We start from the raw sequence: 115,343 nt of genomic DNA on the forward strand, positions 1-115,343 counted from the left end.
CCGAATAGGCGCAGTTAATCAGGGCAAAAAACAGCACCACCAGCCCGGCGTTATGCGTCAGCGGAATGGCGGCAAACCCGGTAATAAAGGCGACAATCGCCAGTAACATATAGCGTTTTTTATCGAACTTATCGGCCAGCATGCCAAAGCCGAGGCTGAATACCACACCGATAGTCAGCGCGATGGTCATCGCATAACCGACCTGATCAACCGACATCCCATACTGGCGATTCAGGTAGATGGTCATAAAGGGCAGCGTTGCGCCGCGTCCGATGGTTAATAAAAGTGAAGAGGCCAGTAATGCGGCGGTGGAGCGTGTTTGTGTTGAGGTCATTTTCCTGCCCGACATGCTTGTTATAGTTTTTTGTGATGTCTACAGCAATAACATGCGCAAACTGTGAGGCACAACCGCAGATTGGCCCGCAGATGCGGAATCTGACCTACCGAAATTAATGATCTGTCCTTGGTCCGTTTATTGCGTTAATGTAAATTTTTTACAAAAGTTTAAAAAGCAGAGGCGAAGCATGACGCGTAAAGATGTGCTGCTGGCAATGTTGGTCGTGGTGGCGTGGGGGCTGAATTTTGTGGTGATCAAAGTTGGCCTGCATTCTATGCCGCCGTTAATGCTGGCGGGTTTACGCTTTGTGCTGGTGGCCTTTCCCGCCATTTTGTTCGTCGCCAGGCCAAAAGTCCCGATGCGCTTGCTGCTCGGCTACGGTCTGACCATCAGCTTCGGCCAGTTCGCTTTTCTGTTTTGCGCCATCAAATTCGGTATGCCCGCCGGGCTGGCCTCGCTGGTGTTACAAGCGCAGGCATTTTTCACCATTATTCTTGGCGCGGGGATATTCGGCGAACGCCTGCAATCCAGACAGCTGATTGGCATTACGCTGGCGGTGTTCGGCGTGCTGGTGCTGATTGAAGCAAGCCTGAACGGTCAGCATATTTCGCTGTTGGGGTTCATCCTGACGCTGGCGGGCGCATTCTGCTGGGCGTGCGGCAATATCTTCAATAAAAAAATCATGCAGCATACCTCGCGCCCGGCGGTGATGTCGCTGGTGGTCTGGAGCGCGCTGATTCCGATCATGCCATTTATGCTGGCATCCTTAATTTTCGATGGCCCGGCGTTGATGCTGCAAAGCCTGGTCACTATCGATACAACAACACTGCTGTCGCTGGTTTACCTGGCGTTTATCGCCACCATTCTCGGCTATGGCATTTGGGGAACGCTGCTGGGACGGTACGAAACCTGGCGTGTTGCGCCATTGTCGTTGCTGGTGCCGGTGGTGGGCATGGCCAGCGCGGCATTATTGTTGGGTGAAACGCTGTCGGTATTGCAACTGCTGGGGGCGGTGCTGGTGATGGCAGGGCTGTATATCAATGTATTTGGTTTTCGTCTGCGCCGGGCGGTGCAGGCAGGATAAAAAAAGCCCCGCGTAAAGCGGGGCAACCGGTTAGCCGCGCTGATTGTAATACGGCACGCCTAACTCGTCGGATTTGTCGCTTCCCGCGCCCATATGATTAAAGTCATAAGGCGATGTTTGCTGGGCAGTGGGAATAATCATCGCGTCGCGGTTACTTTGCTGTGCGGGATGATTAAATTGCTCCGCATAACTCTGGCCACTAAGCAGCACCATCAATGCCGCTGCGGCACAGGCAATACGTTTCATACTTTCCTCGATACGTCTTTAAACAGGCGATTAAATTAACAAGCGTGATTGAGCGGATAGAGATAGCGGGACTCCGCAGGTATATCCGTGACACGGAATTTATGTGGCGGCACGTCAAAATAGTTCTTGAACGTACGCGTCAGGGTTTGTTGCGATTCAAACCCATAACGTTCCGCCAGATACAGGATCGGCTCATTGCTTCCTTTGAGCTTTTGCGCAATTTCCGTCAGCTTGCGGCTGCGAATGTATTGACCCAGTGAGTGACCAGTCTCTTTTTTGAACATCCGTTGCAGGTGCCACTTGGAGTAACCTGAACGTTCTGACACTTTTTCCAGTGACAGCGGCGATTCCAGGTTGTCCTCGATCCAGTCCAAAATGCTATGAATGGTAATAGCGTCAGTATTGCGTCTGGACATCGTCATACCTCTTTGTTTTACGGCAATATTTTCTTGAGTAAATGCTCAAGTATCGCCACTTCTTCTGCGGTTAAGTTTTTTGTTAATTCCTGATGCAGGTCTTGACCTACTAATTGATGACATTGCTCACACAGCGCCGCGCCTTCGGGCGTTAACTGCACCAGCACGCCGCGCTTGTCATTCGGATTCGGGTTTCGTTCGATCCAGCCTTTGCACACCAGCCTGTCCATCATGCGGGTCAGTGCGCCAAGATCTACGGAAAGGACTTTCTTAAGCTCAACCGGGGTAATGCACACTTCACAGCGGATGGAGCAGAGCACCTTAAATTGGGTGGCGGTGATATCCAGCGGTGAAAGATAGTCGTTCAGTAAACGATCTTTTTTTTGGTTAACCATGTGGATCAAGCGGCCAAGAGGAATGATGTCGTTAAATAGATCATTCGTGCTTTTCACAATGGTTGCCCCGGCAAGTAGATTAGTCACGGCAGATATTATTGCTCAGGCAAATATAAGTCAACCGAATGGATTAGCGGATGCCACTATTTGCTAAAACGTTTCTTAGGGGCAAAAAAGGGCTTCGGCAATTTCTTGTATTCATGAGAGTTATAGAAACGTGCATTATGTAAACTGACCGGAAGCAGATTGCCACCCGTTATTTAGTGGACCCGTGGTTCGCATGGCAAACCACGGTGATGGAGAAGATCGTTTCAGAGGTGGGATAAGCGCAGCCGCCAACCGGCAACCACTTAAATATGGCTACTCTGTTCTTCCAGTTGCACCGGCCAGCGGCGGAAAATCACCACTGCCCATACCAGCGCGGCAACGGCGGGGATCGCTCCGGCATAGCCAATCGCCCCCATCGACCCATGCAGGCTGACCTGATTACCCACCAGCGCGCCTGCACCGATGCCGATATTGAAAATGCCGGAGAACAGCGACATCGCCACATCCGTTGCATCCGGGGCCAGCGCCAGCACTTTCACCTGCATACCGAGGCCGATAATCATAATCGCCACACCCCAGAACAGGCTCAGTACCGCCAGATGCAGTTCACTGCCGGAAGCGGGCAGCATCATCACAAGGCAGATAACCAGCAAGCCGATGGCGCTGCACACCAGCCCGGAAGCGTGCTGATTGCCAAGCTTACCAAACAGCACGCTACCGATAATGCCCGCGCCGCCGAGCAGCAACAGCAACACGGTAGCGAAGTTGGCGCTAAACCCGGCCACGTTCTGCACAAACGGTTCAATGTAGCTGTAAGCGGTGTAGTGCGCCGTCACCACGACCGCCGTCAATAAATAGATGCACATCAATGCCGGGCGGCGGAACAGCAGCGGCAGGCTTTTCAGCGATCCGGAATGTTCGCTGGGAAGCTTCGGCAGCAGTTTCACCAGGCAGACAAGGGTGATCAACGCCCCCATACCAATGGCGAAAAAGGTGGTGCGCCAGCCGAAATATTGCCCGACGATGCGGCCAATCGGCAGCCCCAGCACCATGGCCAGCGCCGTACCGGTGGCGAGCAGGCTCAGCGCCTGGGCGCATTTACCTGCCGGGGCAAGACGAATCGCCAGTGACGCGGTAATCGACCAGAAAATCGCGTGCGCAAAGGCGATACCGATCCGGCTTATCACCAGCACTTCAAAGTTCCATGCGAGAAACGACAGCACATGACTGGCGATAAACAGCACAAACAACCCAATCAGCAGTTTACGGCGCTCGACCTGGCTGGTCAGCAGCATAAAGGGCAGCGACATCAGTGCTACAACCCAGGCGTAAATGGTCAGCATGATCCCCACCTGGGCGGTTTCCATGTCGAAGCTCTGGGCGATATCCGACAGCAAGCCAACAGGCACGAATTCGGTGGTATTAAAAATAAAAGCGGCAACGGCAAGCGTCACTACCCGTAGCCACGCGACTTTTCGTGAAACGGTGTTCGTCATCATATGGGTGTTTTGGATTGCCTGGACAAAAGAAGAGAGGGCGATCTTAAAGCTTTTGCTGGCGAAAATACAAACATTTTGTGATGGAGATCTCAATTTTCATTCACCAGAGAAATACCCGTTGCTTCCTTAAAAATTTGCGTTCAGAAACAGAAGACCAATGAGGAAACGCTATGCAAACAATTGACTTTTACATGGTCGACGCCTTTAGCGATCGCACCTTTGGCGGTAATGCTGCCGCCGTCTGTCCGCTCACCGAGTGGTTACCTGACGACCTGCTGCTGCAAATGGCGCAGCAGCATAATCAATCTGAAACGGCTTTTTTTGTCCGTAACGACAGTGGGTTTGAGCTGCGCTGGTTCACCACCCAGAATGAGATTAACCTTTGCGGACACGCTACCCTGGCCGCGGCTCATGTCATTTTCGAATACCTCGACTACCCGGCAACAGAAGTGGTGTTTACCACCCGTTTTGTTGGCGAGTTGACTGTTACGCGCAATGGCGACTGGCTGACGCTCAACTTCCCGGCCTGGTCAACGGAAACGGTAACCAATCCGCCAGAATTGCTGTTTAAAACCCTCGGCATTGAGCGCGCGAAAGAAGTGCGGGTCGGGCGTGATTACCTGGTGGTGCTGGAAAGCCAGGCGCAGGTCGAAGCCCTGCAACCGGATATCGCGGCCATGAAGCCGCTGCAAAAAATGGTGTGTGTCACTGCGCCTGGCGAAGAGGCGGATTTTGTCAGCCGCTTTTTCTGCCCCGGCGAAGCGGTGGCTGAAGATCCGGTCACCGGCTCGGCGCACAGCATGTTGATCCCGTATTGGGGCGACAAGCTCGCGAAAACGGTGATGCAGGCGCGCCAGGTCTCCGCGCGCGGCGGCGACTTACGCTGCGAATGGCGCGGCGACCGGGTGTTAATCGGCGGCCAGGCGACGCTCTATTTAATCGGCAAAGTGTTTTTGCGATAGTTTTTTCGCCGGATAGCGCTGATTTACGGCAGCCGGGCAATATTGGTTTTAATCACCTCAACGGAGTGGTTGAATTTCGCCACTTCGTTACCTTTCAGTTGCAACTCAATAATCTGCTGCACGCCGCTCTGGGTCAGCACCGCAGGCACGCCGATGGCGACATCGCGCACGCCATACTCGCCATCGAGAATGCAGGAGATCGCCAGCGCGCGATGGCTGCCGGTGAAGATATTGCGGCAAATCTCGGCGATGGTGCCGGCAATGCCATATTCAGTGCAGCCTTTGCGGGCGTAGATTTCAAAACCGTGGCGGCGAACTTTCTCTGCCAGCGCATCCACATCCAGCGGCTGCCCGGTTTTACGCTGCCAGACATCGGCAATCGGCGAGCCATACACCGACGAGTGCGACCACACCGGAAATTGCGTATCGCCATGTTCGCCCAGAATAAAGGCGTCGATACTTTGTGCCCCGATATCCAGCATTTGCGCCAGCGTACGGCGCAGGCGCGTGGTGTCCAGCCAGACGCCAGTGCCAATCACCTGGCTGCGCGGCAAGCCGGAGAGTTTCCATACCTGCCAGGTAATGATGTCGCACGGGTTGGTAGCAACGAGGAAGATGCCGTTAAAACCGTTTGCCATCATCGCGGGCACGATCTTTTTAACGATCTGCGCGGTATTGTTCAGCTCATCAAGGCGTGTCTGGCCGGGCTTTAATGCACCGCCGGAAACCGTGATCACCGCGATATCTACATCTGCACACTCCTCCACCGGGCGCGTGGAGATGCTCATCATGCCGGGCATATAGGCGGCGGCATCCGCCAGATCCTGTACGTGACCTTCGACGCGTTTCTGGTCCAAATCCACCAGGATCAGCTCTTCACCAATGTTCTGGTTGAGCAGGGCATAGGCGGCAGAGGCACCCACATTGCCGGTGCCGATAATCATCACTTTGCGCGCTTTTGTATTCATGGGTGATTCCGTTATAAGAATTATCTGTTCGCGTAAGGTACAACCTGTCATCACTGAGGTGCAATGGTGCGGCAGATCTATAGGTTATTCATATGGGTTTATTGCAACAATTCAATAAACGCCTCGAGGTGGCGGGTTTTGCTACCGCGTCGCCACACCAGCCAGGTGGTGAGCCAGCGCCAGTTCTCCGCCAGCGGCCAGTAATCGACCTGGTGATAACCGGGCATACTTTCCAGCATACTGCGCGGGATCAGCGCCAGTCCCGCACCGGCAATCACGCAGGCCAGCATGCCGTGGTAAGACTCCATTTCATGAATTTTTCCGGGCGTTGCGCGATCGGCCTGAAACCAGCTCTCAAAATGGCGACGATAAGAGCAATTGGCGCGAAACGCGTAGATGCTTGCGCCATTGACCTGTGACGCGCGGGTAATCGGTTCATGGCCCGACGGCGCGACAATCATCATCTCTTCGCGATAGACCGGAATACCTTCAAGGCCCGGATGCATAATTGGCCCGTCAACAAATGCCGCGCTCAGATGCCCCTCGATCACCCCGTCAATCATTGTCCCGGACGGGCCGGTGGAGAGATCAAATTGAATCAGCGGGTAGCGCTGGTTGTACTGCGCAAGCGTTGCCGGAATGCGCACTGCGGCGGTACTTTCCAGCGCGCCGAGGGAAAACAACCCTTGCGGCTCATCGCCAGCCACCACCATTCTCGCCTCATCGACCAGCGCGAGGATCTGCTGGCTGTAGCGCAAAAAACTGTGTCCGGCGGGGGACAGCCGCAGGCGCTGGCTTTCGCGAATAAACAGATCAACACCCAAATCCGCCTCCAGTTGGCGGATGCGGGTCGTCAGGTTCGACGGCACGCGGTGCACCTTCTGCGCCGCCTGGGTAATGCTCCCGGTCTGCGCCACGGCGTTAAACATCTCAAGCTGGGTTAAATCCATGCCATTCTCTTTTCGTGAATACCGAAGTTAATATTATTCAGTTTTCAGAAATAACAAATTCAGCCACCATAGCGCAAGTTCTGAACATATTTAGGGGATAAATAATGTCTGTTTCCGCCACCACACATGCACTTTCCATCAACCCGGCGACGGGTGAAACCCTGCGCGCCACGCCCTGGGCCAGCCGTGAAGAGGTTGATGCCGCGCTGGAACTGGCCGCCAACGGCTACCGCCAGTGGCGCACACTCAGCGTGGCTGATCGCGCGAAAAAACTGCGCGATCTCGCTGTCGCACTGCGTGCCCACGCTGAAGAGATGGCGCAGATGATGAGCCTGGAGATGGGCAAACCGATTTTGCAGGCGCGGGCGGAAGTGAACAAATCCGCCGGTCTGTGCGACTGGTACGCCGAACACGGCCCGGCGATGCTTGGCAGCGAACCGACGCAGGTTGAGCAGCAGCGCGCGACCATCGAGTACCGCCCGCTGGGGCCGATTCTGGCGGTGATGCCGTGGAACTTCCCGCTCTGGCAAGTGCTGCGCGGTGCGGTGCCGATCCTACTGGCGGGCAACAGCTATTTGCTGAAACATGCGCCGAACGTGCTGGGCTCAGCCGCGCTGATTGGCGATATTTTTAATCAGGCCGGTTTCCCGCAGGGCGTGTTTGGCTGGGTAAATGCCACCAACGACGGCGTAAGTCAGGCGATTAACGACCCGCGCATTGCCGCCGTGACCGTGACCGGCAGCGTGCGCGCCGGTGCGGCGATTGGTGCGCAGGCCGGAGCCGCGCTAAAAAAATGCGTGCTGGAATTAGGCGGCTCCGATCCCTTTATCGTGCTGAACGATGCCGATGTGGATCTGGCGGTGAAAGCGGCGGTCGCCGGGCGTTACCAGAACACCGGGCAGGTTTGCGCTGCGGCAAAACGTTTTATCGTTGAAGAGGGTATTGCCGACGCGTTTACGGAAAAATTCGTCGCCGCCGCTGCCGCGCTGAAGCAGGGCGCGCCGGATGTCGAAGAGAATTATCTCGGCCCGATGGCCCGTTTCGACCTGCGCGATGAGTTGCACGCACAGGTGCAGGCGAGCATTAAAGAGGGCGCAACGCTGGCGCTGGGCGGCAAAAAAGTGCCGGGCAACGGCAATTACTACCCGGCGACGGTGCTGACCCACGTCACGCCAGAGATGACGGCGTTTCGCCAGGAGCTGTTTGGTCCGGTGGCGGCCATCTCGATTGCCCGCGATGCAGAACACGCGCTACAGCTTGCCAACGACAGTGATTTCGGCCTCTCTGCCACGGTATTTACGGCCGATGATGCGCAGGCCGCGTGGTTTGCCGAACGTCTGGAGTGTGGCGGGGTGTTTATCAATGGTTTTAGTGCCAGCGATGCCCGCGTGGCGTTTGGCGGGGTGAAGAAAAGTGGTTTTGGCCGCGAGCTGTCACACTTTGGTCTGCATGAGTTCTGCAATATTCAGACCGTGTGGAAAGATCGTCTGTAAGTAAAATGCGCCCCGGCGGGGCGCGTCACGGCTGGCTGTCATGGATGTGTCATGATCCTTTTGTAGACTCACCGCAACTTGGTGGTTACAGAAGAATATCATGAACTTAACACAAATTTTTCGCCGGGCGTTCCGGCGACTCTCCCCACGGCAGTTTGGGTTGTTAGCCGGGATCTTTTGCATCATTGGCTTGTTCTCCGCACTGCAAATCGCCTCCTCATTTGTCCTCTCTGCGTCATTACGTAGCGCGCAGCACAACGAACAACTCAACCAGCAGGCACATTTGCAACAGGTGCGGGTGGATGAAGCCCGCATTGCGCTGCTGACCGCCAGCGACCTGCTCAACCGGGCCGGGGTCTATTTTATGCAAGATAAAGAGACCGGTTCAGAGGGTAGCTGGCACAGCCTGATGGATGAAACACACCAGGCGCTTATGGCGTCGCAAAAAGCCTGGCAGGCGTGGCTGGCGCTGAACCCGCCGAAAGACGAAGGGCTGATTAACAGTTACCAGATGTTTTATGGTGCGCTGAAAGAGCAGGCTGACGGGCTGGTCAAAACGCAATCCATCGACGCTTTTTTCGCCGTACCGGCGCAGGCATTTCAGGCCGATTTCAACGACAATTACGCCCGTTTCCAGCAGGCCAGCGAACAGCGCGCCGAGCACGGGCGCCAGGCATTGCTGTCCAGCCTGACGCGCTTGCAACAGGTATTTATGCTGGTGCCCGCGCTGCTGGTGGTGATTGCGCTTCTGGTGTGGTTCGGCATGTCACGCTGGGTGATCACTCCGCTGCGTAAATTGATTGCCCATATCAATATTCTCGCCGCGGGCGATCTTGGCACGCCGTTACCGCCGGTTCAGCGCTTTAACCGGGAAATAGACCAGCTTGGGCTGAGTGTCGGCACTATGCAGCAGGGGCTGCAACAACTGGTGATGCAGGTCAGCGACGCGACATCCTCGATGGTCGATACCATTAGTCACCTGGCGCAAGGTAACCAGTCGCTGTATCAACAGTCGGCAAAACAGGCACAGGAACTGACGGATGTGACCGAGCATATCGCCACGCTGGAATCCCATGTTGAAGGCAGCACCGGTTTTGCCGAGCTGGCCCGTCAACAGGCCGATGAAGCCCGGGAAGTTGCCGCCGGTGGCGATCGGATGATGGATACCGTGAATCAGTCAATGCGTGAAATCGTCGATCGATCGTCGGAGATGCGCAATATTGTCGCACTGATTGATGGCGTCGCCTTCCAGACCAATATTCTGGCGCTCAATGCCGCCATTGAAGCCGCGCATGCAGGTAATCACGGGCGAGGCTTTGCGGTGGTCGCCAAAGAGGTGGGACTGCTGGCGCGCAAGAGCAGCCACTCGACGCAAACCATTCAGCAACTGATTAACCACTCGCTACAGGGAATCAATGAAGGGAGCCACGCCGTGAGCCGCCTCGAAGATAACCTGCAACAGGTGACGGGTCTGGTCGGGCATCTTAGCGGCGTGTTAAGTGAGATTTCGGCGGCGACCCTCAGCCAGGGAGAAAGTATCCACAAAATGACCCGCCGCTTACACTCCCTGAACAGCGTTGCGCGTCGCACCGGTGAGCTGGTCACCACGGCTACCGCCGCGTCTGACCAACTGCATCATGACTCCCAGGCGTTGATGCAAGCGGTGGCGCGTTTTCGTCTGCCCGCCTGACGCAGCAAAACAGCTCTGATATACTCGCAGGCCGTTTTGGCCTGTGGGCGAGGAGTGAGCGTGGCATCGGTGATGGATAATGGCGTACTGGAGGCGATAGTGGCCCAGGTCCGCCCGCTGCTGGGGCGCGGTAAGGTTGCGGATTATATCCCGGCGCTGGCTGCAATCAGCGGCAACAAACTTGGTATTGCTGTCAGCACCGTCAACGGAGAGCACTTCCAGGCGGGCGATGCCGGGGAGCGCTTCTCCATTCAGTCGATTTCAAAAGTGCTCAGTCTGGTGGTGGCAATGAACCACTACGCCGAAGAGGAGATCTGGGCGCGGGTGGGCAAAGATCCCTCCGGGCAGCCGTTTAACTCCTTGTTGCAACTGGAAATCGAGCAAGGTAAACCGCGCAACCCGTTTATTAACGCCGGGGCGCTGGTGGTCTGCGATATGCTGCAAAGCCGCCTTAGCGCACCGCGCCAGCGCATGCTGGAGATTGTGCGCAACCTCTCCGCCACGCCGGATATCACCTACGAAACTGCCGTGGCTCGCTCCGAATTCGAACACGCTGCCCGCAATACCGCCATTGCCTGGCTGATGAAGTCATTTGGCAATTTCCATAACGATGTCTCCACCGTGTTGCAAAACTACTTTCATTACTGTGCGCTGAAGATGAGCTGTGCCGAACTGGCGCGCACGTTTCTGTTTCTGGCGCAGGGCGGGCAGGTCGCGCATCTGGCAAGCCCGCTAGTCTCAGCATTGCAGGCGCGGCAGATCAACGCGCTGATGGCAACCAGCGGCATGTATCAGAACGCCGGTGAGTTTGCCTGGCGCGTCGGTTTACCGGCAAAATCTGGCGTTGGCGGCGGTATTGTGGCGATTGTGCCGCACGAGATGGCCATTGCGGTCTGGAGCCCGGAACTGGACGAGGCGGGCAACTCACTGGCCGGTGTTGCGCTGCTGGAAGCACTGACGCAACGCCTCGGGAGATCGGTCTATTAATGGCAGATTTTGACCCTCTTTTTGCGCGCCTCGGGCGCTCGACGTTTCGTTCCCGCTTTCGCCTTGGCGTAAAAGAGCGGCAATACTGCCTGGATAAAGGCGCAGACGTGATTGCTTCGCACGCGGCGGATTTTGTCGCCCGGCGGCTGGCTCCGGCGCAGCCGCAAAACGACGGCAAGCAAACACCCATGCGCGGGCATCCGGTCTTTATCGCCCAACATGCCACCGCCACCTGCTGTCGTGGCTGCCTGGAGAAGTGGCACGCTATCCCGCACGGGCAACCTTTAACGGCCTCGCAGCAGCAGTATATCGTTGATGTTATTTACCACTGGCTGGTTATCCAGATGAATTCACCGCGCTGAACGCCTGCGCAACACCGCGTCCCGGAGTCGTTTAGTGCCCCTGTGGCGCAGGACAATTAATCATTCAGGCGACTCATGGTAAACTCCGCTTTTCGTCACACTGACAATCGTGGTGAATAGGCTACGCTATATGCTGTATCCCATGAATAGATCGACGGGTTTCTTCGATTATTCCTTGCGGAAAACAGCCCAAGAATGATGAGAACGACACTCTATGAAAATTCCTGCAATTCCCGCGAATGAGGCAAAACGCCTGGCGTCGTTGCATGATTCTGGCCTTCTTGAAGGCGGCGTCACGGAACGTCTGGACAGGTTAACCCGGCTGGCGAAACGCCTGTTCAATGTTCCCGCAGCGTTAATTACGCTGGTCGATGAAGACACGCTGCATTTCAAATCCAGCGAAGGTTTTCCGAAAGATGCCCTGCCGCGCAAAATCTCTTTCTGCGGTCATGCCATTTTGTGTGAAGACCCAATGATCATTGAAGATGCAACCCTCGATGACCGTTTTTCGGGCAACCCGCTGGTGACCGGTGACGCGCATCTGCGTTTTTATGCCGGTCATCCGCTGCGTCTTCCCGATGGCGCGGTGGTTGGTTCTTTCTGTCTGATCGACCGGGAAGTGCGGGGCTTTGACGCCTCTGAACTCGATAGCCTGAAAGACTTTGCCATGATTGTCGAAGATGAGTTCGAGGTGATGAGTGCAGCTACCACCGATGAGTTGACCGGCTTGTTTAACCGCCGTGGTTTCGACAACCTGGCGAAGTTCGCCATTGTGGGCGCACGCCGTCGCGCCGAGCCGTTAACGCTGGCATGGATCGATCTCGATAACTTCAAAGAAATCAATGACACCTACGGACATGGTGAAGGCGATGAAGCCCTGAAAGCGATGGCGACGGTGATGACCGCCAGCCTGCGCGAAGCAGATTTGCGGGTGCGTTACGGCGGGGATGAGTTCGCTATTGTCTTTTCCGACACCGATGAGCAGGGTGCGTGGATTGCCATGCAGCATTTGGTAGAACAAGTTGAGGCGTGGAATCAGCAATCCGGTAAACCCTGGCAACTGGGCTTTTCCTGGGGCGTGAGCGAATTCGATCATGCGACAAAAGACGATCTGCGCGCCTGGATGAAAGAGGCGGATCAGAAGATGTACGCCATGAAAACGCAAAACAACCGGGGCCGTTGAATCATCACAAAATCCTATGGTTTTGGCCGCGTCCGGGCGGCCTGGATCGCACGAAACTGTGACGGGCACGACAATTTTTCCTACGCTCTTATAATCACCACCAATAAGCCATCCCATTTTGATCAAAACAGGGTTTCATGGTCGTAAAGTCTGGTAAGTTATCACACCAATCTTCCCAGGTTGTATGACTAATCAAAAAAGGAACCCACTGTGAACACATTAAACCGTCGCAACTTTCCCGGCGCTGAATATCCAGAACGTATCATTCAGTTTGGCGAAGGGAACTTTTTGCGCGCTTTTGTCGACTGGCAAATCGATCTGCTGAATGAACACACCGACCTGAACGCCGGTGTGGTCGTTGTTCGCCCGATCCAGAGTGATTTTCCGCCTTCCTTAAGCACCCAGGATGGCCTTTACACCACCATTATCCGCGGCCTGAACGAGCAGGGCGAAGCGGTCAGCGATGCGCGTCTTATCCGCTCCGTTAACCGTGAAATCAGCGTTTATGCGCAGTATGACGAGTTCCTGAAATTGGCGCATAACCCGGATATCCGTTTCGTTTTCTCTAACACCACCGAAGCGGGCATTAGCTACCACGCGGGCGACAAATTCGACGATGCCCCGGCGGTAAGCTATCCGGCAAAACTGACCCGACTGCTGTTTGAACGTTTCACTCACTTCTCTGGCGCGGCGGATAAAGGCTGGGTGATCATCCCGTGTGAACTTATCGATTACAACGGTGATGCGCTGCGTGAACTGGTGCTGCGTTATGCTCAGGAATGGGCGCTGGGCGCGGAATTTACCCAGTGGCTGGATGCGGCAAACGCTTTCTGTTCAACGCTGGTGGACCGCATCGTAACCGGTTACCCGCGTGATGAAGTGGCGACACTGGAAGCAGAACTGGGTTACCGCGACACCTTCCTGGACACCGCTGAACACTTCTATTTGTTTGTGATTCAGGGGCCGAAATCGCTGGCGTCTGAATTGCGTCTTGATAAATTCCCGCTGAACGTGCTGATTGTTGACGATATCAAGCCGTACAAAGAGCGTAAGGTGGCGATCCTCAACGGCGCGCATACGGCGCTGGTACCGGTGGCGTTCCAGGCCGGTCTGGATACCGTCGGTGAAGCGATGAATGACACGGAAATCTGTGCATTTGTTGAGAAAGCGATTTACGAAGAGATTATTCCGGTGCTGGATCTGCCGCGTGATGAGCTGGAATCGTTCGCCAGCGCGGTAACCGGGCGTTTTCGCAACCCGTACATCAAACATCAATTGCTCTCTATTGCGCTGAACGGCATGACCAAATTCCGCACCCGCATTCTGCCGCAACTGCTGGCAGGGCAGAAAGCCAACGGTAAATTGCCTGCACGCCTGACGTTTGCCCTGGCCGCGTTAATTGCGTTTTATCGCGGTGAGCGTAACGGCGAGAGCTACCCGGTGCAGGATGATGCGCACTGGATTGAGCGTTATCAGCAGTTGTGGAACCAGCATAACGATCGCCAGCTTAGCACCAGCGAACTGGTGAAGGCGGTGTTGTCCGTGAGCGATCACTGGGAGCAGGATCTGAGCAAAGTGTCTGGCCTGGTTGAGCAGGTTTCGCTGGATCTGGATGCTATTTTGCTGCGCGGTATGCGCGAAGCGGTAAAACCGCTCTGCTAATGACATAGCGTTTCCGGCCTACAAGCAGGCAGCGATGCCCTGTAGGCCGGACAACACGTTAACGCCATCCAGCAATAAATATACTAGTTACAACATACTATTAAATAGTTGTATAACAGGTTTCAGCAACCTCTGCACCACACCTCGTCAGGCAGGGCGAATCTTCGTCACAATTTATTAGCAAACTTGCAACTGTGACTTGGATCACGTTTAATAGCCACTGCGTTCTCTTTGCCTGTAACTCAACATGATTGTCCGACCCCAACAACACTGGCTTGCTCGTCTCTTTGTCTGGCACGGTTCCGTGCTACCGAAAATCACCTCACGGCTCACCATGAATTTTCTGCTTTCTGTCGCCGTGATTTGGATGCTGCCCTGGTATACCTCGCTTGGTATCAAACTGACGGTTGCGCCATTCAGCATTCTCGGCGTTGCTATTGCTATCTTCCTTGGTTTTCGTAACAACGCCTGTTTCGCCCGCTACTCTGAAGCGCGGTTGTTATGGGGACAATTAATGATTGCCTCGCGTTCGTTACTGCGGGAAGTAAAAACGACGCTGCCGGATGATGGCGATCTGCCCCATTTTATTCGCCTGCAAATCGCCTTTGCCCACGCATTGCGCATGACGCTCAGGCGCAAGCCGCAGGGTGAAATTTTATCGAAATACTTAACCACGCCAGAGCGGCAGCTGGTGCTGAACGCGCATTCGCCTGCGAACCGCATTTTATTATTGATGGCCGGGTGGTTGGGGGAACGGCGCGCGCAGGGCGCGTTATCAGACATCATGTTTCACAGCATTACCCAGCGCCTGCATGATATGTCCGCAGTACTTGCCGGTTGTGAACGTATCTTTAACACGCCGTTGCCGTTTGCCTATTCGCTGATCCTGCACCGCACGGTTTATCTGTTCTGCATTATGTTGCCGTTTGCATTAGTGGTGGATTTGCACTTTATGACGCCGTTTATCTCCGTGCTTATTTCCTACACCTTTATCTCGCTGGATACGCTGGCGGAAGAGCTGGAAGATCCCTTCGGCGAAGAGGATAACGACCTGCCGCTGGATGCAATGTGTAACGCTATCGAAATCGATTTATTGCAGATGGTGGACGCGGAAGAACTTCCGCACAAAATGACACCGGACAAAAACTATCAATTAACCTAAACTTCACATAAGCGTAAAGCCGTAAGACTTTTCACTCTACTGGCGAAACGTACTCTACAGGGGGGACATTCGATGGAAAAGTCCGATAAAACCTTATCCTTAGCGCTGACGCTGGTCGTCGGCTTATCACTTCTCGCTACGGCGTGGGATCTCTCTTTCGTCAGCAGCTTGCCGTGATCCCGCTATGTTGTGCTGAGCAGCGCCGCTGTTTCCACCGCCGGACGCTGCAACAGCGCAACGGCTTCTTCAAACGTCCTGATATTGGTGTAGCCAATAATTAACCCGTAACGCTTGCGGGTTTGGTTATACCAGCGCGACAGCGGGCTGACCTGTAACTGATGCCGCTGCCAGAGGTGCGCCAGTTCGACATCCTGTGTGCTGCTTTGCAGAAAAGCGATGATATGCATTCCGCCATCGCTGACTTCAACCTTAAATACACCCGGAAAAACCTGATCCAGCGCTGACAGCATCATCTTTCGGCGTTGAGAATAAAGGCTGCGCATCTTCTTCAGGTGTTTATAAAAATGGCCTTCACCGAGAAAGGCGGCGAGGATTTTCTGCGTCAGTACGGGTTGGCCGCTCTCGGTGAGTTCTGCGGTTTCGCGAAACTGCCCCAGCGTAGATCGCGGCATTACCAGGTAGCTGATGCGCAGCGCGGGCATCACGGTCTTGCTGAAAGTGCCCATATAAATTACCCGGTCGTGCACATCCAGGCTTTTCAGCGCCGGTAACACTTTGCGGGTGTAATGGAATTCACCATCGTAATCATCTTCCACAATCCAGCTATTGTTTTGCTGCGCCCATTGCAGCAACTGGTGCTTACGCGGCAGCGAAAGGGTAACGGCGAGGGGGCTTTGATGTGACGGTGTCACAAAAAGCAGACGGGCATCAGCATGGTATTGCTGCAAATAATCAACATCCAGCCCGTCACAGTCGACCGGGACATAGTGCAGTTGTTGTACCGCGCGTTTGAGCACTTGCTGGCCCAGAAAATAGCCAGGATCTTCAAACAGCACTTTGTCAGGGGTTGATGTGAGTGTGTTAAGGATCAGCCGCAGGCTATGGTTGTACCCACTGGTGATGAAGATTTGTTCTGGTGTGCAGGACAATCCACGCGAAATATTCACGTACTGCGCGATGGCTTCGCGCAGCGGCATATAGCCCAGCAGCGGCGGATTAGTCATCTCAACGGGCTGCATTGATCGCACGGCCTTACCGCTCAATAGCAGCCATTTTTTATAAGGAAAGGCGTCCAGCGACGGGATGCCGAGGCGTAAAAAGCCGGTTTGATCGCGTAAGGTCTCGTTGATAAGCCGTGGCGATGCTGCTGTTTCGCTTTCAGCACGCGGCAAAGCGAGTTTTGGCAGCAGCAAATCAGGATTAACTCTTGTACCGCGCGCGCCCTGGCTGACCAGATAGCCTTCACCGACCAGCAGCGCCCACGCTGTTTCGACCGTTTTACGCGCCACGCCGATTTCACTGGCCAGCACGCGCACGGAAGGGACTTTTTCACCGGGCTTCAGCAAGCCGCTGGCGATGCTGTGGCGATACTGTTCATAGATGGCTTTATACCCCGGTTTCATGTCCTACCTTTATTCTTCTGTTTTGCATCTTTTCGCTGCGACATAAGCCCGTAATATAGCCTCTATTGAAACGATAAACGAGGTAAATGACTATGAGCACCCGCATCAATCTTTTCCAGACTGTTCCTTCTCTTATGAAAACCTTGTCCGATACTAGCCAGGCTTCCCATAACAGTAGCCTGGATATCATGCTTAAGAACCTGGTGGATATCCGCGCCTCTCAGCTTAACGGCTGCGCTTTCTGTCTGGATATGCACGTGAAACAGGCCAAATTGCAGGGGGAGCGCGAGTTGCGTCTTTACCATGTGGCAATCTGGCGCGAATCGCCGCTGTTTAGCGCAAAGGAAAAAGCAGCGCTGGCGCTGACCGAGGCATTAACCCGACCAGCCGAGCACGGTGTAACGGATGATGTCTATCGCGACGCGCGTGAGCATTTTAGCGAGGTGGAGTTATCTGAACTGGCCTTTGCGATTGCCATTATTAACACATGGAACCGATTGATGATTTTGTCGCAAACCGTGCCGGGCGCACTGGATAAAGCCTACGGTCTGGATCGTGCGCACCTGGAGTAATGGCAGCATAATGCCCAATGGCGCTGCAATATGAGGCGTTTGTAGTCCGGGTAAACGCAGTGCCACCCGGCAAAACACCGGGTGGCGGGCAGGGAAGCGAATTAATGCGCTAACTGAAAGAAACGCACAGAGTCGCGCAACATTTCGCTCTGTTCGGTCATCGACTGCGCGGCGACGGCAGCTTGTTCCACCAACGTCGCGTTCTGCTGTGTGACCTGGTCCATTTGATCAATAGCGACGCTAATCTCTTTAATCCCCTGATGCTGCTCGGTAGAGGCGGCAGAGATCTCGGCCACAATATCGGTCACTTTATTTACCGAATTCACAATCTCTTCCATCGCCCGGCTGGCGGTATCGGCATAGCGCGAACCGTCGGTAATTTTATCGACCGTGCCTTCAATCAACTGTTTGATCTCCTTCGCAGCATCGGCGCTTTTCTGCGCCAGATTACGCACTTCGCCAGCGACCACGGCAAAACCTTTACCTTGCTCGCCGGCACGCGCGGCTTCCACGGCGGCGTTCAGTGCAAGAATATTGGTCTGGAAGGCTATTCCTTCGATTACGGAAATGATGTCGACAATTTTCTGCGAGCTGTCAGAGATTTCATGCATGCCTTTCAGCATGTCATCGACTTCTCTACCGCCTTTGACTGCGGTTTCTGATGTCTGACGCGCCAGGTCGCTCGCTTTGCGCGCATTCTCGGCATTGCTCTTCACGTTTTCCGTAATCTGTTGCATGTTCGACGAGGTTTGTACCAGCGATGCGGCCTGTTCCTCGGTGCGTTGCGACAGATCGTTATTGCCTTCAGAGATTTCACCGGCGGCGTGGGAGATGGACTCGCTACCGTCGATAATGCCTTTAATAATCTCGGCCAGTTGGCTGTTCATAAATTTAACGGTTGCCAGCAGACTCTGGCTGTCACCCTCGCGCAAATTCACATTGGTACCCAGTTTTCCGGCAGCGACGGCTTTCATAATCGACACTGCATAGGCCGGCTCACCGCCCAACTGACGCGCCAGGTTGCGGGAGATAAACAGGGCAATCACGCCGGTGGCAATCAACGCCAGCAGCAGTAAACCGCTCAGCAGCCAGAGTGCCTGGCGATAACCCGCCTGCGTCGCTTCACCGGCCTTATCACCAATGGCCACTTCCATATCCACCAGCGTTGCCAGATCCTTCATCAACTGTGTGCGGTATTTTGCCGACACCGCGCCGCTGATTTTCGCGGCTTCCTCTGCGTCGCCCCGGTTCATGGCTTCGATCACTTTGGCGTTTACATCAACAAAGTTTTTGAAGTTATCGACCACGGTTGCAAACAGCGCACGCATCTCTTGCGGTTCATCGGCAGCGATTTTTGCGTACTGCTGTTGCGCGTTAAGGAATGTGGCCTGGTTTTGCAGCAATTCGCCGCGGTGTTGGTCGAGTGAAGCGGGGGTGGTGGAAGTGGTGTACTGGACTTGTTGCAAACGCATTTCGGCTAATACGCCACGCATTTCAAGAGTGTAACGAACACCGGGCATTCGGTTTTCTCGGAACTTCTCAACATGTTGATTGCTGGCGTTGAGTTGGTAAATGGCGACGGATCCTAACAGCAACATCATCACAATCAGAATAGAAAAACCGACGAGCAGTTTCATTAATACGGTGGCTTGCGCTATTTTTTTCATAATCCTACAGCTATAAAAAGAACGGTATTATTAATAACGGCAAAGTTTGCTGAATGTTTGAGTGATAAATATGATCTCCATCACATATTGCACGGATTTATTTTAGAGGAACCGCCTGGATAAAATGGATTTTGATTAAGTAAAAGAAGGCGTTAGCTAATGTTGTTAAAATGAGAATCAAAGATTGAAATAATGTTTCATGTTGATTTGGAAATCATGCGTTAATTATTCCCTGCGCACGTTGCTACCACGCAGAGAATTAATGCGTTAGCGTCAGGGGTAATTCATCCGCCCATTTTGTCGCCTGGTTCATTAACTCTGAAATCGACGAGTAGGGCAAACCAATTTCATGTGCCACATCACTGGCTTCTTCCCACATCCGTTGTTCATACAGGCGTGCAAGGTGCACATACGGGTAGAGTTCACCGCGCTCTTTCTCCAGCGCGGTTGCCACTTCCGACGAGACGGAAATTTGCTCCAGTAACTCTTCCAGCGGCAGGCCGAGGATCACATCGAGCAGGGAGAAAAGCCCCACCAGGAAAGCGTCGTTGGCAACATTGTTCGAAGATGTGCGTGCTGCCACCAGTTCACAAAATTTGGCGCGGATCAGGCTCAGATAGTAGATTTCGGTATTGCCGACATGCTCAAACGAGGTCAGACAGGCAACCAGCACAAAACGGCGCATTTCGTTGATACCGAGATAAACCACAATGTCCCGTAAAGACTGGTTACGAAAACCGCTGATACCGCGCGTGTTGTATAAGATGTTTTGCGCGTAGCGCATGATTTTAAAAGAGAGTGAGACGTCGCGTTTTAACAACTCTTCAATTTTATTTAAATTCGGTGATTCAATGTTGACTTCCTGCATTAATTCCAGTGCGAAGGCGCGGTTTTGCACCAGTTTATTTCGTCGGGTGACCACCGGCTTGCTGAAAAAATAGCCCTGAAACAGATGAAAACCCATTTTTTTGAACGCGTCGAATTCGTCGTAGGTTTCAACTTTCTCAGCCAGTAAAACCGCATGGCGCAATGATTCACGGTGGGCGCGAATATAATTATCAATCTCTTCGCGTGGGGATTTCCTTATATCAAATTTGATCACATCGATATAAGGCATAAACGCATCCCACTCACTGCCGGGAGAAAAATCATCTAGCGCGATACGAAAACCCAGCGTGTGCAGCCGTTTTACGGTTTCCAGCAATGGCTTGTCTGGCTTTGCGTCTTCAAGGATTTCGATCACCACGCGATCTTTCGGCAGGGTTTCAGCCAGGCCTTCAACCAGCAGTTGGTAAGGGAAATTGACATACACCGTGCTGGGATCATTTTTACGCCCGACCGGTGCACTGAGAAATTGCTCTTCGATAAGTTGAGTGGTGGCTTGCTCGGCAGAGACATCCGGAAAACGGTTATCCATGCTGTTGCGAAAAAGGAGTTCGTAACCGACGGTGTTCAATTGGTTATCAAAGATCGCCTGTCTGGCCACAAAAGAATACATTCACCACCTCGTGCATCGCGTACTTTTTGTATAAGTTTTCCAAATATAAAGGTTAATAACACATACTGGCTATCGGAACCGTGTGCCTGGCGCTAAAAAAATCACATTTATTGCTAAAAATTCAGGACAGCAAAACAAGGTGCGCAGAAGGTGAGATTTTCGCCACCACCAGGCACTGATGGCGCTACGCTTATCAGGCCAACAAAAAACGACATTTATTTCAGGAAAAATTATGACTGAGAAAACCCGGCAACCGTTTGTGATCCTGAACTTTAATACCATCGAAATGGAAAATTTTGCGCGCCCACCGCTGTACGAATCACGGGGTGGCTCGCTAACTAAAGGCACGACTGCAAGCAAATTGGGCGCATCGATTGATATTCTGCCGCCGGGCAAACGCGCATGCCCGTTTCATTTGCATCACGCGCAGGAAGAGATGTTTATCGTGCTTAACGGGGGCGGGACGTTGCGGATAGGGGATGAAGAGCGCGCCATTCATGAGGGCGATGTGATTTGTATTCCACCGGGCAAAGCGTGGCCGCATCAGATTATCAACACCTCGGATCAACCTTTACGCTATCTCTCCATCAGTACGCAGGAAAGCCCGGAAATCTGTGAATATCCTGATGCCGATAAATTTCTGGTCAAAGCACATCATGCAGGGCGCGAAGCGTTCAGAAAGGTGGGGTTTCGCGGCGACGATGTCGATTACTGGGAAGGAGAGGCGTGAATTTTCCTGATGGCGCTGCGCTTATCAGACCTGGTGAATTTCAGGCCGGATAAGCGTCAGCGCCAGGCATGTTGTTACGGTTTCGCCGACGGCGCGGTGCTGTGCACTTCGTTCACGCGTTTACGCACGCCAAACCAGCCAGCAAACAACACCACCGCAATCAGCGGAATTGAACCGATGGTAAAAGTGCCGTTCGGGTAATCGAACGCCATTAACACCAGCACGCTGAGCAGAAACAGCAGCGTCAACCAGGAAGTAAACGGCGCACCCGGCATTTTGAAGCTCACATCCGCCACTTTGCCTTCGTGAATTGCTTTGCGCAGGCGCATCTGGCACACCACGATAAAGCCCCAGGAGGCGATAATTCCCAGCGAGGCGAGGTTCAGTACAATTTCAAATACCTGCGATGGCACCAGATAGTTCAGGAACACGCCGACAATATAGACGCAGATTGTCGCCAGAATGCCTGCGTACGGCACATGGTGGCTGCTCATTTTCGACATAAATTTCGGCGCAGAACCGCCCATCGACATTGAACGCAGAATACGACCGGTGCTGTACAGCCCGGAGTTCAGGCTGGAGAGCGCGGCGGTCAACACCACGATATTCATAATGTCACCGATATACGGCACACCCAGTTTAGAGAAAAAAGTCACAAACGGGCTTTGCCCCGCCTGGTAGGCGTTCCATGGCAGCAGCAACACCAGCAACACTACGGAGCCAACATAGAACAGACCAATACGCCAGATAACGCTGTTGATCGCTTTTGGCACCATGGTCTGCGGATCTTTACACTCCCCGGCCGCCGTACCGACCAGCTCGATCGAAGCAAAGGCAAATACCACGCCCTGGACTAACACCAGCGCGGCCATCATACCGTGCGGGAAGAAACCGCCATTATCGGTAATCAAATGGAAGCCGGTGCTGTTGCCATCCAGCGGTTTACCGGTGCCGAGGAAAACGGTCCCGACCACAAGAAAAACTACAATCGCCAGCACTTTTACCAGCGCAAACCAGAACTCCATCTCGGCAAACCACTTTACGCCTATCATGTTCATGGTGCCGACAATGGCCAGCGCACCCAGCGCGAAGACCCACTGCGGCACATCACCAAACGCGCCCCAGTAGTGCATATAGAGCGCAACGGCGGTGATATCAACAATCCCGGTCATCGCCCAGTTGATGAAATACATCCAGCCCGCCACATAGGCGGCTTTTTCACCGAGAAACTCGCGGGCATAAGAGACGAAACTGCCGCTGGAAGGGCGATGTAACACCAGTTCGCCCAGCGCGCGCAGAATAAAGAAGGAGAAAATACCGCAAACGAGATAGACGATAGCCAGTGATGGCCCCGCCATTTGCAGCCGGGCACCTGCGCCCAAAAATAAACCTGTACCGATTGCACCGCCAATGGCGATCATTTGCACCTGGCGATTACCCATCGCGCGGCTGTAGCCCTCTTCATGAGAGTTGAGCCAGCGACGTTTCGCCGCGTGATGCTCCGAGACGCTGTTGTCTGTTTTCATTGCTTTACCTGTTACCTGTCTGAACCTTGCGGAATTTCTCAAGCAGCGGCGCAAAAAAAAACCAAACGATTGCGCCGCTGGCTAAACGCTCTGTCTTTCCAGTGTTTCTACGTATGGATAAGACACAACATGGCGCAGCATCCTACCCGCAATCAGGAAATGACGCAAAACATACACACCGATCAACGCAGCACTATAAGCGGAAATTGTGAAGTCACCCGGGTTAAGCAGAATAAATGATTTGCAATGGCGAAAAATGCAACAGAAACAACCGTCGGCAATAAAAAGAACTTTATTACGGGTGCTTGCCAAATTCACAGCTCAGTTGCGTCCAGGCGCGGGCCTGCTCGCTGATACTGAAGCCGAGGCCATGACGATCAGAAACATACATCCGGCCACCGCGCAGTTCCAGTTGCTCGTTGAATAGCGGGTTCAGCCATTCAAAATGCTCCAGCCACGGTTCCAGTGGGTACGCAGCAGACAAGTGCAGATGCACCTCCATGGCAAAATGCGGGGCCAGTTTGCGGCCATGCTTCGCGGCTAAATCCATGATTTTCAGGAACGGTGAAATGCCGCCCACGCGCGGGGCGTCCGGCTGCACAAAATCGCTGGCGTTGCCCAGAATCAATTGTTCATGTTCACGGAAACTGGTGAGCATTTCGCCGGTGGCGATGGGCGTATCCAGCGCGGCGGCCAGTTGTGCATGGCCTTCCACGTCATACGCATCCAGCGGCTCTTCAATCCAGATCAGGTTAAATTTCTCCATCTGGCGACCCATGCGGATAGCGGTTTCGCGATCCCATTGCTGATTCGCATCGACCATCAGCGGAAAGTCATCGCCCAGCGCTTCGCGCACCGCGGTCAGGCGGCGGATATCCTCTTTGGTATTCGGCTGGCCGACTTTGATTTTGATCCCGCCAATGCCGTTTTCACGAGAAATGGTGACGTTTTTCAGCACCTGATCCAGCGGCGTATGCAGGAAACCGCCGGAAGTGTTGTAGCACTGCACGGAGTCGCGGTGCGCGCCGAGCAGTTTCGCCAGCGGCAAACCAGCGCGTTTGGCTTTCATATCCCACAGCGCGATATCGATAGGGGAGATGGCCTGCACCGCCATACCGCTGCGCCCGACAGATGCGCCTGCCCACAGCAATTTGGTGTAAATCTTGTCGATATCGTTCGGATCTTCGCCGAGCAGATTATCGGCAATCTCTTTGGCGTGAGCATAAATGCCCTGGCCCCCGGCGCGTTTTGAATAGCTGAAACCCACGCCTTCAAAACCATCGCGGCTGCGAATTTCCGCAAAAATGATCGCCACTTCGGTCAGCGGATTCTGGCGACCGGTCAGCACTTTGGCATCGCTGACGGGCGTGGCAAGCGGCAGAAAGGCGAGGGAGAGTTTTATCCACTCGATTCGGTCGCCGGTGTCGGCGGCAGTTTTTGCCCCTGCGGCTTTGGCATAGGTCACGGCATCGGAATTGGCACTTAAGGTCATCATCGGCTCCTGTGAAGAATATTAATGTTTGCGCTAACATTTGTAGATCCAACGACAAAAAGCGACCAGCATAAAGCGTTAAATGTGTACAGGCGATCACAAAACGAACGATCGAAACGGGATGTTTTGTTAATATCCTCACACTGTTTCACTTTAGAGATGGTTGAGGGGGTAAAAATGATAGCGATAACATTAATGTGCGGAAATGTTAGTTAACGCACTGATTTGGCAGCAAGAAGGGCAATGAATGGATTAGCGCGTATAATACAAAAACCAAAACCCATAACGATGAATACCTGATTCATTCACTGTGAGCGACCATGTCAAAACCAACTCGTTCTGTGCCACCGCGCGCGCCGACGCTTGAAGATGTTGCCCGTGCCGCAGGATTATCATCAATGACCGTAAGTCGGGCGCTTAACACACCGCAACTGGTGCGGCCGAAAACGGTGGAAAAAGTGATCGCCGCCGTTAAAGCCACCGGCTATATCCCTAACGCGTTGGCTGGCGGTTTAGCCTCGCGACGCAGCAAACTGATTGCGGTGGTGGTGCCGCAAATCAACAACAACATGTTTGTCGATACTATTCAGGCGATCAGCGATGAACTGGCGGTGCGCGGCTACCATATGCTGCTTTGTGTTGCCGGTTACACCCAACAAACGGAAGCGGAACTGGTGGCGGCGCTGTTATCCCGTCGCCCGGACGGAATTGTGCTGACGGGCATTCATCACTCGACGGATCTGAAAAAAGTGATCCTCAACGCCAACGTGCCGGTAGTGGAAATCTGGGATTTAACCCCGACGCCGCTGGATATGCTGGTGGGTTTCTCCCATGAAAAAGTGGGCCAGGCCACGGCGGAGTATCTGCTGCGTAAAGGTTATCGCCAGCCCGGTTTGCTGTGGACGGTGGATAAACGCGCGGCGCAACGTAAAGCCGGGCTGTGTGAGGTGCTGGCACGTAACGGTATCACCGAACCGTCCAGCGTTGATGTGGCGCTGCCGGCACGTTTTACCTCGGGTCGCCAGGGGTTAGCGCAACTGCTCGACGTCGGTAACGTTGATGTTGTCGTTTGCAGTTCGGACACCCTGGCGCAGGGGGCCATTATTGAGCTGCAATCCCGCGGCCTGCGCGTCCCGCAGGATGTGGCGGTGATCGGTTTTGGCGATCTCGATTTCGCCGCCGGGAACCAGCCAGCCATTACCACGGTGAGTGTCGACCGGCAGGTTATTGGCCAGCGAGCGGCCACGCTGTTGGCAGACAGAATAGAAGGCCGCGACGAGGGCGAGCAGATTATTGATATCGGCTTTCATTTTATTGAGCGGGAATCGGCGTAGTTTCTCTCCACACTGGCCTAAGCTTAGGGTTCACTCTGTTTTCGAGGTGGCCTTATGATTACCGTTTATGGCGTTCCCGGCTGGGGATCGGCAATTAGCGAAGTGATGCTGACGCTGGCAGAGATCCCGTATCAATTCACCGATGTTGATGGCTTTGACCAACCCGGCCCGCAGCAAGAGGCGCTGCGCAAACTCAATCCGCTATGCCAGGTGCCCACGCTGCAACTGGATGATGACAGCGTGATGACAGAATCCGCCGCCGTGGCGTTGATGATCCTCGACCAGCGTCCGGAGTTTGCCCCGCCAGCAGGCACGCCCGAGCGCCAGCAGTTCTGGCGGCTGCTGGTGTGGCTGGTCGCCAATGTTTACCCCACGTTTACCTATGCCGATTACCCCGAACGCTGGGCGAAAGATGCGCCGGATCAACTGCGGGAAAGCTGCACCGCGTACCGGAAAACCCTCTATTTGTGGCTGGAAAGCCAGTTGCAGGCCGCGCCTTATGCCTTTGGCGAACAATTGACGTTGCTCGATATTTACCTGTGCGTGATGCGCACCTGGGGGCCGCGTGCGGCGTGGTTCAGGGAAAATACGCCGAAGCTCTCCGCCATTGCAGACAGGGTCTGCACCTTGCCGCAGTTGCAGGCGGTGTTACACCGTAACGACATTATTTGATAAGTGGCGTCACGCTGCTGTGCTACTGTCACTACCTCTTAACACAAGGAGTTTGCTATGCCGCACATTGATATCAAATGTTTTCCCCGCGACCTGAACGATGAGCAGAAAAGCGCTCTGGCGGCGGACATCACCGAGGTGATTATTCGCCACCTGGACAGCAAAGAGAGTTCTGTCAGCGTGGCGCTGAATGAGATTGCCCCGGAAGAGTGGAAAGCGCAGGCGTGGGATACCGAAATCGCCCCGCAGATGGAAAAGCTTATCAAAAAGCCCGGCTACAGCATGTAACGCCGGTTATTCACCGGCGGTAATGCGCTTGCCGCTGGTGACAAAATTGCCGCCACCGAGGTGGTGAATCGTGTTCAGTTGATCGTCATCAAAGTGCCAGCGCCCGTCGAAAAACGCCCGCTCATCGGCAGCAGCAGAGACCACTTCGCCAAACAGCGTGTCGTACTTCTCCTGTGCGGCGGTCGGCGGCAGCAAACGGCACTCCATCCATGCCAGACACTTCTCTTCCACAACCGGTAAGCCCAGCACCGGCCCGGCAAACGCCGGAATGCCATAGCAGTTAAATTTGTCTTCATCGCGCCCGGTAATGCTGCCCGCAGCATAGCTCCAGTTAGTGGCGGCAACGCCTGGCACCACAATGCCGAACATGCCGCTGCGCTCGATAAGCTCGCGCGACCAGGTACTTTTATCCACCACAATGGCGATACGCGGCGGGGAAAATTCCACCGGCATTGACCAGGCCGCCGTCATCACATTGCGCCGGTCGATTTGCTCATCGCGGCTGGTGATCATAATGGTCGGGCCGTGGTTTAACAGGCGGCTGGCGTGTTCTAACGCCACAGGGCGGAAATGACTCATAAAGTTTCCTTTATCAAAAGTGACCGGCATCACCCGGTATGTCTGGCGACCACAATTTGCCCGCGCCCCTGTTCCTTCGCCATATACAGAGCCAGATCGGCGGCGCGCACCAGATTATCCGCTCTTGCGTGACGCGGCCAGGTTGCCAGCCCGATGGAAACCGACACCGGCCCGATATCCTGCGATTCGTACAACATCGGGTGCTTAAGCACATTATTCAGCAGCCTTTCGGCGAACATTTTCGCCCGCATCTCATCCGCATCCGGCAGGATCAGCAAGAACTCTTCGCCGCCATAGCGAAAGGCAATCCCGCTGTCACCGAGCGTATCCCCAATCACTCGCGCCAGCTCACGTAATACTTTATCGCCCGCGTCATGACCATGGAGATCGTTCAGATTTTTGAAGTAATCGACATCCAGCATCAGGCAACTGAGCAATGTGCTGTCCACCATCGCCTGGTCAATCATGCTGCGCAGGGTCTCATCCAGACTGTAGCGGTTACGCAGGCCGGTGAGAGGATCGTAGGTGGCTTTTTTGGTGAGCGTATCGCGCAGGATCTGGTTGGCTAACGCCAGCGCCAGGGTTTCCGCCAACAGTTCAAGGTAGATATACGGCGGCTCTTTGTCCGGGGTGTAGTTATCAAAAGTCAGCAGGCCGATACTTTTGTTTTGCGCATTCAGCGGTACGCAAATCGCCCGCGCGGCGATGTCCGGCAAAATATGTTCGCACGGCATATCGACCATGCCATTACCGGGGCTGTGCAATTGCCCGCGCTTCAGCGCCCAGCAACTCTCAGGCGCGAAAGGGGCGTCTTCACCCGGCGGCAGCGCCCAACGGGCGACGCATTTCATGCGGTTGCTTTGCGTATCCAGCAGATACAACCGCCCGCCCATATCGGGGATAATTTTCGGCGCAAACCGGCTAATCACCCGAACGATGGCATGATGCGTCTCACAGCCCTGCAAACGCTGCGTCATGCGCGCCAGTAACGTGCGTGTTGCCCACTCGGCATCGCGCTCATGCTCCAGCCGCTGGCGGGCGAGGCCATTTTCACGAAACACGTGGATCGCCTGCGCCATATCGCCAATTTCATCCACCTGTGCCAGCACCGGCGCTTCAACGTTGTAATCCTGCGTCGCCAGGCGGTTCACCACATCGCTGAGCGTGACCACCGGGCGCAAAATTCGGTGTTTGATAATAAAGCCGAGGACAAACAAAAATAGCAGGGCAGTCAGCCCGACCATGAATTCTGACAGCGTGCGCAGGCGCAAGGAGAGCTCGGTCGCTTCAGCAATGGCATGTTGTGTGCGCTGATCGGACAGGCTGCGAAAGTGGGCAAAGCGGTATTCCGTCTCAGAGAGCCGCTCTTCATAGCTGGCGCCGAACAGCAGGTTCATCGCTTCATCGGTTTTGCCTGCTTCCACATCCGCCAGCGCAATACGCTGCTCATCCACTAGCTGATCGAGGGTGGAAAGGCCATCGCGCAGAATAAGCAACTCTTCATCAGTTGCGCCGGTATCACGCAGGGCGGCCAGCCGGTTTTCCAGGCTGATGTCTTGTTCCGCGCGGGTTTTCCAGCTCTGAATCGTTTCCGGCAGCCTTTTAATGACGGCTTCGCGCGCCAGTTCCGTTAGCGCCCAGGCTTCTTTTTCAAGCTCATCGGTGAGCGTGTCTATCTGGCGGCTTAGCGCTACCGCCGTACGCTCATTACGTTCTGCGTTCGACGCCATAAATAACGCGACGCCGGAACTGAGCGTTAACACTACCGTGGCGATATAAGCAAAATTCGTTATCGTCGCGATCCGCACAGGAATCCCTTTTATTTATCGAGAACAGATATCTTTTCAGTGTAGACATTCCTTAAAAATCAACGCGCAATATTAGCGTCATTTCTTCGTCACAAAGCCTGCCTATAGTCAGCCGCAATCAAATCCCAAAGAGGATAACAACATGTTTGCTCCCCTGACTTCTGTTCAGGTGAGTGCGATGAACGGCTTCCTGTCGCAGGAGGGCGTTGATGGACGCATTCACTGACATCCGGCTCCAGGGCGTTTCTTACGCCTTCGGCGCGCATACCGTTCTCAGGCATATCGATTTGCATATTCAGCCCGGCACGATTATTGCGCTGCTTGGCCCGTCGGGCTGCGGCAAAAGTACTCTGCTGCGCCTGCTCGCAGGTCTGGCGCAACCGGCAGACGGCGAAATCTGGTTTGGCTCGCGCCTGGTGGCGAAAGCCGGCTGGTCGCTGCCGCCCGAAACGCGCGATATCGGCATGGTCTTCCAGGATTACGCCCTCTGGCCGCATATGAGCGTGGCGCAAAACGTCGCCTTTCCGCTGAAGATGCGCAATGTGCCGCGCGCTGAGCGCGAGCGGCGCGTGATGCAGGCGCTGGCAAGAGTCGGGCTGGCGGAGTTCGCCCAGCGTAAACCGTCCGGTTTATCCGGCGGGCAGCAGCAACGCGTAGCGCTGGCGCGGGCGATTGTCGCTGAACCCGGCGTGCTGCTGTTTGATGAGCCGCTCTCCAATCTCGATAGCGCATTGCGCGAATCTTTATGTCATGAGATGGCGCGCCTGCTGCGCCAGCTTGGTACGACCGCCGTGTATGTCACCCACGATCGCCGCGAAGCGGAAATGCTTGCCGACCGCATTGTGCATTTAGCCTCCGGCTGCGTGGAGTCTGTCCGAACCGTTACTTCATCCTCAGGGGAAACTGCATGAAAGCCTTATTGTCCGTGAAAAAAGGAGTCGCTTTAGCCATGGCGCTGTCGTCGATGATGTTCTCCAGCGCGCACGCGCTTACCGTTTACACCGCCGGGCCGGGTACGCTTGCGAAAAGTCTTGCCAGTGGCTTTGAGCGAAAAACCGGCGTCAACGTCAATATCTTCCAGGCCACCACCGGCAAAGTGATGGCGCGTCTGGAAGCCGAGCAGGCCAACCCGCAGGCGGATATTCTTATTTCCGCGTCGTGGGATACCGCCGAAGATTTACACAATCGCGGCTGGTTACTGCCGTTTACCAGCGCCAATGGCGAAAAAGTGCCGGATACGCTGAAAAGCGCCGACTATATTGCGCAGGGCATTTCGGCGCTGGGCATTGTCTGGAACAGCAAAAGCGGCACCCCGGAGCCGAAAGAGTGGCAGGATCTCACCTCTGCCGATTTTAAAGATAACGTCACTACGCCGGATCCGGCACTCTCTGGCGCGTCGCTCGATCTGCTGATCGGGCTGCAAAATGGCATGGGCGATAAAGCCTGGCAATTGTTCGATGCGCTGAAAAAGAACGGCATGGTGGTGAGCGGCCCGAACGCGCAGGCGGTTACGCCGGTGATGCAAGGGGCGAAAGCGGCGGTCTTTGGCGCGGTCGATTACGTCACTTACGGCAATATTGCCCAGGGTGAATCCCTGAAAGTCATTTTTCCGGCCAGCGGCACGGTGATCGCCCCGCGCCCGATGATGATCCTCAAAACCACGCAACACGCAGATGATGCCAAAGCCTTTATCGATTACGTGCTGTCGCCGGAAGGGCAAAAAATGGTCGCCGACGCCTGGCTGATGCCCGCCCGCACCGATGTCGAAGCCAAACGCCCGCTGTTTACCGAACTGAAAATATTGCCGACCCAAAGCAACGGCACCAGCGAGCGCGGCGAGGTTCTCAAGCGCTTCAGTGCACTTTTCGCTAACTAATCCCACTGCGGGGGCAACCCCGCTTTTCAGGACTTTCCCGTGAACCAGAATGTGATTGCACGGGTAACGACAGGGCTGCTGGTGATACTGGTGGCGCTGCCGTTGCTGTTTATTCTGTTGCAGGCGGTATTTCCGCACTTCAGCGCCGGGGCGTTTGACGGCGCATTCTCCGCCATTCCCGAACTGCTCTCTGATCCGCAGTTACCAGCCATGTTCAGCGGCACGCTGCAAATTGCCCTTGGCGTGGCGCTGATGAGCGCGGTGATTGGCTTACCTCTGGGCGTGGCGCGTGGGCTATTTGATTTGCCGTGCCCGAAGCTGTGGGATCTGCTGTTTCTTATTCCGTTTCTGACGCCGCCTTATATCGCCGCGTTATCGTGGATGCTGGTGCTGCAAACCCAGGGCTACCTGATGCAACTCACCGGGCTGGATCTCAACAATTTGTTATTCAGCAAAAGCGGCATTGTGCTGGTGATGACGCTGAACATTTTTCCGGTGGTGTACTTTGCCGTGTCGCGCAGTTTACTTGCCAGTGGGCAGCGGCTGGCGCAGGTGGCGCGGGTACACGGCGCCACGCCGTGGCGCGCCTTTTATCACATAACATTGCCGCTGTTGTCACCGGCGCTGGCGGCAGGCATGTTGCTGGCTTTTACGCTGGCGATAGAAGAGTACGGCGTACCTGCCGCGCTCGGTGCGCGATCCGGCGTGGTGATGTTGACCGTCGGCATTGAAGAAAAACTCGCCGACTGGCCCATCGATCTGCCTGGCGCCTCGATGCTGTCGGTGGTGCTGATTGCTATTGCCCTCGTGGGCTGGGGCTTACAGCGTAAGCTCACCGGCAACAAAGAGGTAACCAGCGTGACGGGCAAACCGACGGAGCACATCGGCGCGAAACTCGGTGTCTTTGCCGTGCCGGTCCTGCTGGTGATGGCGATTGTCGGTTTTCTGGCAGTGCTGTTGCCGGGGTTTTCAATGGTCATCACCGGGTTCAGTTCAACGCTTTCCGGCGGGCTGTCGCTGGAGAACCTCACCGTCAAACATTTCGTGGCGCTGTTTGCAACGCGGGGCGATGCGCTCCCGGCGCTCGGCACCAGTTTATCGCTGGCGTTAGCGGCGTCGCTGGTTACCGGTTTACTGGGTTTGTGCGCTGCCTGGCTGGTGGTGATGCAAAAGATAAAAGGGCGCAACATGATTGATGCGCTGTCGCTGATGCCTGCGGCACTGCCCGGCGTCGTGGTGGGCGTGGGGCTTATTCTGCTGTGGAACCGCGCGTTCTGGCCGGTTTCGCCCTATAACACGTGGGCGATTTTGCTGCTCTCTTACTGTTGCCTGTTGTTACCGTGGCCGGTGCGCTATATCGGCAGCGCGATGCGCCAGCTCGGCGGCAACCTTGAACCTGCCGCGCGGGTGCACGGAGCCAGTGCGTTTCAGGCGCTGCGTTTAATTGTGCTGCCGCTAATTTTCCCGGCGATGCTGGCCGCGATGTTAATGGTGTTCGCCATTGCCTCGCGCGAACTGGTGACCTCGCTGCTGCTGTCGCCCGCCGGGACGCAAACTGTGGCGGTGTTTATCTGGCGGCAGTTTGAACAGGGATCTGTCGGCCAGGGCATGGCAATGGCGACGTTAACGCTGGTAACCGGCCTGGTGTTGATGTTAACGGCGCTGGGGATTATGCAACGCAGCACGAAGGGATAAGGATCCTACTTCCTAAGAGTTAATAGAATCCGAAGATAGCGACTATTCGGTATCAACTTCCCGGCGTTATTGATTTACCGCAATTAATCACTTTCGTGAAACGTTTAGTTTCCCGGGCGCAAGCGAAGAGTGATTATTGAGGAAAGCAATGAACGTCAACCGCAGACAATTTTTCCGGATCTGCGCGGGCGGGATGGCAGGAACGACAGTCGCCGCATTGGGATTTGCCCCCAAAATGGCGCTGGCTCAGACGCGAAATTATAAATTACTGCGCGCGAAAGAGGTTCGAAACTCCTGTACGTACTGTTCCGTGGGTTGCGGGTTATTAATGTATAGCCTGGGCGATGGCGCGAAGAACGCCAAAGAAGCGATTTACCATATCGAAGGGGATCCGGATCATCCGGTCAGCCGTGGCGCGCTGTGCCCGAAAGGGGCGGGCCTGCTCGATTATGTCCACAGTGAAAACCGTCTGCGCTACCCGGAGTATCGCGCGCCGGGTTCTGACAAATGGCAGCGTATTAGCTGGGAAGAGGCATTTAACCGCATCGCCCGTCTGATGAAAGACGACCGCGATGCGCATTTTGTCGAAAACAACGCCGACGGTGTGAAAGTGAACCGCTGGCTCTCCACCGGGATGCTCTGCGCCTCGGCGGCAAGCAATGAAACAGGCATGCTGACGCAAAAATTTGTGCGCTCTCTCGGCATGCTGGCGGTAGATAACCAGGCGCGCGTCTGACACGGACCAACGGTAGCAAGTCTTGCTCCAACATTTGGTCGCGGTGCGATGACCAACCACTGGGTTGATATCAAAAACGCCAACGTGGTGATGGTGATGGGCGGCAACGCCGCTGAAGCCCACCCGGTCGGTTTCCGCTGGGCGATGGAAGCCAAAAACAACAATGACGCGACGCTTATCGTGGTCGATCCGCGCTTTACGCGCACGGCATCGGTTGCGGATATCTATGCGCCAATACGTTCCGGGACGGATATTACTTTCCTCTCCGGCGTGCTGCGTTACCTGATTGAAAACAATAAAATCAACGCCGAATACGTCAAACACTACACCAATGCCAGCTTGCTGGTACGGGATGATTTTGCCTTTGAAGATGGCTTATTCAGCGGCTACGACGAGCAAAAACGCCAGTACGACAAAACGACGTGGAACTACCAATTTGATGAAAACGGTTATGCGAAACGCGATGACAGCCTGACGCATCCACGCTGTGTGTGGAACTTGCTGAAACAGCACGTTGACCGCTATACGCCGGAAACGGTGGAAAACATTTGCGGTACGCCAAAAGCAGACTTCCTGAAAGTGTGCGAAGTGCTGGCCTCCACCAGCGCGGTGGACCGAACCACCACGTTTTTGTACGCACTGGGCTGGACGCAACACACGGTTGGTGCGCAGAACATCCGCACCATGGCCATGATCCAGTTGCTGCTCGGCAATATGGGCATGGCCGGTGGCGGGGTGAATGCCCTGCGCGGTCACTCCAATATTCAGGGGCTGACGGATCTGGGGCTGCTGTCGACCAGCCTGCCGGGTTACCTGACGCTGCCGTCGGAAAAACAGGCCGATCTGCAACAGTACCTGGCGGCGAACACGCCAATCGCGACGCTGCCGGATCAGGTGAACTACTGGAGCAACTACCCGAAGTTCTTTGTCAGCCTGATGAAATCCTTCTATGGCGATGCGGCGCAGCGCGAGAACAACTGGGGTTTCGACTGGCTGCCGAAGTGGGATCAGGCTTACGACGTCATTAAATACTTCAACATGATGTCGAAAGGCGAAGTCACCGGCTACATCTGCCAGGGCTTTAACCCGGTGGCCTCGTTCCCGGACAAAAACAAAGTTGTCAGCACCCTGAGCAAGCTGAAATACATGGTGGTTATCGACCCGCTGACAACAGAAACCTCCACCTTCTGGCAGAACCACGGCGAAATGAACGATGTCGATCCGGCATCCATCGCGACCGAGGTCTTCCGTCTGCCGTCCACCTGCTTTGCGGAAGAGGATGGCTCGATTGCCAACTCCGGCCGCTGGTTGCAGTGGCACTGGAAAGGCCAGGACGCACCGGGCGAAGCGCTCAACGATGGCGAAATTCTCGCCGGGATTTACCACCGTCTGCGCGAGATGTATCGCACGGAAGGCGGGAAAGGCGCAGAGCCGCTGCTGAATATGTCCTGGAATTACAGCCAGCCGCATAACCCGCATTCGGAAGAGGTGGCAAAAGAGAACAACGGTTACGCGCTGGCGGATCTTTATGACGCGAACGGGCAACTGCTGGTGAAAAAAGGCCAGTTGCTGAACAGCTTTGCGCTGCTGCGTGATGATGGCTCAACCGCGTCATCGTGCTGGATCTACAGCGGTAGCTGGACAGAGCAGGGTAACCAGATGGCCAACCGCGATAATGCTGACCCGTCCGGGCTTGGCAATACGCTGGGCTGGGCCTGGGCATGGCCGATGAACCGCCGCGTGCTTTATAACCGCGCCTCGGCGGATTTCCAGGGTAAACCCTGGGATGCGAAACGGATGCTTATCAAGTGGAACGGCGCGAAGTGGGTCGGCAACGATATCCCGGACTTCAACACCGCGCCGCCGGGCAGCAATACCGGGCCGTTTATCATGCAGCAGGAAGGTCTGGGTCGTCTGTTTGCCCTCGACAAACTGGCGGAAGGGCCATTCCCGGAGCACTACGAACCGATGGAAACGCCGCTGGGCACCAACCCGCTGCACCCGAATGTGGTTTCCAGCCCGGTTGTGCGTATCTACGAAGACGATGTGAAACGGATGGGGAAAAAAGATCAGTTCCCGTACGTTGGCACGACTTATCGTCTGACGGAGCATTTCCACACCTGGACCAAACACGCGCGGCTGAACGCCATTGCCCAGCCGGAGCAGTTTGTCGAAATCAGCGAAACGCTGGCGGCGGCAAAAGGCATCAGCAATGGCGATCGCGTGCGGGTCAGCAGCAAACGCGGCTTTATTCGCGCGGTGGCGGTAGTGACGCGTCGTCTGCGTACCTTGCAGGTGCACGGCCAGCAGGTGGAAACCGTGGGTATCCCGCTTCACTGGGGCTTTGAGGGCGTGGCGCAAAAAGGCTATATCGCCAATACCCTGACGCCGAATGTCGGGGATGCGAACTCACAAACGCCGGAATATAAAGCGTTTTTGGTCAATATCGAGAAGGCGTAAGGGCGCGAAATCATGGCTATGGAAACTCAGGACATTATTAAACGCTCTGCGACCAACCCCGTTACGCCGCCGCCGCATGCGCGTGACTACAAAGCGGAAGTCGCCAAGCTTATCGATGTTTCCACCTGCGTGGGCTGCAAAGCCTGCCAGGTGGCTTGCTCGGAGTGGAACGACATCCGCGATGAGGTGGGGCACTGCGTCGGGGTTTACGATAACCCCGCCGATCTCAGCGCCAAATCCTGGACGGTGATGCGTTTTAGCGAAACCGGGCAAAACGGCAAGCTGGAGTGGCTGATCCGTAAAGATGGCTGCATGCACTGCGCAGAGCCGGGCTGCCTGAAGGCCTGCCCGTCTGCCGGGGCCATCATCCAGTACGCGAACGGCATCGTCGATTTCCAGCAGGAGAACTGCATCGGCTGCGGCTACTGCATCGCCGGGTGTCCGTTTAACGTCCCGCGCCTCAATAAAGAGGATAACCGGGTCTATAAATGTACGCTGTGCGTGGATCGCGTCAGCGTCGGCCAGGAACCGGCGTGTGTCAAAACCTGCCCGACGGGTGCGATTCATTTCGGCACCAAAAAGGAGATGCTGGAGCTGGGCGAGCAGCGCGTCGAAAAGCTGAAAGCACGCGGCTACCGCAATGCGGGTCTTTATAACCCGCAGGGCGTTGGCGGCACACATGTGATGTACGTGCTGCACCATGCCGATCAGCCGCAGCTTTACCACGAACTGCCAAAAGATCCGCATATCGATACGGCAGTCGGGCTGTGGAAGGGCGTGCTGAAACCGCTGTCGGCGGCGGGCTTCCTCGCTACCTTTGCCGGTCTGATTTACCACTACATTGGCATCGGGCCGAATAAAGAAGTGGATGACGAGGAGGAGGACCATCATGAGTAAGTCGAAAATGATTGTGCGTACCAGGTTTGTTGACCGCGCCTGTCACTGGACGGTGGTTATCTGCTTCTTCCTGGTCGCCCTCTCCGGTATTTCGTTTTTCTTCCCGACGCTGCAATGGCTGACGGAAACCTTCGGCACGCCGCAGATGGGGCGCATCCTGCACCCGTTTTTTGGCGTGGTTATCTTCGTCGCATTGATGTTTATGTTCGTGCGTTTCGTGCATCACAACATCCCGGACAAGAAAGACTGGCCGTGGGTGAAAAATATCGTTGAGGTGCTGAAGGGTAACGAACACAAAGTGGCGAAGGTTGGTAAGTACAACGCCGGGCAGAAGATGATGTTCTGGACCATCATGAGCATGATGACCGTGCTGCTGGTGACCGGCATTATCATCTGGCGTCCATATTTTGCGCATTATTTCCCGATTCAGGTGATTCGCTACAGCCTGCTGTTGCATGCCACCTCGGCGATTATTTTGATCCACGCCATCCTGATCCATATGTATATGGCGTTCTGGGTGAAAGGCTCGATCAAAGGCATGGTGGAAGGGAAGGTAAGCCGCCGCTGGGCGCAAAAACATCACCCGCGCTGGTATCGCGATGTCGAACGCATGGAAGCCAAAAAAGAGAGCACCGAAGGCATCAAATAACGTACTCTCCGCTCCGGGCGCCCGTTCGGAGCGGTTTTTCGTCTTTCTCATCACCCCGCGAAAATGCCTGATGGCGCTTCGCTTATCATGCCTGGGCCACCCAACTTACCTGAATCTATGGATTAATGTGCCAGCCGGGGTATTTCAACTGGTCGGTTCGCCACTGTTGGTCAATAATGCGTGTCGCAATCTTTTAACAAGTGGTTAGTGGTATGAAAAAAACCGTTTTTTCGTTGGCACTTGCGACCTTTGGTCTGGGTATGGCGGAGTTCGGCATCATGGGCGTGTTAACCGAACTCGCGAACAATGTCGGCATTTCTATCCCGTCAGCGGGGCATATGATTTCCGCGTATGCCGCGGGCGTGGTGATTGGCGCGCCGATCATGGCGATGTTTTCCAGTCGTTTCTCCCTGAAAAACGTGTTGCTGTTTCTGGTGGCGCTCTGTCTTATCGGCAATGCGATTTTTACCTTCTCCAGTTCTTATTTGATGCTGATTATCGGGCGTTTGATCTCGGGTTTCCCTCACGGCGCTATCTTTGGCGTCGGGGCGATTATCCTGTCGAAAATTGCGCCGCCGGGCAAAGTGACGATGGCAGTTGCCGGAATGATTGCCGGGATGACGGTAGCTAACCTGATCGGCATTCCGTTGGGAACCTGGCTCGGCCACACCTTTAGCTGGCGCTACACCTTTTTGCTGATTTCGGTGTTTTTTGTGCTGGTCATTGTGTCGGTCATTTTTTGGGTGCCGGGTCTGTATGACAAAGCGCAAACCCGCCTGAGCGAGCAATTTCATTTCCTGAAAAAACCGGAGCCGTGGCTGATTTTCGCCGCCACCATGTTTGGCAACGCCGGGGTGTTTGCCTGGTTCAGCTATGTGAAGCCTTTTATGGTCAGCGTTTCCGGCTTCAAGGAAACCTCAATGACGCTGATCATGATGTTGATGGGGCTGGGCATGGTGTTGGGGAATATGTTCAGCGGCAGGTTATCGGTGACGTTCAGCCCGCTGCGCATTGCGGCGGCAACCGAGCTGGTGATTATGTTGTCGATGGTGGCGCTGTTTCTCTTTGGCGAGAGCAAAACCGGCGCGTTGTCGTTAGGTTTTCTCTGCTGCGCGGGCCTGTTTGCCCTTTCCGCACCGCTACAAATTTTGCTGCTGCAAAATGCAAAGGGCGGCGAGATGCTCGGCGCGGCTGGCGGGCAGATGGCTTTCAACTTTGGCAATGCGGTGGGCGCCTATTTTGGTGGGCTGATTATTACCTTCGGCTTTACCTATAGCTACCTGGCGCTACCCGCCGCGGTGTTGACCTTTGCGGCGATGTCATCGCTGCTGATTTATGGCTATCGTCGGGCAAAATACCCGTCGGAAAGGGTGGCGGAGCAGTAAAAATGCCGGATGGCGGCTAACATTCATCATCCTGTGGGGGCAATAGTATGGTGAAATGGTTCCGTTCACTAATAAATGGTGCCTTTATCAAACACTTATGCAGTGAACGGGATAAGGGGGACACCGCGTCCCCCTTATCAATCCCTGCGCCCCCGCAGGGAAATCGGTGCTTCGCACTGCGCTCACCTCCCGCGTGTCTGACTGCGGTCGGCTCGACTCGCCGTCCTGGCTCGGTTCGCCTCTGGCCGCCATCCCTGGCGTCCAGACCTTGTCATCCACACTTCGGTTCGCCGATTTCGGCGGGGGCTCAACCCCATCGCTGTGAGATTTGAGCTAATAAAACATTATGTGTAGCTGAAAGCGCCTTATCAGCCTATAAAACCATACGAATACGCGCGATCTCCTGTTGCCACTGTGCCTGAAGCTGTGGTTTTTGATGCTTCGCTTTACGCGCCTGATCCTCCGTCAGCCGCGTTTCCAGTTCGATTAACCGCTCCAGAAGGGCATCAATATCGTCCGGTGTTTCCGACAACGTGCGTTGCGGCGCGGGGGCAGTCGGCGCAACGCTAACGCTTTCCCGCAGGCGCTGATACACCGCTTCGACGTCGTGCCACTCGCTTAGCTCACCGTTTTCTACCAGCCAGAAACGGTTACAGCTACTGCTTATCAGTTGCCTGTCGTGGCTTACCAGCAGCACGCCGCCGGAAAACTGCGTTAATGTCTCCGCCAGCGCCTCTTTGCCTGCCATATCCAGATGGTTGGTTGGCTCATCGAGCATCAGCAGGTTAAAGCGCGCCAGCGACAGCCCGACAAACAACAAGCGCGAACGCTCGCCACCGCTCAGGGTCGCCACGCGCTGCCCGTGGCGCGCCCAGGCGAACCCGGCACTGATAAGCGCCATCTTGCGAACGTCCGGTGCCGGAGCAAACGGCTCCAGCGCGTCGAACAACGTCGCGTCATCCGCCAGTTGGTGCAGCGTCTGGTCGTAATAACCGGCGTTCAGCCGTGGATGCAGACGTAACGCTTCTTCACCCGCGTGCTGATACGCTCGCCAGATAAGGCGCAACAGCGATGATTTACCACAACCATTGCGCCCGAGGAGTGCCACCCGATCGCCGCTTTTCAGGCGGGCAAGGGGAACGCGAAACAGCGCGGGCAAACCCGGCGCAGGCGGAACCGGCAATTGTTCCATCTCCAGCAGACGGTCGGCCTGCAACGGCTCGCCGTGCAGCGCCAGTTGCCACGGGCTGCCGTCGGTCAGCGCGGTCTGGCTTGCTTTCAGACGTTCAACCTGGCGCTCCATCTGTTTTGCCTTGCGCGCCAGATCTTCGTTGTCGTATACACGCCCCCAGGTCGCCAGCCGTTTGGCGCTGGCAGTCACGCGGTCAATCTCCTTTTGCTCCGCTTTGCGGCGCAGGGCATCGCTCTCATCCCGCTCCGCCAGCGCCTGACGTGCGGCGGTGCAGGGAAGCGCAAAACTATGCAGCGTATGGTCGCGCAGGATCCAGGTCCCGTTGGTGACGGCATCGAGCAGGGCGGCATCGTGCGAGACCATCACAAAACTGCCGGACCAGTTTTGCAGAAACTGCTCCAGCCACAGCATGGTCGGCAAATCGAGGTGGTTACCTGGCTCATCCAGTAACAGCAGATCGGGTTCACGGATCAGCGCCCGCGCCAGCAGCAAACGGGTATGTTGTCCGCCGCTCAGGGTTGCGGCGGTCAGTTCTGTTTCCTGCGCACTCAGCCCCATCGAGGCCAGCAGCGATTCACCGCGCCAGCGCTGGCTTTCACGCTCGCTTATGGGCAACTGCGCCAGCACTGCATCAAGCAGCGTCATCGCGAGAAGTTCATCGGGCAAATGCTGTTCCACCCTCGCCAGCAGGCAGTGGTGCGCCAGCGTGACATTGCCGGAAAGCGGGGATAGCGAGCCATCCAGCAATTTTAGCAGGGTACTTTTGCCGCAGCCATTGTCGCCAATAAGCCCAAGGCGATCGCCTTTTTTCAGGGTGAAGGAGAGATCGGAAAATAACGGGCCGAAGGCCGTTTCAACACGGATTGATTGTGCAGCCAGTAATGTGCTCATTGCTTACTCAAGAGTTACAGGCGTGAAAACGCCTCGTCAAACATCGCTGACGATAACCCGGTAAGCCCAAGGGAAGGGAAAGTTATGCTTCGCTCAAGCCGAAGTTATCGCAGCACGATACCGATAACGCTTGAGCTGGCGCGATCGCCAAATGCATGTGAAAAGTTAAACAGTTCACAATACAGCATAAGAAGCCTCCTTTTATATTCAGTAAGTTGATGGGTGAGAAGGAGTTTAGCGAAGGAGTGAATATTTTACCAGCAGGGAAAAACCCGGAGCACGCGGCTCCGGGCGAGTGAGCGTTAAATCGAGGTCCGACGATAGCTGCGGTATTTCGGCTCCCAGAAGTTGTCATCAATGGCCTGTTTCAGCGCTTCGGCAGAGGTTTTCACCGCCACGCCTTGCTGCTGCGCCATTTTGCCCACCGCAAATGCAATGGCGCGCGAGACGGGCTGAATATCTTTCAGCGCAGGCAACACCAGACCTTCGCCATTGAGCAGCAGCGGCGAATACTCCGCCAGCGTTTCGCTTGCTGCCATCAGCATCTCATCGGTAATGCGTGACGCGCCGGACGAAATCACCCCAAGGCCGATGCCGGGGAAGATGTAAGCGTTGTTGCACTGGGCAATCGGGAAGGTTTTATCCTGCCACTGCACCGGCGCAAACGGGCTGCCGGTAGCGACCAGCGCCATGCCATTGGTCCAGCTAATGATGTCCTGCGGTGTGGCTTCGACGCGGGAGGTCGGGTTCGACAGCGGCATCACGATTGGGCGTGGGCAGTGTTTGTGCATTTCACGGATGATCTCTTCCGTAAACAGACCCGCCTGGCCGGAAACGCCAATCAGAATGTCCGGTTTTACGTTACGCACCACGTCGAGCAGGGAGATGGCTTCGTTTTGCGTGCCGATATCCCAGCCTTGCAGGTTTTCGCGTTTTTGCACCAGCGGCGTCTGGAACGACAGCAGGTTTGGCATTTCATCGGTCAGCAGACCGAAACGATCCACCATATAGACTTTCTGGCGCGCCGCTGCTTCAGTCAGCCCTTCGCGCTGGGTCTGGGCGATAATCTGCTCGGCAATCCCGCACCCGGCGGAACCGGCGCCGAGGAAGACAATTTTCTGGTTGCTGAGCTGGCTACCCGCCGCGCGGCTGGCGGCGATCAGCGTGCCGACGGTGACCGCCGCAGTGCCCTGAATATCATCATTGAAGGAGCAGATCTCGTCGCGATAGCGGTTCAGCAACGGCATGGCGTTTTTCTGCGCGAAATCTTCAAACTGCAACAGCACATCCGGCCAGCGATGTTTCACGGCCTGGATAAATTCATCAACAAAGGCGTAGTACTCTTCGCCGGTAATGCGCGGATGGCGCGAGCCCATATAGAGCGGATCGTTGAGTAACTGCTGATTATTGGTGCCGACGTCCAGCACCACGGGCAGGGTGTAAGCCGGGCTGATACCGCCGCAGGAGGTGTAAAGCGAGAGCTTGCCGATTGGAATCCCCATGCCGCCGATGCCCTGGTCGCCGAGGCCAAGAATGCGTTCACCGTCGGTAACGACAATCACTTTGATGTTGTGATTGGAGACGTTTTGCAGGATGTCATCCATGTTGCCGCGGTTCTGCCAGGAGATAAACACCCCACGGGCGCGGCGATAGATGTCTGAGAAGCGCTCGCACGCCCAGCCGACGGTAGGGGTGTAGATAACCGGCATCATCTCTTCGAGATGGTTTTCCACCAGGCGGTAGAAGAGGGTTTCGTTGGTGTCCTGGATATTGCGCAGATAGATGTGTTTATCAATATCGGTTTTGAAGCCCTGATACTGTAACCAGGCGCGTTCGGCTTGTTCTTCAATGGTTTCAACCACTTCCGGCAACAGACCCAGCAGGTTGAAACTGCTGCGCTCTTCAATGCTAAAGGCGCTGCCTTTGTTCAGCAGGGGAAACTCCAGCAACACCGGGCCGGCGTAAGGAATATATAACGATCGGTTTTTATTATGCCTGGCATTCATCTTACGGCTCCTTGAGAAACGAACACGCGCGGGGGGTGAGGTCGCACGCGGCTACAACGGCGGGCGCAATTATAAAGCATTGAAACGGCAAATACTTCCCATTCGCGGTATTCGGTTGTTGAATTTTTATCAAGGAGAGGTGGAGTTGGTGGATTAACGACGGAGTCTCACCGGAACCGGGAAACGTGATAGGCCTGATAAGGCGCTGCCGCCCTCAGGCATTCTGTTGGGTGGTGCTAACGCTTACCCGGCCTACAAAACGCCACTGAGTGGACGAGGAAAAACAAAACACCACCCCTGAGGGTGGTGCGGGAAAGGAACATTAGCCTGCGCGGCGGTGACGTCCGGAACGGTGAGCGACCACCGTCTCTTCCTGGTTGTCTTTGGTAACCACTTTACGGGTGTTAGACACTTTGTAATCCAGTCCCATGATATGACGTGCCTGACGGTTCGATTTCATGCTTACTCCTTAATCCAGTTTCGTGTTTCAAGGACAAGCCCGGTAAAGTGCCGGGCGAAATACAATCTCATCATTGCGCGGTATGTTTGCATACCGAACGATAATCCTCGGTTATCATGGCGCAAAGCGCAATCCCCAACGGCACTTTTAAGAACTCTCTCTGATCCCTGTGCGGTGCATCACGCTTTGCCGTATCAGCTACCGCCAAACACATGCACGGCGCGGTGCAGACGGGCGGCGCGTGCCGAGAGATCTTCTGCTGCATCGGTGACCTGTTCCACCATGCCGGTATTATTGTGCGTCATGGTGCCAATACGCGACACCGACTGATTAATCAGTTCCAGCGCCTGGGTCTGTTCATGGGTCGCAATGCCAATCTCTTTTATCATCGCGGACATCGTGATCACGCTGTCGATCATCGACGTCAGGTGCGTTTCCGTGCTGGCAACCATTCCGACACCGCTTTTCACGTTTGCCACGTTGTGTTCGATAAGCTTCTGGATCTCACGTGCCGCCGAGGCGGAGTGCTGTGCAAGATTGCGCACTTCGGTGGCGACGACGGCAAAACCGCGACCCGATTCGCCCGCGCGTGCCGCTTCCACCGCCGCGTTCAGCGCCAGGATATTGGTCTGGAAAGCGATGCTGTCAATGACGCCAATAATATCGACAATCTTGCTGTTATCGTCAGAAACGGCCTGCATCATGGCGATGGTCTCTTTCATGACATTGCCGCTCTCCCGGGCAGCGGCACTGGTTTCATCCGCGCGGCTCATCGCTTCTGCTGCGGTTTCCGCCGTCTGCTTCACCGCACTGGCAATTTCTTCCACTGCGGCTGCGGTTTCATGCAGATCGGCTGCGGTCTCCTCGGTGCGTTTTTGCAGGGATTCGCCCTCGCGGGAAATCTGCCCGCTGATGGTATGAATGCCGTTGATTTGCGCAGAAACATCGCCGACCAGCGAATTAAGATTCAGCCCGGACTGATTAACCAGCCGCATTAACAAGCCAATTTCATCGACGCGGTTAAAGTGGATAAATTCCGCTTTCCGCCCGGAGACAACTTTCTGCATTTGCGACAAAACAATTTTCAGTGGCTGAGAAATCTGGCGCTGCAAAAAAACAGAGAGCAGGCCTAAAATAATAATTGAGATAGCAGATTTTTCTGCGGCATTTAATGGCGAAAACTGTAATGCCACTAACAGTGCAGCGGTAATAATAGTGCCGAAATTGATGCGCTTTGAAACATTGATGCGTTGAAATAACGATAAAAATGAAAATAATCCCCGGCGGATCACCAGCCCTTTATAAAAACGGTGGCCCCGCACTTTATTTTCATTCACACGTTGATAAAGTTCGGCACTGGCCGCGACTTCTTCGCGCGAGGGAATATTACGCACCGAGATATAACCGGTGAGCTGTCCTTGTTGATACACCGGCGTTACGTTAGCGCGAACCCAGTAGTGATCGCCGTTTAAGCGGCGGTTTTTAACAATGCCCGTCCAGCTGTCGCCCTGCTGAATGGTGAACCACATATCACCGAAGGCGGCAGGTGGCATATCCGGGTGGCGAATAATATTATGCGCTTGCCCGGCAAGCTGCGCTTCCGTAAATCCGCTGGCGTCAATAAATGCCGAATTGGCATAAGTAATATGGCTTTCGGTATTTGTCGTCGACAATAATGTCGAGCCTTCGTTAAGTAAATGCTCTTTTTGTGTAACGGGCGTGTTAAGCTTCATAAAAACCCCACGATGGATCGCATCAATAAATGTGGCTGACGCAATAATGACCTTTTTTATTTATCGGCCAGTTGCTGTTGTTGTTATTACTTGTGCATTGTCCATAAACTTATCGAAAACGGAAAGTAGCTGCATTAACTATTTTTTTAGTCATGCTAATAACGCAGGGGATAAATATTGTTATGATTTTGCGAAAGAAAAAGGATTACCTAAACGCAAACCAGCGTTAAGTACATTCTTAAGCTAAATTAGTGGCGGGCGATGCGGGAAAGGGCAAAAAATACGCCATCGAAAATAGAAACATTAACATTGCAGGCTAACGAACAGGCGGCAGGGAAACCCGCCGCCGCGTGATTAATGGCTGAGAATTTGATCGAGGAACTGGCGGGTACGCGGGTGCGCCGGTTGCGTGAAGAAGGTTTCCGGCGCGGCGGATTCAACAATCCGGCCATCGGCCATCAAAATCACCTTGTCTGCCACCGTGCGGGCAAAACCCATTTCATGGGTCACCACAATCATCGTCATGCCGCTGTCAGCGAGATCGAGCATCACATCCAGCACTTCTTTGATCATTTCGGGATCCAGCGCCGAGGTTGGCTCATCGAACAGCATGATTTCCGGCTGCATACACAGGGCGCGGGCAATCGCCACGCGCTGCTGCTGACCGCCGGAAAGCTGCAACGGGAATTTATGCGCCTGGTTGGCGATATGCACTTTCTCCAGATAATGCATCGCCAGCTCGGTTGCCTGTGGGCGGCTCATCTTGCGCACCAGTGTCGGGCCGATAATCAGGTTATCCAGCACGCTGAGATGCGGGAAGAGATTAAACTGCTGAAACAGCATGCCGATGCTCAGACGGATCCGGCTGATATTGCGCACGTTGTCGTTCATTTCGATGCCGTTCACCACAATCTGGCCTTTTTGATGCTCCTCCAGCCGGTTGATGCAGCGGATCAGCGTCGATTTCCCGGAACCAGAAGGGCCGCAAATCACTACGCGCTCGCCTTTATTCACGCTGAGTGAGACATCGTCCAGCACCTGGAATTTCCCGTACCATTTGCTGACGTGAGAGAGTTGAATGACAGCATCATCCGGGGCGGTTGTTGTTTGCATCAGGAAACTCCTTCAGGGTTGCGGCTGGCGTCAATGCGTCCTTCTACCCACACCGCATAGCGGGAAAGCAAAAAGCCAAACAATAAGTACAAACCGGCAATAAACACATAGGTTTCAATGTAGTAGCGCCGCCACTGCGGATCCTGCATTACTGCCGTGGTTGCCGTCAGCACATCAAACAGGCCGATGATTATCACAAACGAGGTGTTTTTCATGGCCGCAATAATATGGTTGGTCACCGCAGGCAGGCAGATGCGCAGCGCCTGCGGCAGAATAATTTTGGTGGTGGTGTGCCAGTAGCCAAGATTAAGCACCGCCGCCGCTTCATACTGCCCGCGCGGCACGGACTGCAAGCCGCCGCGAATCACCTCCGCCTGGTAACAGGCGAAAAACAGCGCAATGCCGACGATAATGCGCAGCAGTTTGTTGACTTCCATATCCGGTGGCAAAAACAGCGGAAAGACATTCACCGCCACAAACAAAATCGTAATCAGCGGCACGCCGCGCAGCCCTTCAATAAACGTCACGGAAAGGCCGCGTAAGAAAGAGAGCGGCGAACGGCGACCCAGCGCCAGAATGACCGACACCGGCATACCGATAATAACCGTGCCGGAAAAGAGCAGCAGCGTCAGCGGCAGGCCGCCCCAGTCCGACGAGGGAACGGATTTCAGCCCAAACAGCCCGCCGCTCATCAGCAGCGACATCGCCGCCAGCGACACAATCCACAGCGGCCAGAGCACGCGCGAATGCCAGCAGATGGGCGACAGCGTTAAGCCAATGGTGACAAACCACACCAGCATCGCCAGCGCCGGTCGCCACTGCTCGTCGTAGGGGTAAAGGCCAAACAGGATCGGGCGATATTTTTCACTAATCACCGCCCAGCACGCACCCGCTGCGGCGCGGCACTGTTCGGCGCTGCCGCTAAACCCCACGGCATTGATAACGCCCCAGCGCAGCAGCGATGAACCCACCCACACCAGCAGCGTTAACAGCACCAGCGTCAGCACCGTCTGGGCGGGGCTACTGAATAAATGGCGTCGCAGCCAGAAAAGCACGGCGTTTTGCATCACAGATCCTTAGCGCTCTTTAATGGCGACGTAGCGGTTAAACAGGTTCATCAGCAGCGACGTGGTGCCGCTGATAATCAGGTACACCACCATCATAATGGCGATGGCTTCGAGCGCCTGGCCGGTCTGGTTCATCAGGGTATTACTGATATTCGCCAGTTCCGGGTAACCCACGACCACGGCTATCGAGCTGTTCTTCGCCAGGCTGACATACTGGCTCGCCAGCGGCGGCACCATGACGCGCATCGCCTGCGGAATAATCACATGGCGCATCACATGCCATGGCGAGAATGACAGGGCGCGCGCCGCTTCCAGTTGACCTTTCGGCACCGACTGAATGCCCGCGCGGACGATCTCGGCAATAAACGACGACGAGTAGAGCGCAATGCCCAGCAACAGCGCGGTGAATTCAGGGCTGATGGTAAAGCCGCCTTTGAAGTTAAACCCGCGCAGTTCCGGGTGATTGAGGGCATGAGGCGCACCGCAAACCAGCCATACCAGCAACGGCAGGGCGATGATCAACGCCAGACGAAGGCGACCGACCGGCAGCAGTTTCCCGTGCAGCTCGCGTAAACGACGCGCCAGCCGGGAGAGCAGCGCGCTCAACACGAAAGCAACGAGCAGGGCGACCAGCGTCCACAGCCAGCCGCTGTCGGCCGCCGGAACGGTAAAGGTCAGCCCGCGGTTGGTTAAGAAGCCGCCCGGCAGTTCAATCGCGCCGCGCGGTGAGGGCAGGTTACGGATCACGACCGACCAGAAAATCACCTGCAAAATCACCGGTACGTTACGCAGAAGTTCGACGTAGGTGACGCATACTTTTGCCAGCAGCCAGTTTTTGGACACCCGGCCAATGCCGACCATAAAACCGAGCACCGTCGCCAGCACAATGCCGCACAGCGTGACATACAGCGTGTTGAGCAGCCCGACCAACACCGCGCGGGCGTATGTGTCGCGTGGGGTGTACTCAATCAGCGTTTCGCCAATGGCGAACTGGGCGCTTTGCTGTAAAAAGCCGAATCCGGTGGCAATACGCTGCGCGCGCAGGTTGTCCACCACATTGCTGTAGAGCCAGTAACTAAAGCCAATCAGCAGGAGCGCCAGCAGAAGCTGGTAGCTCCAGCCGCGTACGGTTTTGCTGCCGAAGAAACGGAACACGGCGCTGGCCCCGGCGTTGTCAGTCTGTTTCATCATTATTATTACGATCTTGCAGGTGTGTAGGCCCGGTAAGCGAAGCGCCACCGGGCGAATCAGGAAGACTCAATGATCAACGGATCGGCAGACCGTACAGCAAGCCACCTTTGTTCCATTGATTATTCAGGTCACGATCCAGCGGTTCAGCGCTTTGCGGGCCAAAGTGGCGGTTATAGATATCGCCATAGTTACCCACCTGTTTGACAATGTTGTACACCCATTTGTCATCCAGCCCGAGCTTCTGCCCGAAACCGCCCGTCACTCCGAGCAGACCCTGCACATCCGGGTCGGCGGATTTCACTTGCTGGTCAACATTGCTCTGGTTGACGTTCATCTCTTCGGCGTTGAAGGTGGCGTAAACCACCCATTTCACAATGTCATACCACTGGTCATCGCCTTTACGCACCGCCATCGCCAGCGGCTCTTTGGAATAGATACCGGGCAGAATGATATGGTCTTCCGGTTTTTCTGCATCAAAGGTCTTGATGCCCGGCAGCGCCACTTTATCGCGGGCGATAACATCGCAACGCCCGGCCAGATAGGCCGCGACATACTCTTTATTGTTCTCAATCACCACCGGGGTGTAGTGCATATTGCGCGACGCGAAGATCTGCGCCACGTTCTGCTCGGTGCTGCTGCCCGGCGTGATGCAGACCGTTGCGCCGTCAAGATCCTCGACCTTTTTCACGCCGCTATTGGCGCGCACCATAAAGCCGGTACCGGTGTAAAAATTTGGCGGCGCGAAGTTCAGCCCCAGCGACACATCGCGGGTTAACGAAGCGGTAATATTGCGCGACAGCACATCGACTTCGCCGGACTGAATAGCCGGGAAGCGCTGAGCGGTGGAGAGCGGGGTAAAGCGCACTTTGGACGCATCACCAAATACCGCAGCGGCCAGCGCGCGACAAAAATCGACATCCAGACCTTCCCACTGACCTTTGCTGTTAATGGCGGCAAAGCCGTGACGGGCAGGGTGAACACCGCACACCAGCTCACCGCGGGCTTTTATTTTCTTCAGCGTGTCGCCGCTGGTGGTCGGGGCATTTTCCGCCTGGGCGGACATCATCAGGCTGCCCAGCGCCAGCAGCAACACTGACGCGGCAAGGTGAGTTTTTTTCAGCATGGCCGATCCTTTTTATAAGTTGCTATCAGATTAATTCACTGTATTTATTACGGTTTTACGACTGAGTTCGTTTGTATACCTATGTTCGCTATCCATAGCGGTTTTGGCAAAGAACGAATTTAATTAAGCATATGCAAAAGTTAGTGCAGCCAGCCGCGCACGCCTTGCCACAGCAGTTGCGCGCTGAGCAGGATCATGGTGAGGCGAAACAGCACGCGAAACAGCCGCTCCGGCACATTGTCCAGCACGCGCGTACCGAGCCAGGTGCCGAGCGCACCGCTGATAATCATCGCCGCCAGCACCGGTAACCAGTTCGCCCAGGCAAAACCCATCAGTCCGAAGGCGAGGATCTTCAATCCGTGCTGTAACACCATGCAGGTAGCGTGTGTCGCAATCAGCGGCTGGCGTTTTAACCCCTGCGAGCTGATAAGCCCGGCGACCATTGGCCCGGTCGCGCCAACAATCATCGTGCCGATACTGCTAAGACCGCCGCCGATAATAAAAATCGGGCGGCTCATGGGTTTTTGCTCACCGCGTTTACGCAGTACCGACCAGAGAATAAACAGCCCCAGCGCGATACGCGCAATGCTGTCCGGGATGAGAGCGGCAACCGGTGCGCCGAGAGCAATGCCCACGGCGCTGCCGAGCAAAAACCACAGCACCAGCGGCCACACTACATACATACGCTGAATGAGCGTGCGGCTCAGATTCGACCCCAGTTGCACCATGCCGTGAACCGGCATCAGGCTGCTGACCGGCATGCCTAGCCCCATAATTGCCAGCAGCGCTGTGCCGCCGCCCAGCCCCATTGCCGCCGTCAGCGCGGAGGTCAAAAAACTGCAAAACACCATCACCCCGGCAAACAACGGGGAAATCTCTGGAGGGATCCAGCTCATGTTCATTTCCGTTTATTGATAATCATCGCGCAGCAAACGTTGATACAGCGCCTGCGCGGCGTCCTTTGACAGTACGCGGCTGGCGCAATCGAGAAACTTCTGTTCAATCAAATTATCCGGCAACGGGAGAGCCGGGCTGGAGCCGCGCGCACCGGCCACGCGCTGGCTGAACAGCCGCCCATCGGTAGTGGTCATCGTGACAAAGGCGCTGTGCGTAATTTCTTCATCATGTTTATCGAGTGTCACCTTATGCATAAGTGTCTGCGTCACAGGGTCGTTAAAACGCGTCTCGTCGATAAAATCATCCAGCGTCAGCGTGCCGGTAACGAAGGCGCGCGCCACGCAGTAATGCAGGCTGAACTTGCCGGCCAGCGGGTTGGCTGGCTTAGGGATATTGATATGCGGGAAGCGAATCGGGTGCACCTTCACCGCAATACTGGCGATGGTTTCCGGTTGCAGTCCGGTTTCCTCCCGCAGCGCCAGCACGCCGTCGAGTGGCGACAAAATAGCGTAGCAGCAGGGGAAGTATTTGTAGTTGTTACTCTTCACGGTATCGAGAATAAACGGCGTTACCGCCCAGCGTTCCGTCAACGGCTGCGGATCGACATTTTCTTTACCGTTAAAGACATGGAAATAGCCCTGCTGATGTTCAAAAGCGGTCGCCCCGGCGCTGAAACCCTCTTTCGCCAGTTTGCAGGCCATTACCGCGCTGCGTGCCGCCTGGCCGACTACCAGCGCTTTGGTTTCACTGCCGAAATTCGATTTAATGCCCGACGCCAGCGAGGCGGTCATCGCCAGCGCCGTGGCGGTTTGTTCTTCATTAAGATCCAGCACCACTGCGCAGGCCGCCACACCGGCAAAAACGCCGACGGTGGTGGTCGGGTGCCAGCCGTGGCGATACTGGAACGGGCTGACTGCTTTGCCCATGCGCACGGCGGTTTCATACCCGGTGATATAAGCTCGCAGCAGCGCCTCGCCATTTATTTCCCGCTCATCCGCCAGTGCCAGCAGCGCAGGCAATACCGCCACGGAGATATGGCCGTGCAGCCAGGAGTTGGAATCATCGAAATCGAGCAGATGAGCAGCGACACCGTTTAACAGCGCGGCATCTAACGCGTTAAGCCGCAGATCGGTGCCGAAAACGCGGCTGTAGCCGCTGGCCGCGGTGGGGACAATAACCGCACGCAGTTTTTCCGCGCCGGATTGCGCGCCGCCTGCAAGGGTCACGCCTAACGTATCAATAATCGCGGTGCGCGCCTGGGCGTAAGCCGCCTCGGGAAAATCCTGCCGGGAAAACGCCAGCAGATTACCGGCCAGTTGTCGGGCAATGGTCATGAACAGATTTCCTGTGCCAAAGAAGAATTAATGGTCGCCGGCAAGCAGCCCGGTGATGCGCGCCAGAGATCCTGGACGTTCAAAGTGTAGCGCCGCGTCATAGAGTTCTGCGCTGCGCGCTTCGCCCAGTTGCGGGATAGTGAGGGCGTCAAATTTGGCGCGTAACTCTTCATCGCTAAGGGGATTTTGCGCGTGGCCGCGATAAACATCAGTGTGGGCGTGCAGTACGCTGCCGTCGTCCAGCCAGACATCGAGAAACGCTGAGCTGGCCGACTGGCCGTCCACGGCTTCCACTTCAAGCAGCGGCAGCAGCGCGCGCGGGCGCGGATCGTCGACGGTGGCCTGGGTGAAATCGGTATCGGTCAGCCCGTAGCCGCACAGGGAAAGGGCGATGCAGTGAGGAATGCTGAATTTACTCTCCAGCGGCGTGCGCGGGTTCATGATCCCGGCATTGACCATGCCCATCGGGTGCACTTTCGCCGCGATGCGGGTGATGGTGCGCCCCTGAAGTTGCGGGTAGAGTTTGCGCGCGGTTTCAATGGAAGCATGCGTGCCGCGACAACTGGCATAGAGCTTATAGCCGTTGGTTAACAGCTCCCAGCTTTCGCCAAAATCGAGGGGAGGGATTTCTGCACTGCCGTCCTGGATAAAGATTTTTACCCAGCCGTCAGCTTCATAAAAATGGTGCGCGCCGACAAAATTTTCCGCGGCCAGCTGTGCGGAGAGAATGCCGTCCATTGCGGCCTTTCCAGCGTGAAACGGTTTGCCGTGCGTGCCGGAGGATTTCTGCAAGCCGCCCATCATGGTCGCCGCGGCGCCAAGGGCGTTTCGCACTTGTTCTTCACTCAGTTGCAATATTGATGCGGCAACGGCTGCCGCACCCGCGCGACCAACAACAGACGTGGGATGAAAGCCCCGGCGTTGCAGGTTGCGCCCGACGCCCGGTACCCAGCCGCCGCCGAGTTTTGCCATCACTTCAAACCCGACAATAAATGCGCGTAGCACCTGTTCTTCTTCTACCGGATGCGCCTGCGCTATTGCCAGCGCCGCTGACCAACACGGGCCGCCGGGGTGGCCTGCGCCCGCAGGGTGGGTGTCATCGTAATCCGCTGCGTGTGCCATGGTGGCATTGACTAACGCGGCGAGAGCAGGCGTGGTGGTGCCTGAGAGGAAAATACGCGCCTCGCCGCTGGCGTTCCAGGTTTTTGCTACCTGGCGCACCGCGTTAACCGCGTCATCATTGACCGCGCCGAGGGCAACGCCCAGGTAATCAATCAGCGCGCGTTTGGCTTCATGGCGCACGGCGGGCGGGACGTTCAGGTGGTGCGCCTGGCTGATAAACCGGCTGAGCTGTTCTCCCCGGGTGAATGCAACTTCGGCTTTATTTGTCATTATGAAACAAGAGTTCCCTGATGTTGGCTTGTGAATAAGAAGCCATAATTACGCTTTGTCTTTTTATGAATTCATTTGTATACAATGGATATAAAGTAACCATAGCAGCGTTTCTTAAAACGTCAAAAGATGTTTTTTGGATAAGCTAAGAACAAAAAAAGCAAAAGCAGCACAGTTACTGTGGCAAGATGTGCCACGGCATGCTGCATCCCTCTTTGACTTTATAAATGAACGGAGTGTTGAAAGTTGAGATCCACGGGTCGCGATACGGGCACAACGCCCTTTGAAATTTTGCTTTCCGCCATTGAAGCAGGGGAACTGCTGCCGGGCGAGCGTTTGCAGGAAACGCGCCTGGCAGAACAGTTTGGGCTGAGCCGCACACCGATTCGTGAAGCGCTGCACCGCCTGCAAACCCTTGGCCTTGCCGAACCCGGCCCTCAGCGCGGGTTGATGGTGGCGCAACTGAGTTATGAACGTCTGCGCCAGTTGTTTGATGTGCGCGAAGGGCTGGAGCGACTGGCGATGGATCTGGCCGTCAGCGCCGCGTCGGATGCGGAAATCGCGCTGTTACAGGAGATGGTACACACCGAAGCGTCGCTCACCGACAGCAAAGCGCTACACGATCACAACCGCATGTTTCACCGTCAGATTTATCGCGCCACGCACAATCCCTATCTGAATGAGATGCTGGACAACCTGCGTATTCATCTGTCGCTGTTGCGCAGCACCACCTATGAATTAAAAGAGCGCACGGAAGAGGCAAAACGCGAACATCAGGCGATTGTCGATGCGCTGGCGCGTCGTGACCGCGTAGCTGCGCAGGAAGCGGCCTGCCAGCATATCCGCAACGGATATCGCGCCCGTCTGGCGATTTTAAGCCAGCGAGAACGCTAACAGATTACCCCTTAATCGGCGGACGAGAGTTTTACAAAATTGCTAGACTTCCGGGATGGCATCATCCATTCGGGTTTTGTGTGGGCATTCTGAGGGTAGCATTGCGTGTTAGCCACTTTGATTTACCGGAGCCGACTGAACCGGGCATTAGTTCCCTCTCAACTGACTGATCTTGTCGAACGAGCAAGCCTGAACAACGCGGCGTTGCAGGTGACGGGTATTTTACTGTTCGACGGCGAGCACTTTTTACAGGTGCTTGAGGGACCACTGGCCTCAGTAAACAGCGTTTTCGAACGCATCAGCACCGATCCGCGTCATAGCAATATCGTCGAGTTAATGCGCGATTTTGCGCCGCGCCGCCGCTTTGTCGATCGCGGTATGGTGCTGTTCGATTTGCAGACACTGCGTCCGGCTGCCGTTCTACGCGCTATCCTCCGCTTTGGCACCCTGAAATACAATCTGGCGAGCAACGATCGGGTCTACAAATTTATCCGCCATTTTATCGCCTCACCGAATACCAATGGCGGAGTACGTAACACGTCACCTGAAGAGTGGCGTTTCACCCTGAAAACCTCACCGTTCGCCAGCGAAACATTGCCTGCTTTTCCCAATCAGCCCTGTCAGTTTGCCTTCCAGCCGATTATTGAACCGTTACGGGGGAAAATCTCCTCACTCGAAGCGCTGATCCGTGGGCCAAACGGCGGCAGCCCGCAGGACTATTTCGCCACTATTGCGCCAGATAAACTGCATGAAGCCGATCTCGCCTCGAAAGGCTGGGCGCTGGCAATGGCGCGCCGTCTGGGGATTGGTAACCACAAAATCGCCATCAATTTACTGCCGATGTCGCTGGTTAAAATCCCCGGCGCGGTGGATTTTCTGCTTGAACAGATAAGGCTTAATCAGCTTGATCCGGGGCAGATCATCGTCGAAGTAACCGAAGATGAAGTGATTTCCGGTTACGAAGAGTTTACCTGGGCGATCCGCCAGTTACGCGCGGCCGGGATTGGGCTGGCGATTGATGACTTCGGCTCCGGCTTTGCTGGCCTGTCGCTGCTGGCAAAATTTCAGCCGGACAAACTGAAAATCGACCGCACCCTGGTGACTGATATCCATCTGCATGGCCCGAAGCAGGCGATTGTTAAAGCGATTCTCGAATGCTGCGCTGAACTGCAAATCAGCGTGGTGGCTGAAGGCGTTGAGAAAGTGGAAGAGTGGTGCTGGCTTGAAGCCGCTGGCGTTGAGCGTTTCCAGGGATTTTTGTTTGCCCGCCCGGCGCTTAACGGTGTGCCACCGATCAACTGGCCTGAGCGCCTCGATTGCCTTTAACGTCGCCGGTTTGGCTTATAAATCGTCACGCTTCTATGCTTAAAACAGGCAAAGGATGTAATTAGGGGCAAGGGCCGTCGATGAACGTCAAAAAGCAGGTAGCGCGGGCCCTGGCGCTCGATTCTTCCCTCGGGCGCAGCATCACCTTTTTTATGGTGGCATTGCTGGTGGCGGGTGTGGCAACCAGCACCTGGACGCTGACCCGTTCGTGGGAGCGGGCTGTCTCGGACATCGAGCGGGATGCGATTAACTTATCGGTTTCACAGGCACGCCAGGCGGAAGATACCTTTTTGCAGGCCGAGCTAGTGCTGCGCGATATCCGCCGCAATCTGTCAGCGGATACCGTCAATCTTGATACTTACCTCGCCGAGCTAAAATCCCGCTTACCGCAACTGCACGGGCTGTTTGTGTATGACGCCCAGGGCAATATGAAAGCCACCTCGTTTGGCAAAATCCCGTTAATGTCGAACAACAGCGATCGCGAATATTTTGTTTACCATCGCCGTAATGGCCACGGCGGCATTCATATCGGGCATGTGATCCGTAGCCGGTCTACCGGCGATCTGGTTATCCCGGTCTCGTTACGCATCAGCGATGCGTCCGGCGGCTTTGCGGGGGTGCTGCTGGCAACGGTCAATATCGACTATTTCCGCCATTTTTACGCCTATTTTGAATTACAAAACCGTGACTTGCTGGCCCTGATCAATATCGATGGCTCGGCGTTATATGTGCGCCCGTACGGCGATGAAGTCATCAATCGCAATCTTTCCTCGAGCCCTTTATTTACCCGCGAACTGGCAAAAAAAGATCGCGGCAACGCGACCTGGGTTTCCACACTGGATCATGTTGAGCGCACTTACGGTTTTGCGCGTCTGGAACGTTACCCGCTGGTGGTTGCCGCCGGGTATGACAAACCCGCGCTGTGGGAAAACTGGTTAAAAGACAGCCTGCCGGATCTGGTACTGAATGCCATGTTGTTACTGGGCACGCTACTGATGGGGTCGATTGTTTTTCGTCAGGTACGCCTGAATGTACGCAACCAGACAGAGCTCGCCATGCTGCGGGATGAACTGACCAGCATTAACCATACGCTGCAATTGATGGCGCTAGCCGACGGCCTGACCGGGCTTGCTAACCGCCGCCAGCTCGATCTGTTTTTAAGCACAAGCCTGAAAGCATCTGCCATCACGCAAAAACCGGTGGCGCTGATCATGATCGATATCGACTACTTCAAACGCTATAACGATTTCTATGGTCACGTCGCCGGGGATAACTGCCTGCGTCGGGTGGGGGAAATTATCCAGAAGCTGAAACTGCGCCAGAGCGATTTGATTGCCCGGTACGGCGGCGAAGAGTTCGCGATTATTTTGCCGGATACCGGCCCGGAAGCCGCACTGAGCGTGGCGCGCCAGGCGGTCGCTGCCGTGCACAATGCGCAAATCCCCCATGTGAACACCAGCGGACCGGAGAGTATTGTCACCATCAGCGCCGGGTGTTACAGCATTATTGCCGATCAGAATTTCGATGACGCTATCCGGTTGAAAGAGGGGGCGGATAAAGCGCTCTATCAGGCCAAAATTGAAGGGCGCAACCGGGCGGTAGCCGCCACGCAGTAGGCATTTTATCGGGTGGCGTAGCCGCCATCAGGCATTTGCATCGTCTACCCTTAAAGTTTCTAAATGAAGCTGCAAGGAGAAAGCACGATGAGCATGAAAACCAGCGACTTCTTTGTCCAGCGCCTGAAAGAGTGGGGCGTGACGCGCATTTACGGTTACCCGGGCGACGGCATTAACGGTGTGCTTGGCGCTATTCAGCGCGCCAACAAAGCAGGCGACGGCATCGAATTTATCCAGGTTCGCCACGAAGAGATGGCGGCGTTTATGGCCGTCGGCCACGCAAAATTTACCGGCGAACTCGGCGTCTGTTTATCGACCGGCGGGCCGGGAGCAACCCATCTGCTGACCGGCTTATACGATGCCAAAATGGATCATGCCCCGGTCCTGGCGATTGCGGGTCAGGCAGAGACCACCGCGCGCGGAGCCAGCTATCAGCAGGAGATGAACCTCGATCGCGTTTTTTCTGATGTAGCGAATTTTGTCCAGGAAGCGGCGACACCGGCGCAGGTGCGCCACCTGGTGGATCGCGGCGTGCGCGTGGCGATGGCGCAAAACGGGGTCGGCGTGGTGATTATCCCGAAAGATGTGCAAGACGAAGCCTGGCAGCCACCGCAACATGTGCACGGCTTTACCCATTCCGGCTCTGGCTATCAGCGCCCACGCGTGATCCCACACGATGGGGATCTGCAACGCGCCGCCGACGTGCTCAACGCCGGAAAAAAAGTGGCTCTCCTGATTGGCGCGGGTGCGCGTAATGCGGCGGTGGAAGTGGTGCAGGCCGCGAATGTGCTCGGCGCAGGTGTCGCCAAAGCGCTGCTCGGCAAAGATGTGCTGCCTGATGATGCGCCGTTTGTTACCGGCTCAATCGGCCTGCTGGGCACCGAGCCTTCCTGGAAACTGATGCAGGAGTGCGACACCTTACTGATGATCGGCAGCGGTTTCCCGTGGACCGAGTTTTTGCCACCGGAAGGCAATGCCCGCGCGGTACAAATTGATATCGATCCGGCGATGCTTGGCCTGCGTTATCCCTGCGAAGTCAACTTGCACGGCGATGCAGCGGAAACGTTACGCGCGTTGCTGCCGCTACTGGAGCAGAAAACCGACCGTAGCTGGCAGGAGACGATAGCGAAAAATGTCCAGCAGTGGTGGCAGCAGATGGAGCAGCGGGCAATGGCGCCCGCCAACCCGGTAAACCCGCAGCGCGTGGTGTGGGAAATGTCGCCGCTATTGCCGGACGACGCGATTGTGACGTCTGATTCCGGTTCCTGCGCCAACTGGTTTGCCCGCGATTACCGGGTTAAACAGGGCCAGCGGGCGTCCCTTTCCGGCGGGCTGGCTTGTATGGGGGCCGCGGTGCCGTATGCGATTGCCGCCAAATTTGCCGCGCCGCAGAAAACGGTGGTGGCGCTGGTAGGCGATGGTGCCATGCAGATGAACAATATGGCGGAGCTGATAACCATTCAGAAATACTGGCAGCAGTGGGCCGATCCACGCCTCATTATTTGTGTGTTCAATAATCAGGACTTGAATCAGGTCACCTGGGAGCAGCGGGTGATGGAAGGCAACCCACGTTTTGAAGCGACGCAGCAACTGCCGGATGTGCATTACGCCGAATTTGCCCGTTCGCTCGGGCTGGGTGGGATTTTTGTTGATACGCCGGACGCGCTGGCGAGTGCCTGGCAGCAGGCGTTGCAGTCCGACCGCCCGGTGGTCTTAGAGGTGAAAACCGATCCGGAAGTGGCACCGTTGCCGCCGCATATTACCTTTAAGCAGGCGAAAGCGTTTATGGCCTCGATGGCGAAAGGCGACAGAGGCGCGGTGCAGGTAATAAGCGATACCGCCAGCCAGTTGTTCCATAAGAAGTGACAAAAAAAGCCCGATAACGCGCCGGTTATCGGGCAGGGAATTCCCTGGTCGGGTAAGCGTCAGCGCCCCCGACATTGGGTTTTACAACGTCTGTAAGAACGCCAGCAGATCGTTGTTTAACTGATCCTGATGCGTTACCGCAAAGCCGTGCGGGCCGTTGTCATACACTTTCAACTCGGCACCTTCAATTAACTCCGCCGAGAGCTTACCGGTTGCTTCAAACGGCACCACCTGGTCATTGCTGCCATGGATAACCAGCGTCGGCACATCGACTTTCGCCACATCGGCGCGGAAGTCGGTTTCAGAAAACGCGGTGACGCAATCCAGCGTCCCCTTCAGTGAAGCCAGCAGAGCGATATTTAAGGTCTGCGTCAGTACACCATCAGACACTTTTTGCCCGGCGTTCAGGCCATAGAACGGGGTCGCGAAATCGCTGATAAACTGTGCGCGATCTTTGCGCAACCCCGCTTTAATGCCGTCGAACACACTCTTATCCACACCTTCTGGGTGATCGTCCGTTTTGCCGAAAATCGGCGTTACCGCGCCCAGCAGCGCCAGCCCGGCCACGCGTGACGTGCCGTAACGACCAATGTAGCGGGCCACATCACCGCCGCCCATCGAGAAGCCCACCAGCGTGACATCATTCAGATCCAGCGCGGTGATCAAGTCATTAATATCGGATGCAAACGTATCGTAGTCATACCCGTTCCACGGCTGGTCAGAACGACCAAAGCCACGGCGGTCAAAGGCAATCACCCGATAACCGCGCTCAGCGAGGAAATTAAGCTGGCTATCCCACATATCCGCATCCAGCGGCCAGCCGTGGCTGAAAAGAACCGGTTTGCCTGTGCCCCAGTCTTTGTAATAGATCTGCGTCCCATCCTGCGTTTTGATCGTGCTCATTGGCTTACCTCTATTGAGATTGAGTGACGTTTTTTACGAACCGCTAACGTAAAACTGTAGCAGCCCGGAGCACTCGGCGAGGGGTTACGGCACAAAGCGGCAACGCAGAATCAGAACAATTGCAGAGCCTTGTTAAGGAAGATGATGGTAAAAAGGTGCATAAATAACGTCGCGATTAAGCCAGAGAGGATGACGATGTCGGATATCAAAACCCTTGCCACCACCGAAGTGTACCGCAACAAATGGATGTGCCTGCGTGAAGATCGCATTCTGCGGGCAGATGGTAATGAAGGGATCTATTCGGTGGTGGAAAAGGCAGATTTTGTTGTGATCATCGCCCGCCAGGATGACAGCATGTATGTGGTTGAGCAATTCCGTTATCCCATTCATCAACGCACCATTGAACTGCCGCAGGGCTCGTGGGAATGCGCGCCAGATGAGGATCCGCTGCGTGTCGCCGCTGGCGAATTGCAGGAGGAGACCGGACTGGTGGCCGGAAGTATGCGCTGGGTGGGTTACCAGAAACTGGCGCAGGGCTATTCGAGCCAGGGTTATCATATTTTCCTCGCTGAGGATCTGACGCATCATCAGCAATCACTGGATCCCGAGGAGTTCGGCCTGACGGCACGTAAAATGCCGATGGCTGAGTTTGAGGCATTGATCTGTGATGGCACGATCAGCGATGCCACGTCGGTCACCGCTTTTCTGCTGGCGAAACTGAAAGGGATGCTCGGGTGATGTTCTCAGTTTGCAAACCAATGGAAAGTTACGAGGACGCGATGCGCGTTTGTCATCCCGCCAGGCCATCGGTTCGATTGTCCTGCGTCTGGGGGATGATGCTTAAACTTTTCACGATGTTATTTACGGATAACGCGCCTGCCTGAGTCGGCTAACACTCAACAAGATCGACAGCAGCGTTGCGCCCGCCGCCAGCCACAATGAGAGCCGAATAGCGGCGGCTTGCTGGGTGTACAGCGAAAAGGTAACGCCAACAAACGCGGTTCCCAGGCACTGACCAAAGGTGCGCACAATCGCCAGTATCCCGGAGGCATAGCTGCTCAACTCGCGCGATGCGTTGGCGAGCATCTCGCGGTTGTTCGGGCTTTGAAAACAGCCGAAGCCGATCCCGCATACCAGACTGCGCAGGGTGATATCCCACGCCTGCGCATGTTCCGACAACAGCGCCAGCAATAGTAAACCGATCGCAAACAGGCATAAGCCGCTGGTGGCAATAAGGGCCGGGGCATAGCGATCCGCAAGCCGCCCGGCATGAGGCGCGACCAGAATAATGCCCACCGGCCAGGCGGTGAACAACAGCGCCGCGCTAAACGCGCTGTAACCATAAACCTGCTGGAACAGAAACGGCAGCGCCACAAAGGTTATGCCCTGGCTGACAAACGAAGAGAGCGAGGTGAGCGCTGCCAGGGAAAATCGCGCGGAGGTGAATAATTCAAGGGGCAGCAACGGTTGCGCAACGTTTCGCTGGTGGCGAATAAAGAGCAGCCCGGCAACCAGCGCAACCAGTCCCCAGACCAACGCCTGCGCCAGCGAACCCGCGTGAGAAAAAGCGTCGGATGCCATTATCACTGCGCCAAGGGTCGTTGCCGAAAGTAACGCGCCCAGGGTGTCGAAAGCGCCGCGTTGTGTGTGTCTGTTAGAGGGAATAACCCGCAACGTCAGGGCCAGCGCGACTACGCCCAGCGGAATATTAATGGCAAACAGCCATTGCCAGCTCAGCGTTGCCAGCAGCGTTCCGCCGAGTACCGGGGCGATGGCGGTGCTGGAGGCGATCAACAGCGCATTCATCCCCAGAATGCGCCCCAGTAACCGGTTCGGGAAAATGGCGCGCAGGATCGCCGGGGCGATACTTAGCGTTGCTGCACCGCCAATGCCTTGCAGGATGCGCATGGCGACAAGCATTTCCAGGGACGATGAAAGCGCGCAGCCGAGCGAGGCGAGGGTGAACACGCTCAGCCCGGTGGCAAACAGCGTGCGAAAGCCCCAGCGCGTGGCGAGCGCGGCGAAAATCGCCAGCGTCATGGCAGTGGAAAGCAAATAGCCGTTGGCGATCCAAACCGCATCGCTGCCGTTAACGTGCAGCGCACGGGCTATTTGCGGCAAGGCGATATTCACCATTGCGCCGTCAAATACCGCCATGGTTGTGCTGGTCATCACCGCAAACATGGCGAAAGCGCGTTCGCGTCCCGGTAATCCCTCATCGCCAGGTTGCAGGGAAAAGAGTTCCATAGATACCTCTGCTGAATTTTTACTTGCCTTCACTGTACGTTGCAGTGATATAAGGCGGAAGGCGCAGCAGTTGCATTAATATGTTGCGTCAAACGCCTTATCTTCGCGCTTTGATAAAGAGACGATGCCATGACAGATCTTAATTTGCTGATTGCGCTGGATGCGTTGATTGCAGAACGCAGCGTTGCGGCGGCTGCGCGCAGGCTTGGCCTGAGTACCTCCGCGATGAGCCGTACCCTGAGCCGTCTGCGGGAAACCACCGGCGACCCGCTGTTGGTGCGGGCAGGGCGCACGATGGTGCTGACGCCTTATGCTGAAGCCATCCGTGAGCGTGCGCAAAATGCGGTGTTTGAAGCGCGGGCGGTGTTGCGACCCGCCATGCCGGATTTCAATATTGCTTCGCTCACGCAGATGTTTACCTTGCGGGCAAACGACGGTTTTGTGGAGGCTTTCGGGCCAACCTTAATTGCCGAAGCCGCAGCAAAGGCACCCGGTGTGCTGTTGCGCTTTATGCCGAAGCCGGAGAAAAGCGCCGGGCCGCTGCGCGAAGGGCGGGTCGATCTGGAAATTGGCGTACTGGGTGAGATGGGGCCGGAGATCCGACTGCAAGCCTTGTTCAGAGACAGGTTTGTCGGCGTCGTCAGAAACGAACATCCTCTTGCGCAAGGCGATAGTGTGACGATCGCGCAATATACCGCCTGGGGGCATGTCATTGCTTCCCGGCGCGGGTTGCTCAGCGGGCCGGTGGATGATGGGTTGGCAGAAGCGGGTTTAACCCGGCGGATCGCCGCCGTGGTGCCTGGTTTTCCTGCCGCGCTGGCCGTAGCACGCACGACCGATCTCATCGCGTTGCTGCCGGCGTCGTTCCTGATTAATTCCGTTGCCGGGGAAGGGCTGCACATGTTTGAACTGCCGGTGAAAACACGGCCAATCACCATATCGCAGATGTGGCATCCGCGTTCTGAAGTGGATCCCGCGCACCGCTGGCTGCGGCAGTTTGTGCTGGGTGTATGTCGGCGCTTGATGCCGGATGGAAGAGGGTAGCCAGGGAGATAGAGCTTTTTTGCTCTCTCTACATTTATTAATGTGACGTACCAACAGAATAGCCGCTATTTTCTTTTCATAGTCTGGATGAGCTGTTGTTGAATTTTAGATTGCTTACGCCAGACTCGGTTATGCAGGTATAAAGCATTTGATCTAAAGAACAAAGAGGAATTGAGACATTTAATACTACTTGCAATAAAAACCAAGCCTAATACTGAACAGATCATAAGTGTTGATATATTACCTGCACTAGATACAAGAGAAATAACAGCGAATACGAAAAAACTCAGTGCCAACACAGCTGTCAAAAGCGTAATCAATAGATATAGCTTGAACGCCCATAAGAAACCACGAGCAGTAAAAAAAAGAGATGAAACAAGGATAACGCAATAGGTGAACATAAAGGGTAAAATAGCTGCCGTCACTGCGTACTCAGGTAACTCGGCCCAGCGAAATAACGCCAGCCATGCAAAGGATTGCGGCATGGTAAAACTTAATGCATTAAGAACCATACTGGTAACAAAAGATATACCAACCATATGCCAACCTACAGGCGCACCCAATCTGTCTTTTAGTCGATCTTTCAAAAACTCTAGTTTTTCGAGATCGTTTGTTTTTATTTTCCTTGAGATGACTGCGCTAAGGATATAGCTGCGCTTTATATAAAGTAACATCGCGATTAATTACTTCCTGTAAACGAAAATGATTGAATCAACCCGATAATATACTGACCAGATTTTTGCATATTTTGCGGATTTCTTAACGTTCCTGATATTGCACTTCCGACAAATGCAGAGGTATTAACAAGCGCATTTGTCAGTTCTCGCTGCAATGCATTTTGCAATGCTTCCGACGGAAAGCGCTTTGGATAAAAACCAGCTTTTATAGCAGCTTTTATACCGGCATTAGAAATCCCGGGATTCTGGGCGCGAATAATGTCTTCTGTAATACGTCTACGATAAGCTCTATCCAGCCCTTTGAGCCAGGTTACAACGTTTGTAGAAGAACCTCTAACAAGCTTGTAGGCTTCTAAAGTGGTCTTCATCCCAGCCCCCGCACCAGCGAGTGAAATAATATCTAATGCAGTACTCGTTGCCGTATACCACCCTTCAGAATCAAGCCAGGTAACAGTATCGTCATGCCCACTGGCTATCAAGGTAATTCTAAGTGCGCCAGCAGCACATTGTGCGATGGTGGCCAAAGTACCGGCAGCAATAATAGCCGCAACAACGCCTGAGGCTCCGGCAGTTAAAGGCGCTGCGGCACCAGCACCTAATGCCAACACACCTGTTATGACGGCAGCACCACAGGAAATGGCTGTTGAAGTAATTTCTGTTGTGAGTGAGGGTGCTTGAATTGTATCCGTTAACGCTTGTGTTGCACCTTGTTGGGAATATGAGTTGACTTTTGTCACAATAATATGACTTACAGTACTCTGATTCGGCGTTGCGATTCGCCTGGAAGGTCTTACCAGCCATTGGCGCGGGCCATCTGAATAGATAATTCCAACTTGATTAAAATTCCTGGTGCAATCTAATTGCCTGGCAAGAGAGGTGAAATCAAAATCTCCACCGGGGGCTAAACCCATGCTGCGTGCAAAACCATAATCGGGAAGAGTATTAGTAATCTGTCCGGGGAAAGTCATTGATTCACTCCATGTTTATGCGTTAACAGGACAGGTCAGTCGCAAATAAGGATAAGTTTCCTGTAATCTTAATAGATTAAGATTATTCCGAATAAGAGGTTCCCGGCGCAAACAGATTTATGCGTGGTTAGTGTGGATAAATTTGCAAACAGGGGGGCATTTATCCCCCCCTGAATTGATTTATTGCTATATCATTTTTACGTTTTTCGACAACGGCTCAATCACTGTTGAGACCACAATAAAGCAGAGTACGCAGAAACCGGTCATGGTCATAAATACTGCATCCCAGCTCCAGGCATCGAGGATGACGCCGACCAGCAGCGGCATACACATGCCGCCCAGTTGCCCACCCATATTGATAACGCTGTAAGCAATCGGATAAATATCCTTATTGGCGCGACCCATGGCATAAACCGAATAGGCGGAATAACCAAGGGATAACATCAGGCCAAGCAGGAACAGCATCAATGACAGAATGATTTTGCTTTCCGGCGCGTAGACCAGCGAATACATGGTAAAAATAGTGGCTCCGGCGCTAAGCAGCATCAGTGGTTTGCGTCTTTTATTCAACACCCGATCGGAAAGCACTCCACCTAAGAAATTACCTAATACCGTACCAAGAAAGGGTGCTGCCGCCAGCACTGCCGAACTGGTTAAATCGAAACCGCGCTCGGTAATCAGGTACTTTGGCAACCAGGACATCAGCACGCTGACAATACCAACCATCGAGAAATAGCCCAGCGCCACGCCGTAGATATCCCAGCAGCGAAACACTTGCTTTGAGGAGGTAAGCTCATCAACGTGTTTTGTGCGAATCAGCTTATCCAGCCAGCAATATTTCAGTGTATTTTGCTGCGCTTGGGTGGCGGCATTCGGTGTGTCTTCTGAAGTCTCTTCGCGGATATACGCCACTTCCTGCGCGTTCACAAAACGGCTCTCTTCGGGCTTATTGCGCACCATAAAGAACCAGAACAGGGACAAGATAATCCCCGGAATGGCGAAGAATACAAAGATATAGCGCCATCCCCACGTCATGATTATCCAGGCGCAGAGGGCTGGCACAATCAGCGGGCCGAATTTCGAACCCGCCAGAAACAGGCCTGTCGCCGTACCTTTTTCCTTGCTCGGAAACCACTGGTTGATGGTGGCGGTAGAACCGATCACGACCGGCGCTTCACTGATGCCCACCAGGCAGCGCAGGAATTTCAGCGCGAATACGTTATTCACGACGCCCATCAAACCGGTAAAGATTGAGGTTAATAACATGCCCAACGCGAAGATATTTCGCATGCCATACTTTTTGATCAGATATCCGGCAGGTATCTGAAAGAACGCATACCCGGCAAAGAATAAACTGATGAGCACGCCCGCCATGGTGTTGGACATTTTAAATTCGTCCTGAATAAACGGTATTGCGAAACCGATATTCGCGCGATCGGCATTGGCGACGGTGTAGATGACAAATATAAAGCTCATCACCCACCATCTGTAATGCGTCATTTTGGGTTTGTCTGATTTATTATTCATATTTTATTTTCCGAATTATTATTTATTTTTTGTCACCACAAAAATCAAATTCGCTGTAGGTTCTGGCACGAGAAAGACTGCTTAATAAACAAGGTTCAATAGTTTCACGTATCCCGGCCGACACTTTCAGTAATGCCTCAACTGAAATGCCGGTATGTAATCCCATGCGATTAAACATATTTACCGCGTCTTCTGTCGCCGAGTTTCCGGCTGCACCAGGGGCAAAAGGGCACCCGCCGAGGCCGCCAACTGCGGTTTCGAAACGTGTGATGCCGTTCTGGTAACCGGCCAGCATATTGGCGAGCGCCATGCCGTGCGTGTTGTGCATATGCAAACCGAAATCCATATCCGGGAATTTCAGTTGCACGGTTTGCAGGATCCTCGCGGTCTGGCGGGGATTGGCGACACCGATGGTGTCGCAGAGCGTGACGCGGTTAATGCCCAGATCGTGCGCGAATTTAATAATATCCAGCATGCTGTTGACGTCCGTTGCGCCAATAAATGGGCAGCCAAAAACGGTTGCCAGCGACAGCGTAATATTCAGCGCGGGAAAGGCATGGCGGATTTTATACAGATCTTCCAGCGATTCCTGATGGGTGCGATTAATATTGGCTTTGTTATGCGCCGGGCTAACCGAAACAACGTAATTGATATTTTTTACCTGATAGTCCTGGGCTAATTGTGCACCCCGGCCATTGGGTACTAATACCCATGGCGTAATATCAGGGTGAGTATTAAGGACATGGCGAATAACCTGCTGCGCATCGGCCATTTGTGGAATGGCTTTCGGGCTAACCAGCGACGTTATTTCAATATGTTTTAATCCTGCATCAATCAGATTATCAATAACGGTAATTTTTAAATCTGTAGGAATGGGTGATTTAATGTTCTGAAAACCATCTCTTGGCCCCACTTCTGTAATTTGAATAATTTTTGACATAAGTATGACCTTACAGCACGCCAGAATTGATCAACTGTTCGATTTTTTCGTCGGAATAACCCAATAACTCTTGCAATACTTCATGGTTATGTTGGCCAAGCGTGGGGGCGGGAAATCGGATAGAGGTTTTCTTATTAGTGAATTTAACCTGATTACCGGTCATGGTGATTTTGCCTGCGACTGGATGTTCAATATCGACAAACATTTCGCGGGCTTTGGCAATATGCGGATCCTGAGTAACGCGATCGATAGTATTGATAGGTGCAGCAGGAATCCCGGCAGCCAACAATTTTTCCACGATCTGGTCAATTGTCTGGCCGCGAGTCCAGCACTCGAGGATGGATTTTAGTTCTGCATGGTGGGTTACGCGGTCGATATTTGTGCGGAATTTTTCGTCATCCAGCGCAGGAATATTCAGTGTCTGCTTAAGTAATCCAAAGAGTTTGTCATTGCCGCAGGCGATAATGGCGTAGCCATCTTTGGCCTGGAAGGAGTCATAAGGATAAATCGCTTCGTAACGGTTTCCGATACGCGTTGGAATACGGCCGGTGTTGAGATAGATAATATTGATGATTTCCAGCGACGAAACCATTGAATCCACCAGGGCGATGTCTACTTTGTCACCGACGCCGGTTTTGAGCCGGTTCGCATACGCCGCCAACACTCCAATCGCGCAGCTCATGCCGCCAACAACATCCGCAATGGCCGTGCCGGTACGGGTAGGGGGCGCGTCCGGCCAGCCGGTGGTGCTCATCAGGCCGCTCATGGCCTGGCCGATAATGTCGTATCCTGCACGCTTAGCATAAGGGCCGGTATGGCCAAATCCGGAAACCGCGCCGTAAATAATAGCCGGGTTAACTTCACGCAAGTTTTCATATCCCAGACCAAGTTTTTCCATTACGCCGGGGCGGTAATTTTCCAGAACAATATCGCTGTTGCGTACCATCTCAAGGAAAATATTACGACCTTCCTCTGATTTCAGGTTAAGCGTGATGCCGCGCTTATTTCTGTTCAGATTCATAAAATAGGCGCTTTCGCCATTAATTTGTGGCGCGTTAGCTCTGGAATCATCACCTTTACCTGGTAACTCAATTTTAATAACATCTGCTCCAAAATCTGCCAACATCATTCCGCAATAAGGACCCGCTAATACGCGTGTTAGATCCAGAACACGCACACCATTTAATACGCCAGACTGATTGTTCATAACTATTTCCTGTAAGTTTGCAATGTAATTAGGTGAGGGAAAGAACCACTCAGAATAATATTAATCAAGATGCGTGCCAGAAATTAAAAACGCGATAATGTCATATTAACTCTTTGAATTTATAATAGTTATTATCTTGGGGGTTTAAGTAATATATGAATTAATTAAATATCAATTGTGTTATTAATATCAACTATGATATTTATTTAATAAAATTACAACATTCCTGGATTACACGATGACGCAAAAAACATTACCTAATCTTGCCCTTATTACGCCATACCCTAATTTGGCAAGGATTGTATTAGAACAATGTACGGGGATATTTAACTGCCATGTCTATCATGGCAGCTTTGAAAAGGCTGCCAGCATTGCACGTAATCTTGATAGAGATTATTACGATGTGATATTGAGCCGAGGTGGGACGGCGGAGTATATTTCTGACGCGACGGATATCCCTGTTGTTAATATTTATACGTCAATGTCTGACTTACTCAGATCATTAATTCCCTTAAAAAATTACCCGCACAGAATTGCATTTTTTAATTATCAGAAATATTTACCAGATGTTGTACTCGTGGCGACCGCGTTAAATATCGCCATTGATGAATTTGTCTTCGTTTCGCACCGTGATATGACTGAGAAATTGCAGCAATGTCGCGCAAAAAATTATGCAACCATCACTGGCGGCTGTCCGGTAACGGAAATTGCCAGGCAATATGAGATGCAAGGCATTTTGATTGAAAATGGCGTGGAGTCTGTGAATAGCGCATTGCGAGAAGCACTCGCCATTGTTGAGACGACGAAACGTAAAATGCTGGACATGACCCGGCTGGAAATCATCCTGTCATCGATCACCGAAGGCATTATTGTCACCAATGAAAACAATGATATTCAGATATTTAATAAAGCTGCTGAGACGATTTTCGGCCTGACTGCGACGCAAGTTGTGGGCAAACATATTGATGGCATTATTAAAAATACGCGTATCAATCAGGTGTTATTGTCAAAAGCACCAGAGATACGCGAGCTTCAGGAGCTGGAAAACACCTCGATTATTACCAGCCGCGTACCAATGTTCATGGGAAAAGCCTGTATTGGTGTGGTGTGTTCTTTCACCGATACGCCGCAGATGCAGAAAGTTGAGCGCATTATTCGCGGCAAGCTGAAGAAAAAAGGGTTCGCTGCGCGTTATACCTTCGATCATATTTTTTCGGCCAATCGTGAAATGCAGGCAGTGAAAAAACTGGCTCAGGTGTATGCCCGGACCGATTCGCCGGTGATGATTTACGGGGAGTCCGGCACCGGTAAGGAGTTGTTTGCGCAAAGCATTCATAACCACAGCAGCCGAAAAAGCGGGCCATTCGTAGCCATTAACTGCGCGGCTATTCCGGAAAATTTGCTGGAAAGTGAACTGTTTGGCTATGAAGGAGGATCGTTTACCGGAGCAAAGCGGGAAGGGAAGGAGGGTTTGATTGAACTGGCGCATCAGGGCACGCTGTTTCTGGATGAGATTGGCGAGATGCCGTTGCCCATTCAGAGCCGATTACTGCGGGTGTTGCAGGAGTATGAAATCATGCATATCGGCGGTAAAGATGTCATTACGGTTGATGTCCGCATTATTGGCGCGACGAACCGTTCGCTGGCAAGCATGGCTGCGGAAGGGACATTTCGCAGTGATCTGTTTTATCGGCTGAATGTTTTGCCGTTGACCGTGCCGCCGCTGCGTGAACGCGCCGGTGATTTCCGTTATCTGGCCAGTAAATTTCTGTGTGAAACCGCAGCAGAGCATTTGCTTGAACAGTTTGTGGATCTGTTTGCTACGTACCGCTGGCCCGGGAACATCCGCGAAATGCGTTTTATTATTGAGCGGCTGGCGCTATTGTCGGTGGGTTTTCCACATTATTCGCTGCATGAAATGTTGACGCTTACCGGGTTTACATTTTCGGATACGACGAGCCCGCGTCAGAGTAACGAGCCGGTACGCGTGGATCTGAGCAAAGGTCAGTTGAAAGAGATAATAAAAGATGTGGAGCGCCAGGTTATTGCGCATTATCTGAATCGATATGAGCAGAACCAGGACAAAGCCGCGATGCAGCTTGGCATCAGTAAAATGAGTCTGTGGCGGAAAATGAAGAGTTGTGGCTGAGCAGCCGCATTTATCGGACGTCGTGTCGGAGAAGTTTGTAAGCCCGGTAAGCGTTAGCGGCATCGCCATAAATGCTAAAAAGGAGCAGCACAATCACGACGGCAAAACGGCGGATTCGTCTTTATTCAACATCGGTGCGTATAATGTATATTATGTTAAATGTGATGAATGCGTGTCTATAAAGGGAAACCTACGTCCTCAACCATCCTCAGGCCCGTTCCCCTTCACGGTGTGTTCTCTGTCATTACCGCTTTTTGGCGGCATGTATGCGAAAACAAATCACGCCGGAAGGATCTGTTCCAGCACTTGCGCACTCAGGCGCACGGTTTCCTGTAGACGCGCCTCGCTACACCCTGCCAAAAGCATAAACCGCACGCAGCGGCTTATACTTTTTCATTACAAGCTCAACGCAGCCTGGCGAATGATGTCTTAAGCCGTTGACACGCTATTTCCAGTGTCGCGTCCTCCACAGCATAGGCAATACGCAAATAGCCCGGCGTGCCAAATGCCGATCCATACAGCACGGCGACCTGCGCATCCTGAAGCAACCAGCTTGCCAGCGCGTTATCATCCGTCAGCGTTTTGCCGCATGGCGTAATGCGTCCCAACAGGTTTTGGCAGTTGGCAAAAACATAAAACGCCCCCTGCGGTGCGCTGGCGCTTAACCCTTCTGTCTCTTCAATCATGGCAAGCACGCGCTGGCGGCGGCGATCGAGGATTTGCAGCCAGTCGCTAAGAAATTCCGCTGGCTGATTTAATGCTTCTACCGCCGCCGCCTGCGAAATACTGCTGGGATTAGATGTGCTCTGCGATTGCAGGATCTGCATCGCGGCAATCAGCCAGGCGGGACCGGCCGCATAACCCAGCCGCCAGCCGGTCATGGCGTGGCTTTTTGATACGCCATTGACGGTCAGCGTGCGATCCGCAAGCTGCGGCGCCGCTTCAGCAAAGGTGCTGAACGGCGTCTGGTCATAGCGCAAAGGCTCATAAATATCATCCGACATAATCAACACCTGAGGATGGTCGGACAACACCTCCGCCAGCGCGCGCAACTCCTGCGCGCTATAAACCGCGCCGGTGGGATTACCAGGTGAATTGAGGATCACCCAGCGCGTGGCGGGCGTCAGCGCTGCGGCAAGATCGCTGGGTTGTAACTTCCAGCCGTGGCGTTCCTCACACGGCACGATCACCGGTTCCCCTTCGGCCAGCGCCACCATATCCGGGTAAGAAACCCAATACGGCGCAGGAATAATCACTTCTTGCCCGGCATCCAGCGTCGCGAGCAAAGCATTGAAGATCAACTGCTTAGCGCCACTGCCTGCGATGATTTCATCGGCAGCAAAAGACGATCGATTGTCACGGGAGAACTTCGCTGCAATTGCGGTTTTCAGCTCACGCGTTCCGGCCACCGCCGTGTATTTGGTCTGTTGATGGACAATCGCGGCAATCCCGGCGTAGCTGATATTGTCCGGGGTGGCGAAATCCAGCTCCCCTTCCCCCAGGTTAATTACCTTTTTCCCTTCTGCTTCCAGGGCACGAACCTGGTCGGAAATGGCCGCCGTTGGCGAAGGACGAACCCGCTGCATACGCCGGGCCAGTTGCTGACTATTCATAAATCCTCTTTTGTATGTATTGGTTCAACTAATACAATTAACGACCCAACAACAGCAGGACATTTGCCGTGTTACCGATCTTCATTCTTGACGATTCCCCTGTCCCGGCGCGTTACGGCCTGACCGCCAGCCTGTGGGCCAACCAGCAACAGCTTCCGTTGTGGAGCCTGCGGCCCCGCTTCTCAGGCGATTTTGCTGATAGTTATCAACATGTTGCTCGCGCAGGTTACTGCGTGACCAGCGGGCTATTTCGCAGTGATACGCTGCAACACGAAACCCGCGATATCGGGCAACTGCCCACATGCGATGCCGTTATCGTCGTCGCTGCGACAGATGCCGAACGAGTTGCACACCTGCCGGGTCGGCGCTTTTCCAGCCAGACCACTGGCGCTGCGTTACTGCTGCGTAACGGTAACGAAACGCTGCTGCACTTCGCCGTCGACGCCAATTCCCTGCCATCATCGCCAGATCCCTTGCGTATCGGGCTTTTCGGCAGTGAACGCGATCAGCGCGATGCCTACCCGGCGAATCTCGCCGCGTTGCGGGCCGCCGCTGACCACCTTGGCGTTGCGCCCGACATCCGTTTTCTGTCGCCCGCCGCGCTTTCTGACACACTGCACGAACTGGACGATCTGCACGGCGTGGTGTTACCTGGCGGCGCGTCAATGGCTGTCGTGCGCGGGCAAATCGCCGTGGCGCATGCCACACTACAACGCAACATCCCCACACTCGGTCTGTGCCTCGGCATGCAGAGCATGTGCACCGCTGCCGTACAGCGTAACGACGGGTTTGAACAGGCGATGCTGGCGGAAGTCGCGCCCGATGCGCCCATCCACAGCTTTGTGGCCTTTGACGACCAACGCCATCGCTGCGGCGTGCTGCCATTTCCGGCAGACCCGCCGTTTAACCTGATGCATTACAACCATCGCTATCGTTTCAATCCGCATTTGCTGCCGCAGCTTGCGGCCAGCGATATTGTGATCAGTGCGCAAACCGGCGACATTGTCGAAGGGATAGCGCATCCCGCACACCGATTCTGGCAAGGGCTTCAGGGACACCCTGAACTGATGTCCCGTCCGCATGCCCCACATCCGCTGTTTGTGGATTTTCTACGCGCGGTCTTTAACCTGCCAGCGTAACGCCACTGCGGGCATCGCTGGCCAGCCGTTTCATTACGCTGGTCAGCGCGGTCAGCGCTTCGTCGGAGATGGGCAGAAGCGGTGCACGCACGGTGCCGCCGTTGAAACCGCGCAACGCCATTGCCGCCTTCACCAGTTGCGGCTGCCCGTGCTGGCGCGCCAGCGTACGGTAGTCGAACCACAATTGATGCAGATCGCGCGCGGTGATGCTGTCGCCCTTCTCCAGCGCGCGATACGTTGCCAGCACCAACTCCGGCAGTGCGCCGCTGTTAGTCGTGCTGATGCCATCGAAACCGGCCATCATCGGGCCGAGAAACGCCAGATCCGAGGCGCAGAACAGGCGCAGCTTGCCGCGCAGGCGGTTGGCTATCTGATCGATAGCCGTTGGGTTGAGATCGCCCTGCTTGATGCCGACCACGCCCGGGATCTCCGCCAGCTTCTCCAGCAGCGCAGGAGACAGCGTAATGCCGATGCCCGGCGCGTTGTAGACCAGAATGCCGGTTTTCGACAGCGGCGCCATCTCGCGGAAATAGGCCAGAATCTGTTCGTCGGTGATTTCGCTGACAAACGGAGCGGTCACCATCGGTAGCCCACCCAGTTCGCTCGCCAGCACCGTCAGTTCGCGCGCTTCACGCGGGTCGGAACTGGCGCTGCACAGCATCACCGCAACGCGATCCTGCACGCAATCCATCACCTTGATGAACAATTCACGGCGTTCTGCCAGCGACATCACCGGAAATTCGCCATAGGTGCCGCCAATCAGTAAACCGTCATAGCCAAGGTTAATGACGCGGTCGATATTTTCACGCAGGGCTGCAAAATCGAGCTCGCCAGTCGCGGTAAACGGCGTCACGGTGATGTTAAAAATGCCACGCAAACGGTCACGGCACTCGTTGATGTCTTTCATTATTTTTCCTTACAACAGCGTTAATGGACGGGCCAGCGAACCAAGCGGACGACAGCCGGTTTCAGTCACCACCACGGTTTCGCTCACGCCAACCGTGAATTCACCGTAAATGCGCAGCGCGGGCGGAATATGGAAGGTCATACCGGGTTGCAGTTCGGTCGTGACGCCGCTGTAGAGGCTGAGAATACCGCCCTCGCCCCAGTCTGGCGCGAAGGCGACGCCAATCGAATACCCGGTGCGTTTTTTGAAGTTGTCCGTAAAGCCTGCGCGATCGATAACCTTCTGGCAGGCAATGTGCGGCTCTGCGCAGGTTGCGCCGGGGCGTATCGCATCAAGGGCTGCCTGCAATGCGTCCTGGCACACTTTTTCCATCTCCAGCGCGATGACGGGCGGGCGGCCAATCCAGGCTGAACGCATCAGTGCCGCATGGTAACGGTCATGGGCGGCGGCCATTTCGAGAAATACCGGGTCGCCGTCTTTCATCACGCGACGACGCCAGGTACCGTGCGGCACGCCACTGCGTGGACCGCTGGAGACCAGCGGCTCCATGCCGACATATTCAGACCCGGCAGCGATCGCCGCGCCCATCATCGCCGACACCAGCGCGTTTTCATCCGCTCCGGCGCGAATGGCCGCCATGCCAGCCTGCATCCCGGCATCGACATAGCGCGCCGCCGCTGCGATTTTTTCCACTTCAGCGGCAGATTTCACCGCCCGCAGCGGTTCAATCACACCCGCCGTATCGGCAATGCTGCCGAGCTTGCTTTGCAGCGCTTCGTACACGGCGATTGGCAAAAACCAACCGCGTTTATCAAGCCCAATGCGCTTATTCAGCCAGCCGCGCTGTTGCAGCATGCCGACCAGAAAATCGACCGGGTTATCGCCATCCTGATAAATGGCGGCGTCCGAAATAAAGGTGTTGGCGATAAAATTGAAATATTCGAGCTGGCGGATAACAAACACCGGCTCCCCTTCTACCGGCAACAACAGGGCCTGGAAGGTGTAATAACCGGGAGTTTGCTGACCGGTTAACCAGAAGATATTTTCCGGCCCGGTGACAATCATCACGTCCACACCGGCAGCGTTCAGACTCTCGCGCGTGCGGTGGATTCGGCTTGCGTACTCTTGCGCACTAAAGGCAGATTCACTGCCCTGGATAACATTACTCGGTTGTTGCATGACAAAACTCCTGAAGGAAAGTGGCGCGCGCGGCATTGAAATGCACGCCCAGGCCGGGAGAATCGTTCACCACGACCTCGCCGTGGCGATAAGTGAGCCCGCTGACCGGATCGTCAGCCAGGCCGTCAGCCCCATACAGTTCGGCAAATTCAGGTTGCAGCACGCGGCAAAGTTGTAACGCCGCCGCAGTCGCCGCATGGCCTTCGTTCATCTGCCCAATCATGAAGGGAATAGAAGCGGCTTGCAGGCGACGCGCCGCGGCAAGCGTCGGCGTGATGCCGCCGAGCTTCACCAGTTTGAGATGGCCCCACAGCGCGCCCTTCGCTGCGATCAACCGCTCAATAGTCGCGCTGCTGTGCAGGCTTTCATCCAGCATGATCGGCAGACCGTACTGGCGCAGCCCTGCAAGTTGCTCGTCGTCTTTGGGGGCCAGCGGTTGTTCGACGTAGCTCAGCCCAAGTTCGCGCAGGGCCGGAAACGCGCGGTGCGCGTCGTCGGGCGACCAGCATCCGTTGACGTCGATAGCCAGCGAAATGCCATCGCCAAATTCCTGACGCAGCGTTTTCAGCCGTGCCAGATCGGTGGCGAAATCCGCTACGCCGGTGCGCAGTTTCAACTGGGTAAAGCCGCGTTCCACGTAGCGCCGCGCCTGCTTTATCATTTGCGATTCGCTCCCCCAGAACAGGGTCTGATTGGTGCGATAGCGCGCAGGCGTCCCATTCGCGCCAATCCAGTACGCGAGGCTGACGCTCGCCTTACGTGCAAGCAAATCGTGCAGCGCCATGTCGATCAACATGCGTGCGGGCGCCAGCAGCGCGGAATCGACAGCATGCACCGCGTTCAGCATCGCCTGCGGTTCACGCGACCAGTCCCACGTTGTCAGAACCGATATCAGGTTCGCCAGCACCTGTTTTTCGCTGTAGCCGTGCAGGTAACTGATATTGAGCCGCACTTCACCGATGCCCTGATGTTTACCGTCGTTAAGTTGCAACCACAGCGTATCGAGCGCATGGATAGCGCCGGACGCGGCGGTGTGCAGCGTCACGCCTTTGTAGTGCAGTTCGCCGCGCCACAGTTGCGCTTTCACGATGCAGACTCCTGCGCCAGCATCGCCAGTGCCACATCCAGGTAGATTGATGCGGCAGCAATAAACTCCTCAACCGGCACAAACTCATCCGGCTTATGGGCAACCGCCAGGCTGCCGGGACCGATCACCACGCCTTTGGCGCCAAGTGCGCGAAAGTGCACCAGATCGCAGCCGCCCTGAAAGCCAAACGGGCCGGGTTGCGCCTGACCATGACGGCGACAGGCCGTCAGGCTGTGCTGCACAATGGCTTCGCTGCTGTCGGTTTCGGTCGCGCCGCCGGTGGTCGGCTGCCAGGCCGTGATTTCCGCCTCAATGCCGGACGTCGCTTTCGCATGTTCAAGCAGTTGTTGCAGCTCGGCTTTCACTGCGTCTTCGTCTTCGCCCGGCACCATGCGGCGATCGAGCAGCAACTCGCAACTGTCTGGCACTACGTTATCCGCATGGCCGCCATGAATCCGCGTCACCGTCAGGCTGGCATTGCCCACCAGCGCATGGCAGCGGCAGCGCACTTGCTGGTGATGGGCTTCTTCAATCATCCCCAGCAATTTGGCGGATTGATAAATCGCGTTGATGCCCAGTTCCGGCGTACCGGAATGCGCCGTAACGCCTTTTACTTTCACGCGCGGGCGCAGGCTGCCTTTATGGGCCGAGAATGTCGCGTTCGAGGTAGGCTCGCCAATCACAGCAAAATCGATCGCCGGAGGCGCGTCGTTGACATAAAACTTCGCCCCTTCGCTGGCCACCTCTTCATCGGCGGTAAACACGCCCATCAACGTGCCGGACCATGCTTCCTGGTGCGCGGCTAGCAAACGCAGCGCTTCGACCATCGCCACCAGCGGGCCTTTGGCATCACACGAACCGCGGCCATACAGTCGCCCTTCCCGTTCGGTAAGTGTGAACGGGTCGCCCGTCCAGCCGGAACCGGCAGGCACCGTATCGAGATGGGTATTAAACGCGAAACAAGGGCCCGCACCGTTTTTCAGCACCGCGATAACATTCGTGCGCCCCGGCGCGTATTCGCTGAAGGAAAGATCGAACCCCGCCTGCGTAAGCCAGCCCGCGACGCATTCGGCGGCTTCGCGTTCATGCCCCGGCGGGTTTTCGGTATTGATGGCGACCAGCGCGCTCAAGTCGCGTTTCATGCGCACGCTGTCAACCTGGTAAATCGTCATAGTCACTCCAGAATTAATGAAGGATCTGGTCAAGGAAGCGCTGCGCGCGTTCGCTGACCTGTCCACTAAAGAAATCATCGGCGCTGGCGCGTTCGAGTATTTCGCCCTCTTCCATAAACAGGATCTGGCTGGCGGCGCGGCGAGCGAAACCCATTTCATGGGTGACAACCATGCTGGTCATGCCTTCGGCGCTCAACTCGGCCATCACATCGAGTACCTCGCGGATCATTTCCGGATCGAGCGCCGATGTCGGCTCGTCATACAGCATCAGTTCTGGTTTCATCGCCAGCGCGCGGGCAATCGCCACGCGTTGCTGTTGGCCGCCGGAAAGCTCATCGGGAAAGTGGTCGGCGCGTTCATGAATGCGCACTTTTGCCAGCAGCGCTTCCGCCTGTTTGCGCGCCGCAATGCGGTTGACGCCCAGCACGGTCATCGGAGCCAGCATGATGTTTTCCGCCGCCGTCAGATGGGAGAACAGTTCATAGTTCTGGAACACCATACCGATGCGCTGGCGCAACTGATGGGCAGGCACTTCGCCGCGGCTGATGTTCTGCCGGGCAAAGAACACATCGCCACTGTCTGCCGGTGAGAGCATATTGACGCAGCGCAGCAGCGTCGATTTCCCCGAGCCGGACGGCCCAATCAGCACCACGGTTTCGCCGCGCTGAACGCTGAGCGAGCAATTTTTCAATACGGTCTGACGCCCGAAAGCTTTGTCGATACCGATCATTTCAAGTAGCGGTGGGTTCATGGCATCTCTCCTGCCGTTTTGCTCAACCTGAGCCGGGCTTTCTCGCTTTTACTGCGGCGTTGTTTCGGGTCGAGGGTGCGCTCCAGCCAGGACTGGAAAAGCATGAACAGCGTGGTGAGCAGCAGGTAATAAATACCCGCCGCGCACAGCGCTTCGAAGTAGCGAAAACTGGCGCTGGCGGTCTGGTTAGCCACCAGCAGCAACTCCTGCACAGCAATAACCGAGACCAGCGCGCTTGATTTCAGCATGCTGATCATCTGGTTCCCCATTGGCGGGAGCACGATGCGCGCGGCCTGCGGCAGCACAATTTTGCGCATGATCTGCCCGTTGGTCATGCCGAGCGCCATACCGGCGGTGCGTTGCCCACTCTTCACCGCCTGCAAGCCGGAGCGCAGGATCTCGGCCATATACGCCCCTTCATTGAGCGAGAGCGCCAGCACAGCACACGTGAACGCGGAGAAGCGTAAGCCGAAGCCGGGCAGCACGTTGTAGACAAAAATTATCTGGAACAACACCGGCGTGCCGCGGAACAACCATAAATAGAAAAACGCCAGCCCTTTGCCCGCCCGAAACGGCGCTTCCTGTAACAGGGCGAGCACCAGTCCCAGCACTACGCCGCACAACAGCGAGCAGAGGGTAATCAGCAGCGTCATCCACGCGCCCGTCAGAAACTCAGGTGAGAGGAAGTACTGCCACATTAAATCGATCGACATAGCTTTCTCCGGTCAGCGGGTTAAAAAAGGGCAACGGAATCCGGGAAGTTCCATTTTTCAATCAGTTGCTGATAGATGCCGTTTTTGACCAGGCTTTGCAGTCCTTTTTCCAGTTGCGCTTTGGTTTCGCTATCGCCCTTTCGCACGGCGAAGGCGATATGCGTGTCGGCTTCAAATTCATCGCCCGCAGGTTCAAACACGCCCGGTTTTTCACTGAACAGCGCGACAGTACCCGGCGTGGAGAGGAATTCCGCATCGGCGCGCCCCTGGGCCACTGCAACAGCGGAATCCGTTGCTGCCGGGAAGGTCATCACATTGATGGCGGCTTTTTTGGCGTTAAGGCAGTTCTGGTTATCCACGCGCGCCTGGCTCTCTTCGATGCCGCCGAGGGTGACGGCGATATTTTTGCCGCACAGGGAGAGATCGCGACCGGTGATCTTTTCCGGGTTACCTTTGCGCACCACTACGCGACTGCCGATTTTCAGATACGGCACAAAATCAACCTGCGCGGCGCGCGTCGGGTTGACATACATTGCGGAGTTAATGATGTCGATGCGCTTGCCCTGTAACGCCGGGATTAAGCCTTTAAACTCCATCGGCATCGCCACCGGCTCCAGCTTGAGTTCTTTGCTGAGCGCCGTAATCAGGTCGATATCAAACCCGCTCAGTTTGCCCTCTTTAACGAATTCGAATGGCATAAAGGTGGCGGCAGTGCCGTACGTGAGCTTGCCGGGGGTGACGCTTTCCATTGCGGCATGGCCGGAGAACGGCATAACGGCTAATGCGGCTATCACTCCCCAGACGCGGTGCTTTTTAAAAGAAATGCTGGACATGGTTATCTCCTGGTTCACGTTTAAATTGGTTTTTGTGATTCAATAAATACAATCATGACAACAAAAAAACGTACCTTTCTGGTGCGACATGCACTGTTCCTGTGCAGCTTCTGCTTTATATCGCGGCAACCTGTTACGCGTGTTATTGTATGTTCCGTTCCCAATAATACATTTCAGGATACCCCCTTCTATGCAGCCTGACGCTTCTGCGAGCAGTCGCCGTATTGCCCGACAATTGCTTGACCTGATCTACGAAGCAAGATTCGATCCAGGTCATCATTTACGTGAGCAGTATCTTGCCGATGCACTCGGCGTTTCCCGTACGCCCGTTCGCGCCGGGCTGAAAGAATTGACCCGCCTGGGCGCGGTGGAAGCCCGGCCGAATCAGGGCTTTTTCCTGCTTAAAGGCGTGGAAGAGTTGCAGCATCTGGCTATCGAACAACCCCAGAGCAGCGACCAGACGCTGTACGAAATGCTGGTGCGTGACCGCATCGCGGGTATCTTGCCGGAGTCCTTCACCCAGACGGAAATCAGCCAGCGCTATGAAGTGGATCGCGGCGTGCTGACGCGTACATTGGTGAAACTCTCGGAAGATGGGCTGATCGCCCGCAATGCAGGCCACGGCTGGCATTTCCAGCAAACGCTCAATTCAGAAGTCGCCCTGCGCAACAGCTATGGTTTTCGTCTGATCATCGAGCCTGCCGCCCTGCTCAGCCCGCAGTTGCGCGTCGATCGCCAGATGCTAAAACGCCTGCGCGCGCAGCATTTGCGCCTGATAACCCACCCGGATATCACCCGCGTTCCGGCGAAAGAGATTTTTGAAATGGACGCCGCTTTTCACGAACTGCTCGCGGAAGCCAGCGGCAACCTGTTTATCTTGCAGGCCATCCAGCATCAAAACCGCTTACGTCGCCTGCTGGAATTTGGCAGCTATCACAACAAAAGACGCGTGAAGGAGTGGTGCGAAGAGCACGTCGCCATTATTGATGCATTACGAGAAAACAATGCGCCGCGGGCGGCGGAATTAATGAAAGCCCACCTTCAGTTTGCCTTTGATCAAGTACAAACCCGTAAACCAGGCGCATAACCGGCATCATTTTTGCACAATCCGATCCTGAAAATACAATCAGGAGACAATGATGGATTTGCAAATAAAAGGTCGGGTGGCGCTGGTTTGTGGTGCCGGTAGCGGTTTAGGCCAGGCCATGGCGCTCACGCTGGCGCAGGAAGGGGTGAACGTCGCCGTTACCGGACGCAACCTGGAAAAGTTACAGGCAACAGTCGGGTTAATTAAAGACGCAGGCGGTGAGGCGCAGGCATGGCAACTGGATCTGGCCGGGCCGCAGCAGTTTGATTCAGTGTTGAACGCCATTCGTCAGCACTGGGGCGACATTGACATTCTGGTCAACAACTCCGGCGGTCCGCCGCCTGCCCAGGCATTTGGTACTGATGCCGCACTGTGGCAGCAGCACTTTTCGCTGATGGTCTCTTCGCTCATTCAACTTACGGATAAAGTGCTGCCTGGCATGCGTCAGCGCGGCTGGGGACGCATCATTACGTCAACGTCGTCCGGGGTGATTGCCCCTATTCCCAACCTGGCTTTATCCAATGCCTTGCGCATGAGCCTGCTTGGCTGGTCGAAAACCCTGGCAAGTGAAGTGGCTGCCGATGGCGTAACGGTGAATGTGCTGGTTCCGGGGCGCATCGCAACCGACCGCGTGCATCAACTGGATGCTATCAAGGCAAAGCGTGAAGAGACCACGCCAGAGGCGATATCTGCGCAGAGCCGCAACCAGATCCCGGCAAAACGCTACGGCACGCCGCAAGAGTACGGCGCAGCAGCCGCCTTTCTCGCAAGCCAGCCCGCCAGCTACATTACCGGCACCGTCCTTCGGGTGGATGGCGGGATGATTACCTCTATCTAGCATGATGATTAGCGCCACCGGCGGTTTGCGTGGCGTTATCTCCTTTCCCCCCGTGAGCCGCGATAATCTTTTTCAGCTCAGGAATGCACGATCCGCAGTTAGTACCGCATTTTAGCTGTGCGCCAAGTTGCTGCACGTTCCCGCAGCCCTGGCGCACAGCGTTGGCAATGGCGGTTTCCCCCACCGCAAAACAACTGCAAATTATTGCGCCGGTGGACGCTTTGCCGTTTTCAGCCATTCCCGCCAGTAAGGCCAGCCGCTGTTGCGCGGTGCGCGGCGCCTGAGTGAAAGCGGCGACTATCGTCTGGCGTTCGGGGTGTGGGCGTTGGCGGTGCGCGTAAAATGCCAGTTGCAATTCGCCTGCTGACCACGCGAGCAGGTTAAACCCGTCTTCGCCCAGCCGCGCCGACTGGCACACCCAGCGATCAACGGCGTAATGCTCATTAAGCCACGCCATCCAGTCTGCCGGCAGGGATGAATCTGCCATCACAAAATGCGTGACGCCAGGTTGTGCGACCCGGCTCCAGTAGGCTGTTGTCGGGGGACTTTCATGATTGCCACGAATAAACACTTCTGCCTGCCATGCACTTTTCCAGCGTCGCAGATTCACCGGCATATGCTTGCTCTCCGGCTGGCCTGAAAGCGGATCGGTATGCGCTTCGATCAACGCATCCACCCTTGCCTGCTGGCTGAACGGGCTGTTCCAGTGCATCGGCACAAATACCTGCCCGCGGGGTTGCAGGCTATCGGGTTGGGCGCGCAACAATAACCAGCCGTGGGATGACGCTACGCGCAGCAGCGCCCCGGCTGCAATATCTGGCGCATCGTTGGGGTGAAACTGGCAAAACGGCTCACTGATATGCTGCATTAAACGCGCCGATTTCCCGGTGCGCGTCATGGTATGCCACTGGTCGCGCACCCGCCCGGTGTTCATCACCAATGGATACGCTGTTGTGGGCTGATTGACTGGCAAACGCGGGAAAATCGCAATCAACCGCGCTTTTTCATCGGCGTGATAAAAGCGGTTATCGGTGAACAATCTGGCCGCCCCCTGCGGATGCAGCGCATTAACGGGCCACTGAACCGGTTGCAGTTCATCCCACTGTTGATCGCTGAGATGCGCGAGAGCGCTAATATCAAATGCCCGCGAACCCGCATTTTCAAAACCCGAGAGCGCCGCGTGTTCACGGAAAATCTCTGCCGGGTGCTGATAACCAAACGCCTCGCCAAAGCCCAGGCGCTGCGCCACCTGGCTTAGGATCCACCAGTCCGGCCTGGCGTCTCCTGGCGCGGGCAAAAAAGCACGCTGGCGCGAAATACAGCGCTCAGAGTTGGTAACGGTGCCATTTTTCTCGCCCCACGCCAGTGCGGGCAGGCAGATATGGGCCGCGCGGGTGGTATCCGTATCGCGCATCACATCCGAGACAATCACCAGCGGGCAGCGTGCCAGTCCGGCGCGCACGCGGTCGGCATCCGGCAGTGACACCAGCGGATTGGTGCCCATGATCCACACCGCTTTTATGCGCCCTTCTTCAATCGCACGGAACAGATCGACGGCATTCAGCCCGGCTTTTTTCGTGACATTGTCACTCTTCCAGAAGCGCCCAACGCGGTCGATCTCCTCTGCGGTGAACCCCATGTGCGATGCCAGTTGATTTGCCAGCCCGCCCACTTCGCGCCCGCCCATGGCATTTGGCTGTCCGGTTATCGAAAAGGGCCCGCAGCCTTCGCGCCCAATGTTGCCCGTTGCCAGATGCAGATTAATGATGGCATTGCATTTATCGACGCCCGAACTGGACTGATTAACCCCCATTGAATAGAGCGTCACCAGCCGCTCGCTGTCGGCAATCATCTGGTAAAACGCCTGCAAGGGCTCCATGTCCAGCCCACAAAAATCGGCGGTTTTTTCCAGCGTCCAGGCACTTGCTGCGAGCAGCGTTTCCTCCGCGCCCTCGGTGTGGCGTTGCAAAAATTCCTTGTCGAGTTTGCCGCGTTGCACCATCTCATGCAGTGCGCCGCAAAATAGCGCCGCATCGCTGCCGGGGTGCAGCGGCAGATGTAAATCGGCGATATCGCAGGTCGCGGTCTGGCGCGGATCGATAACAATAATGCGCATTGCAGGCCGCGTTTTTTTCGCCTGCGCCAGTCGCTGATACACCACCGGATGCGCCCACGCGGTATTAGAGCCGGTGAGGATCACGCAGTCGGCAATCTCAAGATCCTGATAACTGCACGGCACCGCATCCGCACCGAACGCCCGCTTGTAACCGACCACCGCCGAGGCCATGCACAGGCGCGAGTTGGTATCCATATTCCCCGCGCCGATAAACCCTTTCATCAGCTTATTGGCAACGTAGTAATCCTCCGTCAGTAGCTGGCCGGAACCATAAAACGCCACCGCCTGCGGGCCGAATTCCTTGATAATGCTTTGCAACCCATGCGCCACGGCGTCCAGGGCTTCGTCCCAGCTTACCGGCTGGCGATTGATCTCCGGGTGCAATAACCGCCCGTGTAAATCCAGCGTTTCGCCCAGCGCACTGCCTTTTACGCATAATCTGCCGAGACTGGCCGGATGAGCAACGTCGCCGCTGGCAGAAAACCCGCCTTCCTGCGCCTGCATCTTTACCCCGCACCCGACGCCGCAGTAAGCGCAGGTGGTAGACGTTGCCGCGCGGTTCATAAGCTCACCGTCTCGATAATCTCCCGGATGGCATGATTGACCGGTTGAGCCTGCACCCAGACGCGCCCGCCCTCCACTTTCACCGGCCAGACGCTGAGCGCGGTGTTTCCATCGACGCTTTGCCCATCGCGCAAACGAAAGCGCTGTTTATAGAGCGGTGAAATCACCACCGGTTCGCCCTGCACATCGCCCAGCAAACCGCGCGCCAGCACGTTGGCATCGCTATCCGGCTCGTGGTTACTCAGGGCAAACACCTGCTGTGGATCATCCGGCAGATGGAACAGCGCAATTTGTTGATTCGCCAGCCGGGCAGCCATTCCGGCATTGGCCGGGATCGCAGTGAGTGGGCAAATTTCCACCCAGCCCTGCGCCAGTTGATTCACCTTAACCGGGGGCAACGCTGCGCGCTCTGCTGGCGTTGCCGGTCGGATCTGCTGGCGCTCCTGAACCATTACCACCCCTTCATCCGGCTGGTTGCTGTTCACAAATGGCCGGAACAGTGCAAGGCGATCCGGGTCTGCCAGCGTGGTCTGCCATTCGCACTGGTAGCTTTCCACCACCGCATTCATCTCGCTTTCCAGTTCGGCGGCGATATGCAGGCTGTCTTCCAGCACCACCTGGCGCAGGTACGCCATGCCGCCTTCCAGGTTATCCATCCAGGTGCTGGTGCGTTGCAGGCGGTCGGCGGTGCGGATGTAAAACATCAGAAAACGATCTACGGCGCGGATTAACGCCTCGGTACTCAGATCCTGCGCCAGTAAATCGGCGTGACGCGGCTTCATGCCGCCATTGCCGCAGACATATAAATTCCAGCCCTTCTCCGTGGCAATTACGCCGACATCTTTGCTTTGCGCTTCGGCACATTCGCGGGTACAGCCGGACACCGCCATCTTGATTTTGTGCGGCGAGCGCAGCCCTTTGTAGCGGTGCTCCAGGTGCAGCGCCAGCGCGGTAGAGTCCTGCACGCCGTAGCGACACCAGTTCGATCCCACGCAGGATTTCACCGTGCGCAGGGATTTGCCGTAAGCGTGGCCGGTTTCAAACCCGGCTTCCACCAGTTGCTGCCAGATTTCCGGTAACTGCTCAAGCCTCGCGCCGAACAAATCAACACGCTGCCCGCCGGTAATTTTGGTGTAAAGGTTATAGCGCCGGGCGATTTGCCCAATCGCAATCAGCCCGTCCGGGGTGATTTCTCCGGCCGGAATGCGCGGCACCACCGAATAAGTGCCATCTTTCTGGATATTGGCAAAAAAGCGGTCGTTAGTGTCCTGCAACGGCAAGTGCTGCGGTTTGAGCAGATACTCATTCCAGCACGACGCCAGCACGGAACCCACCAGCGGCTTGCAGATTTCACATCCGTGTCCGTGGCCGTGTTTGCGAATCAGTTCATCGAAGCTGCGGATATTGCCCACCCGCACCAGGTGGTAAATCTCCTGGCGCGAGTACGCGAAATGCTCGCAGATGTCTTTTTTGACCTCGACGCCCATCTCCGTCAGGGCGAACTCCATCACCTGTTTGGTCAGCGCAGCGCAGCCGCCGCAGCCGGTCGCCGCTTTGGTGCAGGATTTTATGGCTGACATATCCCCGCAGCCGCTTTTCACTGCATTGCAGATATCCGCTTTACTGACGTTATGGCAGGAGCAGATTTGTGCGCTGTCCGGCAGTGCGCCGACGCCGAGGCTTTGCGGCGTACCGCCCGCGATTGCAGGCAGGATCAGCCCTTCGGGCCTGGCGGGCAACGGCATGTCGTTGAGCATCATCTGTAATAAGGTGCTGTATTCGCTGCTGTCGCCCACCAGCACTGCGCCGAGCAGGCGTTTACCATCGTTTGAGACGACAATTTTTTTATAGATTTCCGCCGGGCCATCCACCCAACTGTAGCTCTGGCTTCCTGGCGTGCGGCCATGGGCATCGCCAATCGAGGCCACTTCCACACCGAGCAGTTTCAGTTTGGTGCTCATGTCCGCGCCTTTAAACGCGGCATCGTTACCCGCAAGGGTGTCGGCAAGCGTGCGCGCCATCTGGTAACCGGGGGCGACAAGGCCGAAAATCTGCCCTTCCCACAGCGCACATTCGCCAATGGCAAAAATGGCCGGATCGGCGGTGCGACACTGGTCATCAATCACAATGCCGCCGCGCGGCCCGACTGCCAGCCCGCACTCGCGCGCTAACTGGTCGCGCGGGCGGATCCCGGCGGAGAAGAGCACCAGATCGGTCTCAAGATGGCTGCCGTCGGCAAATACCATCCGGTAATTGCTGCTTTGCCCATAAGCGATTTCGCGGGTCTCTTTGCCGGTGTGCACCTGCACGCCCAGCGCTTCAATTTTGCGACGCAGCATCGCCGCCCCACCTTCGTCGAGCTGAACGCCCATCAGGCGGGGCGCAAATTCCACCACGTGGGTTTGCAGCCCAAGGTGTTTTAGCGCGTTTGCCGCTTCCAGCCCGAGCAGCCCGCCGCCGACCACGACGCCGATTTTGCCTTTTTCCGCACAGGCCTGGATCGCCGCCAGATCGTCAAGGGTGCGGTAGACCAGGCAGCCCGGCGCATCATTGCCAGGAATCGGCGGCACAAACGGATACGAACCGGTCGCCAGTACCAGCACGTCATACGCGGTCTGCCGTCCCATTTTGTCGACGACAAAATGGCGTTGCGTGTCGATCTGCTCAACGCCCTGGGCGAGACGCAGTTCAATGCCGGTCGATGCAAAAAATCCCTCTTCCACCATCGACAGGGATTTGGCGCTGCGCCCGGAAAAGAACTCCGACAGATGCACCCGGTCGTAAGCCGCAGCGGACTCTTCAGCAAAGACAATCACCTGATAGCGCAAATGCAGTTCGCGCTCGACCAGCTGTTGCAAAAAATGGTGGCCCACCATGCCGTGTCCGACCATCACTAATACGGGTTTTGACATAACAGTGCTCCTCGCTACCTCATGGGATAACGGCTCTTGAATGGGATATGCCTCTTCAGGCGTGAAAAGACCCGGCTGGCTATGTGTATTCAGACGGGCAAAGTAGTCCGGCCCATCATGGATGTCGCCCCACAGCAGCACGCCGGTTAAGCGTTTTTCGCGCAGCACCAGGCGGCGATAGTGGCCGTCAAACGGATCGAAGGTGGTGTGAATGTCTGCCTCTTCGGCGTGCAGTTCACCGGCGCAGAAGAGATCGATACCGCTCACTTTCAGTCGCAGCGGCACGTTTTCAAGGGTAAATGGCGCAACCTCAACGCCTGCGAGCCTGGCGGCGAGGGTTTCCGCCTGCCGCCAGCAGGGCGCCACCAGCCCGAAGGTCATCTCACCGAACTGGCAGCACTCGCCGAGGGCGGAGATATGCGCGTCAGAGGTGCGCAAATGACCATCAACCAGAATGCCGCGCGCGCAATCCAGCCCGGCGGCCTGCGCCAGGGCGATATTCGGGCGGATCCCGGCGCAGACAATCACCCGTTGCGCGGGGACTGTCCGTCCATCGCGCAGTTGCACGGCCTGCACCTGGCCGCGTTCGTCTGCACAATACGCCTGGGTTTCGGCTGCCAGCACGGTATCAATACCGCGTGCTAACAGGCTGACGCGCAGCAGTTCTGCCGCCTGCGCATCCAGTTGTTGCTCCATCAGCCAGGGGCCGCGGTGCACAATGCAGACCTGCATACCGCGCAGCGCCAGTGCCGCAGCGGCTTCCACGCCTAACACCCCGCCGCCAATGACGACCGCCGGTTGCCCGGCAACATCACCGTGCAGGATCTCCCCGATGTCGTGCTGGGTGCGAAAGGCATAAATGCCCGCCAGACTTGCCCCGGGGAGCGGTGGCATAAAGGGGCGCGATCCGCTGGCAATCACCAGATGATCGTAATGCAGTGTTTGCCCGCCCACGCTTACGCTGCGCACCTGGCGATCAATCGCGGTGGCCGGTTTGCCGGACAACAGCGTGACGTTGTTTCGTGCGTACCACGCTTCATCGTGCGTCACGATATCGGCAAAGGTTTTCTCGCCCGACAGCACCGGCGTGAGCATGATCCGGTTATAGGCAGGCGTTGCTTCATCGCCAACCACCACGATGCGGTAACGTCCGGGCGCACGCTCGCAGAGCGTTTCCACCAGCCGCGCGCCCGCCATACCGTTGCCAATCACCAGCAATACAGGTTTATCCATGCGTTCACCTCAGGCCACGGCCTGGTGTTTTTCATACAGAAAGTGCAGAACCTGCTGGCGGTAGTGATGAAACAGCGGCTCGTTTGCCAGCGCCAGCCGGGAGCGCGGTCGCGGCAGGTTGACCTGCAACACCTCACCCACTTTCGCCGCCGGGCCGTTGGTCATCATCATCACCCGGTCAGAAAGCAGCACCGCTTCATCAACGTCATGAGTGATCAGCACAATGGTGGTTTTCAGCCGCGACTGGATCTCCATCACCGCATCCTGCAAATGGGTGCGGGTCAGCGCGTCCAGTGCGCCGAAGGGTTCATCCATCAGCAGCACTTTGGGTTTCATCGCCAACGCCCGCGCAATGCCGACGCGCTGTTTCATGCCGCCGGAGATCTCACCGGGGCGTTTATGCATCGCATGGCTCATCTGCACCAGTTCAAGGTTGTGGGCTATCCACGCCTGCATTTCGCTTTTGCTCATTTCGCCTTTGAAAACCTGATGCACCGCCAGCGCGACGTTCTCCGCCGCCGTCAGCCACGGCAGCAAAGAGTGGTTCTGAAACACCACGCCGCGCTCGGGGCCAGGGCCGGTGATCTCCTGGTTATCGCACAACAGCACGCCCTGCGTTGGTCGGATCAGACCGGCAATCAGGTTCAACAGGGTCGATTTTCCGCAGCCGGAGTGACCAATCAGGCTGACGGTTTCGCCCGGCGCAATATCAAAACTGACGTTATCTAGCGCCACAAACGGGCCGTTCGCTGTCGGGAACGTCTGGGTCACGTTTTCGACGCGGATAAGGGCTTTCTCTTTTTTCATTTATGACTCCTGGCGGTTGTCGTAGCTAAAACGGCGGGCAATGGCCATCAGCCCCTGCTCCAGCAACATTCCCACCACGCCAATCAGCAGGATGGCGATGATGATGTTTTCCACGTTGAGGTTGTTCCATTCGTTCCAGATCCAAAAACCGATGCCCACGCCGCCGGTCAGCATCTCGGCGGCAACAATCACCAGCCAGGCAATGCCGATGGATAAGCGCACGCCGGTCAGAATGTGCGGCAGCACGGCGGGAAAGAGGATTTTGCGCATCACGGTGAATTCATTCAGTTTCAGCACCCGCGCCACATTGAGGTAATCCTGGGGAATGCGCAGCACCCCTTCGGCGGTGTTGAGGATCATCGGCCATATGGAGCAGATAAAAATGGTCCACGCCGAGGCGGGTTCTGCACGCTGAAACAACAGCAGACCAATCGGCAGCCAGGCCAGCGGGCTGACCGGGCGCAGTAAGGCGATAATCGGCCCGAGCATGCTGGCGATAAAGCGAAAGCGGCCTATCAGAAAGCCCACCGGAATGCCGACCAGCGCCGCCAGGCCGAAGCCGAGCGCCACGCGTTTGAGGGACGCCAGCACGTTCCAGCCGATGCCCATATCGTTCGGCCCGGCGATGTAAAACGGCTCTGCGAAAATGAGTTTCGCCGCTTCCCAGGTTTTCAGCGGTGTCGGGAACCCTTTGCTGTTCAGGGCGGCAATCTGCCAGAGCGCAATCATCACGATGGCGCCAAGCAAACCCGGCACGGCACGTTTCACCCAGCGGCGCGGCGCGCGGCGGGTTTTTACTACTTCCGGCTGCGGCGCGTGCACGGCAGTTTTCAGCGGCACGATTTCTGCGGTTTCTGATTCTGCGATTTCGGGTTCGGTATTCAGCGCGACAAGCTGGGTTTTAGCGTTGCTGGACATTGGCGTCTCCCTTAGCGTTTGAGGGCAAAACTGTTGGCGTACTGAGCGGGATGACTGCCATCCCACACTTTCCCGTCAAAAAGCGTGCTGCTGCGCATATCGCTGGTGGGCAAATTGATGCCGCCCACCGCCGCTGCGGCGTTTTTGTAGATGTCGGTACGGTTGATTTTTTTGGCGATCGCCAGGTAGTCCGGGTCGCTTTCCAGCAGCCCCCAGCGCTTGTGCTGGGTCAGAAACCACATGCCGTCGGAGAGATACGGGTAGTTCACCGCGCCATCATTGAAAAAGCGCATGGGATGCGCGTCCTGCCATTTTTTGCCGAGGCCGTTTTCGTAGTTACCGAGCATCCGCCCTTCAATGGTGTCGGCGGCGGTGTTGATGTAGGCACGCGCCGCCACGGTCTTCGCGGTTTCAATACGGTTGGCATCAGACGCGTCAATCCAGCGGGACGCATCGAGCACGGCGGCGGTCAACGCACGGGCGGCATTGCCATTCGCCGCGACCCATTCTGAGGTCGTGCCGAGCACTTTTTCCGGGTGATCCGGCCAGATCTCCTGCGTGGTGGCAGCGGTGAAGCCGATATCGTCGAGAATGGCGCGCTGGTTCCAGGGTTCACCCACGCAGTAACCGCTCATGTTGCCGATTTTCATGTTGACCACCATTTGCGGTGGCGGCACCACGACGTTGCGCACGTCATTGAAAGGATGGATCCCGGCGTTCGCCAGCCAGTAATAGAGCCACATGGCGTGTGTACCGGTGGGAAACGTCTGCGCAAAGGTGTAAGTGCCTTTCGGGCTGGCATCGACCCCTTTTTTCAGCGAAGCGGCATCACGCACACCCGCCTCTTTCAGTTGATTCGACAGCGTGATCGCCTGGCCGTTATTGTTGAGGGTCATCAGCACCGCCATCTCGTGCTGCGGGCCGGAAACGCCAAGCTGCAAGCCATAGACCAGCCCGTAGAGAACATGGGCGGCGTCGAGTTCGCCGGAGACCAGTTTGTCGCGCACCGAGGCCCAGCTCGACTCCTTGCTGGGGATGATTTTGATGCCGTACTTCTCATCAAACTTTTTCACGGCCGCCATCACCACCGGGGCGCAGTCGGTGAGCGGAATAAAACCCACACGGATCTCTTTTTTCTCCGGCGCATCGGAACCTGCCGCCCACACGCTGTTCATTAACCCGGGGAGAATCAGGCTCCCGCCCAGCACCGCGCTGCCCGCTAAAAAGCGGCGGCGAGAGAATTTCCCCACTGTGTTGTCGTCGTCTTGCGTCATTGCGGCTTCCTGTACGTTGAAAAATGGGCAAAAAAAAGCGTCCGGTTAGCGCTCAGTCTCCTGAACGCTAACGGACGCCTTTATCCGCATCGTGACTAAACCGCCATTGGCTTAGCCCATCTGTGTATTCACTAAAGCAGTTTGTGTGCCAGGTTTTTAGCAGGCCGGAATATCAGTAAATTAGCCTTTTCCCGCTGGCAACAATCGGCCTGTTTGCACCGAAAATGCAGCCTGAATGCACATGATTAGTGCAGCTACTCCTTTAGTGTTATGGGGAGGATTTACCCAACGCGCCAGCCACTGCGAGCATCGCTTGCGCGATTTCGGGCAGCTTTTTATTTTGCTGCATTGCCATATCGCGCAGGGTCTTATGCGCCTGCGGTTCGCTCATACCGTGATGCTGCATCAGCACGCCTTTCGCCCTCTCGACCAGCTTACGTTCCGCAAGCGTGGTGCGTAGCCCGGCGAGTTCGGCGTCCAGCGCCTGTAACTGTCGCGACTGTTGTTCGACAAGTTCAAGCACCGAGCGGCTGAGCTGCGGCGGGATCAGCGCGGCGTAATGATTATCCTGCTGCGGCAGTTGTTCAATTTCCTGCAACTGCAATTCGCTGGCACGTTCAGCTTCGCCAATGCGCTGGCGACAGCACGCCATCAGGACCTCTTCCAGCAGATCCTCAATCTCTTTCATGCCATCGATGCGCGCGGTGGTGATATCAAACCAGCGCAGCGCGCTATTGATGGCTTCGCCCGGCGGCACGGCGCGGGTACAGGCGATGCGACGAAAACGCTCAAGCTCGCTGCTCTCTTCACGCCGCTGTTGCTGCCACAGCGCCAGCGCGCGGGCATCGGCGAACTCTATAAAGGTTTGAAAACAGCGCTCCTGGCTGTCGATAAGTTCCGGTAGCTGTTGCTGCGCCTGATCATCAAAATGGTGCGCAGTAAAACCTGCGGCTACCAGCGCGCGCTCCTGACCGGCAAACTCTTTACCCTGCATAAAGCTGAACATCGCCAGTAACGCCCGGGAAACGGCCGGGTCACCGGAGGTGTCGGCGGCTTCAAAAATCAGCGCCAGATGGGTGCGGATAATCTCGCTGTAGCGGCTCATCGCCTGCGGCTGAGGGATATTCAGCGTCTGGATCTGCTCGCGTAACGGCGGCAAGGTACTGAGGCTGTGTAACACGGCGGCGATGCGGCTAAATAGCCGCGAGGCGTTCGCCATCGGCTGGCCGTTGCGATCCAGGGCGGCAAGCTGTTGATGCACCATTTGTTGTGCAAGCTGAACTTGCCCCGCCCGCTCGCTTAGCTGGTCGCTCCATGTTTCGCCCTGCGAGCAAAGATAAATATTCGCCGTCCCCCGCTCGCGTTGCAGAACGTGGATAAGCTGGCTCACCGCGCCAACCAGTTTGCCCATTTGCAGCAACTGTTGCAGGCCGGTGATTTCACTTCGTTTGGATGCCAGTACAAAATCGAGTGCGGTAAGAGACATATCGAAACCTGAGCAAGGAAACACGGGAAGGAGTAAAGCAAGAAGTGTGCCGCAGGCAGACGCGACGATTGACTTAACCCCGAATCGGGCGAGAATGTGGTCTGCCCAGTGACTTTCTGAAAAAACAGAAACCGATGAGAATCAACCCGCATTCGTTTTACCCGCTAGCTAATGTGAAACCTGCCGCCGCGCTTATTGCTGCGCTTCTACTCGCCAGTTGCGCCTCTGAACCGCCGAAATCCCTTGTCACGCCCAGCCCGCCAGTAGCGAAACAGCCGCTTCCCGCGTCATCATCGAAAAATCAGGGCGCCGTAAGGGGTATCTGGCTGGCGACGGTTTCCAGGCTGGACTGGCCGTCAGTGAATTCCGTAACGGCAAGCCCATCCGTGCGTATTCAACAGCAGCAGGCGGCGATGAAGGCGAAGCTGGATAAACTGAAACGGCTGGGGATTAATACTGTTTTTTTCCAGGTGAAACCAGATGGTACCGCGCTGTGGCCGTCTAAAATTTTGCCATGGTCGGATATGCTGACCGGCGATATTGGGCAGGATCCCGGTTACGATCCGCTGCAATTTATCCTTGATGAAGCCCACAAGCGCGGGATGAAAGTGCACGCCTGGTTTAACCCGTATCGCGTTTCGACCAACACAAAACCTTCGACTGTTGCGGATCTCAACCGCACCCTGTCGCTGCACCCTTCCAGCATTTTTGTGTTGCATCGCGACTGGATCCGTACCGCAGGCGACCGTTTCGTGCTTGATCCTGGCATTCCCGATGTACGGGACTGGATAACCAGCATCGTGGCCGAAGTGGTGGCGCGTTATCCGGTCGATGGTGTGCAGTTTGACGACTATTTCTATGCTGAAACGCCCGGCTCTGCCCTGAATGATGGTCAGACATTCCGCCAGTACGGCCAAGGCTTTGCTGCCAAAGCCGACTGGCGGCGACACAACACGCAACTGCTTATCGAGCAGGTTTCCCGCACCGTCAAACAGTTAAACCCCAATGTTGAATTTGGCGTCAGCCCGGCGGGTGTCTGGCGAAACCGCTCGTTCGATCCGGCAGGCTCCGAGACGCGTGGCGCGGCGGCATATGACGAATCCTATGCCGACACCAGGCGCTGGGTGCAACAAGGCTTACTGGATTACATCGCGCCGCAAATCTACTGGCCGTTTTCCCGCGACGCCGCGCGCTATGATGTGCTGGCAAAATGGTGGGCTGATGTGGTGAAACCGACCCGCACCCGTCTCTATATTGGCGTTGCGCTGTACAAAGTGGGCGAACCGTCAAAAATGGAGCCAGACTGGGCCGTCAACGGCGGCGTGCCGGAACTGAAAAAGCAGATTGAGTTGAACGAATCGATGCCGAATATCTCCGGCACCATTTTATTCAGGGAGAGTTATCTGGAGCAGCCGCAAACCCGCCAGGCGGTGGATTATCTGCAAAGCCGCTGGGGGGAGTAACCTAATCTTGCATCAGCGCATCATACAGATTTTGCATCCGCATACGCAGGTAAAGCACCGCTTTATGCTTGCGCGAGAGCAGCGCCTGCACGCTTACGCCCTGCTCTTGCGCCAGTTCTTTAAAGCTGTAATCCTGGAGTTCGGTTTTTTCGAACACCTCCCGCTGCGCCGGTGATAATTCAGCAAGTGCAAGGCCCAGTTCTTCCCACAGCAAGGCTTTGAGATACTCCTCTTCAGGCGTTTGCGCGACACCGAACAGCGTTTCTGCCAGTTCGTCTTCGGCAAACATCTCTTCACCGTCGGCGTTGATAAACAGACCGGACAGCGGGACTTCACGTTTTTTACGCGCCCGATCGGTCATTTCATTGCGTGCGGCGCGAAACAGCCAGGCGGCGACGTTCTCCACCGGCTGTTCCACCTTCATTAACTGATAAGTGACTTCCTGGAGGATATCTTCGGTGTCGTCGCTTGCCGCCGAGCGGCTGCGGATAAAGGCTTTCAGCCGCGAGCGACAGGCAGTGAGCGCTGAAATCAGCCGCGATTCAGCCGTCATGGCGATGTTCATCGCGCCCGTCCGGTTTTGCGCTGCTCTCTTCCTGTTGCGGGCGCGCATCGTTTTTTTCTTCCCAACGACCGTGCCAGCCGCAACGCCCGTGACGGCGGAACCCTTCGCGGCGCTGCTGGACAAACGCTTCGCGCTGCTCCGGGGTCATCTCCATCCAGCGTTCATGCATCCGCCGGTGCGCCCGGCCAAACATACCCGGCCGAAAACCAAGCCCGCCAAACAGAATACGCGACAGCACTAAAATCCCCAGCGCCTGCCAGAAGCCAATGCTTTTTACCCCCAAAATAGCGGGCAGCAGCGCGTTCCACAGCGACATGACCACCAGGCCAAGCACCACAACGATGACGACGCCAATGATCAACGGCTTCGCCATTCTGTGGCGACCAAAACCGTGGTGATGCCCATGCATATCAAAATCTCTCATCTTTTATCTTCCTCATCAGCTTAGCGAATAATTGCCTGTGATGAGGTAGACGAATGAGTGGTGAAGATATTGCTGAGAAAAATAAAAAAACAGGCGCAACCTGTGCGCCTGTGTCAGTTGATGTCGGAATACTATTTACGGACGGCGGAACAGCGCGATGCTGCGGCCTTCCAGTTCAAAATCCTTCTCTTTAGTGATAACGATCCCGCGTTTAACCGCATCGGATGTGGTCAGTTCCAGCACCCAACCGCCTTCACCGAACTGCGGAATGCGGAACGGGACATTGCCTTCGAACGGGTTAAACAGCATCAGCACATCGTGCCAGATACCCGGTTCGTCTTGCAGATCTGCCCGCCCGATATACACCCCAAGCGTCGTACCCTCTTCCCACTGTTCCGGCAACTGCTCCCCGCCACCGGCGTTGTACCACTTGATCTCCATACCGTCGCGCCAGTTTTCCCGGCGTAGCAGCGGTTGCTCTGCGCGCAGCTTGATAACGTGGCGGGTAAACTCGCGCAGCGCTTCGCCGTCGCCCTGTAAGGTGTCCCAGTGAACCCAGGAGATCTCACTGTCCTGGCAGTAACCGTTGTTATTACCGGACTGGCTGCGGCCAAACTCGTCGCCCGCCAGCAGCATCGGCGTACCGTGGGAGAAAAAGAGCGAGGCGAGGAAGTTGCGTTTTTGCCGCTCGCGCACGGCGTTAATGCCTTCGTCATCCGTCGGGCCTTCCGCGCCGTAGTTGTAGGAACGGTTGTCGTTGTGGCCGTCGTTATTGTCTTCGCCGTTGGCCTCGTTATGTTTTTCGTTGTACGACACCAGGTCGTTCAGCGTAAAACCGTCATGGGCGGTGATGAAATTCACGCTCGACCAGGGGCGGCGACCGCGCAGGTCGTAGATATCGCCGGAGCCAAGCAACCGGGCGGCAAAATCCGTCGACACGTTATCGCCTTTCCAGTATTCGCGCAGCGTATCGCGGTATTTGTCGTTCCACTCCGCCCAACCCGGCGGGAAACCGCCCACCTGGTAGCCACCAGGGCCAATGTCCCACGGCTCGCCGATCAGTTTCAGCTTCGACAACAGTGGGTCTTGCGTGATGGCATCGAAAAAGCCGCCGCGCTGGTCAAACCCTTCCGGCTCGCGGCCAAGAATGGTGCCCAGATCGAAGCGAAAACCATCGATATGCATCGATTCTGCCCAGTAACGCAGGGAATCCATGACCATCTGCAACACGCGCGGATGCGAAGTATTAACCGTGTTCCCGGTGCCGGTGTCATTAATGTAATAGCGGTGCTGATCGGGCATTGTGCGGTAGTAAGAGAAGTTATCAATGCCTTTAAACGAGAGCGTCGGGCCAAGTTCGTTGCCTTCCGCCGTGTGGTTATAAACCACATCGAGGATCACTTCGATGCCAGCGTCATGGAAGCTGCGCACCATATCGCGAAAACCCTGGATACCTTTCGGGCCGTAATAGCGCGAGGTCGGGGCAAAAAAGCCGAGGGTGTTGTACCCCCAGAAGTTATGCAGGCCTTTCTCCAGCAGATGCTGGTCGTCCGGGAACCAGTGCACCGGCAGCAATTCAACGGAGGTGATGCCAAGACTCTTGATGTAATCCACCGTCGCCTTGTGCCCCATGCCTTCAAACGTCCCGCGCAGTTCCTGCGGAATGGCCTGGTTAAGCTGGGTGAAGCCTTTAACGTGGGTTTCATAAATCACCGCGTTCGGCCAGGCAATATTCGGGCGGTTTTGATCCTGCCAGTCGAACTCGTTGGGATCGACCACCCGGCATTTCGGCGTAAACGGCGCACTGTCGCGTTCGTCGAAGGTCAGATCTTTATCTTCAGCCAGCAGATCATAAGCAAAGTGCGCTTCATTCCATTCGATATCGCCGACCAGCTCCCGCGCATACGGGTCGACAAGCAATTTATTGGGGTTAAAGCGATGGCCGTTTTCCGGGTCGAAAGGACCATAAACGCGATAGCCATACAGTGCGCCGGGCTTCAGCCCCGGAACGTAGCCATGCCAGATTTCATGGGTGTATTCAGGCAGCTCCAGGCGGGCTATTTCCTGTTGGCCGCTGGGGTCATAAAGACAAAGTTCCACGCGTTCTGCGTGAGCTGAAAAGAGCGCAAAGTTCACACCCTCACCGTCGTAATTCGCACCGAGTTGCTGGCCGTGCCCCGCCGTGATGTGAAATGGTTTACCAGACATGGGTCCCTCTTTATCTCTTATAGAGCGTCACCTGACATTTCCTCTACAAAGCGCGGTTAAGCGCTTACCAGTACTGCGAAAGTAAAACCCCCGATTGACCGCAGATTCACGCGGTCGTTGAGTAGCACATCCTCCCCGCTAAGCATGTCGCGGTAATGGCGATGCGCCAGCCGCTCGGGTAGCGGGATAACCGCCCCGCTCAGGCTATCTTCAAGCGCGCCAAACAGCAGGCGCGGTGCAAGCACAATCAGCGCATCGTCATTCTCGATACGCGCAAACGAGATGATATGGTCGGCCTGCTCGCCCTCTGCATTCAGCGGCAAGTACTCCCCGTGGCGAAACAGGGACGGTTTTTGCTCACGCAAATGCAGCAAGCGGGCGATAAACGACTGTTTAAGTTGCCCGCTAGACCATCCTTCTTGCAGGCGCGGGTCGGCATGCTCCTGCGCTTCCAGCAAACGTTCCAGTTCCGGGTAATCCGGCTCCAGGCGGTTATCCGGGTCAACGAGGCTAAAGTTCAGCGCTTCGCTGCCCTGGTAGATATCCGGCACGCCAGGCGCGGCCAGTTTGATCAGCGTCTGCGTCAGGCTGTTGACCAGACCGGCGCGGATAAACGGCAGTAACGAGGTGGTGAAATCTTGCAAAAACGCCTGATTGTCGGACGACAGCAGATGGCGGGCGTAATCCAGCACCGCTTTTTCATAAGCGTCATTACTGTCCACCCAGTCGGTGCGCTGTTTCGCTTCTCGCAGCGCTTTTTCAACGAATTCGACAAAACGCTCTTCCAGCGCTTTCAGCCCTTCGGCGTCATCCGGTTGTAACGTCACCGGCCAGACGCCCGCCAGCGCCTGATAGATCATCCATGCCACCGCTGGACGCGGTGCCGGGCCATCGTCAAGCAGGCTCACTTTTGACTGGTTCATCTGTTGCCAGCGCGCCACACACTCGGCCCAGCGCTCCGGCGCTTCCGTCAGGGTGTAGAGCCTGGCGCGGGCATCCTCGCCGCGTTTGGTGTCGTGCGTTGAGGTGCCGGAAAGCGCATCCGGCTGTTTCTCCAGGCGCGTCTGCATCTCTTCATGAAAATGGTCAAGCGAGAAGTTACGCCGTAACGGTTCTGCGCCCACTTCATTCAGCGCCAGATCCATGTTCTGGCGGAAAAAGAGCGTATCTTCCACCGATTTTGCCATCAGCGGCCCGGTCAGTTGCTGGAAGCGGGTACGAAAACGGGCGGCGTCTTCCCGCGCGCTTTGCGCCACCTCGCCGGTCAGAATGCGGACGATAAAATTCAGCGCCGCCGGATCGGGGGCGAAACTGCTGGCGGTGACTTTACCGACTACTTTTTGCAGTAGCGCCAGATCCGCAGGCGGCAAGCCCTGCGCCGTGCCGTAGGTGCGATACACCGGGAAAGCGACTAACAACTCGCGCAGCGCCTGGCGCAGCAAGCCTTCGTCCGGCACCGGGTTTTCACTGGCGGCAATCCCGTTTGCCAGGCGCAGCAGCGTGCTGAACTCCCCGGCAAAATTTCTGTCGACCATCAATAACTTTGCCGATCGCAGTTCGGCCTTCATATCGACCGGTTTGCCCACCACGTGGTGATATGCTTCGCGCAGCCCGTCGAGCTTCTCGTCATTCACCAGCACATCAGAGAGCGCAGCGATAAATTCATAGCCGGTGGTGCCGGAAACCGGCCAGTCGTCCGGCAGATGTTCGCCTTTACCGAGGATCTTCTCGACGGTGATATAGCAATCGGCTCCCGCTTTCTGGCGTAAGCGCGTTAAGTAACCTTTCGGGTCGGCAAGCCCGTCTACGTGATCGACGCGCAGCCCGTCCACCGCGCCGCTGTGAACCAGTTCGAGAATAAGCTGGTGGGTATCGTCAAATACCTGCTCCTCTTCCACCCGCACGCCCACCAGGCCGGTTATCTCAAAAAATCGGCGGTAAGAGAGATCGTTTGCCGCATCGCGCCAGCACATTAGCCGCCAGGGCTGCTGCGCATGGAGTTCAACGATTTTCGCCGGATCCGTCAGGCTCAGTACTTCCTGTTCACGCCCCTGCCAGCTCTCTTCCACCAGCGGGTAGACGCTCTCGTAATAGACGAAGGCCGGTTTACCGGTTTGCGGATCCGGCTTTACCGCCAGCTCGCCCTTTTCCACTACGGCGTCAAAATCGTCGCCGAGGAAAGGCAGCGTCAGGCGGCGCGACCAGTCAATATCAAAATGGTGTGCCCAGCGGCTCTTTTCGCCGCGTGCTATCACATCGCGCCACCAGGCATTTTCCAGCGAGGCGGCCATATGGTTGGGCACAATATCAAGGATCAGCCCCAGGCCCGCCGTTTTCAGCGCCTGCACCAGCTGGTCAAACCCTTCGCGCCCGCCGAGTGACGGGTCGATTTCATTGGCGTCGGTGACGTCATAACCATGCGTCGAGCCGGTGGTGGCGGTAAAAATGGGTGACGCGTAAAGATGGCTGATACCGAGCTTCTTTAAGTAAGGCACCAGCGTGGCGGCACGCGCGAAGGTCATGCCGTTACGAAACTGAATACGGTACGTTGCGGTTGGCGTGCTCACGGTGCTTCTCCCTGAGCCAGACGAACAACAATGGCGTTTGGCGCCACATCGGCACTCTCCTGCGGCCAGGCAAATATCGTTTTACCGGGCAGATCCGGCAGCGGCTGGCGGGTGTCGCTGATATTCAGCGCCATCGACAGCGTGCCCTGCGGGAATATCCAGCGAACGGCGATAAAACCGGGCGCGGTGTTAACTATCTCACCGCTGTGCCGTCTGGCATCGGCCAGCAGCGGCACCACATGTTGCTGGCGCAGCGCCAGCAACTGGCGGCTAAATTCCAGCCAGCGCTGACCTTCAACGCTGTGCGGCCGGGTCCAGTCCAGTTGTGAACGGGTAAAGGTTTCCGGGTCGTTCGGATCGGGAACATCTTCCCCTTCATGTCCGGCGTGGCCTGCAAACTCGCGGGTGCGCCCTTCGCGCACCGCTTTTGCCAGATCGCCATGAAAATCGGTGAAGAACAGGAACGGATTGGTTTCGCCATACTCTTCGCCCATAAACAGCAGCGGAATATGCGGTGACAGCAGCAGCGTGGCGAGCAGCACGCGGGTGCGATCAACGCCAGCCAGTTCGATTAAACGTTCGCCCTGGGCGCGGTTGCCCACCTGATCGTGGTTCTGGATAAAATCAACAAACGCGGCCGGCGGCTGTTGCGTGCTATCCACCCCGCGCGGCTCGCCTGAGTGCGCGGAAACGTCGCCCTGGTAGGCAAACCCTTCCGCCAGCACGCGCGCGACCCATTTTTCCGGGGCAGCGGCAAAATCCTGGTAATAGGCGTGGTTTTCACCGGTGGCGAAGACATGTACCGCGTTGTGGAAATCATCATTCCACTCACCGGTAAACAGCGTGGCCGCGCCGTTTTCATCGCGCGGATGCAGCGAAATGATATTGCGGCTATCTTCCGTGGTCAGATGAATGGGACGGTCGGTGATTTCTGCGCGGATGCGCTGTGCGATTTCAACAAGGATATGGGTGTCGGAGGTGTCTTCAATCTGGTCGATGGCATCGAAACGCAGGCCATCAAGGTTGAACTCATTTAGCCAGTACAGCGGCGCTTCGGCGATATAACGCCGCGCCGCATCAACATCGTAAGCAATACCCGCACCCCACGGTGTTTGCCGCTCTTTATGGAAAAAGTCCGGCGACAGCAGCGGCAGGTAGTTGCCTTCCGGGCCAAAGTGATTAAGCACAATATCCAGCACCACGGACAACCCGAAGCCGTGCGCGGCGTCGACAAAGGCTTTGAAATCCTCCGGCGTACCGTAAGCGGAATGCGGCGCATAGAGCAGCACGCCGTCATAGCCCCAGCCGCGGGTGCCGCCAAATTGTGAAACCGGCATCACTTCAATCATCGTGACGCCCAGTTCAGCGAGATATGGCAGTTTTTCTATCGCTGCCTGGAAGGTGCCGTGCGGCGTGAAAGTACCGATATGCAGTTCATACACCACCGCCTCTTCCCAGCGGCGACCTTGCCAGCCGGTGTTCTGCCAGACATAACGCCTGGGATCGATAACCAGCGACGGGCCGTTCACATCGTCCCGTTGTCCCCGCGAGGCGGGATCCGGGATAGCCATGCCATCGGCCAGCACAAAGTTGTATTCCGTTCCCGGTTGCACACCGGAAACTGTTAATTCAAACCAGCCATCCCCGGTGCTGTCCATTGGCCTGTCCTGGCCGGCAAGGCGCAGCGCGACACGCTGCTGGCCTGTTGCCCACAAACGGAAGCGAACCGTGCCATCGGCAATGAACTCTGCACCCCATGTCTTAGAAAACATTTTCGACGCCATGCAATTACCTCTCCACGATGCCACGAAGAACAATCATAGACGATAATTTGCCAGTCGATGGGGGGCTCAGCGACGATGTATCCTGTAGTCAATCCCTTAATGGGTCGCTTCAAATATCGTTTTCCCCAGCCGGGCAATGGCATCGTTACTTTGCGAAAGGGTCGCCTGGGTTTGCGTAATATAAATTGAGACGATCAGTGGTTTGCCCTTTTTCGGCCAGACTACGCTGATAATCGAACGCGAGCCGTTTGCCCCCGCCCCGGTTTTATCGCCAATCGACCAACCGGCGGGCAACACTGAGCGTAGTAGCGCATCCGCCACTTTATCTTCCCGCAACCACTGCGCCAGTTGCGTTCGGGATTGCGGCGTTAACACATCACCGAGGACGAGTTTTTGCAGCGTCTGGCTGACGGCGACCGGCGTGGTGGTATCGCGTTTATCACCGGGAATGGCGCTGTTCAGTTCGGGTTCATTTCTGTCGATTCGCGTGACACTGTCACCTGATTCAGCCAAAAAACGCGTTACCGCCGCCGGGCCGCCCAGTTTACGGGCAACCAGGTTGGCGGCGCTGTTATCGCTGTGGCTGACCGCCGCGCTGCATAACTGTTGCCAGCTCATGCTTTTTGGCGCAACAAACTGGCTGGTTACTGGCGAGTACTCCACCAGTGCTGCTTTGCTAAATTGCGTGGTGTCGCTTAAGGCCAACTCGCCTTTATCGACTTTGCTCAACAGTGCGCCGCAGAGCAGCGCTTTGTGGGTGCTGTTGAGGGGGAAACGCTCATTTCCCCGGTAGCTCACGGTGTTGCCCGTCGCGGTGTCGATGACCGCAATGCCAATGCGCGCGTTCAGTTTTGCTTCCTGTAACCGGGCGATGGCCGTCAGGCTGGCACTATCAATGGTGGCGGCGCTGGCGACAAACGCGCCGCACAGCAGCAGAGAACAGAGTGATTTAGCGGGGAAAAGCATCATTTAATCCTTTGTCATAGCGTTCCAGACGCAAGCCCGCATTCTAACGCTTTTACGATGCATCCGCCGACCAGGCAATTTCACGCTGGCGTTCAATTTCTGCCAGCCGCCCGGAAAGCGTGGCCACCAGGTGCTCCCAGGCAATGCTGCCGAGCGGCACGCGAAATGGCGGATTTGGTGCTTCTGCCACGGTAATCATTGCTGCCACCGTGCGCGCGGCGTCGCCTCTGATATCAAAGCTGCCGTTGGCGATCCCCCGACGCACTTCACCCGCAGGGGTTTGGTCATACACCGCCAGCGGCTTTGCATGATCCAGGCCTGCGCCAAAGCCCGTTTGTGTCGGGCCGGGTTCGGCAATCACCACATCAATGCCGAAGGGTTTGACCTCCTGCGCCACCGCTTCAAGAAAACCTTCAATCCCCCATTTACTGGCGTGATAAAGACTGAAATTCGGGTACGCGACCTGCCCGCCTTCGGACGACACCTGCACGATGCGCCCGCCGCCTTGCTTACGCAGCCACGGCAGCACCGCGCGTACCAGTTGAATCGACCCGGTGAGGTTGGTGGCGAGTTGCCGCTCGATTTGTGCATCGGTCAGCTCTTCCGCCGCGCCAAACAGGCCGTATCCGGCGTTACTCACGATGTAATCAATCGTGCCGCAGGCGGTAAACGCGTTTTCTACTTCCCGGCGCATGGCGTCGGTATCGGTCATATCGAAACCGTGAATGCGCAGCCGATCGCCATACTGTTCCTGCAATGCTTGCAAAGGATCAGGGCGGCGAACCGCGGCGGCAACCCGATCGCCACGCGCCAGCAGTTGTTGGGTCATTTCTAGTCCGAGCCCGGATGAGGCTCCGGTAATCAGCCATGTTTTCATCATTTCTCTCCGTTAACAGGTGAGCGACTAGCGTAAGCCGATGCCGCTGCTATGATAAGCCTCACCAATCGGCATGAAGTGGTGAAGAAAATTCAACAATGAAAAATGTCAGCCTTGCGGATTTAAAAGCCTTTTTACAGGTCGCGCAGCAGCGCAGTTTCCAGCGTGCCGCCAATGAACTGGGCGTGTCGCGATCGTCCCTGAGCCACGCCATGCGCTCGCTGGAAAGCCAGCTTGGCGTGCGCTTATTGCACCGCACTACGCGCAGCGTTTCGCTCACTGAAGAAGGCGCTACCCTGCTGCAACGCATCGATCCGCTGCTCACCTCGCTGGACGACGCGCTGGATGCCACCCGTTTTCGCCCGCAGGAGCTACACGGCACGCTGCGCATTAATGCCAATGAAGGCGGTGCGCGCTGGCTGTTACAGCATGTGGTGCAGGATTTTCTGCATGCGCACCCGCAGGTCATGCTGGACCTGGTCACGGAAGGTCGGCTGGTGGATATCGTCGCTGAAGGGTTTGACGCCGGCGTACGTCTGGCGGAAGCGGTGCCGCGCGATATGATTGCCGTGCCGTTTGGCGGCCCAATCCGGTTTATTGCTATCGCCTCGCCGCGCTATCTGCAAACGGCGGGCGTGCCGCAGCAGCCGCAGGATCTGCAACATCACCGCTGCATTGCGCAGCGTCTGCCGAGCGGAAAACGCTACCGCTGGGAGTTTATGCAAAACGATAAGCCGCTGACGCTGCATGTGCCCGGCACCCTCTGTCTGGATAACAGCGCGTTGATGGTCGATGCGGTGATTGAAGGCCTGGGCATTGCTTTTGTGCCGGAGCCCTTCGCCCGCCGCGCCATTGATGAAGGCCTGGCGGTTGAAGTGCTGGAAAACTTTAGCCCACCGATTGACGGGCTCTGTTTGTACTACTCCAGCCACCGGCAAGTTCCGGCGATACTGAAAGCGTTTATTGCGGCGATCCGGTCAGTGCATGAGCGGCGCAAAGTGCAGCCAGAACAACAGGCCGACAGCGGCTGTTGTGGCAAACAGTAAGATATCTCTGGTGTTAATGCGGTTTTTACGCATGGTACGTGCAAGCAAAGCAACACTCTCTTGCTGGCGTTGCTGCGCGTGTTCAACATCGTTGCAATGTTGCTGATAAGCCTCAAACAAGGCTTTATGTTGCAGGGAAGCCTCAGCCAGTTGATGTTCAAGCGTGCTCAGCGTCGCATGGATTGATGTTGCCGTCTCTTTCAGCGCCGCCAGTTCATCACTCTGTTTATCTGTCGTCTGCTCCAGCGCACTAACCTGCTCAGTTACACGCCCTGAATGGGTTATCTGCGCCTGAAGATCGCGCCTGATAGCCGCCAGGGTTTCACTTTGTTCAGCCAATTGCGCGGTATGCTCTTCCACCGCGTTGGCCTGTTCGAGCTTGTCCTCAACCTGCTCTTTCAGGTGTTGCAGCAGCAGGGTGAAGTTTTCCCGCACGTTGAAGTCCAGTGTCGTATCGTTCGACTCCAGATCGCGCAGCTTATCGACAATGGCCGCGTGAAATCCTTTGATTACCTGGTTTTTCTCGGATGATATTTGCAGCAGGCACTGCACCACTTCCTGGGTGACATTGAGGCTGCCGCCCAGGCTGCCGATCATTTCGGCGAGATCGGTATCATTTTTCGCCGTGAGCGAGCCGCTCCAGCGGCTGAAAAAACCGCGCTGTGTAAAGGCTTCTGCCTTATCTGCAATATTTTTGCTCTGCTGAAATTCATCGTTAAGACGCTGCAATAACGAATCGATGTTATTGCGAAACGAGGCAACAGACTGCGCGCGCGTGGTGGTTAACGCCGTGGAAGAGTGCACATTAATGTCCTTGTAATTTTGTTAACTCATCGGCAATTGAAAAACGCGTTAACTTGTTAACTTCCGCGTTCATTTCGCGTGTCTGGGCGCGCGTGGTCTCCATCAGTTGCAGCGATGAGCGGGCATAATGGTCAAGTTCGATGAGTAGGTTTTCATTGGCTTCCACATTGGCTAACAGCTGTTGATGCGTTTTTCGTCCCTCGGCAATAAATTGCGGTTCGGTGTTGGCTATCAGCGTTAAGACCTGCGGCACAAATTGAGTGAGATAGTAGCTGGTCACGCCAAAGCCGACTGCGCAAAGCAGGGAGGAAATATAAGGCGCAAACGGGGCGAGTGGCGCAAATAACCCGGTTAACCCGGCTTCAATCAGCGGATCGAGCGCATCCCAAAAGATGAGCGCGCCGCTGGTGATGATCACTTCAGAAGCCTTGTGGATCATCTCATCACGGGTCACCGTTTTTGCACCTTTCATAAGCGCAATGACGGACATGCCCAGTTCATAGATGTTTTTTGCCAACTGATAAATTTTGCCGATCGCCTGGCTGAGTGCATTCACCACAAACTCAAAAATACCTTTAAGAATCGATAACGGTGCTTGCAGGTAGCCAGACAATACTTGCCAGATACGATCAAAAAAGCGTTTCAGTCTGACCTTAAGCTGAGCCTTCGTGGTGATAAAGAGATCGACCATCTCATCTTTCAACGCCTTGATCATGGTCGTCACCAGACGTTCCAGCACTTCCCAACTGACATTCAGCCCCGCCTCTTTCGCTGCGCCAACCGCAAGTGTGCCGGCGTTTTTGAGCGACTCTTTCATCTTTTTCGCTTCAATATTGGAGCGTTTACCCTGCTCGTATTTCAGCTCTTCTTTTTTATTCACCGGTGGCATTTCGGTTTTGAGGATGTGTGCTTCTATCGCGGCCGCCGTTTCTACCGAATCGACGCTAATGAATTTGACGGTGCAACCTTCGGCGAACTCGTCCGCCAGTTTGTAGCTTTCACCATTGCGTTGGGCTTGTTTGTTCTCGTTAAGGTGCCCCGCAACCCAGCGTTTTTGCAATTTCGCAGCATCGCCGATGTATCTGACCTGCCCTTCATTGTCAAAAACGACATACACGCCGGGGGTGTCAGGAACCTTATCCAGACCTTCCGCTTTGCCGTTCTTTACCGTGAATTCGCCATCAAATTTCATGGTGGAAATGGAAGAGATGCCATGGCTGAAGGTTTTCAGGATCAGCTCCTTCCAGTTCGCGCCACGGTTAGCGACTTCCAGAACGCTTTGCGCTGACGTAGCGGCCAGTGTGTCCTGCACCGTTGCGCTGGCATCGGGGGTGCTGGCGTTGGGGCGGGAGTTGTTTTTATTACGGTAGCCAGCAACCAGTTTTCGTGTGACGTTATCAACAGTCTTTTCAATGATGGCATTCGCTAACGGGTCAAGTGTCTGCAACTGCGGATACTCTTCCTGCATGGGAAATGGCTTTGCTGTATGCATGAGTGTGTGAGCCTTTATTATTTTTCGCCCGGCAAGCTTACGCTATCCCCTTTTTTTGCGCAGCTATCAGTTCCCGTAGCCATACTTCAGACTCAAAGCCCGCCCAGGAGAAACGATGTTAATTGCTCAACTTAGCGATATTCATGCCGCGCCGGAAAATGACAACCTTGTCCGGCTACATCAGGCCATCGACTGGCTTCTCACTGTCAAACCCGATGTGCTGGTGGTAACCGGTGATTTAACCGATGACGGCTGGCGCGAAGGTTACGAGGCAATCGCGGATGAACTCCAGCGATTACCGTGTCGCGCCCTGCTGCTGCCGGGCAATGCCGATGATAAACAGGTGATGTGTGCGAGCCTGGCGCAGTTTGCGCAGCGCGCAGCCGATGCGCCGCTGCACTTTTATGAACTTTTCGACGGCTTGCCCGTGATTGGCGTGGATGTGACGGTTCACGGTGAAAGTCGGGGCGATATTCTGCCGCATCTGGCATGGCTGGACACCGCGCTGCGGGCGGCACCGCAACCGGCGATGGTTTTTTTACATCAGCATCTTTTTGCCAGCGGTATCGCGCCGCTCGATAGCGCGATGTGCGATGGCGGGCCGGAACTTGCGCAGTTGCTCGCACGATTGCCGCATCCGCCGCTGGCGCTGAGTTGCGGGCATGTGCACCGCCCGGCGTCGGCGATGTTTGCCGGGATCCCGGCCTATATTTGTGGATCGGTTTGCCTGGCAAATCCGTTAATGCTGGATGCACAGCGCGTCCCGCCGGTGACCGATCCGACGGGATTGATGGTGCATGACATCCGCGCGGGAAAATGCGTCAGCCATTTTGTGAGTGTGTGAACTTACAGCGCAATACGGATAACATCGTCCGGCTGGGTGGCTTCTTTTTCACGGGTTGATGCCTGTTTCACACTGACATATAACGTGTTGCCATCGGGCGACAGCGCCAGGCTGTTCGGATGGGTTGGCGTGTCAAAGGTTTTCACTACTTTGTAGCTTTTGGCATCGATAACGCTCACTTTGCCGGCGTTGCGATGCGTGGCATACACTTCGTTACGCGTCGGGTTAAACAGCACCGCTAACGATTCAGGCGCCGCGATTTTTTTCATTACCTTGCCGTTACGGGTATCCACCACCAGCACGTCTGCCGCTTTTGAGTCCGTCACAAAAGCGCGATGACCCGCGGTGTCGAGACTCAGGTTCAGGTAGAAATGCTCTTTACCGTCATCCTGCAATTTTTTCCTGTCGATAATGCTGTGATTGCCGGTATCGATAGTGATCAATTCGCCGTCGCCGTTGGTGGTATAAAGACGCTTCGCGGCAGAATCGAGAGCCAGGCCGGTGCTGTAAGTGCCGGTATTAGCGATAGTGTTTTTAAGCTTCAGCGTGTTGCCATCAACCACCCAGACCACGCTCTCTTTTCCCACGCCGGTGATGTAAACGGTATTGGTCGTTTCATCAACCACCAGTTCGCGCGGGCTGAGCGGGCGCACCGTTTCAGAGCGTTTTCGCCCATCCAGCACCACGCGCCCTTTGATCTCGCCGGTTTTGGCATCCACCGCCGTGACAGCACCGTCCGTGGTATTGCCGAACCACAAAGTCTGAGTCTGGTTATTGAGGGTAGCGCCAAACGGTTTCACATCGCTGTGAATGGCTTGCGTGATTTCCAGCGTGCTGGGATCAAGACGGTAAATCACCCCGCCCTTATCAGTTTTGCGGCTTTGTGCGGTCGCCAGCCACAGGGCGTTCTCCTGTTGGCTGACGGCCATTTCATAGGCGCCTTTGCCCACCGCTTTGCGCAACATCTCTTCGGCAGCATGGGTGCTGAAGGAACCCGCCAGCAGTAAAGAACCGAGGAATAACGTACCGCGCAGACGCGATGGGGAAAAATGACGTAAAGACATGACGACTCCCTTTGGTAGACAAGATGATTACGTTTTCACATGCGTCCAGTGCACGAAACTGCGGTTTCGCTTGTTGTTATAGTTGAGAATAGTAATCATTTGTGCTCGTAAAGTGGAGCGTTAAATTCACCCACGCGCAAAATCCCCCGCCTCTATTACACTGATTATTAACCTAACGTGCGCTCAACATTTTCAAAAAATTTACATATCCATTAACATGTTGGCGCTTTTTTCTTTTGGCTCGTCTTTCTAACTCGGTTCCGTCATGAAAATCTTTTCTGTCACAAAGGCCACACTGCCGGTGTTGCTATTACCCGTTGCGTTATCCACCTCTGTTTATGCAGCGAACAATGAACAAACGATGATCGTCAGCGCCACGCCGCAGGCTGTTTCTGAACTCGATAGCCCCGCCGCCGTCAGCGTGGTTCAGGGCGACGATATCCGCCAGGCCACGCCGCGCGTGAATTTGTCTGAATCACTCGGCAGCGTGCCCGGTTTGCAGGTGCAAAACCGCCAGAACTATGCGCAGGATTTGCAGCTCTCTATTCGCGGTTTTGGTTCGCGCTCCACTTACGGTGTGCGCGGCATTCGCCTGTATGTCGATGGCATTCCCGCCACCATGCCGGACGGCCAGGGGCAAACCTCGAATATCGATCTCAACAGTGTGGAAAGCATTGATGTGCTGCGCGGCCCGTTCTCGGCGCTGTACGGTAACGCCTCCGGCGGCGTAATGAACGTCACCACTGAAACCGGGCGCGAACCAGCAACGGTTGAAGCGAGCAGTTATTACGGCAGTTTCGGTAGCTGGCGTTACGGCCTGAAGGCGACTGGCGCAATGGGCGACGGCACGCACGCGGGCGATGTCGATTACACCGCCTCTTCTACCCGTTTTGTTACCCACGGTTATCGCGATCGCAGCGGCGCGCGCAAAAACCTGGCGAATGCCAAACTGGGCGTGCGCATTGATGATGTCAGCAAACTGAGCCTGATTTTTAACAGTGTCGATATTAAAGCTGACGACGCGGGCGGTTTAACCCGGTCGGAATGGCAGGACAACCCGCGCCAGTCGCCGCGCGCTGAGCAGTACCACACGCGCAAAACCATCAAACAAACTCAGGCCGGATTGCGCTATGAGCGCCAGCTCAGCGATCAGGACGATCTCAGCGTGATGATGTACGCCGGGGAGCGCGAAACCACGCAGTATCAGTCCATTCCGCGCGCGCCGCAGCTTAATCCGTCCCATGCCGGCGGCGTGATTGATTTAACCCGCCATTATCAGGGCATCGATACGCGATGGACGCACCGTGGCGAACTGGGCGTGCCAGTGACGTTTACCGGCGGCCTGAACTACGAAAACATGAACGAAGCTCGCAAAGGCTATGAAAACTTCGTTATGAACGGCACGACGCCGGAATACGGCCAGAAAGGCAGTTTGCGCCGTAACGAACGCAACCTGATGTGGAACGTCGATCCCTATCTGCAAACGGCCTGGCAACTGACCGACAAACTGTCGCTCGATGCGGGCGTGCGCTACAGCTCTGTATGGTTTGATTCCAACGACCACTATGTGACAGCAGGAAATGGCGATGACAGCGGTGATGCGAATTACCACAAATGGTTACCGGCGGCCTCGCTGAAATATGCGGTGACCCCGGCGTGGAATGTGTATGCCGCCGCCGGGCGCGGTTTCGAAACGCCGACCATCAATGAACTCTCTTATCGTGCCGACGGGCAAAGCGGGCTGAACTTCGCCCTGAAACCCTCCACCAACGATACGGTCGAAATCGGCAGCAAAACGCGCATGGGTAACGGCTTGCTGACGGCGGCGCTGTTTCGCACTGAAACCAGCGACGAGATTGTGACCGATACCAGCAGCGGCGGTCGCACCACCTATAAAAACGCCGGTAAAACCCGCCGCCAGGGGGCGGAAGTGTCACTGGATCAGCAGTTCGCCGGTAACTGGCGGGCGAAAGCATCATGGACTTACCTGGATGCCACCTATCGCAGCGACGTGTGTAACGACAGCGACTGTAACGGGAACCGCATTCCGGGCATTGCACGCAATATGGGCTTCGCCTCACTGGGTTGGATCCCGGAACAGGGCTGGTATGCCGGGGCGGATGTGCGTTATATGAGCGACATTATGGCGGACGACGAAAACAGCGCCAAAGCGCCCTCTTATACCGTTACCGGTCTTAACACCGGCTACAAGTTCAACTACGGCAACTGGATGATGGATCTCTTTGGCCGCGTCGATAACCTGTTTGATCGCAAATACGTCGGCTCGGTGATCGTGAACGAATCCAATGGCCGTTACTACGAACCGGCTCCGGGGCGTAACTACGGCGTCGGGTTGTCCGTCGCTTATCAGTTCGAGTAATAAAAGCAACCGCCTGCATAGCCAGGCGGTTTTCTTTAACACTGCGGATGCGCTTAGAAAGTAGTCCAGCTCTCTTCACTTTCCGCGTTTTCCCGGGCGGGTGTTTTCGCTGTTGTCAGCGGCTGGATCGGTGTTTTACCGCCCGTCACCGGGGCCGGTTTTGCCTCGCCCTGATCCAGGCGGAAAGTCGCTACCAGTTCTTCCAGCAGGCGCGCCTGCTCTTCCAGTGAACCCGCCGCCGTTGATGATTCGCTGACCAGCGAGGCGTTCTGTTGCGTGGTACTGTCCAGTTCGCCGACCGCGCGGGCAATCTGCTCAATACCACGGCTCTGCTCTTCCGATGCTGACGAAATTTCGCCCATGATATCGTTTACGCGCGTGACCGACTGCACCACCTGATCCATGGTTTCCCCGGCTTTAGCCACCAGTTCGCTGCCGACGTTAATGCGTGAAACAGACTCGCTGATCAACTGCTCAATATCTTTTGCCGCCTGCGAGCTGCGCTGCGACAGGCTACGCACTTCACTGGCGACCACGGCAAACCCGCGCCCCTGTTCACCGGCACGCGCCGCTTCTACCGCCGCGTTCAGCGCCAGAATATTGGTCTGGAACGCGATGCTGTTAATCACCGCCGTGATGTCGGCAATTTTATTTGAGCTACTGTGAATATCGCCCATCGTATTAACGACTTCACGCATCACGGTGCCGCCCTGGCTGGCGGTTTGCGAGGCCTGTGCCGCCAGGCTGCTGGCGTTGCGCGCGTTATCGGCATTGTTTTTCACCGTCGCGGTCAACTCTTCCATACTGGCGGCGGTTTCCACCACGGCGGCGGCCTGCTGTTCGGTACGTGAAGAGAGATCGGTATTGCCTTCGGCGATTTCGGTGGCCGCGCGGGAAACCTGCGTCACGCTGTTGCGCACCTCGTAAATCATATCGCGCAGGGTGTCGTTCATCCGCCCCATTGCGCCCGTTAACTGCCCCAGTTCATCGGTGCTTTGTGCGCGGATATGCGAGCTTAAATCACCGCTGGCAATGCGTTCAGCCAGCGCCAGGTTGCGATCCACCGGACGGGTAATCTGGCGGATCACCCACCAGGAGACCAGCATGCCAAGCAGAATGGCAATCACGCCGATAATCGAGGCGATGGTGCTTGAGGTGTAGGCCAGTTCATCGTTTTTCGCTTTCACCAGCGCAATGATCTCTCTTAATGACGCGCTGCTGTTGTCGCCGCCGACTTTGACCTTATCTTCTGCCACTTTCAAGGCCTGAAACGCAGCAAGATAATTGAGTGACAGATCGCGGTACTTCACCGTTTCATCCCATAACGATTGCAGCGGTGATTGCAGTTCGCCTGGCAACTGGCTTGCCAGCGCCTGCACGCTTTTTTCCGTCTGACTAAAACGGCTGTCCAGCAGATCGCGCGACTCTTTTCCCGGGCTGTAACGCACCACCAGTGCGGCATCGCGCACGGCGCTAATGGCGAACAATTGTTCGTAAACCTGCGTCATCAGGCCTGGATCGGCCACCGGTGTGCGTACAAGCGTGGTGTAACGGGCCGAGAGATCTTCAGTGCTGAGCTTATCCAGTGCGGCACGTACCGTTTGCAGAGAGCCGGTCGCTTTTTGCATCTCGCCGATACTGGCCTGGAAGTTGTCCAGATGCCCGGCAACTTCGCTGATAATTTTGCGCTCGTTATCCGACCAGGAGAGGCTATCCGCGCTGGCGGTCAGTTCGGAGGCGTGATGCACATAGTTGGCCATTACCTGGCCTGATTTATCATCGCCATAGAAATATTTCAGGCGGTTAATTTTGGCCTGAAAGACTTCAATATTGATGTTGTACATCAGGTTGGTTTTTACATAGACGTCGCGGATTTCTTTAAACCGCAACACGCTGAGAATGGTAGCAATCGCAACCAGAAACAGAACTAAACCAAATCCGACCGACAGCTTTCGACTAATTTTTATATTGCTTAACCGCTGGCTAAATGACATTTCTGACCCCTTGCTGGACATCCAATGTTAGCGCCTGACTGCGCACAAAAAAGTTATCGGCAAGGAATGCAGGGGTTTCAGCCTGGCGGGGTGTTATCGGTCAGAAATGTGATATTGATGCGCCCCATTCGCAAATTTTCGCCGGGGAGCACCAATAAGTTTCATGGAATGATTGAATTAAGGAATTATCACTTATCGAAAGAATTGCTTATGGACGATGTTTGCGCCCTCATCAATAGCGCGCCACACTGCCCGTTCACTGGCAAAAGCATCTCCCTCTTCAAGAGCGGCTATTAAATCGCTGTAATGTTGAACGCGCATCAAATGCTCAGATTTAGGGTAAAGATAATTATAACAAGGGCCTATACGTACCCATAACTGCTCGATTAAGGCGGTGAGCGTCGGCATACCGGCATGGCCATAAACGCTAAAGCGAAACACACGATTCGCTTGTAAGGCTTGTTCCGTGTTGCCGCTTTTCATTGCTTCATCAACATTCGCCGCGAAGATCCGCAGCTCATGGATGGCATCTTTTGTCATATTCTGGCTGGCAGCCCGGGCGGCCATGCCTTCAAGGTTTTTACGTATCTGATTGATTTCGTTATAACGTTCTTCGCTGACCTCCGGAACTAAAAAAGCCTGCGCCGGTGTGGCGTGCAGCGCGCCTGCGGAGACTAACCGCAGTAACGCTTCGCGTACCGGCGTAATGCTGGTACCTAATTGATCGGCGATTTCTTTCGTGATTAGCCGTGCGCCAGGTCTAAGCGCTCCAATAATAAGCGCACTTTTCAGACTCGCCTCCACTTGCATGGTCAAACTGGTCCGTTGCGCTTTTTCCAAATCAAGCATGTTTGCATCCTGTTTCAATTCTTTATTATTTCAGCCTGGTGGCGTGCCTGTAATGAGTATGACTAAAAGATATATTATATAAGTACATGCCTGGTATTGGATTATTGCGTAAAGATAGAACAATGAGTTATTTATTATACACGGCCACCAGGAACCACTTTCACAAGGACATGGGTTCCTTATGCATATCTAATTAAAGCCGTTTTTCAAAAATTTGCACAATTTCAGATGGCGGTTTTTTCCGCCATCCTTAATTTATTTCTGTGGCCCGACTTGCACCACGACTTTACCGAAATTTTTCCCTTCAAGTAAGCCAATAAATGCCTGTGGTGCATTTTCCAGCCCTTCGGTTATCTGCTCGCGGTAGTGAATAAGGTCTTGCTGAATCCATTTTCCCATTTGCTGTTGAAATTCGTGAATCCTATGACCGTAATCCTGCATGATAATAAACCCCTGCAAGCGTATTCTTTTTTTCAAAAGCGTCGCCATTAATAAAGGAATACGATCGGGTCCGTCAGGAAGTTCGGTTGAGTTATAACCACTCACCAGTCCACAAAGCGGAATTCGCGCCGAGGTATTTAATAACGGCAGAACCGCATCGAATACTTTGCCACCGACATTTTCATAATAAATATCGATGCCCTGCGGGCAGGCAGCCGCCAGTTGCTCACTAAAATCATCGGCATGATGATCAAGGCAGAGATCAAAACCGAGTGCGTCCACCGCATGGCGG

Annotated in this window: 94 protein-coding genes (2 of these 94 cut by a window edge); 35 read left to right on the top strand and 59 right to left on the bottom strand. The window is 55.5% G+C overall.

Annotation, left to right across the window (positions count from 1 at the left end):
* On the bottom strand, nucleotides 1-334 hold the start of the coding sequence (gene ydeE / locus Q5705_01730; protein ID WLI77308.1) for an efflux MFS transporter YdeE. 854 nt of this gene lie to the left of the window's left edge; the window shows 334 of its 1,188 coding nt (coding positions 1-334); the start codon lies at nucleotides 332-334; the stop codon falls past the left edge of the window.
* 190 nt (nucleotides 335-524) lie between these two features.
* Between ydeE and eamA the strand changes: the two genes are divergently transcribed.
* Nucleotides 525-1,421 (top strand): O-acetylserine/cysteine exporter, encoded by an 897-nt coding sequence (gene eamA / locus Q5705_01735; protein ID WLI77309.1) that lies wholly within the window; start codon nucleotides 525-527, stop codon nucleotides 1,419-1,421.
* 30 nt (nucleotides 1,422-1,451) lie between these two features.
* Here the strand turns inward: eamA and marB are convergent, their stop codons facing one another.
* The 4 genes from marB to Q5705_01755 all read right to left on the bottom strand — a co-directional run bounded on the left by marB (nucleotide 1,452) and on the right by Q5705_01755 (nucleotide 4,025).
* Nucleotides 1,452-1,667, bottom strand: a complete 216-nt coding sequence (marB, locus tag Q5705_01740; GenBank protein ID WLI77310.1) for a multiple antibiotic resistance protein MarB — start codon at nucleotides 1,665-1,667, stop codon at nucleotides 1,452-1,454.
* A 35-nt stretch (nucleotides 1,668-1,702) separates the two neighbouring features.
* Nucleotides 1,703-2,083 (bottom strand): MDR efflux pump AcrAB transcriptional activator MarA, encoded by a 381-nt coding sequence (marA, locus tag Q5705_01745; protein WLI77311.1) that lies wholly within the window; start codon nucleotides 2,081-2,083, stop codon nucleotides 1,703-1,705.
* A 17-nt stretch (nucleotides 2,084-2,100) separates the two neighbouring features.
* Entirely contained in the window at nucleotides 2,101-2,535 is a 435-nt protein-coding gene (gene marR, locus Q5705_01750; protein ID WLI77312.1) for a multiple antibiotic resistance transcriptional regulator MarR, read from the bottom strand.
* A gap of 293 nt (nucleotides 2,536-2,828) precedes the next feature.
* Nucleotides 2,829-4,025, bottom strand: coding sequence for a sugar transporter (locus Q5705_01755; GenBank protein WLI77313.1), 1,197 nt, complete (start codon nucleotides 4,023-4,025; stop codon nucleotides 2,829-2,831).
* Between the two features lie 170 nt (nucleotides 4,026-4,195).
* On the opposite strand from Q5705_01755, the gene Q5705_01760 reads away from it, so the two are divergent.
* Nucleotides 4,196-4,987: a PhzF family phenazine biosynthesis protein gene (locus Q5705_01760; protein ID WLI77314.1), complete on the top strand. Its 792-nt coding sequence runs from the start codon at nucleotides 4,196-4,198 to the stop codon at nucleotides 4,985-4,987.
* A 23-nt stretch (nucleotides 4,988-5,010) separates the two neighbouring features.
* Here the strand turns inward: Q5705_01760 and Q5705_01765 are convergent, their stop codons facing one another.
* Both Q5705_01765 and Q5705_01770 read right to left on the bottom strand, forming a co-directional pair.
* Entirely contained in the window at nucleotides 5,011-5,955 is a 945-nt protein-coding gene (locus tag Q5705_01765) for an L-lactate dehydrogenase (protein ID WLI77315.1), read from the bottom strand.
* Nucleotides 5,956-6,053: 98 nt separating this feature from the next.
* Complete coding sequence (locus Q5705_01770) at nucleotides 6,054-6,905, bottom strand: LysR substrate-binding domain-containing protein (protein ID WLI77316.1); 852 nt, start codon at nucleotides 6,903-6,905, stop codon at nucleotides 6,054-6,056.
* 104 nt (nucleotides 6,906-7,009) lie between these two features.
* Between Q5705_01770 and sad the strand changes: the two genes are divergently transcribed.
* The 7 genes from sad to Q5705_01805 all read left to right on the top strand — a co-directional run bounded on the left by sad (nucleotide 7,010) and on the right by Q5705_01805 (nucleotide 15,444).
* Entirely contained in the window at nucleotides 7,010-8,398 is a 1,389-nt protein-coding gene (sad, locus tag Q5705_01775; GenBank protein WLI77317.1) for a succinate-semialdehyde dehydrogenase, read from the top strand.
* Between the two features lie 100 nt (nucleotides 8,399-8,498).
* Entirely contained in the window at nucleotides 8,499-10,088 is a 1,590-nt protein-coding gene (locus Q5705_01780; protein ID WLI77318.1) for a methyl-accepting chemotaxis protein, read from the top strand.
* Nucleotides 10,089-10,148: 60 nt separating this feature from the next.
* Nucleotides 10,149-11,075, top strand: coding sequence for a glutaminase B (glsB, locus tag Q5705_01785; GenBank protein WLI77319.1), 927 nt, complete (start codon nucleotides 10,149-10,151; stop codon nucleotides 11,073-11,075).
* Entirely contained in the window at nucleotides 11,075-11,437 is a 363-nt protein-coding gene (locus Q5705_01790; GenBank protein WLI77320.1) for a DUF4186 domain-containing protein, read from the top strand. The genes glsB and Q5705_01790 overlap by 1 nt, the downstream gene beginning before the upstream one ends.
* 214 nt (nucleotides 11,438-11,651) lie before the next feature.
* Nucleotides 11,652-12,620 (top strand): sensor domain-containing diguanylate cyclase, encoded by a 969-nt coding sequence (locus tag Q5705_01795; protein ID WLI77321.1) that lies wholly within the window; start codon nucleotides 11,652-11,654, stop codon nucleotides 12,618-12,620.
* A gap of 210 nt (nucleotides 12,621-12,830) precedes the next feature.
* Nucleotides 12,831-14,282 carry a tagaturonate reductase gene (locus Q5705_01800; protein WLI77322.1) on the top strand — a complete coding sequence of 484 codons (1,452 nt, stop codon included), beginning with the start codon at nucleotides 12,831-12,833 and terminating at the stop codon, nucleotides 14,280-14,282.
* A gap of 247 nt (nucleotides 14,283-14,529) precedes the next feature.
* Nucleotides 14,530-15,444 (top strand): bestrophin family ion channel, encoded by a 915-nt coding sequence (locus Q5705_01805; GenBank protein WLI77323.1) that lies wholly within the window; start codon nucleotides 14,530-14,532, stop codon nucleotides 15,442-15,444.
* A 182-nt stretch (nucleotides 15,445-15,626) separates the two neighbouring features.
* Here the strand turns inward: Q5705_01805 and Q5705_01810 are convergent, their stop codons facing one another.
* Nucleotides 15,627-17,027 (bottom strand): PLP-dependent aminotransferase family protein, encoded by a 1,401-nt coding sequence (locus Q5705_01810; GenBank protein ID WLI77324.1) that lies wholly within the window; start codon nucleotides 17,025-17,027, stop codon nucleotides 15,627-15,629.
* Nucleotides 17,028-17,119: 92 nt separating this feature from the next.
* On the opposite strand from Q5705_01810, the gene Q5705_01815 reads away from it, so the two are divergent.
* Nucleotides 17,120-17,599 carry a carboxymuconolactone decarboxylase family protein gene (locus Q5705_01815; GenBank protein WLI78945.1) on the top strand — a complete coding sequence of 160 codons (480 nt, stop codon included), beginning with the start codon at nucleotides 17,120-17,122 and terminating at the stop codon, nucleotides 17,597-17,599.
* Nucleotides 17,600-17,700: 101 nt separating this feature from the next.
* Here the strand turns inward: Q5705_01815 and Q5705_01820 are convergent, their stop codons facing one another.
* Together Q5705_01820 and Q5705_01825 are read right to left on the bottom strand one after the other, a co-directional pair.
* Complete coding sequence (locus Q5705_01820) at nucleotides 17,701-19,266, bottom strand: methyl-accepting chemotaxis protein (protein ID WLI77325.1); 1,566 nt, start codon at nucleotides 19,264-19,266, stop codon at nucleotides 17,701-17,703.
* A gap of 259 nt (nucleotides 19,267-19,525) precedes the next feature.
* Nucleotides 19,526-20,764, bottom strand: coding sequence for an EAL domain-containing protein (locus tag Q5705_01825; GenBank protein WLI77326.1), 1,239 nt, complete (start codon nucleotides 20,762-20,764; stop codon nucleotides 19,526-19,528).
* A 232-nt stretch (nucleotides 20,765-20,996) separates the two neighbouring features.
* Between Q5705_01825 and Q5705_01830 the strand changes: the two genes are divergently transcribed.
* On the top strand, nucleotides 20,997-21,494 hold the full coding sequence (locus Q5705_01830; protein WLI77327.1) for a cupin domain-containing protein: 498 nt from the start codon (nucleotides 20,997-20,999) through the stop codon (nucleotides 21,492-21,494).
* 74 nt (nucleotides 21,495-21,568) lie between these two features.
* Here Q5705_01830 and ansP read toward each other — a convergent pair whose 3' ends face one another.
* Nucleotides 21,569-23,020 carry an L-asparagine permease gene (gene ansP, locus Q5705_01835; protein ID WLI77328.1) on the bottom strand — a complete coding sequence of 484 codons (1,452 nt, stop codon included), beginning with the start codon at nucleotides 23,018-23,020 and terminating at the stop codon, nucleotides 21,569-21,571.
* A gap of 295 nt (nucleotides 23,021-23,315) precedes the next feature.
* Nucleotides 23,316-24,512, bottom strand: a complete 1,197-nt coding sequence (locus Q5705_01840) for an L-talarate/galactarate dehydratase (protein ID WLI78946.1) — start codon at nucleotides 24,510-24,512, stop codon at nucleotides 23,316-23,318.
* 320 nt (nucleotides 24,513-24,832) lie between these two features.
* On the opposite strand from Q5705_01840, the gene Q5705_01845 reads away from it, so the two are divergent.
* The 3 genes from Q5705_01845 to pptA are packed head-to-tail and all read left to right on the top strand — an operon-like array spanning nucleotide 24,833 to nucleotide 26,806.
* The gene (locus Q5705_01845) at nucleotides 24,833-25,846 is read left to right on the top strand and encodes a LacI family DNA-binding transcriptional regulator (GenBank protein ID WLI77329.1); all 1,014 of its coding nucleotides are present in this window, start codon (nucleotides 24,833-24,835) and stop codon (nucleotides 25,844-25,846) included.
* A gap of 54 nt (nucleotides 25,847-25,900) precedes the next feature.
* A complete protein-coding gene (locus Q5705_01850; protein WLI77330.1) occupies nucleotides 25,901-26,518 on the top strand; it encodes a glutathione S-transferase family protein in 618 nt (205 codons plus the stop codon).
* Nucleotides 26,519-26,575: 57 nt separating this feature from the next.
* A complete protein-coding gene (gene pptA / locus Q5705_01855; protein ID WLI77331.1) occupies nucleotides 26,576-26,806 on the top strand; it encodes a tautomerase PptA in 231 nt (76 codons plus the stop codon).
* Between the two features lie 6 nt (nucleotides 26,807-26,812).
* On the opposite strand, the gene Q5705_01860 is transcribed toward pptA, so the two are convergent.
* Both Q5705_01860 and Q5705_01865 read right to left on the bottom strand, forming a co-directional pair.
* Nucleotides 26,813-27,385 carry a flavin reductase family protein gene (locus tag Q5705_01860; GenBank protein WLI77332.1) on the bottom strand — a complete coding sequence of 191 codons (573 nt, stop codon included), beginning with the start codon at nucleotides 27,383-27,385 and terminating at the stop codon, nucleotides 26,813-26,815.
* A 29-nt stretch (nucleotides 27,386-27,414) separates the two neighbouring features.
* Complete coding sequence (locus Q5705_01865; protein ID WLI77333.1) at nucleotides 27,415-29,193, bottom strand: diguanylate cyclase; 1,779 nt, start codon at nucleotides 29,191-29,193, stop codon at nucleotides 27,415-27,417.
* 209 nt (nucleotides 29,194-29,402) lie between these two features.
* On the opposite strand from Q5705_01865, the gene Q5705_01870 reads away from it, so the two are divergent.
* The 7 genes from Q5705_01870 (at nucleotide 29,403) to araJ (ending at nucleotide 38,891) form a co-directional block, all read left to right on the top strand.
* Complete coding sequence (locus Q5705_01870) at nucleotides 29,403-30,104, top strand: ABC transporter ATP-binding protein (GenBank protein ID WLI77334.1); 702 nt, start codon at nucleotides 29,403-29,405, stop codon at nucleotides 30,102-30,104.
* Complete coding sequence (locus tag Q5705_01875) at nucleotides 30,101-31,069, top strand: ABC transporter substrate-binding protein (protein WLI77335.1); 969 nt, start codon at nucleotides 30,101-30,103, stop codon at nucleotides 31,067-31,069. The genes Q5705_01870 and Q5705_01875 overlap by 4 nt, the downstream gene beginning before the upstream one ends.
* A 39-nt stretch (nucleotides 31,070-31,108) precedes the next feature.
* Nucleotides 31,109-32,764 carry an iron ABC transporter permease gene (locus Q5705_01880; GenBank protein WLI77336.1) on the top strand — a complete coding sequence of 552 codons (1,656 nt, stop codon included), beginning with the start codon at nucleotides 31,109-31,111 and terminating at the stop codon, nucleotides 32,762-32,764.
* A gap of 148 nt (nucleotides 32,765-32,912) precedes the next feature.
* Nucleotides 32,913-35,960: a formate dehydrogenase-N subunit alpha gene (fdnG, locus tag Q5705_01885; protein ID WLI77337.1), complete on the top strand. Its 3,048-nt coding sequence runs from the start codon at nucleotides 32,913-32,915 to the stop codon at nucleotides 35,958-35,960.
* A 12-nt stretch (nucleotides 35,961-35,972) separates the two neighbouring features.
* Nucleotides 35,973-36,857, top strand: a complete 885-nt coding sequence (gene fdxH, locus Q5705_01890; protein ID WLI77338.1) for a formate dehydrogenase subunit beta — start codon at nucleotides 35,973-35,975, stop codon at nucleotides 36,855-36,857.
* Complete coding sequence (fdnI, locus tag Q5705_01895) at nucleotides 36,850-37,506, top strand: formate dehydrogenase-N subunit gamma (GenBank protein ID WLI77339.1); 657 nt, start codon at nucleotides 36,850-36,852, stop codon at nucleotides 37,504-37,506. Before fdxH ends, fdnI begins: the two co-directional genes overlap by 8 nt.
* 212 nt (nucleotides 37,507-37,718) lie before the next feature.
* On the top strand, nucleotides 37,719-38,891 hold the full coding sequence (araJ, locus tag Q5705_01900; GenBank protein WLI77340.1) for an MFS transporter AraJ: 1,173 nt from the start codon (nucleotides 37,719-37,721) through the stop codon (nucleotides 38,889-38,891).
* Between the two features lie 373 nt (nucleotides 38,892-39,264).
* Here araJ and Q5705_01905 read toward each other — a convergent pair whose 3' ends face one another.
* The 11 genes from Q5705_01905 to Q5705_01955 all read right to left on the bottom strand — a co-directional run bounded on the left by Q5705_01905 (nucleotide 39,265) and on the right by Q5705_01955 (nucleotide 53,290).
* Nucleotides 39,265-40,974, bottom strand: coding sequence for an ABC-F family ATP-binding cassette domain-containing protein (locus Q5705_01905; protein ID WLI77341.1), 1,710 nt, complete (start codon nucleotides 40,972-40,974; stop codon nucleotides 39,265-39,267).
* Between the two features lie 302 nt (nucleotides 40,975-41,276).
* The gene (locus tag Q5705_01910) at nucleotides 41,277-42,980 is read right to left on the bottom strand and encodes an NAD-dependent malic enzyme (GenBank protein WLI77342.1); all 1,704 of its coding nucleotides are present in this window, start codon (nucleotides 42,978-42,980) and stop codon (nucleotides 41,277-41,279) included.
* Between the two features lie 322 nt (nucleotides 42,981-43,302).
* Nucleotides 43,303-43,440 carry a stationary-phase-induced ribosome-associated protein gene (gene sra, locus Q5705_01915; protein ID WLI77343.1) on the bottom strand — a complete coding sequence of 46 codons (138 nt, stop codon included), beginning with the start codon at nucleotides 43,438-43,440 and terminating at the stop codon, nucleotides 43,303-43,305.
* Between the two features lie 194 nt (nucleotides 43,441-43,634).
* A complete protein-coding gene (locus Q5705_01920) occupies nucleotides 43,635-45,173 on the bottom strand; it encodes a methyl-accepting chemotaxis protein (GenBank protein ID WLI77344.1) in 1,539 nt (512 codons plus the stop codon).
* Nucleotides 45,174-45,527: 354 nt separating this feature from the next.
* Complete coding sequence (locus Q5705_01925; protein ID WLI77345.1) at nucleotides 45,528-46,286, bottom strand: amino acid ABC transporter ATP-binding protein; 759 nt, start codon at nucleotides 46,284-46,286, stop codon at nucleotides 45,528-45,530.
* A complete protein-coding gene (locus Q5705_01930; GenBank protein ID WLI77346.1) occupies nucleotides 46,286-47,353 on the bottom strand; it encodes an amino acid ABC transporter permease in 1,068 nt (355 codons plus the stop codon). Before Q5705_01930 ends, Q5705_01925 begins: the two co-directional genes overlap by 1 nt.
* Before the next feature lie 9 nt (nucleotides 47,354-47,362).
* The gene (locus tag Q5705_01935; protein WLI77347.1) at nucleotides 47,363-48,544 is read right to left on the bottom strand and encodes an ABC transporter permease subunit; all 1,182 of its coding nucleotides are present in this window, start codon (nucleotides 48,542-48,544) and stop codon (nucleotides 47,363-47,365) included.
* 73 nt (nucleotides 48,545-48,617) lie between these two features.
* Nucleotides 48,618-49,667 carry an amino acid ABC transporter substrate-binding protein gene (locus tag Q5705_01940; GenBank protein WLI77348.1) on the bottom strand — a complete coding sequence of 350 codons (1,050 nt, stop codon included), beginning with the start codon at nucleotides 49,665-49,667 and terminating at the stop codon, nucleotides 48,618-48,620.
* A gap of 140 nt (nucleotides 49,668-49,807) precedes the next feature.
* A complete protein-coding gene (locus tag Q5705_01945) occupies nucleotides 49,808-50,569 on the bottom strand; it encodes a sulfite exporter TauE/SafE family protein (protein WLI77349.1) in 762 nt (253 codons plus the stop codon).
* 6 nt (nucleotides 50,570-50,575) lie between these two features.
* Entirely contained in the window at nucleotides 50,576-51,898 is a 1,323-nt protein-coding gene (locus Q5705_01950; GenBank protein ID WLI77350.1) for an MmgE/PrpD family protein, read from the bottom strand.
* A 27-nt stretch (nucleotides 51,899-51,925) separates the two neighbouring features.
* Entirely contained in the window at nucleotides 51,926-53,290 is a 1,365-nt protein-coding gene (locus Q5705_01955) for an MmgE/PrpD family protein (protein ID WLI77351.1), read from the bottom strand.
* A 246-nt stretch (nucleotides 53,291-53,536) separates the two neighbouring features.
* On the opposite strand from Q5705_01955, the gene Q5705_01960 reads away from it, so the two are divergent.
* The 4 genes from Q5705_01960 to Q5705_01975 all read left to right on the top strand — a co-directional run bounded on the left by Q5705_01960 (nucleotide 53,537) and on the right by Q5705_01975 (nucleotide 58,992).
* On the top strand, nucleotides 53,537-54,184 hold the full coding sequence (locus Q5705_01960) for a GntR family transcriptional regulator (protein ID WLI77352.1): 648 nt from the start codon (nucleotides 53,537-53,539) through the stop codon (nucleotides 54,182-54,184).
* A gap of 105 nt (nucleotides 54,185-54,289) precedes the next feature.
* Nucleotides 54,290-55,510, top strand: a complete 1,221-nt coding sequence (locus tag Q5705_01965; GenBank protein WLI77353.1) for a diguanylate phosphodiesterase — start codon at nucleotides 54,290-54,292, stop codon at nucleotides 55,508-55,510.
* An 80-nt stretch (nucleotides 55,511-55,590) separates the two neighbouring features.
* Nucleotides 55,591-57,126, top strand: a complete 1,536-nt coding sequence (locus Q5705_01970; protein WLI77354.1) for a sensor domain-containing diguanylate cyclase — start codon at nucleotides 55,591-55,593, stop codon at nucleotides 57,124-57,126.
* Nucleotides 57,127-57,213: 87 nt separating this feature from the next.
* Nucleotides 57,214-58,992 (top strand): thiamine pyrophosphate-requiring protein, encoded by a 1,779-nt coding sequence (locus tag Q5705_01975; GenBank protein ID WLI77355.1) that lies wholly within the window; start codon nucleotides 57,214-57,216, stop codon nucleotides 58,990-58,992.
* Between the two features lie 81 nt (nucleotides 58,993-59,073).
* Here the strand turns inward: Q5705_01975 and Q5705_01980 are convergent, their stop codons facing one another.
* Nucleotides 59,074-59,895, bottom strand: a complete 822-nt coding sequence (locus Q5705_01980; protein WLI77356.1) for an alpha/beta hydrolase — start codon at nucleotides 59,893-59,895, stop codon at nucleotides 59,074-59,076.
* 195 nt (nucleotides 59,896-60,090) lie between these two features.
* On the opposite strand from Q5705_01980, the gene Q5705_01985 reads away from it, so the two are divergent.
* Nucleotides 60,091-60,633: an NUDIX hydrolase gene (locus Q5705_01985; GenBank protein ID WLI77357.1), complete on the top strand. Its 543-nt coding sequence runs from the start codon at nucleotides 60,091-60,093 to the stop codon at nucleotides 60,631-60,633.
* Between the two features lie 123 nt (nucleotides 60,634-60,756).
* Here Q5705_01985 and Q5705_01990 read toward each other — a convergent pair whose 3' ends face one another.
* A complete protein-coding gene (locus Q5705_01990) occupies nucleotides 60,757-62,142 on the bottom strand; it encodes an MFS transporter (protein ID WLI77358.1) in 1,386 nt (461 codons plus the stop codon).
* Between the two features lie 129 nt (nucleotides 62,143-62,271).
* Here Q5705_01990 and Q5705_01995 point away from each other — a divergent pair, with 129 nt between their 5' ends.
* Nucleotides 62,272-63,186: a LysR family transcriptional regulator gene (locus Q5705_01995; GenBank protein WLI77359.1), complete on the top strand. Its 915-nt coding sequence runs from the start codon at nucleotides 62,272-62,274 to the stop codon at nucleotides 63,184-63,186.
* Between the two features lie 65 nt (nucleotides 63,187-63,251).
* Here Q5705_01995 and Q5705_02000 read toward each other — a convergent pair whose 3' ends face one another.
* The 5 genes from Q5705_02000 to Q5705_02020 all read right to left on the bottom strand — a co-directional run bounded on the left by Q5705_02000 (nucleotide 63,252) and on the right by Q5705_02020 (nucleotide 68,505).
* A complete protein-coding gene (locus tag Q5705_02000) occupies nucleotides 63,252-63,860 on the bottom strand; it encodes a hypothetical protein (GenBank protein ID WLI77360.1) in 609 nt (202 codons plus the stop codon).
* A gap of 5 nt (nucleotides 63,861-63,865) precedes the next feature.
* Nucleotides 63,866-64,831, bottom strand: a complete 966-nt coding sequence (locus Q5705_02005; protein WLI77361.1) for a hypothetical protein — start codon at nucleotides 64,829-64,831, stop codon at nucleotides 63,866-63,868.
* Between the two features lie 186 nt (nucleotides 64,832-65,017).
* Nucleotides 65,018-66,358: an MFS transporter gene (locus Q5705_02010; GenBank protein ID WLI77362.1), complete on the bottom strand. Its 1,341-nt coding sequence runs from the start codon at nucleotides 66,356-66,358 to the stop codon at nucleotides 65,018-65,020.
* Nucleotides 66,359-66,380: 22 nt separating this feature from the next.
* On the bottom strand, nucleotides 66,381-67,298 hold the full coding sequence (locus tag Q5705_02015; GenBank protein WLI77363.1) for a hydroxymethylglutaryl-CoA lyase: 918 nt from the start codon (nucleotides 67,296-67,298) through the stop codon (nucleotides 66,381-66,383).
* A 10-nt stretch (nucleotides 67,299-67,308) separates the two neighbouring features.
* Nucleotides 67,309-68,505 carry a CoA transferase gene (locus Q5705_02020; protein WLI77364.1) on the bottom strand — a complete coding sequence of 399 codons (1,197 nt, stop codon included), beginning with the start codon at nucleotides 68,503-68,505 and terminating at the stop codon, nucleotides 67,309-67,311.
* Between the two features lie 238 nt (nucleotides 68,506-68,743).
* Here Q5705_02020 and Q5705_02025 point away from each other — a divergent pair, with 238 nt between their 5' ends.
* Nucleotides 68,744-70,654 (top strand): sigma 54-interacting transcriptional regulator, encoded by a 1,911-nt coding sequence (locus Q5705_02025; GenBank protein ID WLI77365.1) that lies wholly within the window; start codon nucleotides 68,744-68,746, stop codon nucleotides 70,652-70,654.
* Between the two features lie 404 nt (nucleotides 70,655-71,058).
* Here Q5705_02025 and Q5705_02030 read toward each other — a convergent pair whose 3' ends face one another.
* Nucleotides 71,059-72,267: a pyridoxal phosphate-dependent aminotransferase gene (locus Q5705_02030; GenBank protein WLI77366.1), complete on the bottom strand. Its 1,209-nt coding sequence runs from the start codon at nucleotides 72,265-72,267 to the stop codon at nucleotides 71,059-71,061.
* A 68-nt stretch (nucleotides 72,268-72,335) separates the two neighbouring features.
* Between Q5705_02030 and Q5705_02035 the strand changes: the two genes are divergently transcribed.
* Complete coding sequence (locus Q5705_02035) at nucleotides 72,336-73,406, top strand: CTP synthase (GenBank protein WLI77367.1); 1,071 nt, start codon at nucleotides 72,336-72,338, stop codon at nucleotides 73,404-73,406.
* Here Q5705_02035 and Q5705_02040 read toward each other — a convergent pair.
* Genes Q5705_02040 through Q5705_02070 form a run of 7 tightly spaced genes read right to left on the bottom strand, consistent with a single transcriptional unit; the run spans nucleotide 73,390 to nucleotide 80,048 of the window.
* On the bottom strand, nucleotides 73,390-74,313 hold the full coding sequence (locus tag Q5705_02040; GenBank protein ID WLI77368.1) for a dihydrodipicolinate synthase family protein: 924 nt from the start codon (nucleotides 74,311-74,313) through the stop codon (nucleotides 73,390-73,392). The genes Q5705_02035 and Q5705_02040 overlap by 17 nt on opposite strands.
* Before the next feature lie 9 nt (nucleotides 74,314-74,322).
* On the bottom strand, nucleotides 74,323-75,492 hold the full coding sequence (locus Q5705_02045) for a Xaa-Pro peptidase family protein (GenBank protein WLI77369.1): 1,170 nt from the start codon (nucleotides 75,490-75,492) through the stop codon (nucleotides 74,323-74,325).
* Entirely contained in the window at nucleotides 75,476-76,579 is a 1,104-nt protein-coding gene (locus tag Q5705_02050) for a mandelate racemase/muconate lactonizing enzyme family protein (protein ID WLI77370.1), read from the bottom strand. Before Q5705_02050 ends, Q5705_02045 begins: the two co-directional genes overlap by 17 nt.
* On the bottom strand, nucleotides 76,576-77,751 hold the full coding sequence (locus tag Q5705_02055) for a M20 family metallopeptidase (protein ID WLI77371.1): 1,176 nt from the start codon (nucleotides 77,749-77,751) through the stop codon (nucleotides 76,576-76,578). Before Q5705_02055 ends, Q5705_02050 begins: the two co-directional genes overlap by 4 nt.
* Before the next feature lie 13 nt (nucleotides 77,752-77,764).
* Nucleotides 77,765-78,502: an amino acid ABC transporter ATP-binding protein gene (locus Q5705_02060; protein WLI77372.1), complete on the bottom strand. Its 738-nt coding sequence runs from the start codon at nucleotides 78,500-78,502 to the stop codon at nucleotides 77,765-77,767.
* Nucleotides 78,499-79,215, bottom strand: a complete 717-nt coding sequence (locus Q5705_02065) for an amino acid ABC transporter permease (protein ID WLI77373.1) — start codon at nucleotides 79,213-79,215, stop codon at nucleotides 78,499-78,501. Before Q5705_02065 ends, Q5705_02060 begins: the two co-directional genes overlap by 4 nt.
* 20 nt (nucleotides 79,216-79,235) lie before the next feature.
* A complete protein-coding gene (locus Q5705_02070; protein WLI77374.1) occupies nucleotides 79,236-80,048 on the bottom strand; it encodes an ABC transporter substrate-binding protein in 813 nt (270 codons plus the stop codon).
* 190 nt (nucleotides 80,049-80,238) lie between these two features.
* Between Q5705_02070 and Q5705_02075 the strand changes: the two genes are divergently transcribed.
* Both Q5705_02075 and Q5705_02080 read left to right on the top strand, forming a co-directional pair.
* Nucleotides 80,239-81,135 (top strand): GntR family transcriptional regulator, encoded by an 897-nt coding sequence (locus Q5705_02075; protein WLI77375.1) that lies wholly within the window; start codon nucleotides 80,239-80,241, stop codon nucleotides 81,133-81,135.
* 52 nt (nucleotides 81,136-81,187) lie between these two features.
* Nucleotides 81,188-81,973, top strand: coding sequence for an SDR family oxidoreductase (locus Q5705_02080; protein ID WLI77376.1), 786 nt, complete (start codon nucleotides 81,188-81,190; stop codon nucleotides 81,971-81,973).
* Here Q5705_02080 and Q5705_02085 read toward each other — a convergent pair.
* The 6 genes from Q5705_02085 to Q5705_02110 all read right to left on the bottom strand — a co-directional run bounded on the left by Q5705_02085 (nucleotide 81,966) and on the right by Q5705_02110 (nucleotide 93,283).
* Nucleotides 81,966-84,653 carry a nitrate reductase gene (locus Q5705_02085; GenBank protein ID WLI77377.1) on the bottom strand — a complete coding sequence of 896 codons (2,688 nt, stop codon included), beginning with the start codon at nucleotides 84,651-84,653 and terminating at the stop codon, nucleotides 81,966-81,968. The genes Q5705_02080 and Q5705_02085 overlap by 8 nt on opposite strands.
* Nucleotides 84,650-88,798 carry a nitrite reductase large subunit NirB gene (nirB, locus tag Q5705_02090; protein ID WLI77378.1) on the bottom strand — a complete coding sequence of 1,383 codons (4,149 nt, stop codon included), beginning with the start codon at nucleotides 88,796-88,798 and terminating at the stop codon, nucleotides 84,650-84,652. Before nirB ends, Q5705_02085 begins: the two co-directional genes overlap by 4 nt.
* A gap of 9 nt (nucleotides 88,799-88,807) precedes the next feature.
* Nucleotides 88,808-89,605, bottom strand: a complete 798-nt coding sequence (locus Q5705_02095) for an ABC transporter ATP-binding protein (GenBank protein ID WLI77379.1) — start codon at nucleotides 89,603-89,605, stop codon at nucleotides 88,808-88,810.
* Nucleotides 89,606-90,523, bottom strand: a complete 918-nt coding sequence (ntrB, locus tag Q5705_02100) for a nitrate ABC transporter permease (GenBank protein ID WLI77380.1) — start codon at nucleotides 90,521-90,523, stop codon at nucleotides 89,606-89,608. It abuts the gene before it with no gap.
* Between the two features lie 11 nt (nucleotides 90,524-90,534).
* Nucleotides 90,535-91,797, bottom strand: a complete 1,263-nt coding sequence (locus Q5705_02105; GenBank protein WLI77381.1) for a CmpA/NrtA family ABC transporter substrate-binding protein — start codon at nucleotides 91,795-91,797, stop codon at nucleotides 90,535-90,537.
* A gap of 268 nt (nucleotides 91,798-92,065) precedes the next feature.
* Nucleotides 92,066-93,283, bottom strand: a complete 1,218-nt coding sequence (locus tag Q5705_02110) for a nitrate- and nitrite sensing domain-containing protein (protein WLI77382.1) — start codon at nucleotides 93,281-93,283, stop codon at nucleotides 92,066-92,068.
* 134 nt (nucleotides 93,284-93,417) lie between these two features.
* Between Q5705_02110 and Q5705_02115 the strand changes: the two genes are divergently transcribed.
* Nucleotides 93,418-94,746 (top strand): glycoside hydrolase family 10 protein, encoded by a 1,329-nt coding sequence (locus Q5705_02115; GenBank protein ID WLI77383.1) that lies wholly within the window; start codon nucleotides 93,418-93,420, stop codon nucleotides 94,744-94,746.
* 1 nt (nucleotide 94,747) lies between these two features.
* On the opposite strand, the gene Q5705_02120 is transcribed toward Q5705_02115, so the two are convergent.
* The 7 genes from Q5705_02120 to Q5705_02150 form a co-directional block, all read right to left on the bottom strand.
* Complete coding sequence (locus Q5705_02120; protein WLI77384.1) at nucleotides 94,748-95,311, bottom strand: RNA polymerase sigma factor; 564 nt, start codon at nucleotides 95,309-95,311, stop codon at nucleotides 94,748-94,750.
* Nucleotides 95,289-95,735: a hypothetical protein gene (locus tag Q5705_02125; protein ID WLI77385.1), complete on the bottom strand. Its 447-nt coding sequence runs from the start codon at nucleotides 95,733-95,735 to the stop codon at nucleotides 95,289-95,291. The genes Q5705_02120 and Q5705_02125 overlap by 23 nt, the downstream gene beginning before the upstream one ends.
* 135 nt (nucleotides 95,736-95,870) lie before the next feature.
* Nucleotides 95,871-97,943 (bottom strand): glycogen debranching protein GlgX, encoded by a 2,073-nt coding sequence (gene glgX, locus Q5705_02130; protein ID WLI77386.1) that lies wholly within the window; start codon nucleotides 97,941-97,943, stop codon nucleotides 95,871-95,873.
* A 56-nt stretch (nucleotides 97,944-97,999) separates the two neighbouring features.
* Nucleotides 98,000-100,510, bottom strand: a complete 2,511-nt coding sequence (gene treY, locus Q5705_02135) for a malto-oligosyltrehalose synthase (GenBank protein ID WLI77387.1) — start codon at nucleotides 100,508-100,510, stop codon at nucleotides 98,000-98,002.
* Nucleotides 100,507-102,294: a malto-oligosyltrehalose trehalohydrolase gene (treZ, locus tag Q5705_02140; protein WLI77388.1), complete on the bottom strand. Its 1,788-nt coding sequence runs from the start codon at nucleotides 102,292-102,294 to the stop codon at nucleotides 100,507-100,509. The genes treY and treZ overlap by 4 nt, the downstream gene beginning before the upstream one ends.
* A gap of 96 nt (nucleotides 102,295-102,390) precedes the next feature.
* A complete protein-coding gene (gene bla / locus Q5705_02145; GenBank protein WLI77389.1) occupies nucleotides 102,391-103,263 on the bottom strand; it encodes a class A beta-lactamase in 873 nt (290 codons plus the stop codon).
* 49 nt (nucleotides 103,264-103,312) lie between these two features.
* Nucleotides 103,313-104,137, bottom strand: a complete 825-nt coding sequence (locus Q5705_02150; GenBank protein WLI78947.1) for an SDR family oxidoreductase — start codon at nucleotides 104,135-104,137, stop codon at nucleotides 103,313-103,315.
* A 98-nt stretch (nucleotides 104,138-104,235) separates the two neighbouring features.
* Between Q5705_02150 and Q5705_02155 the strand changes: the two genes are divergently transcribed.
* Nucleotides 104,236-105,183, top strand: a complete 948-nt coding sequence (locus tag Q5705_02155; GenBank protein ID WLI77390.1) for a LysR family transcriptional regulator — start codon at nucleotides 104,236-104,238, stop codon at nucleotides 105,181-105,183.
* Here Q5705_02155 and Q5705_02160 read toward each other — a convergent pair.
* Both Q5705_02160 and Q5705_02165 read right to left on the bottom strand, forming a co-directional pair.
* Nucleotides 105,115-105,987, bottom strand: a complete 873-nt coding sequence (locus Q5705_02160) for a hypothetical protein (GenBank protein ID WLI77391.1) — start codon at nucleotides 105,985-105,987, stop codon at nucleotides 105,115-105,117. The two genes, Q5705_02155 and Q5705_02160, sit on opposite strands and share 69 nt — an antisense overlap.
* Nucleotide 105,988: 1 nt before the next feature.
* Entirely contained in the window at nucleotides 105,989-107,479 is a 1,491-nt protein-coding gene (locus tag Q5705_02165; GenBank protein ID WLI77392.1) for a GIY-YIG nuclease family protein, read from the bottom strand.
* Between the two features lie 115 nt (nucleotides 107,480-107,594).
* On the opposite strand from Q5705_02165, the gene Q5705_02170 reads away from it, so the two are divergent.
* Nucleotides 107,595-108,323, top strand: coding sequence for a metallophosphoesterase (locus Q5705_02170; GenBank protein WLI77393.1), 729 nt, complete (start codon nucleotides 107,595-107,597; stop codon nucleotides 108,321-108,323).
* 2 nt (nucleotides 108,324-108,325) lie between these two features.
* On the opposite strand, the gene Q5705_02175 is transcribed toward Q5705_02170, so the two are convergent.
* A complete protein-coding gene (locus Q5705_02175) occupies nucleotides 108,326-109,387 on the bottom strand; it encodes a YncE family protein (protein WLI77394.1) in 1,062 nt (353 codons plus the stop codon).
* Nucleotides 109,388-109,652: 265 nt separating this feature from the next.
* Between Q5705_02175 and pqqU the strand changes: the two genes are divergently transcribed.
* Complete coding sequence (pqqU, locus tag Q5705_02180; protein ID WLI77395.1) at nucleotides 109,653-111,767, top strand: TonB-dependent receptor PqqU; 2,115 nt, start codon at nucleotides 109,653-109,655, stop codon at nucleotides 111,765-111,767.
* 53 nt (nucleotides 111,768-111,820) lie between these two features.
* Here pqqU and Q5705_02185 read toward each other — a convergent pair whose 3' ends face one another.
* The 3 genes from Q5705_02185 to Q5705_02195 all read right to left on the bottom strand — a co-directional run.
* On the bottom strand, nucleotides 111,821-113,761 hold the full coding sequence (locus tag Q5705_02185) for a methyl-accepting chemotaxis protein (GenBank protein ID WLI77396.1): 1,941 nt from the start codon (nucleotides 113,759-113,761) through the stop codon (nucleotides 111,821-111,823).
* Between the two features lie 192 nt (nucleotides 113,762-113,953).
* Nucleotides 113,954-114,610 carry a GntR family transcriptional regulator gene (locus Q5705_02190; GenBank protein ID WLI77397.1) on the bottom strand — a complete coding sequence of 219 codons (657 nt, stop codon included), beginning with the start codon at nucleotides 114,608-114,610 and terminating at the stop codon, nucleotides 113,954-113,956.
* A gap of 255 nt (nucleotides 114,611-114,865) precedes the next feature.
* Nucleotides 114,866-115,343, bottom strand: partial view of an NADP-dependent oxidoreductase gene (locus Q5705_02195; GenBank protein ID WLI77398.1) — the 3' portion only. Its footprint extends 560 nt past the window's final position; the window shows 478 of its 1,038 coding nt (coding positions 561-1,038); the start codon falls outside the window, past its right edge; the stop codon is at nucleotides 114,866-114,868.

The sequence above is a fragment of the Kosakonia sp. H02 genome (assembly GCA_030704225.1).
Taxonomy (GTDB): Bacteria; Pseudomonadota; Gammaproteobacteria; order Enterobacterales; family Enterobacteriaceae; genus Kosakonia.

Excerpts from the sequence above, each read along its gene's own strand:
- eamA (WLI77309.1), top strand. The coding sequence starts at position 525 with ATGACGCGTAAAGATGTGCTGCTGGCAATGTTGGTCGTGGTGGCGTGG.
- marB (WLI77310.1), bottom strand. The coding sequence starts at position 1,667 with ATGAAACGTATTGCCTGTGCCGCAGCGGCATTGATGGTGCTGCTTAGT.
- marA (WLI77311.1), bottom strand. The coding sequence starts at position 2,083 with ATGTCCAGACGCAATACTGACGCTATTACCATTCATAGCATTTTGGAC.
- Q5705_01755 (WLI77313.1), bottom strand. The coding sequence starts at position 4,025 with ATGATGACGAACACCGTTTCACGAAAAGTCGCGTGGCTACGGGTAGTG.
- Q5705_01760 (WLI77314.1), top strand. The coding sequence starts at position 4,196 with ATGCAAACAATTGACTTTTACATGGTCGACGCCTTTAGCGATCGCACC.
- Q5705_01765 (WLI77315.1), bottom strand. The coding sequence starts at position 5,955 with ATGAATACAAAAGCGCGCAAAGTGATGATTATCGGCACCGGCAATGTG.
- Q5705_01770 (WLI77316.1), bottom strand. The coding sequence starts at position 6,905 with ATGGATTTAACCCAGCTTGAGATGTTTAACGCCGTGGCGCAGACCGGG.
- sad (WLI77317.1), top strand. The coding sequence starts at position 7,010 with ATGTCTGTTTCCGCCACCACACATGCACTTTCCATCAACCCGGCGACG.
- Q5705_01780 (WLI77318.1), top strand. The coding sequence starts at position 8,499 with ATGAACTTAACACAAATTTTTCGCCGGGCGTTCCGGCGACTCTCCCCA.
- Q5705_01790 (WLI77320.1), top strand. The coding sequence starts at position 11,075 with ATGGCAGATTTTGACCCTCTTTTTGCGCGCCTCGGGCGCTCGACGTTT.
- Q5705_01795 (WLI77321.1), top strand. The coding sequence starts at position 11,652 with ATGAAAATTCCTGCAATTCCCGCGAATGAGGCAAAACGCCTGGCGTCG.
- Q5705_01805 (WLI77323.1), top strand. The coding sequence starts at position 14,530 with ATGATTGTCCGACCCCAACAACACTGGCTTGCTCGTCTCTTTGTCTGG.
- Q5705_01810 (WLI77324.1), bottom strand. The coding sequence starts at position 17,027 with ATGAAACCGGGGTATAAAGCCATCTATGAACAGTATCGCCACAGCATC.
- Q5705_01815 (WLI78945.1), top strand. The coding sequence starts at position 17,120 with ATGAGCACCCGCATCAATCTTTTCCAGACTGTTCCTTCTCTTATGAAA.
- Q5705_01820 (WLI77325.1), bottom strand. The coding sequence starts at position 19,266 with ATGAAAAAAATAGCGCAAGCCACCGTATTAATGAAACTGCTCGTCGGT.
- Q5705_01825 (WLI77326.1), bottom strand. The coding sequence starts at position 20,764 with ATGTATTCTTTTGTGGCCAGACAGGCGATCTTTGATAACCAATTGAAC.
- Q5705_01830 (WLI77327.1), top strand. The coding sequence starts at position 20,997 with ATGACTGAGAAAACCCGGCAACCGTTTGTGATCCTGAACTTTAATACC.
- ansP (WLI77328.1), bottom strand. The coding sequence starts at position 23,020 with ATGAAAACAGACAACAGCGTCTCGGAGCATCACGCGGCGAAACGTCGC.
- Q5705_01840 (WLI78946.1), bottom strand. The coding sequence starts at position 24,512 with ATGACCTTAAGTGCCAATTCCGATGCCGTGACCTATGCCAAAGCCGCA.
- Q5705_01845 (WLI77329.1), top strand. The coding sequence starts at position 24,833 with ATGTCAAAACCAACTCGTTCTGTGCCACCGCGCGCGCCGACGCTTGAA.
- Q5705_01850 (WLI77330.1), top strand. The coding sequence starts at position 25,901 with ATGATTACCGTTTATGGCGTTCCCGGCTGGGGATCGGCAATTAGCGAA.
- pptA (WLI77331.1), top strand. The coding sequence starts at position 26,576 with ATGCCGCACATTGATATCAAATGTTTTCCCCGCGACCTGAACGATGAG.
- Q5705_01860 (WLI77332.1), bottom strand. The coding sequence starts at position 27,385 with ATGAGTCATTTCCGCCCTGTGGCGTTAGAACACGCCAGCCGCCTGTTA.
- Q5705_01870 (WLI77334.1), top strand. The coding sequence starts at position 29,403 with ATGGACGCATTCACTGACATCCGGCTCCAGGGCGTTTCTTACGCCTTC.
- Q5705_01875 (WLI77335.1), top strand. The coding sequence starts at position 30,101 with ATGAAAGCCTTATTGTCCGTGAAAAAAGGAGTCGCTTTAGCCATGGCG.
- fdxH (WLI77338.1), top strand. The coding sequence starts at position 35,973 with ATGGCTATGGAAACTCAGGACATTATTAAACGCTCTGCGACCAACCCC.
- fdnI (WLI77339.1), top strand. The coding sequence starts at position 36,850 with ATGAGTAAGTCGAAAATGATTGTGCGTACCAGGTTTGTTGACCGCGCC.
- araJ (WLI77340.1), top strand. The coding sequence starts at position 37,719 with ATGAAAAAAACCGTTTTTTCGTTGGCACTTGCGACCTTTGGTCTGGGT.
- Q5705_01905 (WLI77341.1), bottom strand. The coding sequence starts at position 40,974 with ATGAGCACATTACTGGCTGCACAATCAATCCGTGTTGAAACGGCCTTC.
- Q5705_01910 (WLI77342.1), bottom strand. The coding sequence starts at position 42,980 with ATGAATGCCAGGCATAATAAAAACCGATCGTTATATATTCCTTACGCC.
- sra (WLI77343.1), bottom strand. The coding sequence starts at position 43,440 with ATGAAATCGAACCGTCAGGCACGTCATATCATGGGACTGGATTACAAA.
- Q5705_01920 (WLI77344.1), bottom strand. The coding sequence starts at position 45,173 with ATGAAGCTTAACACGCCCGTTACACAAAAAGAGCATTTACTTAACGAA.
- Q5705_01925 (WLI77345.1), bottom strand. The coding sequence starts at position 46,286 with ATGCAAACAACAACCGCCCCGGATGATGCTGTCATTCAACTCTCTCAC.
- Q5705_01930 (WLI77346.1), bottom strand. The coding sequence starts at position 47,353 with ATGCAAAACGCCGTGCTTTTCTGGCTGCGACGCCATTTATTCAGTAGC.
- Q5705_01935 (WLI77347.1), bottom strand. The coding sequence starts at position 48,544 with ATGATGAAACAGACTGACAACGCCGGGGCCAGCGCCGTGTTCCGTTTC.
- Q5705_01940 (WLI77348.1), bottom strand. The coding sequence starts at position 49,667 with ATGCTGAAAAAAACTCACCTTGCCGCGTCAGTGTTGCTGCTGGCGCTG.
- Q5705_01945 (WLI77349.1), bottom strand. The coding sequence starts at position 50,569 with ATGAACATGAGCTGGATCCCTCCAGAGATTTCCCCGTTGTTTGCCGGG.
- Q5705_01950 (WLI77350.1), bottom strand. The coding sequence starts at position 51,898 with ATGACCATTGCCCGACAACTGGCCGGTAATCTGCTGGCGTTTTCCCGG.
- Q5705_01955 (WLI77351.1), bottom strand. The coding sequence starts at position 53,290 with ATGACAAATAAAGCCGAAGTTGCATTCACCCGGGGAGAACAGCTCAGC.
- Q5705_01970 (WLI77354.1), top strand. The coding sequence starts at position 55,591 with ATGAACGTCAAAAAGCAGGTAGCGCGGGCCCTGGCGCTCGATTCTTCC.
- Q5705_01975 (WLI77355.1), top strand. The coding sequence starts at position 57,214 with ATGAGCATGAAAACCAGCGACTTCTTTGTCCAGCGCCTGAAAGAGTGG.
- Q5705_01980 (WLI77356.1), bottom strand. The coding sequence starts at position 59,895 with ATGAGCACGATCAAAACGCAGGATGGGACGCAGATCTATTACAAAGAC.
- Q5705_01985 (WLI77357.1), top strand. The coding sequence starts at position 60,091 with ATGTCGGATATCAAAACCCTTGCCACCACCGAAGTGTACCGCAACAAA.
- Q5705_01990 (WLI77358.1), bottom strand. The coding sequence starts at position 62,142 with ATGGAACTCTTTTCCCTGCAACCTGGCGATGAGGGATTACCGGGACGC.
- Q5705_01995 (WLI77359.1), top strand. The coding sequence starts at position 62,272 with ATGACAGATCTTAATTTGCTGATTGCGCTGGATGCGTTGATTGCAGAA.
- Q5705_02000 (WLI77360.1), bottom strand. The coding sequence starts at position 63,860 with ATGTTACTTTATATAAAGCGCAGCTATATCCTTAGCGCAGTCATCTCA.
- Q5705_02005 (WLI77361.1), bottom strand. The coding sequence starts at position 64,831 with ATGACTTTCCCCGGACAGATTACTAATACTCTTCCCGATTATGGTTTT.
- Q5705_02010 (WLI77362.1), bottom strand. The coding sequence starts at position 66,358 with ATGAATAATAAATCAGACAAACCCAAAATGACGCATTACAGATGGTGG.
- Q5705_02015 (WLI77363.1), bottom strand. The coding sequence starts at position 67,298 with ATGTCAAAAATTATTCAAATTACAGAAGTGGGGCCAAGAGATGGTTTT.
- Q5705_02020 (WLI77364.1), bottom strand. The coding sequence starts at position 68,505 with ATGAACAATCAGTCTGGCGTATTAAATGGTGTGCGTGTTCTGGATCTA.
- Q5705_02025 (WLI77365.1), top strand. The coding sequence starts at position 68,744 with ATGACGCAAAAAACATTACCTAATCTTGCCCTTATTACGCCATACCCT.
- Q5705_02030 (WLI77366.1), bottom strand. The coding sequence starts at position 72,267 with ATGAATAGTCAGCAACTGGCCCGGCGTATGCAGCGGGTTCGTCCTTCG.
- Q5705_02040 (WLI77368.1), bottom strand. The coding sequence starts at position 74,313 with ATGAAAGACATCAACGAGTGCCGTGACCGTTTGCGTGGCATTTTTAAC.
- Q5705_02045 (WLI77369.1), bottom strand. The coding sequence starts at position 75,492 with ATGCAACAACCGAGTAATGTTATCCAGGGCAGTGAATCTGCCTTTAGT.
- Q5705_02055 (WLI77371.1), bottom strand. The coding sequence starts at position 77,751 with ATGACGATTTACCAGGTTGACAGCGTGCGCATGAAACGCGACTTGAGC.
- Q5705_02060 (WLI77372.1), bottom strand. The coding sequence starts at position 78,502 with ATGAACCCACCGCTACTTGAAATGATCGGTATCGACAAAGCTTTCGGG.
- Q5705_02065 (WLI77373.1), bottom strand. The coding sequence starts at position 79,215 with ATGTCGATCGATTTAATGTGGCAGTACTTCCTCTCACCTGAGTTTCTG.
- Q5705_02070 (WLI77374.1), bottom strand. The coding sequence starts at position 80,048 with ATGTCCAGCATTTCTTTTAAAAAGCACCGCGTCTGGGGAGTGATAGCC.
- Q5705_02075 (WLI77375.1), top strand. The coding sequence starts at position 80,239 with ATGCAGCCTGACGCTTCTGCGAGCAGTCGCCGTATTGCCCGACAATTG.
- Q5705_02080 (WLI77376.1), top strand. The coding sequence starts at position 81,188 with ATGGATTTGCAAATAAAAGGTCGGGTGGCGCTGGTTTGTGGTGCCGGT.
- Q5705_02085 (WLI77377.1), bottom strand. The coding sequence starts at position 84,653 with ATGAACCGCGCGGCAACGTCTACCACCTGCGCTTACTGCGGCGTCGGG.
- nirB (WLI77378.1), bottom strand. The coding sequence starts at position 88,798 with ATGGATAAACCTGTATTGCTGGTGATTGGCAACGGTATGGCGGGCGCG.
- Q5705_02095 (WLI77379.1), bottom strand. The coding sequence starts at position 89,605 with ATGAAAAAAGAGAAAGCCCTTATCCGCGTCGAAAACGTGACCCAGACG.
- ntrB (WLI77380.1), bottom strand. The coding sequence starts at position 90,523 with ATGTCCAGCAACGCTAAAACCCAGCTTGTCGCGCTGAATACCGAACCC.
- Q5705_02105 (WLI77381.1), bottom strand. The coding sequence starts at position 91,797 with ATGACGCAAGACGACGACAACACAGTGGGGAAATTCTCTCGCCGCCGC.
- Q5705_02110 (WLI77382.1), bottom strand. The coding sequence starts at position 93,283 with ATGTCTCTTACCGCACTCGATTTTGTACTGGCATCCAAACGAAGTGAA.
- Q5705_02115 (WLI77383.1), top strand. The coding sequence starts at position 93,418 with ATGAGAATCAACCCGCATTCGTTTTACCCGCTAGCTAATGTGAAACCT.
- Q5705_02120 (WLI77384.1), bottom strand. The coding sequence starts at position 95,311 with ATGAACATCGCCATGACGGCTGAATCGCGGCTGATTTCAGCGCTCACT.
- Q5705_02125 (WLI77385.1), bottom strand. The coding sequence starts at position 95,735 with ATGAGAGATTTTGATATGCATGGGCATCACCACGGTTTTGGTCGCCAC.
- glgX (WLI77386.1), bottom strand. The coding sequence starts at position 97,943 with ATGTCTGGTAAACCATTTCACATCACGGCGGGGCACGGCCAGCAACTC.
- treZ (WLI77388.1), bottom strand. The coding sequence starts at position 102,294 with ATGGCGTCGAAAATGTTTTCTAAGACATGGGGTGCAGAGTTCATTGCC.
- bla (WLI77389.1), bottom strand. The coding sequence starts at position 103,263 with ATGATGCTTTTCCCCGCTAAATCACTCTGTTCTCTGCTGCTGTGCGGC.
- Q5705_02150 (WLI78947.1), bottom strand. The coding sequence starts at position 104,137 with ATGAAAACATGGCTGATTACCGGAGCCTCATCCGGGCTCGGACTAGAA.
- Q5705_02155 (WLI77390.1), top strand. The coding sequence starts at position 104,236 with ATGAAAAATGTCAGCCTTGCGGATTTAAAAGCCTTTTTACAGGTCGCG.
- Q5705_02165 (WLI77392.1), bottom strand. The coding sequence starts at position 107,479 with ATGCATACAGCAAAGCCATTTCCCATGCAGGAAGAGTATCCGCAGTTG.
- Q5705_02170 (WLI77393.1), top strand. The coding sequence starts at position 107,595 with ATGTTAATTGCTCAACTTAGCGATATTCATGCCGCGCCGGAAAATGAC.
- Q5705_02175 (WLI77394.1), bottom strand. The coding sequence starts at position 109,387 with ATGTCTTTACGTCATTTTTCCCCATCGCGTCTGCGCGGTACGTTATTC.
- pqqU (WLI77395.1), top strand. The coding sequence starts at position 109,653 with ATGAAAATCTTTTCTGTCACAAAGGCCACACTGCCGGTGTTGCTATTA.
- Q5705_02185 (WLI77396.1), bottom strand. The coding sequence starts at position 113,761 with ATGTCATTTAGCCAGCGGTTAAGCAATATAAAAATTAGTCGAAAGCTG.
- Q5705_02190 (WLI77397.1), bottom strand. The coding sequence starts at position 114,610 with ATGCTTGATTTGGAAAAAGCGCAACGGACCAGTTTGACCATGCAAGTG.